This is a genomic window from Arthrobacter sp. E3, from assembly GCF_017353415.1.
Lineage (GTDB): Bacteria > Actinomycetota > Actinomycetes > Actinomycetales > Micrococcaceae > Specibacter.
Genome location: NZ_JAFMPX010000005.1, coordinates 1 through 115,343, shown reverse-complemented (window position 1 = coordinate 115,343; position 115,343 = coordinate 1). Strand labels below are relative to the sequence as shown.

The following is a 115,343-nucleotide window of genomic DNA, read 5'->3' as shown; positions in this document are numbered from 1 at the left end:
ACCTCCTGTCATTGCCACTCATATCGCCACTGCTGTTGTGGGGGGTCCACAACGGTTCCACCGTTGGCACTCTACCCAACCAAGTGCTAAGTCTAATACTTTTTCAGCAACGCTCCCATGACGGCTCGACCCTGCAATGCCGTCCGACACGCCGCACCACGGGCTACCATGGGTTTTCACCCTGCAGCGTTCGCTTTGAGCGTTGCCGTCAGCAGCAAAAGTCAGGTTTACACGTGCACTTCAACCAGTGGGGCCCCCAGGATCTCAGCGCGCCGCCGGAACGGATCATCCGCAAGATCGAAGCCCGGTCCGGTGTGGTCGTGGAAGACGTTGCGACAGGGTGGGTGGGCGCCGTCGTCCGTCTTGAAAAGTCCGGTGGCATGCACATTGTTGAGCTTGCCGACCGACGTGAAAAGGTCCGTGCCTTCCCGCTGGGGCCCGGGTTTCTGCTTGATGGGGAGCCTGTGGAACTCGTCGCACCCGCAACCACTGCCGTGCGCAAGGCGGTGCGGACAGCGTCCGGCTCGGTAAAGGTGGCCGACTTCAGGGCCAAGGTTGCCAAGGCCAGCCGCATTTGGGTCGAAGGAAAGCACGACGCCGAGCTTGTCGAGAAGGTGTGGGGCGACGATCTGCGGGTCGAAGGGATTGTGGTTGAACCACTGCGCGGCATTGACGACCTGACCGCCGCCGTGGCCGCCTTTTCCCCCGACCCCCACAGGCGGCTCGGCATCCTCGTGGACCACCTCGTACCTGGCTCCAAGGAAACACGCATTGTGGCGAATCTCATGAAATCCCCTGGCATGAGCAATAATGTCCTGGTGGTGGGCCACCCCTATGTCGACGTGTGGCAGGCCATCAAACCTTCCACCTTGGGCATACCTGCATGGCCTTCCATCCCGCGCTCCATGGAGTGGAAGCAGGGCATCCTGCAGGCGTTCGGATGGCCGCACACCACGGCCGAAGACATCGGACTGGGCTGGCAGAGATTGCTGTCCCGAGTCAATTCCTACGCCGACCTTGAACCTTCATTACTGGGCCGCGTCGAAGAAGTCATAGATTTCCTCACAGCACCCGTATCCTAGAGGAGGGTCGGCTAGTCCACCCCACTCCCCCTCTTGTTGCTTTTTTGAAAGGCCCCTCATTGTGAGTCATCCGGTAAACCAAATGAATGGTGCTCCGCTGCCGCCGCTCACCCCGTCAGAAGACAAACAGTGGGCATTCATTTCCCACTGCGGTGGAATTCTTGGCTGCGTACCCGCCTTTTTGGTCTACAAGTTCCTGGGCCCCCGCGGCCGCTTCACCGCGCAGGAGTCACTGGAAGCACTCAACTTCACGCTGCCCCCCACCATTGTTGCCGTGGCATTGAACCTCGTCGCGTTCGTGTTTGTCTTCATCAACCCGGACATAGGAACTGTGTTTTCCATGCTGGCCTTGCTCGTGTGGACGTTTCTCACGATTTTCTCCGTCATTGCCGCCATCAAGGTCGACAAGGGCCAGCCTTACCGCTACGCGCTGAACCTGCGCGTGATCAAATAGCCCCTACTGAGGTGGAAGAGCCTAGCAAAACCGGCCCCCACCATCCATATGACAGCTGATGCGGGTAAATTAGCCCGACACCCGCATCACCTGCCATACACATCACTTACAAGAGCCCTCGCCTAGGGCAGGAGCGCCCTTGTCACGGCGTCGCCGAGCAGGCGGCCTTTCAGGGTTAGCACAAGCGTGCCGGCGAAGGCCTTCAAGGGCTCGATCAGCCCTTCGGCGATCAACCCGGCCACTGCGTGCCGTCCGGCAGGGCCAAGGGTGTCAATGGACAGTCCCTCCGACAGCCGTGACACCAGCATGATGCGTTCAAGTTCGCGGGTGTCCGCGTCGAGCGTTTCACGGCCCGCGGCAGGGGATTCGCCTTTGTCCAGTCTGTTCGCGTACGCCGTGGGGTGCTTGACGTTCCACCAACGCACCCCACCCATGTGGGAGTGCGCACCGGGGCCGATCCCCCACCAGTCGTCACCGTGCCAATAGGCAAGATTGTGCTGGCAGGCATCCGCCGGGGTGCGGGACCAATTGCTGACCTCATACCAGGACAGGCCGCCTGCCTGGAACAGGGCGTCGGCAAGCTCATACTTGACTGCGTGGTCGTCGTCGTCGATGTTGGGAACCTGGCCGCGACGAATTTGGGCAGCCAGCTTGGTTCCTTCTTCCACGATGAGCGAGTAGGCGGAAATGTGATCGGGTTCATAGCTCAGCGCCGTGCGCACCGACGTTTCCCAATCGGCCAGTGACTCCCCAGGTGTGCCGTAGATCAAGTCCACGCTCACGTTCAGGCCCACCTCGCGTGCCCAGGCCACAGCCTGCGGCACGCGCTCAGGCTTGTGGGTGCGGTCCAGCACCTTCAAAACGTGCGACACGGCCGACTGCATGCCAAAGGACACCCTGGTGAACCCGCCGTCGTGGAGTTCCTGCAGCGATTCGAGGGTCACGGAGTCGGGGTTGGCCTCGGTGGTGACCTCGGCCCCTTCTTCGATGCCCCATTGCTCGACGGCGGCACCCAGGATACGGGTGAGGTCGCCAGCAGGCAGGAGCGTGGGCGTTCCGCCACCAAAGAACACGGTGCTGAGCTTGCGCTGCGGCAGCCCGGAAGCCGTCATGGCGCGGGCGGCAAATTCCACTTCACGCACCGCAGTTGACGCATAGGCATCCTGGGAGGCGCCACCACCAAGCTCAGTGGCCGTGTACGTGTTGAAGTCGCAGTAGCCGCACCGCACTGCACAAAACGGGATGTGGGCGTACAAGCTGAATTTTCGACTCGCCGCACCGACGGCAGCCTGCGCGGGCAGGATGCCGTCGGCCGGGGCCGGATCGCCCAGGGGCAGAACGCTCGGTGTCACTTTTTCGACTTGTCCTTGGAGGATTCGTCAGTGGTCAAGGCTGCGATGAATGCTTCCTGGGGGACCTCCACGCGGCCCACCATCTTCATGCGCTTCTTGCCTTCCTTTTGCTTTTCCAGCAGCTTGCGCTTCCGCGAAATATCACCGCCATAGCACTTGGCAAGCACATCCTTGCGGATGGCCCTGATGCTCTCGCGGGCAATGATCCTCGCACCGATGGCTGCCTGAATCGGCACCTCGAACTGCTGGCGCGGGATGAGATTTCGCAACTTGCCGGTCATCATGACGCCATAGGCGTAGGCCTTGTCACGGTGGGTGATGGCGCTGAAGGCATCGACCTGCTCGCCCTGAAGCAGGATGTCCACCTTGACAAGGTCGGCAACCTGGTCGCCGTCGGCCTTCCAGTCCAGCGAACCGTAGCCGCGGGTCTTGGACTTGAGGATGTCGAAGAAGTCAAAGACGATCTCGGCCAGGGGCAAGCGGTAGCGGATCTCCACCCGGTCCTCGGAGAGGTAGTCCATGCCGCCAAGGATGCCGCGGCGGGACTGGCACAGTTCCATGATGGCGCCGACGAATTCCGACGGTGCCAAGATGGTGGCCGAGACCATCGGTTCGCGGACCTCGGCAATTTTCCCTGACGGGTATTCACTGGGGTTCGTGACGTGAATGATCTTCTTGTCCTCGAGCGTGACCTCGTACTCCACGTTCGGAGCAGTGGAGATCAAATCGAGATTGTGCTCGCGTTCGAGGCGTTCACGGGTGATTTCCAGGTGCAGCAGGCCGAGGAAGCCGACGCGGAAGCCGAAGCCCAGTGCGGCGGACGACTCGGGCTCGTACACCAGCGCGGCGTCGTTGAGCATGAGCTTTTCCAGGGCGTCGCGCAACACCGGGTAGTCGGCGCCGTCGAGCGGGTACAGTCCGGAGAACACCATGGGCTTGGCGTCCTGGTAGCCGCCCAGTGACTCGGTGGCAGGCTTGTGGAACGTGGTGACGGTGTCACCGACCTTGGACTGGCGGACATCCTTCACACCGGTGATCAGGTAGCCGACCTCGCCAACACCCAACCCCTTGGAGGGTGTGGGCTCAGGGGAGCTGACACCGATTTCCAGGAGTTCGTGGGTGGCGCGGGTGGACATCATTTGGATCTTCTCGCGCGGACTCAAGCTGCCGTCAATGACGCGGACGTACGTGACAACACCTCGGTAGGTGTCGTAGACGGAGTCGAAGATCATGGCGCGTGCAGGAGCATTGGGATCGCCCACGGGCGGCGGCAATTCCCGCACAATCTGGTCCAGCAGTGCTTCCACGCCGACGCCGGTCTTGCCTGAGACCATCAGGACGTCCTCGGGCTTGCCACCGATGAGGTTGGCCAACTCGGCTGCGTACTTTTCCGGCTGTGCGGACGGCAGGTCGATCTTGTTCAGCACCGGGATGATGGTCAGGTTGTTTTCCATGGCCAAGTACAGGTTCGCCAGCGTCTGGGCCTCAATGCCCTGGGCTGCGTCGACGAGCAGGATGGCGCCCTCACATGCTGCCAGGGAGCGCGAAACCTCGTAGGTGAAGTCCACGTGGCCCGGGGTGTCGATCATGTTCAGGCAGTAGGCGGTGCCATCAACTTCCCAGGGAATGCGCACAGCCTGGGACTTGATGGTGATGCCGCGTTCACGCTCAATATCCATGCGGTCAAGATACTGCGCCTTCATGTCACGCTGCTGAACCACTCCGGTGAGCTGGAGCATCCGATCGGCCAGGGTCGATTTACCGTGGTCAATGTGCGCGATGATGCAGAAGTTCCTGATGATCGCCGGATCAGTCGCGGCGGGCACCGGGGCAGTGCGGGCCATGGGTGACACTAGGGTTCCTTACTGTTGCATGGACGCAGGGATAGCAGTGGATTCACCGAACCGTGCAGGGGTTGTGCCCGCACGCATGACGCCGGACACTCATTGCCAACAAGTGTCCCACGTTTAGGCCCCGCGCACAGAACCGACGAGCCGTATCTCACCTCCTGCAACGCCGGTTCCAGTCATGGACGGTAGGGGCACACCGGAGCACACATCATGGACCCGGCGTGCTTTCGCTAGTGTAGGTTCCATGCCATCCACATCAGAGAGCATCTTTAAGCTTCTACGTTCACTCGCCGGCTCGCTGTTCCGGCCCGCCAAGAGCGCGCCGCCGCGGACCAGACCGGGTGCCAAGCCCAGCGCAAGGCGAGCACCGCACCTGACCAAGGCTCCGACGTCGAACGGGGCCTTTACCGGCCTCAGCACCCCATACCCAGGGGATTTCCACGGAAGCTCCACCGTCAACTACTCCCCAGAGCCCAATGGCGCTGCCGACCCCGGGGAAATCGTCTGGACTTGGGTGCCGTATGAAGAGGACTACAGCCAAGGCAAGGACAGGCCGGTGCTGGTGGTGGGCCGCTCGGGCAAGCGCCTGCTGGCCCTCATGCTGACAAGCAAGGACCACAGCAACGACCACCGCGGTGACAACGACTACATCGACATTGGTACCGGTTCCTGGGACAGGCAGGGACGTCCCAGTGAAGTGAAACTGGACAGGATTGTGCAGGTCTCCCCCGGCGACATGCGTCGCGAGGGTGCCATCCTGGACGCCAAGCGATTCGCCATGGTGGCCACGGGGCTGAAACAGCGGCACGGCTGGAAGTAGGGCGGCCATTGGAGTCCAAGCAAATCTGCTAAACTCTTCACAGTGTGTGTCCGTGCAGGTCGGCGGTCACAACAGCTTGACCTGACGTTCACCATAATTCGAGCATCCCCACGCCGCTGTCAACGGTCAAGCTACGCCCTCTACGACCGAATTTACGTATCAAAAGAGAGTTATACAACGTGGCTAATATCAAGTCCCAGAAGAAGCGCATCCTGACCAACGAGAAGGCGCGCCAGCGCAACCTCGCAGTACGGTCGGGAGTCAAGACCGCTATCCGTGCAGTAAACACGGCAGTGGCCAAGGCTGACAAGGATGCAGCAACGGTTGCATTGGTGAATGCAGGCCGCAAGCTGGACAAGGCTGTCAGCAAGGGCGTTTTGCACGCCAACAACGCTGCCAACCGCAAGTCCGCCATCTCCAAGAAGGTTAACGCCCTCTAAGGGAAGCTGACCCGCTTCGCAACTTCAACGTTGGACCTCCACCGCTTGGTGGGGGTCCAACGTGTTTAACACAGGGTTGTGGCTAACGTCTGGCTTCAGTGGCGATCACCATGACAGCGTGTTCCACCGCATAAACGGGGTCCTTGGCTTCACCCTTGACCTGGGCGTCCGCTTCGGCGAGGACCTTGATGGCGGTGGCAAGACCCGGCGGGCTCCAATGTGCGGCATCGCGCCTGGCTGAATCCACCTGCCACGGGCTCATGCCCAGGTCCCGGGCCAGTTGTGCTGAACTGCCACGCACCCCATGAACTTTGGCAACCTGGCGCACCTTCATTGCCAACGCACCGACCAGTGGAACCGGATCCACTCCCGTAGCCAACGCATGCCTGAGTGTGGAAAGGGCCACGGGAGCATTGCCGGCCAGGGCGGCGTCAGCCACACGGAAGGCTGTGGCCTCCACCCGACCGCCATAATATTTATCCACCATGTCGGTGCTGACCATGCCAGAGGTGTCCGCAATGAGCTGCGAGCAGGCGGCGGCCAGCTCCGACAGGCTTGCCCCCACCGCCGCCACGAGGGCGCGCACTGCTTCGGCATCAATCCGACGCCTTGCCAGGGAAAATTCGGTGCTGACAAATTGCATTTTTTCGTTGTCTTTTTTGAAAGGCAGGCACTCTATGCGTGGAGCACCGAGGGCCTTGAGGGCGTCAAGGAGCTTCTTGCCTCGCGTGCCGCCTGCATGGACAAGCAACAGAGTGACATCTGGGGCCGGGTCTTTGATATAGGCCAGCGCATCCTGCAGGAAGTCATCGCTCATGGATGCCAGAGCTGACACTTCTATCAACTTCGGTTCGCTGAACAAGGACGGACTCGCCACCATGCCCAGCCTGCCAGCCGTGTAGTGGGCGGCGTCGAGGGACGTCGTTTCCAACTCAGGGTTGTGGGCACGCAATTTTCTGCGGACGTCATCGGTGGCACGACTGGCTATGAAGTCCTCCGGACCGAAGAGCAGGACAACGGGCGCCAACGGCACATCGCGCCAATCAGCACCTCCCGGGCCCCGTGGGGCGGTTCTGGCTGCCGGTGTCACTTCACCATTCCTGTCCACTCATTGTTCACAGCCTCTACTTTGCCACCCCCACCACCCTTTACCACAAACCGTGTTCCTGTCACCCGCTCAGGAATGCCGTGGTCCACCACCCGGCAACAGCGGCCCCAAGAACTGCCACCGCAGCAAACCCGAACCTGACACGCCACCACGCCGGGATCCGCTCCAGCACGGCTGCTGCCGCCTTGGCCGTCCGATCCCGCTCGACGACGGCGTAGAGGCCGCCCAGCAACGCCACGTTCAGGCACGCCATGAGCACCACACTCTGGACGCCGCCGGGCCACGGCAGGCTTGCGGCCGGCAGGGCAGACATCCACCGCGCCACCACGGCCACCCACCACGCCCCAGCCCCGCTGACGGCTGCGCACAATGCAGCCAGCGGTGGCAACACGGAAGCTGCCACCAAACCCAACGTGCCAACAGTCGTCACGAGAGCCACTACAGGGGCGGCCGCCATATTGGCCGCAACGGCATACGGAGTGAGCCTTGCCTGCAGCAGCACAATCACGGGTGCGCAAAATAATTGGGCGGCCAACGGAATGGCCACCGCTTGGGCCAGCCACAGCGGTAGCAGCACGGACAACCACTGCGCGCAGCGCCGGCCCACCAGGTGCAGGCCCACTGTGGCCAAAACTGAAAGAATGAACGCGTAGTCCACGGAAAGCCATGGATCGGCGACCAGCAGCACAATGACGGACACTGACAAAAGCGCTCCAGTGCGTTTGGGCCGGCCACCCAACATCGCCATGGCGCCGATAGCCCCCATGACCGCGGCCCGCAGCACGCTGGGGTCTGGCCCCACCAGCACCACGAAACCCACCAGTCCGGATCCTGAAACAGCAAATGCCACCATCCGTGGAGCATGCAGTGAACGCAGCACCAGCATCAAAGAGGCCAGAACGAGTGTGCAGTTTGCTCCGGACACTGCTGTCAGGTGCGTCAAACCCACTGTTTTCATGGCGTCGTTGAGCCCGCTGCCCATGCCACTTCGTTCTCCCATGACCATTCCGGGGAGCAGGCCTGCCGTGTCCGGGGAGCTGCTGGCCCAGACAGCCTCGACGCTGCCCTGCCACGCCTTACGCATGGACCTCACCACGGCTTGTGTGCCATTTTCCCCTCCCTTGTCTGTTCCCACTCTGGATGGCTCTGCGTTGGATGTCTCTGCGTTGTAGTGTAAAGCCGAGCCCGCTACCGGGTCTGTGCCCGGGTGGAGAATGCCCACTACCCTGTCACTGGCCTCAGCCACGGTGATCTTTCCAGCTGTCCATGCCTTTTCCCCTGGTTGCAGCCCTGCCCACGCCGCGCCTGCCATCACCCTGATTGGCAGCCGCCCACTCAGCATCCGGCCCCGGACTGTGGCATGAACGACGAACGCGTCGAACAGTACCCGCGGCGGACCGTTTCCTCCCTCCAGCTGCCGGGGTGGTGTTGCCACCTCCAGAGTCAGGGCCATTTCCTCCCCTTGGGTCACGGCCAGTTCCAACTGTGACGACCCCATGCTGGCATTGTGCAAGCCGACAGCCAACAACACGCCCAGCAAACTAATGCAGGCCAGCAGCGCCGTGGCACCCGCGCCGGCTGGCAGCTGTCGTCGACTCCCCTGAACTCGACGCCCCTGTAGTAGATACCCCTGTTCTTGACGCCGTTGTGAGTGTCGCCGCAAATATCGTCGTGAACGCAGCCACGTAAAGGCGGTGCCGGTTGCGCCCAGCAGTGTTGCCCCCAGGACCATCGATACGGTTTGGACCGTGGATACAGGCCAGGCTATGGCGGCAGCGGCCATGGCCCATACGGCAACAACCGATGGCAGCAGCCTGACGTCAGGCCGCTGCTGCTCTGCACGTTCCGGCCGTCCTTGCGAAGTGGCGGCAAGGTGACGACGAAAAACTCCCACCTGTTGGCGCAGCCGTCCCATACTTTTCGGAACGGGGGCTTCGGCTGCGCCACTGCCAGCGTTGCCCACTGGATCCACCCCCGTGGGAGACTCTTCATGAAAATCAGCCCCACTAACAGCCGCGCGGGTAAAACGCGACCACCGTGGTTCACGAATCCTCACCCCGCCACCACAAGATCCCGTAGACCCGCGAGCAGCTTCGTACCAATGCCGTTTACAGCATCCAAAGCGTCTACAGAAGGGTAGGGGCCGTGCTCAAGACGCCACGCCACAATCCGTTCCGCCAGAACAGGGCCAACTCCGGGAAGAGTTTCCAGTTCGGTCTGGGAAGCCGTATTCACGTTGAGCGGGCCCACCGAGCCTGCCTTTCCACTCCCCTGCCCACCGTCCGTGGCTGCTTTTGCTGCGGCCCCCGACCCCGGCAAGGCGTTGCCCGGATACATGTTCATGGCCGCAGCCTGTTCCACGGTTGGCACCAGGATCTGCAGCCCGTCACTCAGTGGTGCGGCCAGATTCAGAGCCGCCAACTCCGCCGTGTGCAAGGCCCCGCCGGCTGCCTCGATCGCCTGAAACACCCTGCTGTCAGGGTTCAGGATGAACACACCTGGGGTTTTTACCGCCCCGGCAACATGAACCACCAGACCTCCCTCGGGGAGTGCCCCCGCACGAGAAGACACACCTGCAGCTGGCAAGACCGTGGCGGATGGCGGCGGCCCCGTGGAAGGCGATGGAGACTCGGCTCTCGCCTTAGCCGTGCCCTCCGAGCCACCCTCCGCGCCACCGGCCGCGCCTCCGGGTTTCAGCGCTCCTGTGCCATCCAACGGCGGGACGACCACTTTACCGGCGTCGTCCGCAACCAACTGCGCGGAGGCGTCCTGGATACCGGCGGACTCCAACCACAGAACGCCCAGAGCGGCGGCCATCATGGCCAGGACCACTACGAGCGCCCGCATGGAGACAAGCCACCGAGGTCCTCGCGCCCTCCCTTCCGCATGGCCCCGGGCCGAGAGCGTGGACCGCTGAGGCGTCCACTCAACATTCTCGCCTGCATCGTCCATGAACCAAGGCTAGGCACGCGACACTCACCGCTCCATGCCTGCTGGGCGGGATGTGGACGGCTAGTGCTGTGTGCCCCGTTGTGGAGGAATATCAGGCTGCGGCGAAGCCTCCGGTTCTGCAGTAACCTCCAGCTCTTGAGCAAGCTTCTGCGGAGCCAGCACGTCCGCCACCACAACCACCAGCACACCCAGGCCGGCGTGCGCGGCCAGGACGGCGGGGAGCCGTGTCAAGGTTGAGGCAGCCAGGCCCGGACTGTCCGCCGTAATGGACTCCCCGAGTGTGCGGGCCTGGGCCTCGTTGCCGAAGTGGTGGACGCTGATTTGTGTGTCCTTGGCTCCGCGTCCTGCAATCTCAGCCGCCACGAGGGCTTCAAGCCGTGCGATGGCCTTCGTCGCTGAACGCACCTTTTCCAGCGGAACCACCGCCCCGTCCTTGATCCCCAGGATGGGTTTGATGTCCAAGACCGTGCCCAGCCACGAGGAAGCCAGGCTGATGCGCCCGCCACGTCGCAGCTGCTCTAGGCTCGGGACGTAAAAGTAGATGGCGGTGGCCTCCAGAGCAGTAGTTGCTGCTTCCATGACGTCCGCAGTGCCACCGCCGAGCATGGACGCGGCGATGGCAGCCTGCACACCCCTGCCCTGGCCCATGCCCACTGTGCCTGAATCCATGATGTGCACGGCAATCTCAGCTCGTTCTGCGGACAACCGCGCCGCTTCGCAGGTTCCTGAGAGCTTCGTGGAAATATGCAGCGAGACAACGGCGTCAAACCCCGCCTCGGCCGCATTTTTGTAAGCGCGATCGAATTGCCCCGGGGATGGCCGGGACGTTTTAACGGACGTGCCTGACGCCAGGGCGAGGGAAATGTGGGTCTCGAGTTCGGCGTCGTCGTCTGAATAGACGTTCTCGCCAATGATGACCGGGATGGGCACCACTGTGAGCAGTCCGTCCTTGGTGAACTCGCTGACCCACTCTGCCGGCAGCGCTGCAGCGGAATCGGTGACGATGGCGATGCGCGGCTTCGGTGGGGGTTCCTCGCTGGAAATTTGCATGCCAGTCTTGGGGCGCAGGCGCTGGACCTGCTGGATCAGCCATGCCCGCGCAGATGCTGCCGTATCCGTCACAGCTACCCCTCTCCCAGGGCAGCCCTGCCAGTCCGCTGCCACGTGTCCTGCAAACCAAAAGTGCCTTCCCTGCCGTGGGGCGGGGAAGGCACTTGAATTCGGTGACCTTGCGCGTCCTAGGCAGGAACGATATTGACCAGCTTAGGCGCACGGACGATCACGGTGCGGATGCCACGGCCGTCGAGCGCCTTTTGGACCACGTCGGAGGCCAGCGCCAAATCACGCAATTCGTCCTCGGTGATGTCCGGGGACACTTCCAGCCGGTCCTTGAGCTTGCCCTTGATCTGCACAATCGCGGTGACGCTCTGCTGCACGAGCAGGGCCTCGTCGACGGCGGGGAAGCCTGCGTTTGCCACAGATGCCGGGTGGCCAAGGGCGTTCCACATGTCCTCGGCCGTGTAGGGGGCAAACAGACTCAACACGACTGCCACGGCTTCGGCCGCTTCACGCACGGCCGGATCCTGCGCGCCGGCACCGGAGTCGATCACCTTGCGTGTGGCGTTGACGAGTTCCATGAGCTTCGCGACGACCACGTTGAACTTGTGGCCTTCCAGCAGCGCCTTCACCTCGTGGACGGTGCGGTGAGTCAGTGAGCGCAAGGCTGCATCGCCACCTGCCGTGTCGGTGCCGGGCGCACTGTCCACGTCGTTGCCCAGACGCCATGCGCGGGCGAGGAACTTGGCCGAGCCCGACGGCGAAACATCCGCCCAGTCGACGTCGTCCTCGGGAGGACCGGCGAAGACCATGGTGAGTCTGATGGCGTCCACCCCGTACTTGTCCAACTGCTCGCCAAGATCGACGCCGTTGCCCAAGGACTTGCTCATGGCCTTGCCGCCGTTGAGCACCTGGCCCTGGTTCAGCAGTGCGCTGAACGGCTCCGTGGCATCAAGCATGCCCATGTCGTGGATGACCTTGGTGAAGAAGCGGGCGTACAGCAGGTGCAAGATGGCGTGCTCCACACCGCCCACGTACTGGCCCACCGGCATCCAGTCGTTGACCTTGGCCGGGTCAAAGGGCCCCTCGGTGAACTGTGGGGAGACGAAGCGCAGGAAGTACCAGGACGAGTCCACGAACGTGTCCATGGTGTCGGTGTCGCGCTTGGCAGCACCGCCGCACTTCGGGCAGGGAACGTTGACCCATTCTTCAACCGCAGCCAGCGGGGAGGTGCCCTTGGGTGAGAGGTCCTCTCCGCGCAGGTTCTCCGGCAGGCGGACGGGCAGTTGCTCGTCCGGAACGGGAACTTCGCCGCAGTCGGAGCAGTGGATGATGGGGATCGGGGTGCCCCAGAAACGCTGGCGGGACAGCAGCCAGTCACGCAGACGGAAGTTCACGAACTTCTCGCCGGTACCCAGCTTTTCCAGGATCTCAATGGCGGCGGGGATACCCTCGGACTTGGAAAGCCCGTCCAACTCACCGGAGTTCATCAAAGTGCCTTCACCGGTGCTGGCGACACCGCTGTCGGCAGGGTCCTCCATGCCGGTGTCCAGAACGGCGCGAACCGGCAGGTTGAAGGCCCTGGCGAAGTCAAGGTCGCGCTGGTCGTGGGCGGGCACGGCCATGATGGCACCCGTGCCATAGTCGGCCAGGACATAGTCGGCGGCCCAGACGGGCAGCTTCTCCCCCGTCAGCGGGTTGATGGCGTAGCGGCCCGTAAACACGCCGGACTTGGGGCGTTCGGTGGACTGGCGCTCAATGTCGCTGAGAGCCTTGACCTGCTCGCGGTACTCGCTCAGGGCCTCTGCGTTCTCGGCCGTGACCAGGTCAAGCGCCAGTGGGGCGTCGGCAGCCACCACGAAGAACGTTGCACCGTAGAGCGTGTCGGGGCGGGTGGTGAAGACGGTCAGTTCCTGCTCCGGCTTTTGCGCACCGGCAGCCTCGATCACGAACGTGACGTGGGCACCTTCAGAACGGCCGATCCAGTTCTTCTGCATGGCCAGCACGCGGTCAGGCCAGTGGCCCTTCAGTGCTTCCATGTCATCCAGGAGACGGTCTGCATAGTCGGTGATCTTGAAATACCACTGGTTCAAGGACTTCTTCGTGACGATGGTGCCACAGCGCTCACAGGCACCATTGACCACTTGTTCGTTGGCCAGCACGGTCTGATCCTTGGGGCACCAGTTGACCGGAGAATTCTTGCGGTAGGCAAGCCCGCGCTCATAGAAGCGCTTGAACAGCCACTGCGTCCACTGGTAGTACTCAGGGTCGGAGGTCTGCAGGCGGCGGGACCAGTCCACGGAGACGGCGTAGCGTTTGAACGACTCCGCCTGCGTGTCAATGTTGGCATACGTCCACTCGCTGGGGTGGGCGTTGCGCTTGATGGCCGCGTTCTCAGCCGGCAGGCCGAAGGAGTCCCAGCCGATCGGGTGCAGCACATCGAAGCCAAGCTGGCGCCAATAGCGTGAGACGACGTCTCCCATGGCAAACGCTTCCGCGTGGCCCATGTGCAGGTCGCCGGAGGGGTACGGGAACATGTCAAGGACGTAGCGGCGTTCCTTGGACCCGTCGTCAAGTGGGGCGAAAACGTTCAGCTCATCCCAGACGGCAGGCCATTTGGCTTCCATCTGGGCGAAACTGTAGACGACTTCTTCACTGTTCTCTTCAGTCTGGGACTGCACGCTCACGTACCCTGCCTTTTCGTTCATCAATGGCTTCTTGCACCTTCTGGCCCGTTACACACAAAAGCCCCTCGACCAGGCAAGGGGCGCACCGCAATCATGATTGCGGTTAGCTAAGGGGAAGAAAGTTGTGCATCCCTCCACTTTAGCGCACTGGGAATGGAGCCGTGGCGCAGCCGACGTCGAGAAGGGGCCCAGGTGCGGCTTGGGGCGTCCGCGCAGCGGGCGGGGCCCCTTCTCGACGTAGGCTGCGGCGGATACCGCCGCAGTGGGTGTTACTTCACGTCGTCGTCAACCCAGTCCATGGACTTGGTGACGGCCTTCTTCCACAGACGCATTTGGCGGTCACGCTCGGCCGGGTCCATGTTGGGCTCCCAGCGCTTGTCTTCGGACCAGTTCGCGGACAGCTCGCCCAAGTCCTTCCAGAAGCCCACGGCCAGCCCAGCTGCGTAAGCGGCCCCCAGTGCAGTGGTTTCGGTGACCTTGGGCCGGATGACCGGCACGCCCAGGATGTCAGCTTGGAACTGCATGAGGGCATCGTTGGCGACCATGCCGCCGTCGACCTTCAATTCAGTCAAGTCAACACCGGAGTCTGCGTTGACGGCGTCCAGCACCTCGCGGGTCTGGAATGCCGTCGCCTCAAGGGCTGCACGGGCAATGTGGCTCTTGTTCACAAAGCGGGTCAGTCCCACGATGGCACCGCGGGCGTCGGGACGCCAGTACGGGGCGAACAAGCCGGAGAAGGCGGGCACAATGTACACGCCGCCGTTATCTTCCACCGAGGCTGCGAGCTCCTCAACTTCCGGCGCCGACTTGATCATGCCAATGTTGTCCCGCAGCCACTGGATGAGTGAACCAGTGACGGCGATGGAACCTTCAAGGGCATAGTGCGGTGCTGCGTCGCCCAGCTTGTAGCCGAGGGTGGTCAACAGGCCGTTCTTCGAGTGGACAATTTCCTCGCCCGTGTTGAAGATCAGGAAGCAGCCGGTGCCGTAGGTGTTCTTGGCTTCACCCGTTTGGAATGCGGCCTGGCCGAACGTTGCCGCCTGCTGGTCACCCAGAATGCCCGCCACCGGAACTTCGCGCAGCAGCTGGCTGCCGTGCACGTGCCCGTAAACCTCGGAGGAGGACTTGATGGCCGGCATCATGGACTTCGGAACCCCGAAGACGGCCAGGATGTCGTCATCCCACTGCAGGGTTTCCAAGTCCATGAACATGGTGCGGGAGGCGTTGGTGACGTCGGTGATGTGCACGCCGCCGTCAGTGCCGCCGGTCAGGTTCCAGGTAACCCAGCTGTCAGTGTTGCCGAACAGCAGATCTCCGGCCTCGGCCTCGGCCTTGGCGCGGGCGCCTTCGACGTTGTCCAGGATCCACTTGATCTTCGTGCCGGAGAAGTACGTGGCCAGCGGCAGGCCCACCTTGGCCTTGAAACGTTCGACGCCGCCATCAGCGGCCAGTTCATCAACGATGGACTGGGTGCGGGTGTCCTGCCAGACGATGGCGTTGTACACGGGGACACCGGTATTTTTGTCCCAGACGACGGCGGTTTCGCGCTGGTTGGTGATGCCCACGCCCACAATGTCGTGGCGGGTCAGGTTGGCTTGCGCCAAGGCGGTGCCAATCACCTCACGGGTATTGTTCCAAATTTCGGCAGCGTTGTGTTCCACCCAGCCTGCCTTGGGAAAAATTTGCTCATGCTCCAGCTGGCCGGTGGAGACGATGTTTCCATCATGGTCAAACACAATGGCACGACTACTGGTGGTGCCCTGGTCAATGGCGATTACATATTGAGACATCATTGTTTCCTTTGCTAGCAATTCACATTAAAAAACATGGGAAAGACTTGTCCTACAGGGTGCTGGATCAGCCAACTACCAGAGGCAGCCAAGCTGCACCAAAACCGCCCAGTGCGCCACCAACCAGGGGGCCCACCACGGGCACCCAGGAGTAGCTCCAGTCACTGGAGCCCTTGCCCTTGATGGGCAGCAGTGCGTGGGCAATGCGCGGGCCGAGGTCACGTGCCGGGTTAATGGCGTCTGGGGTATTCAGCTGACCGGACCTGAGCCCGGACCCAGCGCCAATACCCCCACATACTGTGCTCGTAGGTACTGATCTTCACATCATCTTGTGGCTAGTCCGGTCAAATGAATACCCCAGAATGGCGTAACCGGTGGGACCACCGAGGGAAGCACCGATGGCGACGACCAGCAGCGCAACAGGCAGCGGGCCGAGGCCCACAACCCCGCCACCAAAGTGCAGAATCACGAATACCAGAACAAAGGTGCCGATGATTTCCGTGGCAACGTTCCATCCGTAGCTGCGGATGGCAGGACCGGTTGAGAACACGCCCAGCTTGGTGGCCGCATCAGGCTCACCGTCAAAGTGCTGCTTGTAGGCGACCCAGCAGAGCACGGCACCGATGAATGCGCCGAGCATCTCCGCACCGAAGTACGTCATGGTTGAAGCGAATGACACCGCAACTCCCGGGGCGTATTCGGCTTTGCCGTTGGCCAACAGGCCAACCGTCACTGCGGGGTTGAGATGCGCCCCCGACTTCGCTGCGACAAACACACCCGACATGACGGCCAAGCCCCAGCCCCAGTTAACGAGGAGGAAACCGCCGGAATTACCCTTGGTTCCCTTCAGCGCAACGTTGGCCACCACGCCGCAACCCAAAAGGGTCAGCAGCGCGGTTCCTGCCACTTCGGACAGGAACACAATTCCAAGAGACATCTTTGACTCCGACTTTTTTGGTTATTGGTTGAAAGGCACACACGTTTGTGCGGCCCTCTTGAGACCGCTTTGCCCCGAGGGGCCTACGCCATCAAGCTTTGTACCTGGACACCGTGGAAACGGTCCAGAATTTCGATGCTGTGGCTGATTTCCTCAGCCACACGTGCCTCGTCCCAGCCCAACGGCTCCGCCAGCACGGCAGCCGTTTCAGCCAACAGCTCCCTCGTGACCAGGCCGCGGAAGGCCAGTGACGTGCGTCGGATCATGACGTCGATGAGGTGCCCCACCTGCTCGTTCTCAACCATGAATTCAACTTCGCGATCACTGAGTTCTCCCGTTGAGTCAAACACGGTGTCCTTGCCTTCCTTGAGGAACGCCAGCACGTCCTTGGCGCGTGTGCCATACCGGGTGAGCAGGACTCCGGCACGTGTGGCGTCCACAGTCTGGCTGGTGTGGGAGGAAATCCAGGTCTCCACCCCTTCGCTGGTTGCCGGGAAGTTCACGCCGCCGCCAATGGCCAGCTTTTCCGTGGACGTCTTCCGCTGCTTGCCCAGGATGGCCAGGACGTCGTTGGTCATGTGCGCCGAAAGTGCGCGGAAAGTGGTCCACTTCCCACCGACGAGACTGAGCACCGGCACTGACTTGCCGGCGATGGTGCGGTCTGCCCGTTCAATGCGGTAGTCGCGGGAGACGAAGCCGGGAGCTGTTTCGTCATGCCGGGGTAATGGCCGGACACCGGCGAAGCTGTACACAATGTCCTCGCGCGTCACCAGTACGTTGGGGAACACGTGCCCGATCAGGTCGAAGAAGTAGTCAATCTCGGCATCGGTGCAGACGGCGTCCTGAGCCATGTCCGCATTGACGTCGGTGGTGCCGACAAGGACCCTGTCCCCCATCGGATAGATCAGCACAATGCGACCGTCTGTGTGTTCGAAGAAAATCTCGCGGCCGTTGCATGCTGCCAGCAGTCCCGGGTGGTCCAGGACGATGTGGGATCCCTTGGTGCCGCCCATGAAGCGTGTTTCGGCACCCATGTCTGCATTGGTCATGTCCACCCAGGCGCCAGTGGTGTTGATGATGACGTCTGCGGTGAACATGAAGGATTCGCCCGTGAGCTGGTCGGTGAGTTCGACGCCGTCGTCCTTGACCGCGGTCACGGCAACATAGTTGGTGGGACGCGCCTGACCGGTGCCCTCCGAGGCACCACCTGCCTTCTCGCCATCCTGCAGCACGTCGAGCGTCAGACGCTCAGGGTTGTGCACGGAAGCGTCATAGTACGTGGCCGCGTACTTGATACCGGGGTGCAGCTGGGGCAGCTCCGACAGCGCCTTCTTGCGGGACTTGAAGTCGTGACGGGGTACAGTGCCGCCGTCGCGGGAGAAGAAGTCATACAGGGTCAAACCAACCTTGATCAAGAACGCGCCGCGCTCCTGGGGCTTGCCCTGCTTGTGCGTGAGGAAACGCATGGGGGCGCTGAGAATCCCGGAAAATGTGGAGAAGATGGGGATGGTGGTCTGTAGCGGCTTGACGTAGTGGGGCGCGATCTTCAGTAGCCCGTTGCGCTCCTCGACGGACTCCTTGACGAGGCGAAACTCACCATTTTCCAGGTACCGGATACCGCCGTGGATCATGTGGGACGATGCGCCGGAAGCACCCTGGCAGTAGTCCCCGCGTTCCACCAGTGCCACGTCGATGCCCTGCAATGCCAAGTCTCGGAACGTCCCGACACCGTTGATGCCGCCGCCAATGATCAATACCTGTGCGTGCGGGCGTGCTTTGAGCGCCTCAAGCTGTTCACGCACACCATGGCGCGGGGTCGTTGAATCATGATTTTTGTCAGCGTTGCCTATGTTCTTCACATCGACCTCATTCGAGTCCCGTTGGTTGCGCGCAGTGCGCCTATATCCATTATTGTTTGACCAGATGGAAAATATAGTCAACAGTGGTGCACGAATGTGCAGAATGGGGAGGGATGGCATGTCTTCACGCCGAACAAAACAGCAAGACACCCTCCGGGCTGCACAAATGTACTACTTGCAGGACCAGACCATGGACGCCATTGCCCGAGAACTCAGCACGTCCAGATCCACCGTTTCCAGGCTGCTGGCCGCCGCCCGGGAAACGGGATTGGTGCAAATTCAAATCAAGACCCCCTCCGACAGGGCACCGGAACTTGAACGGGTCATCCGCACGCGTCACCAGGTGGATGTGCACGTGGTGCCTGTCTCGGACATGCTCAATGAGGTTGAGGTCCTTGAACGGGTCAGTATGCAGGCCGCACGTACCATCGGCCCACTCGTGGACTCCAATGCGGTGATAGGCGTGGCCTGGGGCTCCACTGTGAGTACCGTAAGTCGACACCTGACCAGCAAGACCACCCACGGCAGCACCATTGTCCAACTCAACGGCGCCGGCAACACCCAAACCTCCGGCATCACTTACGCCTCCGAGATCATCCAGCGCTTTGGCACCGCCTACGGGGCCAAAGTGGAACAGTTCCCTGTGCCTGCTTTCTTTGACCACGCCGAAACGAAGAACATGATGTGGCGAGAACGCAGTGTTCGGCGCATCCTTGACCTGCAGGAACGCATGACCATTGCCATCTTTGGCGTGGGCTCCATGGATGCTGAGATCCCCAGCCACGTGTATTCCGGCGGGTACCTCGACACCACGGACCTCGACTCGCTGGAAGCCAGCGGGGTGGCAGGAGACGTGGCCACCGTGTTCTTCCGCTCCGACGGCACCGATGACGGCATTGTCCTCAACGACCGTTCCAGCGGACCCAGCCTGGAGAACCTGCGCAAGGTCCGGCGTCGGATCTGCGTGGTCTCCGGGCGCCGAAAGATCAGGGGCTTGCGCGGTGCGTTGGCGGCCGGGCTGGCCACGGACCTGATTCTGGACGAAGCCACAGCCCGGGAGTTGGTAGAGCAGGACAGCCACTCCTCTGACCCGATCTTTGGACTGCTGCACGGCTTGGACGGGCTGTAGGCATTTGGAGCAGGACAGCGACGCGCCGCACTTGGTGAGCCGCCGCGCCAAGGGGCAAAGCCATCAATGAAACAAGCCAATGGGTAAAAATGGGTAAAGTCGTATCCATGCATCGCTCCCCCAAATACACGCTCAACAACGGCGTCAGCATTGATGCCCTCGGCTACGGCGTCTACAAGGTCCCGGCGGAAGACTGCGCCGACCTTGTCGCCACGGCGCTGGACACCGGATACCGCACCATCGACACGGCCGCCCTGTACGGCAACGAAGCCGGTGTGGGCCAGGCCGTGAACCGCGCCGTGGCCGGTGGGCTGCCGCGCGAGGAGGTATTCGTCACCTCGAAGGTGTGGAACACCGAGCAAGGCTACGACTCCACCCTGGCTGCTTTTGACGCCAGCATGGACCAGCTGGGCCTGGACTACCTGGACATGTTCCTCATCCACTGGCCGTGCCCCGAGCGCGGACTGTTCATCCCCACATACAAGGCTCTGGAAACCCTGTACCAGCAGGGACGGGTGCGGGCCATCGGAGTAAGCAACTTTGAACCCGTCCACCTGAAGGCACTCCTTGATGCGTGCGAGGTGATTCCGGCTGTCAACCAGGTGGAGCTCCACCCGTGGCTGGCACAACGCGAACTGCTGGCACTGCACGCCGAGCTCGGCATTGCCACCCAGGCATGGAGCCCGCTGGCACGCGGCGCCATTTTGGCGGACCCTGCCCTGTTGGCGCTCGCAGCTGAACACGGGCGTTCCACGGCCCAAATAGTGCTGCGCTGGCATGTCCAGTCCGGCCACCTGGTGATTCCCAAGGCCAGTTCTGCGCAGCGGATCAGGGAAAACCTGAGTGTTTTCGACTTTTCCCTGACCGACGCCGACATGGCCCGGGTGGACGCCCTTGATCAGGGCCGGCGCTCAGGTTCCAACCCTAATCAGGTGAACTGAGTTGCCCACCAAGAGAAGTACGACGCCGGCACCCTCACCTCTCGCTGTTGACCTGGCCGCTCGCGTGGGCGTCCATGTGCTGGCGGTCTCGGGCACAGCCGTGCACTACTGGGACTACGCATCGGTGGACGGCCGGACGCCCACGCGCACTGTGGTGATGGTGCACGGATTCAGGGGCGACCATCACGGCCTGGAACGGGTGGTTGAGCTCCTGCCGGATTACCGGATCATCATGGCCGACCTGCCCGGCTTTGGCGCCAGCCCGGCATTCGCCCACGGAAAGCACGACATTCCCGGCTACGCCGCCTTCATGGATGACTTCCTGAAAGCTCTTGCATTGGGGCCCGACACGGTGCTGCTGGGCCATTCCTTCGGCTCGATCATCGTCAGTCACTTTGTCGCCAACAACCCCGGGCGCGTGCATCCGCTGATTTTGGTCAACCCCATCGCCTCCCCCGCCTTGGAGGGGCCCAAGGGGATCATGACCAAGCTCGCTGTTTTCTACTACTGGGCTGCGGCAAAGCTGCCAGGCACGCTCGGCAATGCGCTGCTGCGCAACAAACTGATAGTCCACCTCATGTCCGTCACCATGGCCAAAACACGTGACAAGGACTTGCTGGCCTTCATCCACGGCCAGCACCACGCCTACTTCAGCGACTTCGCCAACCGGGACATGCTCCTTGAAGCGTTCCAGGCCTCCGTCAGCGGCACCGTGCGTGAAGTGGCGCAGCGCCTGGCGCTGCCCACCCTGTTGATAGCCGGCGAACGGGATGAAATTGCCACGCTCCCCACCCAGCGGACCCTGGCAAAGCTGTTGCCCGATGCCGAACTGGTGGTTATCGACAACGTTGGGCACCTGATCCACTACGAGACACCCGAACCGGCCGCCGCCGCCATTATCGACTTCCTGGAAAGGCATCCCGCCCCGTGAGCAAGCCAAAGATCGTCATGGATGCCCGCTTCACCAGGATGGACCACCACGACGGCATCAGCCGCTACGGCGCGTCCCTCATGGCCGCCGTCGCTCCCTACGCGCAGGTGACCATGCTCATCCACGACGAACGCCAGTTGGCCCTGCTGCCTGCGCTGCCGTGGGTGAAGCTCAATTCCCCGCTTTCGCCGCTGGAGTTGTTGGTGGCCCGGCACGTGAACAAGCTCCATGCGGACCTGGTGTTCTGCCCCATGCAGACCATGGGCAGCTGGGGACGAAAATACCCGCTGGTGTTGACGCTGCACGACCTCATCTACTACGAGCACCCCGCCCCTCCCGGCTTCCTGCCAGCCCCGGTCAGGGTGCTGTGGCGCCTGTACCACAAGGCGTATTGGCCGCAGCGGATGTTGCTGAACAGGGCCAATGTGGTGGCTACCATTAGCCAGACCACCCTGGGGCTGATGCGCAAGCACAAGCTCACGAAGCGCCCCGTCAGGATCATTGGAAATGCGCCCCAGGGTGAGCGCACCCCGCGCGATCCTGGCGTCGCGCCGGAGAAGTCGCTGGCCTACATGGGATCCTTCATGCCGTATAAGAACGTTGAGACGCTCATTCGCAGCATGGGCGAGCTGCCGGACTTCACGCTGAACCTGCTCAGCCGCATCACCGCCGAACGCCGTGCCGAACTGGAGGAACTGATCCCCGCCGGGGCGAAAGTGGTGTTCCACAACGGTGTCACGGATGCCGAGTACGACGATTTGCTGCTGCGCACCACCGCCCTTGTCACGCTGAGCAAGGCAGAAGGCTATGGCCTGCCACTCGTTGAAGCCATGGCATTGGGCACGCCGGTGGTCGTGGCGGACACGGACATCTTCCGGGAAGTGGGCGGAGCGGCGGCACACTATGTCCCGGCCGATTCACCGCAGGAATTCGCCGCAGCCGTGCGCGCCTTGGATTCCCACGAAACGTGGGCTGCCAGTTCGACGGCGTCCGTGGCGCAGGCCGCAACCTTCAGCTGGGATGCCTCCGCACAGGAGCTGCTGGCGATCGCCGAGGACCTGCGAGGCTAGGGAATCCGCAGGGCCCGAGACTAGGGCTTTGCCAAGATGTCAGGTGACGGTGAGCTGGGTGTACATACCAGCACCGTAGTGGCCAGGGAGATTGCAGAGCAACTCATACCGGCCCGGTTTCAAGGTGATACTCACCCAGCTTGAGCCTCCGGGCAAAATTCCCTGGCCCGGACCTTCGGCGCAGTTGTTGGATGCCTCACCGAGGCTGCCCATTTCGTCGATCTTCCCGTCGCCGCCGATCGGGCGTGCGCCCACAATTTGGGCTTCAGGCAGGGGAAGAACGACCATTTCGTGGGTGATGCTTCCCCTGTTAGTTGCGAGGAACCACACAGTCCCGTGTGGAACAGTGGCGGGGTCAGCTTGCAGCCGCATTGTGCCGCCCATCATTATTGGTCCGCCACCGGTCATTGGTCCGCCACCGCCGCCCATCATTGGCCCGCCCATGTTCGTCAGGTTGACGTTCACTACCGTTCCAGAAAGTGTCGGCACCGCGCATGCCCCCACTGATAATCCTGGCCCACCGGCGGTGAATCCGCCTCTCAGCACACCTACCGTCACTAAAGACAAGCCGGCGAGTAGAAGAGTTGCCAGAATCCCGACGATCACCCACCCTCGGGCCGGCCACGCTCCAACGGATGTCATTCCGGTCGCCTCAGGGCGGCACGGCGGGCGAGGTATTCGGTTTCCTCGATCTCTCCGCGGGCGAAACGCTCCCGCAGAATACGCTCAGCCTCATCGTGCGAAGGGCCCCTACCGGGCGTTCCCTGACCGGGGTGTGGGCGTCGTAGAAGGACCACGATGACGGTAACCACCCCGCCCCAGAACAAAACCATCAGAACCGCCATCGCGATCCAGCCGATCATCCCCCCGCTGCCACCACTCCACCCGTACATGGTCAAACCTCCGTTTACTTGCAAAGGTAGCGCTCCTCACGCTCGGAAAATAGAGCCATAGGACCTTGCCCGACCACCTGGACTGACCTTTCAAAACATTCCTCACCACCAATGCCCCGGCCGGTGGACACTTTACCTAGAACGTGAAGCAGGATGTGCATGTTCATCTTGGAAGCAGTCGGCCATGCACTAGCCATAGCCGGTTCGATGGCATGGCAGATCCTGTGGCCACCCGTGCTCGGATTCACCCTGTCGGCTGTGATTCAAGCGATTGTCCGCAAGGAACGAATCGTTGCTATCGTGCACGATGACTCCCCCCGCTCCCTGACCATCGCAGCTGGACTTGGTCCCCAGCACCGACACCTCTCGATCAACGACGCCGGTATCAGCTGGAACTACACCACGTGGCTCAACATCGCTTTCATCGTCATCGGGCTGACCTTGCTGGCGGTGTTCTTCCGCAGCGGCTCCGGCAACATGCTCGAAATGATGGGTGGCTCATCCGACTCTGGACACGATCACACAGTCGGGGACCACACCGCGGACTAGAGCACGTCGAGGCCGTCGCAGCGCACCTGCACTGGCTTGCCTACCCTGCGGGCCGCGTTGGCGGCTTTCAACGAGCGCATGGCAGCGGTGATCCTGGCGGCTTCCGAGTAGGGGAAGAAGACGAGCGTGCGGTAGTCCGGCGCTTCGTCCGGATCATCCGACGGCGCACCTGAGAACGCACGTGGCAGGGGTGCCGGACCAATGACCCTGACACCGTGGGGCAGTTCAAGCTCGGTCACAAAAGCCTCTACATCGGCTTCCCGCCCGGTAAGGGCCGCGACTCTGACTGCCGGGGGCAGCTGCAACTCGTGGTGGAGTAAAAATTCCCGCTCGGCGTAGCCGGCCGGGTCCCAGCGCACCAGTGCGGCCACCTCCAATGAATCCTCAGCCGTGACCACCACAATGCCGCCGTCCTTGGCCGGACGCACCAGGGCGGCTGCGTTCATCCAGCGCCGCAGCGCCTCCTCCCCTGCCCGCAGCGTTTCACGGCGCAGCATGGAGTCCCCGTCAAGGAGCAGCGCCGCCGCATAGCCGTGTGCGGCCACGGGTTCAGCCCCGATGGTGGCCACCACGATGGCCGGTTTGTCCGGCACGGTGGTCTTGATGTGCTCGCCTGAGGAGGAGATGACGGGAACCGACGGGAATGCCCGCCCCAGCTCTTCAGCCGTACGCAAGGCTCCGACGGCGATGGCACGAAGTTCATGGAAACCGCAGGTGGGGCAGCTAAAGGCCGTCTCGGCCACCCCGCACCACTTGCACGTGACCATGATGGATGTGGAGCCGGCTGAGCGTGCCTGCATCAGCGGGCCGGTGCAGTGCCGGCAGCGGGCCACTTCGCGGCAGCGCTGGCAAGCCAGTGCCGGCGCATAGCCGGTGCGGGCCACCTGGACCAGGACGGGGCCGAACTTCACCGCTGCCTTGGCTGTTTCCCATGCCCTGTGCGGCAGGCGTGCCATGGCAGCGGCCGGGTCGCGTTCCATCTCGAAAGAGTCCGAGGTGCTGATGACCCGTGGTGTGGACTTGCGCACTGCTGGCCGGGCAGACACCAGTTCCTTGGCCCAGCCAGTGGCAACAAGGCGTTGGGATTGGCTGCTGCGGCTGTGGCCTGCCATGAGCACTGCCGTGTCCTCGATTTCCGAGCGCAGCAACAATACGTCGCGGCTGTGCTGGTAGGGGGCGCGGCGCTCCACGTGCAGTTCGTCGCCGTCGTCCCAGCAGCACACCAGACCCAGGTCGGCCACAGGGGCATAGGCCGCGGACCGGGTGCCGATGACGATCTTCACCTCCCCGGACAGGACTAGGAGGAAGTTCGCGTAGCGCAGGCTGGGTCCGTCGTCGGCCGTCAGCTTCAGATACGTCCCTGCCTCCAAAACAGACGCGAAAGCCTGCTCCAGCAGTTCAAGGTCACGCAGGTCCGGAACCACAACTATGGCGCCGCGGCCCGAGATCTGGCAGGATGCCACGGCCTGGGCCAGCTGGTGGTGCCAGGACTGCACGCCGAATCCTGCAAGGGATCCCAGCACGGCCTTCGGTGTCTCCCCCATGGCCAGGCGGGTCAGGAAATCCTCGGCATGGGCGTAGTCGGCGAAAGGCGACGCCTCAAGCCGCGGTATTGGCTCGTGCGGTGTGGCAGCCGTTGCGCGATCCCGACCCAGGAATACCTTTTCCAGGCTGGCTACCCGCGGCGGGACGGCGACGCGCAGCACATCCGCCACAGTGCCGCTGTAGCGCGCGGCAACTTTCCGGGCCAGCTCCAACACAGCCGGAGCCAGCACGGGAACCGCTGAATACACGCGGCCCAGCGGAACCAGCCGCTCGCTCTGGGACTCGGCAATCCGCGCCACGAGGTAGCCGTTGAGGTCCTGACCGGAAAACTTCACCCGCACCCGCACGCCGGGCTGGGCAACGGCGTCGAGCTCTTGGGGCACCGAGTAGTCAAAGATCCGATCAAGGTGCGGCAGCGGTGAATCAATGATGATCTGTGCCACGGGTAAATTTGCGGCGAGCACCACCCCGCTGTGCGGATCGGCAACCCGTTCCTTGGCCACGAAACCGCTCAACAGACTCAGTTGCACACCGTGGCTGGAATCCTCATCCATGGGCGCTCCTGTTCTCGTTGTGCGGCAAGCGTCGTGTCCGTTGTTCGGGCCTGAAACAAGCTAAGCACAGCCCACTGACAAAGGTGTCAGCGGGCTGTGCTTAGCTGTGGATAAAGCGGTTGCGGACAGAGTGTTGCTGAGCGCGGGGGCTCAGGCGTTGAAGAACGCCTTCAACGCGTCCACGCGGTCAAGGTTTTCCCACGTGAAGTCGGGATCGTCGCGGCCAAAGTGGCCGTGGGCTGCCGTCTTGGCGTAGATGGGCCGTAAAAGGTCCAGGCTGTCGATGATGGCCATGGGACGAAGATCGAACACGGCGGCAATGGCAGCCTCGATCTGGCGCGGGTCCACCGTCTCCGTGCCGAACGTCTCCACATATACGCCCACAGGACGGGCCACACCAATGGCGTAGCCAACCTGGACTTCGGCTCGGGCGGCCAGGCCTGCGGCAACTACATTCTTGGCCACCCAACGCATGGCGTAGGCTGCCGAGCGGTCCACCTTTGACGGGTCCTTGCCGGAGAATGCGCCGCCGCCGTGGCGGGCCATGCCGCCATACGTATCCACAATGATCTTGCGGCCGGTGAGGCCGGCGTCACCCACGGGACCGCCCACCACGAACGGTCCGGCCGGGTTGAGGTACGTTTTGATGTTGGAAACATCCAGTCCGGAGGCGTCCATGACGGGCGTGATGACGAATTCCTGCAAGTCGGCGCGCAACTTGTCCAGTTCCGTGCCTTCGGCGTGCTGGCTGGAGATCACCACGGTGTCCACGGAGACCGGCTTCTCGCCGTCGTAACCAATGGTCACCTGGGTCTTGCCGTCCGGGCGCAGGTACTCCAGCAGTCCGGACTTGCGCACCTTCGTGAGCCGTTCCGAGAGCCTGTGGGCGAGGAAGATGGGGGTGGGCATGAAGGAGGCCGTCTCATTGCTGGCGTAGCCGAACATGAGGCCCTGGTCTCCCGCACCCTGGGTATCGTATTTGTCCACGGCGGTGCCTTCACGGACCTCCAAGGCGTTGAACACACCGTCGGAAATGTCTTGGGACTGCTGCCCGATCGAGACCGAAACACCGCATCGTGCGCCGTCAAAGCCGTTGGCTGAGGAGTCGTAGCCGATGTCCAGGATGGTGTTGCGGACAATCTGCGGGATCTCCACATACGCGTTCGTCGTCACCTCGCCTGCCACATGCACCAACCCGGTCGTGGCCATGGTTTCCACCGCAACCCGGGAATTGGGATCTTCAGCCAGCAGCGCATCCAAAATGGCGTCGCTGATCTGATCACAAATTTTGTCGGGATGCCCGGCTGTCACGGATTCGGAGGTAAAAAGGCGCAAGGGGTTTAGTGAAGTCACGTATCTACTTTACTGGTCATTGTGCTGCTCACCTTTCGGCGGCAGACATGGATAGTCACACTGGGCGGGCTTTGCTGGCTGCCAATCGTTGGGCAATGAGATGCACGACGGCGTCTGCCACCTCGCGTTTACTACCACCGGCCTGCACGGGGGCGGCACCGTCGAGTGCCAGGATTTCGACCTGATTCTTGTCCTGGCCAAAGACGCGCTCGGACCCATTTTCCCCGGGCCCCACCTCATTGACCACGAGCAGATCGCAACCCTTGCGAACGAGCTTTGCCTGGGCGTAACTGTGTGCATCACCTTGCTCGTCGCCGGTCTCTGCGGCAAATCCGACAATGAGCTGGCGCTGGTTCTGGGCGGCGCGGTGTGCCACCAATTCCACGAGGATGTCCGGGTTGCGCACCAGTTCGATGACGGGGTCGGGCACATTGTCACGTTTCTTAATCTTGCCGGTGGACATGCTCGCCGGCCGGAAGTCAGCGACAGCTGCTGCCATGATGACGACGTCGGCACTGGCCGCCGCTGCCAACGCGGCAGAGCGCAGCTCACGGGCCGTCTCAATGCGCTGCCGCTTGACCCCAACAGGGGCGGGCACCTCCAACGGTGCATGAATCAGCGTCACAATGGCACCTGCAGCCAGGGCGGCCTCAGCCAACGCCACACCTTGCTTCCCGGATGACTTGTTGCCGAGATAGCGCACAGGATCCAGGGGTTCGCGCGTACCGCCTGCCGTAATGAGCACCCTTTTGCCGAACAGGATGCCTGGTTCTGCGGACTTGAGTGCCGACACCGGATCGGCGGTGTGAGCAGGCTCGTCCGTCAAGGCAGCATCAGGGACTTCCGCAGCAGAAGGTGCTCGTTCGGAGGAAGACTCTGCGTCGGCTGTGGGCGCCCGGCTGGCGGATAGTTCCCTTGTGTCAGCGGCTGCTGGGGAGCCAGCGTCCTGAACCTCAGCGTCCTGTTGCACAGCTGCCGGTGCGTCTTGGCCTTCGGCAAGTACGTCTGTGGCAAGTACGTCTGTGGCAAGTGCGCCCTCGACAAGAGCCAAGGCGGCGGCGAAGATCTCCTCCGGCTCAGGCAGCCGGCCAGGGCCGGTGTCCGGACCTGTCAAACGGCCCACGGCGGGCTCCAGCACGTGGATGCCGCGACCACGAAGGGTGGCAACATTAGCTGCCGTCGACGCGTGCCGCCACATTTCCGTATGCATGGCAGGGGCAAAGAGGACGGGTCCTCGCGCCATGAGCAGCGTGGTGGTCAAGAGGTCATTGGCGTGGCCGCCCGCGGCCTTCGCCATGAGATCCGCAGTGGCCGGAGCCACCACGATCAGATCTGCTTCATGGCCAATCCGGACATGGTTGACCTGGTCAACGGCGTCAAAGACGTCGTTGGTGACGGGATGCCCGCTGAGGGCCTCCCATGTGGCTACGCCCACAAAGCGTGTGGACGCTTCGGTGGGGATGACCGTGACCTTGTGGCCAGCCTCCGTAAAGAGGCGCAGCAGCAAGGCAGATTTGTAGGCGGCGATGCCGCCGCCAACCCCCAAAACAATGTTCAGCACGTTCATCCCCCGCGAAAAACGCTGGTTACGCGGCTTCGATGGGTGTGGAGACCAGCAGGCCTTCGTTGATTTCACGGAAGGCGATGGAAAGCGACTTCTCGTTCAACTTCGTGTCCACCAAGGGGCCCACATATTCGAACAGGCCCTCATGGAGCTGTGCGTAGTAGGCGTTGATCTGGCGTGCACGCTTTGCACCAAAGATGACCAATCCGTACTTCGAATCGGCTGCTTCAAGCAGTGAATCGATGGGGGGATTGATGATGCCTTCGGGTTGTGTTGTCAATTGCTTCTCCAAAATTCGTAAAGGGTGTTGCGGTTTTAATCAAGGTGATGGGGGGTGAGCCCCATCAAGTCAACCAGCGCCGCTGCTGCACGGCTGACTTGGTCATTGACAATGACGTAGTCAAACTCTGTGGCAGCAGCAAGTTCCAGTTTAGCTGTTTCCAGGCGGCGATGCTGTTCCTCGGCGCTTTCTGTGCCGCGTCCCACCAAACGGCGGACTAATTCCTCCCACGTGGGCGGGGCCAGGAACACGAAGTCAGCTTCCGGCATGGCGGCTTTGACCTGCCGGGCGCCCTGCAGGTCAATTTCCAGCAGCACCGACTTGCCAGCTGCGACAGCGGCTTCGACGGTGCTGCGCAACGTCCCATAGCGGTTGACACCGTGGACCACGGCCCACTCGAGCAGGTCCCCGCTGGCCTCCAAAGAGTCAAACTCGTGGGCAGACTTGAAGAAGTAGTGAACCCCTTCGTCCTCCCCGGGCCGGGCTTTGCGGGTCGTTGCCGACACCGAAAGCCACACCTCCGGGTAGTTGTCGCGAATAAACGTGGAGACTGTTCCCTTGCCCACGGCGGTGGGCCCGGCCAGCACTGTCACCCCGCTGCGCGGCTTGGTGCGGGCCGTGTTTTCGCTCGGCACTTCAACTCCGCTCACTGCTTGTGCCCCAGGTAGTCCACGAGGGCCCGGCGCTGGTGCACGCCCAGGCCACGCACTCGGCGCGTTGGGGCTATCCCCAGCTCGCTCATGATCACAGTTGCACGTACCTTTCCAATGCCCGGGAGGGCTTCGAGTAATTCACACACTTTGAGTCTGTCCAGGGCAGCTTCACCGGCGGCCGCCAAAAGTACGGCCGCGACACTGGTTTTCCCTGTTTTAAGGTCTTGTTTTGCCTGGGATCGCAAGGTCCTGGCAGCAATGGCCTTCGTACGTGCGTCTGCGCGTTCTTCTTGGGACAGATGCGGCAAATTCACGGAAGCTCCCCTGCTGATGGCTGTCCCCGGTGCGGGTTCACGGCTCAGTAATCCTTCGAACCTATCCGCACCGGGGACGCAAATCAATCTGTCGCGGCAGCAACCAAAGGCTACAAGCCCTGCAGAGTCTCCTGCGTGGCCACCCGCAGCTGTGCCACGCCAGGACCGGCGGCCAGGATACCGCGGCTGGAGGTGGCCAGCACTGCCGGATAGGCAGCACCGAAGGTGGCACGCATGTCCGCACCGGTGGCGCCTTGGGCACCCAGACCCGGGGCGAGCAACGGACCGTGGACGGCAGCCAAATCAATGCCCAGCTCAGTCAGCGCGTTGCCCACGGTGGCACCGACCACCAGTCCCACCGAGCCGAGAGCTACCTCGGCCCAGCGCTGGTTTTCGACGGCGGCCGCCTCCACAATGCGTTTGGCGACCGATTCGGCACCACCCACATGTTGGACGGAGGCACCTTCCGGGTTGGACGTCAGGGCAAGGACAAAAACGCCCCTGCCATTGGCAGCCGCAAGGTCAAGGGCCGGACGCAGTGATTCAAAACCCAGGTAAGGGCTCAGTGTCACTGAATCGGCGGCCAGTGCCGAACCGTCACGCAGCCACGCGTCGGCATAGCCGGCCATGGTGGAACCAATGTCCCCGCGCTTGGCGTCGGCGATGGTGAGCACCTTGGCTGCCGAGGCGGCGGCCAGCAGTTCCTCCAGCACAGCCAGGCCGGCAGAGCCGTGGCGCTCATAGAGCGCCACTTGTGGCTTGATGGCTGCCGCCAAGGGTTCCACGGCCTCCAGTACTGTCTGCGAGAACGTGCGCAAACCCTGAACCGAGTCCGTAAGTCCCCACGCTGCCAGCAGGGCCGGGTGCGGGTCGATCCCCACACACAGCGGTCCACGGGCAAGCATGGCGGCGGCAAGACGGGCGCCGAATCCCCTGATCGCTCCCCCGTCTTGCAAGCTCACGGCGGGACCTCCGCGATCGGGGACACCGGCGCTGCCGTTGTTGTCCACCTTCTCAGGCATTCTGTGCTGCCAGACCCGCTGCCAGCACCACGGCGTGTTCTTGCAGGCTGGTGACATCCCATTCGTAGGAGCGCAGCGCCTCCATCGCCTGGACGGCTACATTGAACTCGGCCACCGTGGTGATGCAGGGCCGTCCATTGGACACGGCAGCGGCACGGATCTCGTAGCCGTCGCCACGGGCCTGACCACCGGACGGGGTGTTGAAGATCATGTCGATCTCACCGTCATTGATCAGGTCGACAATGCTCCGGTCACCCGAAGCTGTGCCTTCCTGGCTGATTTTGCGCACCGTGGTGGAGGCAATGCCGTTGCGTCGCAGCACGTCGGCCGTGCCTCCGGTGGCCACGATCTTGTAGTCAAGGTCCACCAGGCGCTTGACCGCCATGATGATGGAGCGCTTGTCACGGTTGGCAACAGAGACGAACACCGTGCCGGAGACGGGAAGGGCGCCATTGGCGGCCGCCTGGCTCTTGGCGAAGGCCGTATCAAAGTGCTTGTCGATGCCCATGACCTCGCCGGTGGAGCGCATTTCCGGCCCGAGCAGGGAGTCAACCACGTGGCCTTCCGGGGTGCGGAAGCGGTTGAAGGGAAGCACGGCTTCCTTCACGGCAACAGGAGCGTTGTCAGGCAGGTTTCCGCCGTCACCAACCTCAGGGAGGATGTGGTGGACGCTGCGCAGGTGCGCGATGGACACGCCAACGCCGATCAGAGCCGCCGCCTTGGCCATTTGCACGCCGGTTGCCTTGGAGACAAACGGCACCGTGCGGGAGGCACGCGGGTTGGCTTCAAGCACGTACAGGATGTCCGCAGCCAGGGCGAACTGGATGTTGATCAGCCCGCGCACTCCAACGCCTTCGGCAATGGCGCGCGTTGCCGCGCGGACACGCTCCTGCACGTCCTTGCCCAGGGTGATGGGGGGAAGCACGCAGGCGGAGTCGCCCGAGTGAATACCGGCCTCTTCAATGTGCTCCATGATGCCGCCAAGGTACATGTCCTTGCCGTCGAAGAGGGCGTCAACGTCGATCTCGATGGCGTCTTCCAGGAACCGGTCGATCAGCACCGGGTGGGCCTCGGTGATCTCGGTCGCGTTCTTGATGTAGCGCGAGAGGTTCGGTTCGTCGTACACGATCTCCATGCCGCGGCCACCCAATACGTAGGACGGGCGCACCAGCACGGGGTAGCCGATCTCGTCGGCGATCTTCTTGGCGTCGTTGAACGAGACGGCCGTGCCGTTCTTGGGTGCAATCAGACCGGCCTCATCGAGCACACGGGAGAACATGCCGCGGTGCTCAGCCAAATCGATCGCCTCAGGGGATGTACCCAGGATGGGCACGCCGGCGTCGGCCAGTTCCTGCGCCAGCTTCAACGGTGTCTGGCCACCGAGCTGGACAAACACGCCCATGACGCCGCCGGTGCGATCTTCGGCCGCGATGATCTCAAGGACGTCCTCAAGGGTCAGCGGTTCAAAGTACAGGCGGGTGGAGACGTCGTAGTCGGTGGAAACGGTTTCCGGGTTGCAGTTGACCATGACGGTCTCGTAGCCGGCCTTGCGCAGTGCCATGGAGGCGTGGACGCAGGAGTAGTCGAACTCGATGCCCTGGCCAATGCGGTTCGGTCCGGAGCCAAGGATGATGACCGAAGGCTTTTCGTGCAGTGCCAGCTCATCTTCCTCGTCGTAGGAGGAGTAGTGGTAGGGGGTGTAGGCAGCAAACTCGGCCGCACAGGTGTCCACCGTCTTGTAGACGGGGCGGATGTTCAGCGCCTGACGGACGCCGCGCACTACAGCCTCGGAGTTGTGCGTCAACGCACCGATCTGCACGTCGGAGAAGCCGTGGCGCTTGGCCAACTTCAACATTTCCGGGCTCAGCGAGGTGGATTGGCGGATGGTTGCAGAGACCTCGTTCAGCAGGACCAGCTGGTCAAGGAACCAGGGGTCGATCCCCGTCGCGGCGTAGAGCTGCTCCACGGTGGCACCACCCAAGAGGGCACGCTGCACCTGGGACAGGCGTTCGGTGGTGGGGCGCTTGGATGCTTCGATGAGCTCCGGTACGTCAAGTTCGTTGACGCTGCTGAAGTCAAGGCTGGCACCCTTTTGCTCCAATGAGCGCAAGGCCTTCTGCAGGGCTTCGGTGAAGTTACGGCCCATCGACATGGCCTCGCCGACACTCTTCATGGTGGTGGTCAGGGTGGGATCCGCCGCCGGGAACTTCTCAAAGGCGAACCGCGGAACCTTCACCACGACGTAGTCCAGGGCCGGCTCAAAGGAGGCCGGGGTCTTCTGGGTGATGTCGTTGGGGATTTCATCCAGCGTGTAGCCCAGGGACAACTTCGTGGCGATCTTGGCGATGGCGAAGCCGGTGGCCTTGGAAGCCAGTGCCGACGAGCGTGAAACGCGCGGGTTCATCTCAATGACGACGACGCGCCCCGTGTCAGGCTCAATGGCGAACTGGATGTTGCAACCACCGGTGTCAACGCCTACCTCGCGGATGATGGCGATGGAAATGTCGCGCAGGTTCTGGTATTCGCGGTCAGTCAACGTCATGGCCGGGGCCACGGTGATGGAGTCACCCGTATGGACACCCACCGGGTCAAAGTTCTCGATGGAGCAGACAACGACGACGTTATCGTTCTTGTCGCGCATCATCTCCAGCTCGTATTCCTTCCAGCCGAGGATGCTTTCTTCCAGCAAAACCTCGGTGGTGGGGCTGTACTGCAGTCCCTGACCCACAATGCGTTTCAGGTCCGACGGCGTGTAGGCCAGGCCGGAGCCGAGCCCGCCCATGGTGAAGGAGGGGCGCACCACCATCGGGTAGCCGAGGTCTTCGGCGGCGGCGAAAGCCTCTTCCAGGGTGTGGATGATGAAGCTGCGTGCCGATTCGGCACCGCAACGCTCTACAACGCCCTTGAACTTTTCGCGGTCTTCGCCGAGTTCGATCGCGGCGATGTTCGCACCGATCAGTTCCACGTTGTACTTTTCCAACACGCCGTTCTTATCCAGCGCGATGGCCGTGTTCAACGCTGTCTGACCACCGAGGGTGGGCAGGATGGCGTCGGGGCGCTCCTTGGCGATGATCTTCTCCACCACTTCGGGGGTGATGGGCTCAACGTAGGTTGCGTCAGCGAACTCGGGGTCCGTCATGATGGTGGCGGGGTTGGAGTTGACGAGGATGACCCGCAGGCCCTCCTCCTTCAAAACACGCAGCGCCTGGGTCCCTGAATAGTCAAACTCGGCAGCCTGTCCGATGACGATCGGGCCGGAGCCAATGACCAGAACTGATTTAAGATCTTCCCTCTTCGGCATTACTTATCTTCCTGGCTCTGTGTGGTCTGACTCTGTGTGTTCTTGCGCTGTGCACTCTTGTAGTCGGTCATGAGTTTGATGAACCTGTCAAACAGGTAGGCGGCGTCGTGCGGTCCAGCCGCAGCTTCGGGGTGGTACTGCACTGAGAATGCGGGCACATCCATGCAGGAGAGGCCTTCGACAACCTGATCGTTGAGGCTGATGTGACTGACCTGCACCTTGCCGAAACGTTCCTCCGGCGCCTGGGTGGGCCCGTCAAGGGGTGCGTCGACAGCGAAGCCGTGGTTCTGGCTGGTGATCTCCACTTTGCCTGTGCTGCGGTCCAGCACCGGCTGGTTCATGCCGCGGTGGCCGTAGCGCAGCTTGTACGTGCCGAAGCCCAGGGCGCGGCCCAGGATCTGGTTGCCGAAGCAAATGCCAAAGTACGGCACGCCGGCTTCAAGGAAGCTGCGCACAAAGGAAACCTGGCTGTCGGCCGTGGCGGGGTCGCCCGGGCCGTTGGAGATGAACACACCATCGGGGTTCAGCGCCTGTGCCTCTTCAAACGTGGCAGTGGCTGGCAGGACGTGCAGGCGCACGCCGCGCTCGGCAAAGCGCGCCGGGGTCATGGCCTTCATGCCCAAGTCCAGAGCCACGATGTTGAACAGGGTCTCCCCCGTCCAGCCGTGCTCGGCAGGTTCGACGACGTAGGCCTCCTTGCAGCTGACTTCCTCGGCCAGGCGCAGGCCGGCCATGGCGGGCTGTGCCAGCACGTCGGCGAGCAGGTCCGCTTCGGGGCGGGAGGCGTCGGCTCCGGAGAAGATACCGGCCTTCATGGAACCGCGCTCGCGCAGGTGCCGGGTGATCGCGCGGGTGTCAACACCCTGGATGCCAACGACGCCTTGGGAGGAAAGCTCGTCGTCGAGCGTTCCCTCGCTGCGCCAGTTGGAGGGGCGGCGAGCGGCGTCGCGCACAATGTAGCCGGCAGCCCAGATGCGGTCCGACTCGTTGTCAGCCTTGTTCACGCCGGTGTTGCCGATGTGCGGGGCCGTCTGAACGATGAGCTGGCGGGCGTAGGAAGGGTCCGTCAGGGTTTCCTGGTAGCCGGTCATGCCGGTGGTGAAGACCGCTTCACCCAGGGCGGTGCCCTGTGCCCCGTAGCTGCTGCCACGGAAAGTGCGGCCGTCTTCCAAGATTAAAAGTGCCTGTGCAGGCATGGTTGTTTCACTCATTCTCAATTGTTCTTTCCGTTGCACTCTGCTGTGGGCGTGTCTGTGTGGTCCACAGGCTGGTTCTCTACATCTTGTATTTCATGGTCCTTGCGGCCGTTGGCTTCCTGCGGCAACAACGCCTGCAATGCTTCCATCAGCGGGCGTTTGGCGCCTGCTTGCGTGGTGCGGAATCCGGTGTCCACGGCGGTGTCCGCCAAATCCCAGCCGATCACCACCAGCCCGTCCTTTTCGACGAACTTTCCGGCCATCCCCGACTGCGCACCGACCTCGCGCAGGCGCTCCTGGGCGATGAAGATGTCCTGCGCACCTTTGCGTTCAATCACGACGCCGGCCGCGTAGACATGCACGATCGCCGGGGTGCGGATGCCCAGCCCGTGGACAGCCATGCGGTCAAGCCAGTCCCCTGCGGAGGTGGTGACAACATAGAGGCCCGGAACACTGATGGCTGCCTCGCCCATACCGGCCGGAACTTCAGGCAGTGGGGCGACGGCGTCCTGGCGTTTGAGCTTGTTGCGCCAGCCCCACCACATCATGGCGAAGATGACGACGACGAGCAGCAATGTGAGCATGCCCGGCAGGATCCGCTCGTCCACTAGTGCCCCTCGTGGCGGTAGGGGGTGTTGAGCAGGCCGTTCAGCACCGTGGGATGTCCGTGGAAGAACGTGGCCACCACCTTGCCGGGCAGCACCAGTCCGGCAAACGGGGAGTTGCGGCCCTTGGTGGCCATGGCGGCAGGGTCAACGTTCCAACGCGCGGCCGGGTCCACCAGCACGATGTTGGCAGGCTCGCCCACTTCCAAGGGCCTGCCCTGGTCCTCAACGCGGCCAATCTGGGCCGGGGCGATGGAGGTGACGCGGGCGAAGTCTTCCCACGTCATGAGCCCGGATTCAATCATGGTCTCCTGCACCACGGACAGCGCCGTTTCCAGCCCGGTCATACCCATGGCCGCTGCAGCCCACTCGCATTCCTTCGCTTCGCTGGGGTGCGGAGCATGGTCGGTGCCGACAATGTCGATGGTGCCATCCGCCAAGGCTGCACGCAGAGCGTGGACGTCCGAGTCAGCGCGCAACGGCGGATTGACCTTGTACACGGGGTTGTAGCTGCGCACCAGTTCTTCAGTCAGCAGGAGGTGGTGCGGGGTGACTTCGGCCGTAACCGAGATCCCGCGCTCCTTGGCCCAGCGGATGATTTCCACCGATCCGGCCGTGGACACGTGGCACACATGCAGGCGTGAGCCCACGTGCTGGGCCAGCAGCACGTCGCGGGCAATGATGGACTCCTCTGCGACGGCGGGCCAGCCAGCCAGGCCGAGGTCAGCCGAGACGATGCCCTCATTCATTTGCGCGCCTTCGGTGAGGCGGGGCTCCTGGGCGTGCTGGGCGATGACGCCGTCAAACGCCTTCACATATTCCAATGCACGGCGCATCATGACAGGGTCGCTGACGCAGATGCCGTCATCGGAAAAGACGCGGACGCGTGCACGGGAGTCGGCCATGGCGCCCAGCTCGGCAAGCTGCTTGCCGGCCAGGCCCACGGTGACTGCGCCGACGGGGTGGACATCAACCCAGCCTGATTCGCGGCCCAGCGTGTGAACCTGCTCCACGACGCCGGCCGTGTCGGCAACCGGTGAGCTGTTGGCCATGGCGTGCACGGCGGTGAAGCCGCCCAGGGCCGCGGCTCGGGTGCCGGTTTCCACCGTTTCCGCGTCTTCGCGGCCGGGTTCGCGCAGGTGGGTGTGGAGGTCCACCATGCCAGGCAGCGCGACAAGGCCTGCCGCGTCGATGACTGTTGCGCCGTCCACGGTGGCGGCGTCCAGGTCCTTGCCAACGGCGGCGATGACGCCGTCGCGGATCAGCAGGTCCGCCGTCGTGCTTCCCAAAAGGGACGCTGAACGAATCAAGTAACTTGTGGAAGTCATGAGGGATCCTTTACAGAAGGCAGGGAGGGTGAAGGCTGGGCAGCCACTGCAGGGGTCTTCTCGGAGCGCATCTCCCCCGACAACAGCAGGTACAGGGCGGCCATGCGCACCGAGACACCGTTGCGGACCTGGGCCAGCACGGTGGAGCGGTGGGAATCGGCGGCGGCGGAGGAAATTTCCAGGCCGCGGTTCATCGGGCCCGGGTGCATGATGATGGTGTCCTTGAGGTTCAGCGCGTCAAGGCGGGCCAGGCGGGCGTCGTCGAAGCCCCAGAGGCGGGCATACTCGCGCGTGGACGGGAAGAACGACGCGTTCATGCGCTCGGCCTGAACGCGCAGCATCATGACGGCGTCAACTCCGGAATCCAGCGTGGCGTCCAGGTCATAGCTCACCTCGCAAGGCCAATGCTCGACGCCGACCGGCAGCAGCGTGGGCGGGGCCACAAGCGTGACGTGGGCGCCCAGGGTGCGCAGCAGCCATACGTTGGAACGGGCCACGCGGGAGTGCAGCACGTCGCCCACGATCATGACCCGCATGCCGGTCAGGTCTGCTCCCACGGACGGGGTGCCACTGAGCTTGGCCCAGTGCGCACGCATCGTGAACGCGTCAAGGAGAGCCTGGGTGGGGTGGGCGTGCGTGCCGTCGCCGGCATTGATGACGGCTGCATCGATCCAGCCGGAGTTGGCCAGCCGGGCCGGTGCCCCTGATGCCCAGTGCCGGATGACGACGGCGTCTGCGCTCATGGCTTCAAGGGTCTGGGCCGTGTCCTTCAGCGACTCGCCCTTGGACACCGAGGAGCCCTTGGCGCTGAAGTTGATGACGTCGGCAGACAGGCGTTTGGCGGCAGCCTCGAAGGAGATACGCGTGCGGGTGGAGTCCTCGAAGAACAGGTTCACCACTGTGCGACCGCGCAGGGCGGGCAGCTTCTTGATTTCCCGCTCACCGACGGCAGACATTTCCTGTGCGGTGTCAAGGATCTGAATGGCATGCTCGCGGCTCAGTTGTTCAGTGGACAGCAGGTGCCTCATGCGCCTGCCTCGATGACCACTTCGTCGTTGGCAGCAGCGCCACCGTCAATCTCAGACAGGCGCACACGAACTTTTTCGCTGGAGGAGGTGGGCAGGTTCTTGCCCACATGGTCTGCGCGGATGGGCAGTTCGCGGTGGCCGCGGTCAACGAGCACTGCCAGCCGGACGGCGCGGGGACGGCCCAGATCGACCAGTGCGTCAAGGGCTGCACGGATGGTGCGACCGGAATACAGGACGTCGTCCACGAGGACAATGGTTTTTCCGTCAATGCCCGAGGCGGGCAGTTCGGTGGGCTGGGGCGCCCGCGTGGGGTGCTGCGCCAGGTCGTCGCGGAACATGGTGACATCAAGCTGGCCAACAATGGCGCCCGGATCCACACTGGGATCGCTGGCAGCCAACTTCGCGGCCAGACGTTGCGCCAGCGGGTAGCCGCGTCGCGGAATGCCCAACAGCAGGAGATCCTGCGAGCCTTTGTTGGCTTCCAGGATCTCATAGGCGATGCGGGTCAGTGCCCGGTCAATGTCCGCTGCGGATAAAACCACTCGGGACACTACGGCAGGAGCTGAGGTTGATTGAACATCCCCAGTCGCTTCAGAGGAAGTATTCATTTTCTCGCGTCCCCTTTCCCCGCCTCACAGGACGGAATTAAAAGGCTGATTGCGTACATCTCAAAATACCACAGGCGCGGCCAGGCGTGCCGGTGCCTTGGTGGCTGTGCCTGCTGGCTCTAGTCTTTAAGCCATGACCGAACCAGGCCCGTGGCAGCAGCCCCCTGCGGGCACACCCCAGCAGCAGCCTCAGTACACGCAGCAATATCTCCAGCTGCAGCATGCCCAGCCGTATGCCCAGCCGCCGGCACCCGGAACTGCGTTGAGCCACACGCACAACTATTGGGCGCACCCCGCCCCTGCCCCGGCACGAAAGAAGGTACGCGGCAGGGGCGCTAAAGTGACGAACATCATTTTGTTGTGTGTGCTGGCCCTCGTGACACTCGTAACATTGGTGTTCTTTGCCCTGTCCATCGGTGTGAACGTGTTCCTGGTCTGCGGCGCCTTGGCGTTGATACCGTTGACCATCTGCGTGGCAACGCTGATGTGGATTGACAGGTGGGAACCAGAGCCGCTCACCGCCTTGGCTCTGGGTTTCTGTTGGGGAGCGGGCATGGCTGTCATCACCACTCTTGTGGTGGGCAGCTGGGTGCAGCCTTTGTTGATGAACGGCTCGACGGCGGAAGGCGACACCGTGGGCGCCGTCATCCAAGCACCGCTCGTGGAGGAATTTTGCAAGGGTGCCGGCGTACTGCTCCTGTTCTTCCTGCGTAGACGCACCTTCGACGGACCCATAGACGGCGTGGTCTATGCCGGCATGGTGGCCGCCGGCTTTGCCTTCACCGAGAACATTCTCTATTTTGGCCAGGCTCTTCAAGAAGCCCAAGGGGCACCTGCCGGGATTCTGGGCATCTTTGTTCTGCGCGGTCTCATGTCCCCGTTTGCCCACGTCATGTTCACTGCCACACTGGGAGTCTGTGTTGGCTGGGCGGCCCGCTACGGCGGCACTTGGACGGTGGTGGGGGCATGGGCCGTGGGACTGGTTCCAGCCATGCTCCTGCACGGCTTGTGGAACGGTTCGGCATTCCTGGGAGGTAGCTTCTTCATCGCCTATGTGGTGCTGCAAGTGCCATTGTTCGTCCTGTTCATAGTCGGTGTCATCCTGCTGCGCCGTTCCGAAGCGAAACTGACCCGGACGCGTTTGTCCGAATACGTTCCGTCCGGCTGGTTCACACCGCAGGAGGTGCCGATGCTCGCAACCGGTGGGGGCCGCCGTCGTGCTTTGACATGGTCTAAAACCTTTGCCGCAGCGGCAACCATGAAGGAATTCATCCGGCTCGCCACCCGGCTGGCCTTTACCCGGCAACGTCTGCTGGTAGATTCACGCGGCCACGCACAAGGACGCATTGCCGCCGGCCAAGAGCTGGAAATGTCACTGCTGAACAAAATCACCGCCGTCCGCAGCAACCTGTTGGGCCAACACGCGGCAGCCACCTGGCACGCCCAACAAGCCCAGCAAGTCCTGCTGGCCCAGCAGCAGTACCGCCAGCCGCCGTACTGACCGGCGATCCCCGCACTGCCCGCGCACAAGCGGTCTGAAGAACACAAAAAGGCCCGCTGCGGGCACCGAAAACATGATAGAGATCGTGTTTTCGGTGCCCGCTGCGGGCCCCTAGAGCTGAATTATGCCAGCAAAGTCGGCTTGATCTGCTGCAAACGGCCCAGCAGACCGTTGACGAACTGGGGGGATTCATCGGTGGAGAGGATCTTCGCCAACTCCACAGCTTCGCTCACGGCAACTGCGTCGGGGACGTCGTCGTTGTAGAGCAGTTCCCACGTGCCGACGCGCAAGATGATGCGGTCAACGGCGGGCATGCGCTCAAGCGTCCACCCTTGGGAATACGTCTGCAAGAACTCGTCGATGCTCTCGGCCATGGTGGTGACGCCTTCAACCAGATCAACCGTGTACGGGTTGATGATCTGGTCGGTCTTTTCGCGCCGAGCGGTCAAGGCCGACAAGGCGCTGACCTCACGCTGTTCTGCCTCGAACAAAATTTCCAAGGCGCGTCGGCGTGCCTTGCTGCGTGCCGAATTTGGTTTGCCCGTGGGGCTGGTTTGACTGCTTGCCACTACTCGCTTACACGTCCCAAGTAGCTGCCGTCGCGGGTGTCAACCTTGACGAGGGTGTTGTTCTCAACGAACAACGGGACCTGGATCTCAAAGCCGGTCTCCACCGTGGCCGGCTTCGTGCCGGCGGAGGAGCGGTCGCCCTGCAGGCCCGGCTCCGTGTACGTGATGCGCAGCTGAACCGACGGCGGCAATTCGATGTACAAGGGTGAGCCCTCGTACAGTGCGATGGTCACGTTGAGGTTTTCCAACATGAAGTCGGTGGCGTCGCCAACGGTCTTCCCGGAAACGGTCAGCTGGTCGTAGTTGTCCAAGTCCATGAACACGAAGTCTTCCCCGTCCTGGTACAGGTACTGGAAGTCCGAACGGTCCACTGTTGCAGTCTCGATCTTCAAGCCCGCGTTGAACGTCTTGTCAACGACCTTGCCGGAGAGGATGTTGCGCATTTTGGTGCGGACAAAGGCACCGCCCTTGCCTGGCTTGACGTGCTGGAACTCAATGATGTTCCAAAGCTGGCCCTCAAGTTTGAGAACGGTGCCGTTCTTAATGTCGTTAGTCGTTGCCACAATAGCCTCTTAGCGTATAAGTGTTATCAAAAATCCATTGACCATACTACCGCACACGGCTGTGCTGCGCCGTATGACCCCCGCCACCACGGCGCGTTTGCGTTCTTCACGAGAACGAGGGCGGTCTGCCGCAGGTGGCTGGGCCCACGCCTGCGAGGTGCCCCGGGCGAGGCACGAGGCTGGGGAGCAGGTGGCTGGGCCCACGCCTGCGAGGGGCCCCGGGCGAGGCACGAGGCTGGGGAGCAGGTGGGGCCTAGCCTCGTTCGGCCTGGTCCAGCGCACGCTTCAAGGACACCGTGGCCGAATAGATCGCAGTGGCGTCATGCCCGGCCGCAACCCGCAGTTCCAGCGCGGCCGCGAAGCTCTTGGCCGCCGCATCAAACTGGCCGCTACTGAAGAGCACCTTGCCGATTTGTTGAAGCACCCACGGTTCTGTGGGCAGCCCTGCGACAGTGGGCAGGATGCCGCGCAGAATGTTCTCCGCCCGCTCGAAGTTCCGGTTGGACCGGAGCACTTCCGCGTCCAGAACCTGCAACCGGACGGATTCGGGGTCCGTAAGGCGTGCGTCGGCGGCGGCCTCGGCAGCCTCAGCAGTGCGACCGCGCGCCAGCAGCACGAAGATCTTGTCCGCCGGATCTGCTGTTTGTGCAAGGGCCTCGTCACAGGCCTCCGCATCAACGACCTCAGCCAGCAACGTGTCCGGGTTTACAGCTGTGCCGGGAAAACCAGCTGAGGGCCAATCCTTCAGTCCCATGCTAGGACGCTATCTCCTGATAGGCGGCAAAAAGTAAGGAGGTGTCAGGCACGTCCAAAATACCGGGACGCCCAATGCCGTCGAGGACCACAAACCGCAACAGGTCCCCGCGTGATTTCTTGTCGCGGCGCATTCCATCCAGCAGCGCCTGCCAGCGGTCGCGGCGGTAGCTGAGGGGCAGCCCGAGGAGGTCGAGAATGCTGCGGTGACGGTCTGCGTCTTCGTCGCTGAGCCGCCCCACGCTGCGGGCAAGCTCGGCGGCAAACATCATGCCCACCGACACGGCAGCCCCGTGGCGCCACGAGTAGCGCTCAGTCAATTCGATGGCGTGGCCCAGGGTGTGTCCGTAGTTCAGGATCTCGCGCAGGCCCGATTCCTTCAGATCTTCGGAAACCACCCGTGCCTTCACGGCGATGGCACGCTCGATCAATTCCCGCAGCACCGGTGACTTCGGGTCCTTCACAGCCTCAGGGTTGGCCTCAATCAGGTCCAGGATGACGGGATCGGCGATAAAGCCGCACTTGACCACTTCGGCCATGCCGGAGATCAATTCGTTGGGCGGCAGCGTGTCCAGCGCGTCGAGGTCCACCAGCACCCCTGCCGGCGGGTGGAACGCACCCACCAGGTTCTTGCCTTCGGCAGTGTTGATGCCCGTCTTGCCGCCCACGGCCGCATCCACCATGCCCAGCAGTGACGTGGGCAGGTGCACCACTTTGACGCCACGCAACCAGGTTGCTGCAACGAAACCGGCCACGTCGGTCACGGCACCTCCGCCGACGGCCACGATGGCGTCCGAGCGGGTGAAGTCGTTCTGGCCCAGAACCTGCCAGCAGAAGGATGCCACCTCAATGTGCTTGCCCTCTTCGGCGTCGGGAATCTCCGCCGTCAGAGCAGTGAACCCGGCTGCGGCCAGGTCTTCACGGACCGTGTCACCTGTCAGGCGCAGCGCGCGGGGGTGGATGACGAGGACTTTTTTGACCCGCTCACCCAGCAGCGCTGGGAGTTGCGCCAACAAGCCGCGGCCCACAACGACGTCGTAATTTTCCTGCGGCAACGTGCCGGTGACCTTGATGACCGTGGTGGTGGCTGCTGCTGTATTTTCGATGTTCACGGTTGCAAATTCTCTTTCCTTGAAGCGTCTGCAAGCTGCTCGATCAGCCGCACAACAAGCTGCGGCACATTGGAGCGGCTCACATCGAGAGTGATGTCGGCCAGTCGGTCATACACGGGGCCCCGGGCGGCGGCCAGGCGCTGCCAAGTGCCCACGGGGTCCGCTGCCAGCAGCGGACGCCCGGTGTTGCGGGTGATGCGTTCGCGCACCGTGTCAATATCGGCCCGAAGAAAAACCACGGTGGCCCGGGCGAGTAGCTGCTGCGTGCCTGAATCCAGCACAGCTCCCCCGCCCAGGGACAAAACCACCGGCTTGGGTTTGGGCGAATCCAGCACCGCAGCAATGGTCTTTGCTTCGAGCTGGCGAAAGTGATGTTCACCCCTGGCTGCAAAGATCCGCGGCACCGGGCCGTGCTTGGCCACGATCTTCTGGTCCGAGTCAATGAATTCCACGCCCAGTACACGGGCCAATTCGGCGCCGATCACGGATTTTCCAACAGCCATGGGGCCGATCATGACGATGGGCCGGTGGGGCGTGAACTCCGGCACCCCGACCGGATCCCTGCCCGTCTTCATCAGTGACCCAGCGTATCCAGGTTGGCAGGGATGGCTGCCAGGTAGCTGTCCATATTCCGCCGCGTCTCCGCAATGGAATCCCCGCCGAACTTTTCCACGAGGGCTTCGGCCAGCACCAGGGCGGTCATGGCTTCAGCAACCACTCCGGCTGCCGGAACGGCGCACACGTCGGAGCGCTGGTGGTGTGCCTTGGCCGGTTCTCCGGTGGTCACGTCAATGGTCTTCAGGGCTCGCGGAACGGTGGCGATGGGCTTCATCGCCGCACGCACGCGCAGCACGTCGCCAATGCTCATACCGCCCTCAATGCCACCTGCGCGGTTGGAGGTGCGGGTGATGCGCCCCTGCCCATCGCGCACGATTTCGTCGTGGGCGGCCGAGCCGCGGCGGGCCGCAGTGGCAAAGCCATCCCCGACTTCCACGCCCTTGATGGCTTGGATGCCCATGAGGGCTCCGGCCAGCCGCGAGTCCAGGCGCCTGTCCCAGTGCACGTAGCTGCCCAGTCCGGGAGGCAGGTTGTAGGCCAGCACCTCAACAACGCCGCCGAGTGTTTCGCCTTGCTTCTGGGCAGTGTCAACCTCTACGACCATGGCGGCCGAAGTTGCCGCGTCAAAGCAGCGCAGCGGATCTGCGTCAAGGGCGGCGACGTCGCTGAAGACCGGCAATGCTGAATGTTCGGGTGAGGCAACACCGGCGATCTGCACGGTGTGGCTGACCAGCTCAACGCCGACGGCGGCCAGCATCTGCGCAGCCACGGCGCCGAGCGCCACACGGGTGGCGGTTTCGCGGGCACTGGCGCGTTCCAGCACGGGCCGGGCCTCGGTAAACGCGTATTTTTGCATACCGGTAAAGTCGGCGTGGCCGGGGCGCGGACGCGTCAGCGGCGCATTGCGGGCCTGGTTGGCCAGCTCGGATTCATCCACGGGGTCAGCAGACATGATCTGCTCCCACTTGGGCCACTCGGAGTTGGCGATCTGAATGGCAACGGGCCCACCCTGGGTCAGTCCGTGGCGCACACCGCCGAGGATCGTCACCACGTCCTGTTCAAACTTCATCCGGGCGCCGCGGCCGTAGCCCAGCCGACGGCGTGCCAGGGCGTCCCGGATGTGGGCGCTCGTAAGCTCCACACCGGCGGGCACGCCTTCAATAATTCCAACGAGTGCCGGGCCATGTGATTCTCCGGCGGTCAACCAACGCAACATACCCTCTATCCTGCCATGTTCTGTTCGTGGGGATTCCGCCTGTCGACGCCAATTGCGTCGCACATCACATTGATGACGTCCCCTTGCTTCTCTGTTGCCAGTGTGCCGTATCCTCCGGCCTGGACAAACAGCTTGACTTGTGCAAAACCCTGATACAAAAGCATCTCAATGCCGGCCACCACCGTCCCTGCGCACCCCTGCCACGCTGACGCCAGCGCACTGGGCCAGGGGTCGTAGGCAACGTCGAGCAGCACTGCCCCGTGCAACCGTTTGCCCTGCGCTGCGATGGCCTCGGCAAGAACGTCTGCACCATGTGGCGGGAGCGTGGAAATGACGACGTCGAACCCGGCCAGCGCTTCAGCGGCACCTTCAAAGGGTGCCAGTGTGGAACGCAGGTTGACTTTCGCAGCCACGTCCATGACGTCGGCGGCTTTGGCTGGGTTGCGCACAAACACCACCACCTCCGAGGCTCCCAGCTGCGCCAGTGCGGCCACGGCGGAAACAGCCGTTCCGCCGCCGCCCAGTATGGCCGCACGCGGGCGCTCCCGAACACCGGCGTGGAGAAGCGCATTCACGATCCCCTGCACGTCGGTGTTGTCCCCGCGCAGGTGGGTGCCGCCGTCGGGCTTTCGCGTGCACACAATGGTGTTCACCGAACCCAACGCCGCCGCCACGGGACTGAGTTCATCCAGCAGATCCACGGCCGCGTTCTTCAACGGCATGGTCACTGACAGACCATACCAGTTGCCTTCGCTGCGGACTCGACCCAGGAAATCGGCCAATTCCGAAACCTGGATGTCAATGGCCGTGTAGCTAAATGGCGCACCCAGGACCTGGTAGGCGGCGTTGTGCAGGGACGGTGATTTGGAGTGCCCAATAGGGTGCCCCAACACCGCTCCCTGAAGCAGGTTCTTCAATTATTTGCACTCTCCCGGGTTCGCGCCACACCAGGCAACATACTTGGCCACGTTGACCTGGTGCTGGGCGAAGGTGGCGGCATACAGTGTTTCACCGGTCTTCAGGTTGACCGTCACCCAGAAGTAGTAGGGGTTGGCGACGGGGTGCGCAGCGGCCTCAATGGCCTTGCTGCCAGGGGAACCGATCGGCCCAACAGGAAGGCCTCGGTTGGCGAACGTGTTGTACAGATTCGACTTATCCGCCTTTTCCTCCGCCGTGATGTTGTACGTTTTCACGCCAAGACCGTAGGCCACGGTGGCATCGGATTCCAACCGGCCACCCGTTTCACCGTTCGGATTGTTGATCCGGTTTTCAATCGCCCCGGAAATCTTGGCGTAGTTCGCCTCATTGCCTTCAAACTCAATAATGCTGGCGATGGTCAGGACCCTGTACTGCTCGGCCGGGGTGGTGACGCCGGCATCCACGAGGGACTTTTTCGTGGCTGCAACCATTTCAGCAAGAACGCCCTTAGCATCAAGCTCAATCGGGAATTTGTACTCCCCCGGTGCCAGGTAACCTTCAAGGTTTTTCGCCTGCTTGGGCAGTTCAAAGAGTCCAGGCTGTTTGGACAGCGCCGTAAATTCCGCCAACGGGATGCCCGTGCTCTTCGCCAAAACGGCCAAAGTGTCCTTGATGCGCAGGTTCTGTGCCACGGCAGCGTAGTGAACCTTGTCGTTGCTGACCTCCATCAAGATCGTGACGGCGTCGGCGGCCTTCATCTGTGTCTTCATGTTGAACGTGCCGGGCTGCAGTGAACCAGTTCCGTTCGCAGCCTCCAAGGCGTCAAGGAAAGCCTGCTCGCTGGCAACAACGTCCTGAGTCTTCAGTTCCGTAGCCACAGTGCGTCCGGTGGCGCCCTCGGGAACAACCACTTTCACGGCAGTGATGCCGGGCCCCGGGTAGTCCGGAACAGTAAAGCCGCCGAGCATGGGTTTGATTGTCTGCACGGCGAAGTACACCACAACGGCGAAAAATATCAACACAATCAAAAATGCCACGCTGCGGCGGCGCTTGCGCACCCGTTTGGACACGCGGGTGCCCCCGTGTGAAGCCACTGGCACCGCACCGTCGCCCTCTTCGTCGTGCACAAAGTCGGCAGGTTCGCCAGCCTCGGCAAACTCAGCAGAGTCCTCGTGCTCGTGGGCGGCCTCTTGCCAACCCTCGGGCTCATGCTCAAACTCAGGCTCGGCAGCGGCGTGGCCAGGGAAATGTTCAGTCATGGTGCCGTCGTCGTTTCTTCAGGCACGCTGGCAGGCGTGGAAATGGTGGAAACCTCTTTATTTTTCGATGATCCGGCAGTCCCCACGACACCAGTTCTGGGTGCACGCACACGTAAGCCGACGTCGGCCTTGCGCGCCTTTTGCATGTCAATGGCGTGCTGCAAAATTTCCACAGCAGCCACTTGGTCTACTACTTTACGGTGTTCACGGGTGTCCATGCCAACGCTGCGCAGCGCTTGGTGGGCGCTGACTGTGGTCAAACGCTCGTCGATCAGGTGCACGGGCACGTCCATGTCGGATGCTTGCAGCAAGGCGACAAGGATGTCAGCGTAGTGCCGCGCCATCAGCGCCGACGCTTTTTCCTCCCCCTTGAGCGTGCGGGGCAGTCCGACGAAGATCTGGCAGACGCCGCGTGCTGCGGCCTCTTTGACGACGATTTTCACGTCGCTGTTCCTCTTTTCATCCCTGCTCAGCGTCTTGACCGGCGTTGCGAGGATTCCATCCGGATCGCAGGAGGCCAGACCCACGCGAACCATTCCCACGTCCACGCCCAGTTTGGCCCCCTGCGGGTAACTATTTTCGGACACGAGGCGCCTAAGGCCGGGTTTCCACGGCATCGACAATAGCGGACAACGCGGCGTCAATGGCCTTGACGTCGCTTCCACCGCCCTGCGCCATGTCCGGCTTGCCACCGCCGCCGCCGCCGAGAATACCGGAGGCCAGTTTCACCAGGTTTCCGGCCTTGATCCCTGCTTCGCGGGAGGCTTCGTTGGTGACCACGAGGATGACGGGACGTCCGTTGGAGGCACCGGCCACTGCCACCACCGAGGCGGCTGAGCCGAGCCGGTTGCGCAGGTCAAGGGCCAGGGCCCGCAGATCGTCCGCCCCGCTGACTTCACCGGCGTTGTGCGCGATCATGCGCACGCCGTTGGCGTCAACGGCCGTGCCTGCAAGACTTGCGGCCACAGCGCCCAGGGATTCTTTGCGCAGGCGTTCGAGTTCCTTCTCAGCGGCCTTCAACTTGGCCAAGGTTGCGGCCACTCGTTCCTGCAGGAGGTTGGCCGGAACCTTGAACATGTCGCTCAGCTCGCTCACCAGTGCACGCTCAGCGGCCAGATGGCGGAACGCATCCATGCCCACAAAGGCTTCAACGCGGCGGTTGCCCGAGCCCACCGACTGCTCGCCAAGCAGGGTCAGCGAACCAATGTTGGAGGTGCTCTCCACGTGTGTGCCGCCGCAGAGCTCACGCGACCAGGCGCCATCGATCTCCACCACACGCACTTCGGAACCGTAGTTTTCACCAAACAGGGCCATGGCGCCCAGCGCCTTGGCAGCGTCCAGGTCCATGATCTTGGTGTCGACGCGGTAGTTGTTGCGGATGGCGATGTTGGAGACTTCCTCAATCTCCGACCGGGTCGCCGCGCTCAGCCCTTCACCCCAGGCAAAGTCAAAGCGCAGGTAGCCGGCCTTGTTGAAGGAGCCGCGTTGCAGCGCCTCCGGGCCCAGGATCTGATGCAGGGCAGCGTGCACAATGTGCGTTCCCGTGTGCGCCTGTTCTGCCGCGTGGCGGCGCTCACGGTCGACGGCGGCACGCACCAACGCGTCGGCTGGCAGTTCGCCTTCGCGCACGATCGCCTTGTGCACACTCAGCCCCTTGACCGGGCGCTGGACGTCCAGGACCTCGACGACGAAGCCGTCGCCAGTGATCAGACCCGTGTCGGCTGCCTGGCCGCCTGCCTCGGCATAGAAGGGGGTTTCATCCAGGACGAGGGAAATTTCATCCCCCGTTGAAGCGTGTGCCACCGCATGCCCGTTGGAAAGGATTGAACGCACACGTCCCTGCCCCTCCAACTCGGTGTAGCCAGTGAAGATGGTCTCGCCCTGGGCCAGCAGTTCATGGAACACGGAGAGGTCGGCGTGGCCGCTCTTTTTAGCCTTGGAGTCTCTTTGGGCACGCTGGCGCTGCTCAAGCATCAACGCGCGGAAACCGGCCTCATCCACGGCCAGTCCGGCCTCTCCCGCCATTTCAAGGGTGAGGTCAATCGGGAAACCGTAGGTGTCGTGCAAGGCAAATGCCTCGGCCCCGGAAAGGTTCGTCTTGGCAGCCTTGGACTCGTTCACGGCCTCTTCCAACCGCGCGGTGCCGCTGGCGATGGTGCGCAGGAAGGAACGTTCCTCGGCGTAGGCGATGCGTGAAATCCTGGCGAAGTCGGTCTCCACCTCCGGGTAGGCGCCCTTCATGGCGTCGCGGGAGACGGGCAGCAGTTCCGGCAGCACAGCCGTTTCAACGCCGAGCAGGCGCATCGCCCGTACGGCACGGCGGATGAGGCGGCGCAGCACATAGCCGCGGCCTTCGTTGGAGGGGGTCACGCCGTCGGAGATCAGCATCAGCGAGGAGCGGATGTGGTCGGCAACAACGCGCATGCGCACGTCGTCCACGTGGTGCGGGTCGGCAGGGTCCTCAGTCGAGGTGTAGGTCTTGCCGGAGACCTTCGCAGCCATATCAAGCACGGGACGGACCTGGTCCGTCTCATACATGTTCTCCACACCCTGCAGGATCATGGCAAGGCGCTCCAGGCCAAGGCCCGTGTCAATGTTCTTGTTGGGCAGCTCGCCAACCACGTCAAAGTCGACCTTCGAGGTCACGTTGTCGATCTGATACTGCATGAAGACCAGGTTCCAGATCTCGATGTAGCGGGTTTCATCGGCCACCGGTCCGCCTTCGATCCCATACTGCGGGCCGCGGTCGTAGAAGATCTCGGAGCAGGGACCGGCCGGGCCGGGCTGGCCGGTGGACCAGTAGTTGTCTTCCTTGCCAATGCGCTGGATGCGGTCCTCAGGAACGCCCACCTTGTCCCGCCATATGGACAGCGCCTCGTCATCCTCGTTGTAAACCGTTACCCACAGACGGTCCACGGGCAGGCCGAAGCCTCCGTCCGCCACAGGGGTGGTCAACAGTTCCCACGCGTAGGGAATGGCGGTTTCCTTGAAGTAGTCGCCAAAGGAGAAGTTGCCGCACATTTGGAAGAACGTGCCGTGGCGGACGGTCTTGCCGACTTCGTCGATGTCGCCGGTGCGGATGCACTTTTGCACGCTGGTGGCCCTCTTGTAGGGCGGCACTTCCCGGGCTGTCAGGTAAGGGATGAAGGGCACCATGCCGGCGACTGTGAACAACAGGGACGGATCCGAGGACACCAGGGACGCCGACGGCACGGGGGTGTGTCCCTTGCTGACAAAAAATTCAACCCAGCGGCGTGCTATTTCATGGGACTTCATTAGCCTGGTGGCTCCTTCAATTGTTCTAGCGGGCAAAAAGTGCTGCAGGTGCTTTAGTCGCGTGCCGCATCGGATGCCTGGTCAATACCCAGAGCCACCCGCAAATCGTTTTCGCGCTCATTCATGTTCTCACGCAGGGCATCGGCAAAGTCATGGACTGCATCGCTGACGCGGCCCACGGCGCGGTTGAGGCCCTCGGGCCCAATGGCACCCTTGGCGGCGGCAATTTTGCGTGCTGCGATGACGCCGATGGTGATGCCGACGCCGAGCCAAAAGATCTTCTTCATGGGTACTTAGTCCTTAAGGGGTCCTGGGGTGGCGTTTCTTTAGCGGCTGCGCCGGCCACGGGCCGGTTTGCTGCGGCTGGCCACCGCTTGGCGCACGCCATAGCTAAACGCTGCAACCTTGATCAGCGGTGAGCCGATGGTGGCGGCCACCAGGGCTGAAAGTGCTGAAATGTTGGCTGTTGCATCGGAGACGTTGTTGGAGATGCCGTCCACTTTGCCCAGCTGGGTATTGGTGGTGGCCACCGTGGCGGTAACCTCGTCGATCAGCGGAGTGGTGCCGTCGCCGATCTGCTTGATGGTGACACGGATTTCATCGAAAACCTTGCCTAGTTTGAAAATGGGCACGGCCAACAAGGCCACTAAGACGGCAAAGACTCCTGCCGCGATCAATCCTGCAATATCGCCACCGCTCATGTGAGTGCCGCCTCTATTCCTTACTCGTTGGCTTGTCATACGTTCTTGGCAGTGCTTCTTCAGCCGTGTCCTGCCAGCCACGCACTACGTCCCAAAATACCTTAGTCCAAAAAAACGCCGATGTTGGGCGGCCTTGGAGGGCATTGGCTGACTTTGGCCGGATTTGACGCGATTTGACTCGATTTATCCAGATTTCTCTGGCGTTAACGGCAAAACAGCCCGCAGCGGAGGCCACGGGCTGTTTTGTGTTGTCAGGCTGCGAGTTACTCGAGCCCCACATCACGCTAAAGAGTTTTAGCGTGAGTAGAATTCGACAACCAGCTGCTCTTCACAGGTTACGGGAACCTCAACGCGCTTGGGGCGGCGAACCAGGCGGGCCTGCAGGCTCTCCAGCTTCACATCCAAGTACGCCGGAACGGCGGGGAGCACGTCGCGGTGGGCGCCGGCCGCAGCAAGCTGCAACGGAACCATGGTCTGGCTGCGCGGGTGCACGTGGATCAGCTGACCCTCGGCAACGCGGAACGACGGGCGGTCCACGCGGGCGCCGTCGACCATGATGTGGCGGTGCACAACCAGCTGGCGTGCCTGTGCGGTGGTGCGGGCAAAGCCTGCACGCAGAACAAGGGCGTCCAAACGGGTTTCAAGGATCTCAACCAGGTTTTCACCGGTCATGCCCTTGGTGTGCTTGGCTTCTTCGAAGGCACGGGTCATCTGTGCTTCGCGGATGCCGTACTGGGCGCGCAGACGCTGCTTTTCGCGCAAGCGTACTGCGTAGTCGCTGTCCTGCTTCTTGCGGGCGCGGCCATGCTCACCGGGGCCGTACGGGCGGCGCTCCAGGTACTTGGCAGCCTTCGGAGTCAGAGCAATGCCGAGGGACCGCGAAAGGCGGGCCTGCCGGCGGGCACGTGTGTTGTTAGCCACTTGTGTCCTTCCAATATGTGCAATATGTATGTGTCCTGGCCTCCATTGTGGAGAGTTGGGGCTATTGCCACCCATCGCTACAGCACCTGGGCATGAACAAAAAGGTGGCCAGAAGGCGCGGAAATACGCGCCGTTTGAGCTTTATATTGCGCATGGAGCCAAGGCTTGCCAGTGCGGCATCAACTCTACCACCACATTCCGGCCGGAAACTATTTGGCCCAAGGGTGCAGAACGGCAGTTTGGCGCCGCCGGCGGCGCTTTGCCCCGGGAGAGTTATTTCCCCGGGGGCTTGGACTTAGGCCCGTCGCCGGTGCCGCGAATAAGCCCCCGCAACCTTTCCACACGCACACCGAGGTCGCGTTCGAAGCCGTTGGCCGTGGGGGCGTAGTAGTTGCGGCCCACCAGGTCATCCGGCGGGTACTGCTGGGTGGCGATCGAGTGCGGTGAATCATGTGAATAGATGTAGCCCTTGCCGTGTCCCAAACCGGCCGAACCGGCATAGTGGGCATCGCGCAGCGGTGGTGGGACAGTGGAGCCGAGCCCGGCCCGTACGTCGGCAACGGCTGCGTTGATGCCGTTGTAGGAGGCGTTGGATTTGGGCGCGGTGGCCACGTGGACCACGGCTTGGGCCAGGATGATCCGGGCCTCGGGCATACCGATCAACGCCACGGCTTGCGCCGCTGCCACGGCTGTTTGCAAAGCCGTCGGATCGGCCATGCCTACGTCCTCGGAGGCGGAAATCATGATGCGCCGGCTGATGAAGCGCGGGTCCTCCCCCGCCTCGAGCATGCGTGCAAGGTAGTGCAGTGCCGCGTCGACGTCGGAGCCGCGCACCGACTTGATGAAGGCACTGATGATGTCGTAATGCTGGTCCCCCGCCTTGTCGTAACGCACCGCGGCAGCGTCAATGGCGCGCTCGGCAATGGCGAGGTCCACCACGGCAGGTTCGCGTCCGGCGTCGTCCGTGTGTCCGGTCTCCGAAAGCGCAACACCGGCTGCGGCTTCGAGGGTGGTCAGCGCGCGGCGTGCATCACCGGCGGCGAGCCGGACCAGGTGATCCATGGCATCGTCGGTGACGGTGACCAGCCCGTCAAGGCCGCGCTGGTCAGTGATGGCGAGCTCCAGCAGCCCCTGGATGTCCTGGTTGGTCAGCGGTTTCAGTGTCAGCAGAATCGAGCGGGACAGCAGCGGCGCCACCACGGAAAATGATGGGTTCTCCGTCGTTGCGGCTATCAATACCACCCAACGGTTTTCCACCCCCGGCAGCAGCGCGTCCTGCTGGGCCTTGTTGAAGCGGTGAATCTCATCCAGGAACAAAATGGTGGTCCGGCCGTGCAGGTCCCTGTCGCTGAGGGCCTGGTCCATGACCCGGCGCACGTCCTTGACCCCGGCGGTGATGGCGGAGAGCTCCACGAACTTCCGTCCAGGCCCACGTGCGATCACATGGGCGAGGGTGGTTTTTCCGGTCCCTGGGGGCCCCCACAGCATCACGGAAGCTGGGCCGGCTGCTCCCCCGGCGCTGCCACCGGCTGCCAGCATTTGAAGGGGTGATCCGGCACCTAGCAAATGCTGTTGGCCCACCACCTCGTCCACTGTTCGTGGGCGCATGCGCACGGCGAGGGGGCTGCGCGGGCGTGAGGGCTGCCCGGCCTGTGCGCCACCAAAGGTGAGGCTACCGCCGTCGTCCGCGTCGTCGTCGTCAAAGACGCTGCTAAAAAGGTCGCTCACCCCTCTAGGCTATCCCCACCGACTGACACTGGTGCACCGGGAGCCGTTGTCTTAGGCGGCTAGTCTTGCAGCGTGAAGCAAACTACGCGCACCACTTTCCTCACCCCGGACCGGCTGCCCAGCTGGGTGGAACGTTTTGCCGCCGCCCATGGCGGCCTGGCCTCCACCGAGGACACCGACGACGGCGTGCTGCTGGCCATGCAGGACGGCTCCACCGCTTTGCTGAGCCCGCCGTGGCCCGACGACGGGCGGCCGGGGCGCGGCGCCGGGCTGGTGAAGCGCCTGGTGTCCCTTGCATCCCAGGAACGCCGGTTCGCCCTTGTGCTGGTGCGACGCGGCGGCTATGCGGTGGGCGTTGCCTCGGCCGGGACGCTGCTGTTCCATAAGGTGGGCAGTGTTTCGGCGCGTTCGCGAGGAGGGAACCAGGCGTCCGCCGTCGTGGAGCGTGTTGGCGCCGAAGCCGGGCGAATATTTGCCGGCCATGGCTTTGAGTATCTGGCCACAGGAGGGGACAAACAGCTCGTTGAGCAGACGCTGGGCTCACCCGGACTGCGCAAATACTCGTCCCTGCCGCGGCTGGAACCGCTGGCTATCACCGATCCCAACATGGCCGTCCTGACACGGGCAGCAGCAGATTTTTGTGCCGTACGTGTCAGGATTCTCGACACCAGCCGTTAAGCCGGCCCTCAAACAGTCACGCCCGGGCCCTCCTCCCGGGCTTCCTCCTCTGCCTCGTCGATGTAGTGCTGCACCATGGCCAGGGGCAGGTGCGCCCGCAATGCGATGAAGAAGATCACCACGGCGATGATGGCGTTGGTGATGAATGCCCACCAGAACAGGTCCGGGTGGCTGGTTGGATCCATCAGCCAGCTTTGCAGCCCCACCAGGATCAGCCAGGGGAAGAGCCACAAGGCACCGGCCTTGAAGTCCAGCTTTGGCTTGATGCTGCGGTCGCCGGTGAATTGGAAGACGACCAGCAGAATATAGCCCAGCAGGATGGTGATGAAGATCTTGAAGTTCACGGCCCAACCGCCCCAGAACACGATCAAATTGGCGCAGTAGAAGGCGATTAGCGGGATGGTGTATCCGCCTGGCAGCTTGAACGGGCGGACGTGGTCGCCCATCTGGCGGCGCAGCGCAGCCACCACCAGCGGACCTGAACCGAAGGACAGGACAGTGGCGGAGGTGATGAATCCGACCAACTGCTGCCAGCTGGGGAACGGAAGGAACATGATCAAACCCACAATGAACGTCAGGAACAGGCTCCAGTGGGGCACGCCGTGGCGGTTGGTGGTTGCCAGCCAGCGGGGGGCATTGCCGTTGCGGCCCTGTGCGTAAGAAACCCTGGCGGCAATGGTGGTGTAGATCAGGCCCGTGTCGGTGGGAGAAATGATGGCGTCGGCGTAGAGCAGGTATGCCAGCCAGGTCAGCCCGCCGAGAGTTGCCAGTGCAGCCAGCGGACCGGCGTCGTTGGTGAATGTCAAGTGCGACCATGCACCCGAACTTTGCAGCACGTGTTCAGGAATGCCCAGCGTAAAGGCGACCTGCAGCAGTGCGTAGATGATGGCGGTGATGGTCAGTGACCCAATGATGGCGAAGGGGATGTTCCGCTTCGGGTTGGTCGTTTCACCGGCCAATTCAATGCCTTGCCGGAAGCCTAGGTAGGAAAACGTGATTCCCGCCGTGGCGATGCAGGTAAAAATGGCCGACCCGCCTGAGGGGGCGAACCCCAATGTGGTGAAGTTGTCCATGTTTCCCATTTGGGTGGTGCCAAAGGCCATCACTAGGAAAGTGGCGATGACCAACAGGATGATGAACAGCTTCCACCACACCAGGACGTTGTTGATCTGGGCGAACAGGAGCACGCCAAAGTAGTTGATGATCACAAAGACGGCCATCAGGGCCACTGCTATCAGCAAACCCAAGGGTGTCAGGGTGTGGACGGTGATGCCGGAAACCCGTTGCGCCTCGGTGAACGGCGCAAATTTCGTGGCGTACGTCAGCGCACCTTCAACTTCAATGGCTGGGACGGCTGCGGAACTCACCCACGTGATGAACCCGAGCGAGTAGCTGGCGAATGATCCCCACACCAGGTGCGGATAGCGGACGACGCCGCCGGAGATCGGGAACATGGGCCCCAGCTCGGCATAACAAAGGCCGATCATCAGGACCATGATTCCTGCGATCAGCCAAGAGAAGATTGCTGCCGGACCGGCAATCTGGGATGCGTTGTACGCTCCGAACAACCAGCCGGATCCGATGATCGAGCCGATTGCGGTGAACAAAAGGGCGATGGGGCCCAAATGTCGCTTTAGTTTTACTTGTTGTTTCGGAACGGACCCTCCGGGCTTTCCATTGATTGATGCACTCATCTGAAATCCATCTCCTCCGGCGGTTTGCGCGCCGCCTCACGCCGAATTTTACTCCGGTTACTGGCAGGCGGCAGTGAGTTGGCTGGGGTTTATTCCAAAGGATCTGCAGGGAAGTCTGGGCAATGGTTGAGAACATGCGTCATGTTCTTCACGTCGATTGCTGGGCAGGCCCATGGACTGGTACATGGCTTCGGGACGATTGGGGACGGTCGATGTATGGTTTCCAACTTTTAGCGGCGCACCTTTTGTTGGGGGAAATGTTGCATGCAGCCGCCGCGGCTCCCGGTTTTCACCGTTGCGTGCTGCAATCCGTGTTGGACGAGGTTGCGGACTAGGCCGGAAACCCAGAAGCGTCGGAGAAACCTGAACAAGTTCCGCACCAAGTCAATCTCGACATTGGTTCCTTTACTGGGACGAGCCGTAAATGTGGGTGTGGTGGCTTGATGCTGGTCCACCGCTGTGGGAGGTATCTAGTCGTGCGGGTTGTCTAATGCGGTTGGGCATTGCGGATGACGACGCAGCAGCAGTTTGGCTAGAACTTCAGTTCAGCGCGGGCGACCTGTTGGTTGCCGCCGTCGAGCATGCCTTGGATGAGGTTCAGGTTCGGGTCGCAGACAACGTCTTTGTGGTCGTCGACGAGGGTGTGGAAGGGACAGTTGCACAGCTCGATGCAGCCGTCGTCCGTGGTCCGTGGCTGGTAGCCGCTGCTGTTCAAGACAGCAATCAAGGTTCTGCTTTGGCCCGCGCCGGCTTGTTGGCCGGCGTCGTAAGCGGCCTGGTTGACGGCTTGCTGCACGGCACCTGTGGGGTCGCGGTCCAACGAGGAAATAGGAAGACGTGCCAGGAGTTCGTAGTCACGCGGCGGAACGCTGAGGGCCACATCCTCCTCGACCAGCCGATACAACTTCGCGGGCCGGCCAGCGCCGGGACCGCTGCGTCCAACAGGATGGGCGTATCTGGCGCGCAACAGTCCGGCCTCAACCAGCTTATCCAGATGGTACGCAGCCAAGGTGCGGCTGATCCCTGTCGCCTCAGCGGCCAGGTCACGCCCCCCCGGCTGGTCGCTATCACGCACGTACACATGAGGCCGTCGGCGCACGGGATCATCCAAGCTGCCCAATCGCGACAGGACTTCCAGGGCAAAGGGAGAGTCGTTGTTTGCCATGCTCAAATTCTATAACTAATAAGTATTGACAGCGACGGTTGGGAGGATCATTCTAAAACCAACAGTTTTTTATGTTAGCCGCGTCCCGCCACCATGGTCGGTCTCCGCTGCTGACCTGATGGAGGGAACATCATGTCCAACTCCTTGGCTGCAAGCACACCCACACGGGGCGAACCGCCGGATGCCTCCCGGCGCCGAGCGCCTTGGAGGCGCCTGGGCGTTTTGCTCGCTCTGGCCTCCGCACTCGCTTTCGCCCTCGCGATGATGGCCGCACCGCCACCGGCACAGGCGATGACTAACATCGACGGGCAATGGACCGTCTCTCATGGCGGGACCGGGCAGGTCATCCTCTATGGTGATGGCACCTACACCTCCACGTGCCAGGCTTACACCAACTATCCAGACGCTTGGTGCCCGGCACCGTCTGGCACCTTCCTAAAGGGCGCCGATTGGGTGGAATTCCATGCCGCCGACGGCACCTACCACTCGTACCGGATCTCCGGACTCGTCTCCAGCCCGGACACCATCACCTCCATGTTCGGAAGCCGCACGTCATCGCCCTTGGTGATGACAAAAGGCGGCGCGTTCCTCTGCACGGACTGGACTCTGAGCACACGGTACGGCAGCAGCAGCCCGCTGGTCTACCACGACGCGAACGGCAATCTCCACGCCACCGGCTCGGGCCAACTCCTTAGCGGATCAGATTTGGCCGAGACCGCACCGAACTATTTCCAAAATGGTTCTTGTGCTGACTTCCCCTCACCCCCTCCTGCCCCCGCCGTCCACATTGCTAGCGTCCGCGACGCCAGCATCCCCGCCGACACCGCCGGACAGTGGCTGGCTCAAGCGATCGTCACGATCAAGGACGCTGCCGGGGCGCCCGTGGCCGGTGCGATCGCCAGTGGAAGCTTCGGCTTCGCCCCCGGGCGGAGTTGCATCACAGTAGCCGACGGCACCTGCACGGTCAGCGCGCAATCCACGTACTCGAATTCCAGGGGGGACGATTCCTTCCAAGCGAACTTCCTCATCAAAGACGGCATGCAGTGGGACGGGCTCGCCATCTACATCGACGTCCACCGCCCCGCTGGATTGACACCGACCTACCACATCGGTGATCTGGATAATGCCACCAGCCCCACCTCAGGGAGCACGTGGCAGCCGAAGGTGACTGCAGCGGTCTTTGATTCAGCCGGTGTCCCGGTCGAAGGAGCAACCGTGTACGGGTCCTTCACCAACCAGAACGGTGGCTCAGTCTGCACCACCGGCGCTGACGGCACCTGCACGATAGGGGACTTCTCCCTCAGCTCCACCAGCACCTCAACGGTGTTCACGATGATCAGTGTCATCAAGTCCGCCTCGGCGTACGCGCCGAGCGCCAATACTGACCCTGATGGCGACAGCAACGGCACCACCATCACGATCACCAAACCAGGCAGCACAACACCCACCCCCACACCGACACCAACACCGACGCCGGCTAGCGTTCACATCGGGGACCTGGCCAACGCGACCACGGCCGTATCGGCAACCAAGTGGCAACCGAAAGTGACTGCCACAGTCATGGATTCATCCGGAAACCCCGTGACCGGCGCGAAAGTGAGTGGAACATTCACCCACCACAAGGGAACATTAACCTGCACCACCGCGGCCAACGGTACCTGCACGCTGGGGAACTTCTCCCTCAACCGCTCCACCACCAAGACAGTGTTCACAGTCACCAACGTCGTGAAGGCATCCTCAACGTACACCTCGACAGCCAACAACGACCCTGACGGTGACAGCAACGGCACCACCATCACCCTCAACCGCCCATAAGAAACATCCACCGATCGGAGCCACAATGACCTCGCGTAATGGCTGGCCTGGTGCACACACCAAGCCGGCCACTACTGTTTTGCCCGCAGTGGGGATTCGGCGACGCGGTCCGGGACGGCTACCCCTTTTGACCCTTGGTCACAACGAACTTGGGCGTGTGGTCGGCAGCACTGTTCTGGAGAAGCTGTGCAGTGCCGCTGATAGGTGCAAGGACTCCGGCCGGTGGAGGCGCTTTGGGACTGCTGCGAAACGATCAGCAAGGACTGCAACCAACACGGCAGCAGCGCGCAAACGACCCGCTCCAGTGAGCGTGTGACTTGCTGGCCGGTTGCCTGGCCGTGCCGGGATGTGTGGGTGCTGGACGAGAGTGAGTACAACATAGGGTGTCCTTCATCAAAGTGAAAACAACGAGTACCGCGTGCCTTCACGCTGCGGACAAACAACCCCATCTGGCCACCGCACCTTCGCCAAGTGAGCCAGAGGGGCCTCGTTGGTGGAGAACTAGCTCTGGAACTGCCTGAATGTGGCCTGATAGTCCACGCCGGAACCCGGCGGGCTCGGCAATGAAATGCCCCTATACAACGTTTACTTCAGCCCAACAGATACCTAATAGACACGCTCTAGTTCAATGACCGGCGGTGAAGCTTCTGCAAATTTCTTGGGGTGGCTGTGGTGGGCTGGGTTCTGCCGGTCGTCAATGAAAGAATTCCAGCAGAATCGGGGCGATGGCGGCGGACGCCACAGCATGGTCCTGGCCGTCAATGGCGTTTGTGAGCCCGTGCTGCACGGCAGAAGCCACCGCTATCGCTGAGGCGGCTGCCCAGTCTGCACTGGCGCCTCCATACAGGGCAAGAACAGGTGCGGCGATGTCCGCGAGTCGATCCGCCGGAACACCCCCGTCGCCGGTGAGTATCAGGTCATACGGCAGTGTGGGTGCCAGAGACACCAGTTCGGGCCACCAAGGTGACTGCATCATTGCTGGGTCAAAATCAGCCCCGGTGTGCCGGATAAATTCCTCAACAGCGCTACCTCCGTGGCCGGTGCCCGCCAGGGAGGCTATTTTTTCAACGAAATCCTGCCAGTCCTCGCCTCCGGTGGTTAGGTAGGGCGGCTCGTATACAGCCATCTTCTTCAGCGGAAGCCCTGCCGCGGCCGCCTCCAGGGACAGAATCGCTCCCGAGGAGTGCCCGTACACATGCACGGGACCTTCTGTTGCGGCAGCGACGGCGTGGAGGTCTTCGACTTCGCGTTCGACGGCGTAAGGGGGCGTGTCGGTGCTGTCCCCTCTCCCTCGGCGGTCGTAGCTGAGGACCGTAAACGATTTCTCTAAAAGTGGAACCAGGCTCGCGGTGGAATGCCGGTTATTCAACGCCCCACCCACAAGGATGAGTACTGGACCAGTCCCCGCCTGCTCGTAGGCAATGGTGGTCCCGTCAGAGGACCGCACTGTTCTAATCATCGCGGTTCACCCCCGATGTTTGAGTGCTTGACACGACGGCTCTGTTACGCTTCATAGTCTTTTCTACCCCCGAGAGGCCAACAATTCAAGGAACTGCTGACAAGCGGTGGACGACGCCACGGGGGGAAGATCGTGCCAGCGCAGTGCCTTGGCTCGCGGGTGGGCTTGCGACAAGACTAGGTGGTGGTGGCGGTGCTGCTGCTAGCCTTGGATGGGTAGATTTGTCTAAAATTACGGGAGAACCCCAAGCCATGCGTTTTTCCGTCCGCGTCCGAACCATGACGCTCGCCATCGTCGCCGTATGCCTTGCCTCCTGTAGCGTGGCCACCGATCCAGTGGTTCCCGAAGTCATCCCCGACTCCGTGGTGGGAGCGGCCGTACCGGCCTTGGATCCTGAAGGGATCCCCGGCGCAATACCGGTGGTGATGAACACGGACGGAACCGCAGCAGTCCGGGCACACTGGGTCTATCTCAACGGGGCAGAACCCTACAACGACCACGTGGACGCACGGCTGCTGGGAATTTTGGACCAGCACGCCGGTGGACGCTACAACCCGTCAGTGCCCGATACGGGGAAGCCGTCCATGGCCAATGGCCTCAAGCTGAACGATGAAGTCATCCTGGCTGGCGGTCCGATGCTCGGGACACGGCTGACCCGTTCAACAACGGTCAACGGGTCCACCACCACCATCTCGGTCACGACGGAGTACACAGACCTCTCCACCGGCACGGTCTTCGGCGGCTCGGCTTTGGTCTCTGCCGAGGGTGTTGAAACTATCCGCAAGTTGCTCGTTGAGGCTGAACAGCCAAACGGGCAGCATCCGGAGGCGCCCGCCGGGCCTGTCAGTACCACCGCTGGCAGCAGCGACGCGGCCCCAAGCCAGCCTGCCACGGAGGAACCCCTGCCGGCTGATCTGTTGCTGGGCGGGGCAGCGTTCAACCCAAGCGGCGAGCTGGTGATCCCCTTCACAGCAGACCCCGTCAGCGGTGTCGCCTTCACCACGCCCCACGTTGTGCATGTGAGCGCCAGAGCGGCCGCGCCCCTCCTCTCAGACGCGGGCCGGCAAATGCAACAGCTAGCCGGAACCGGGCAGCCACTGACTGCACGGACTCCGGCGGCTGCCGGTCAGGAACATATCAACTGCGATCTTCTCCCCTGCGCAGCCCTGACCTACGACGACGGACCCAACACCCAAACCACCCGGCTGCTGGGCATTCTGGCCAAGCACTCCATCCACGCCACCTTCTTTCAACAAGGAGTGTCCGTAGCAAGCTTTCCGGCCATTGCCGCGGCCGTGGCTGCCGCCGGCCATTCGATCGGCAACCACACCATGAACCACCCGTACCTGACAAAGCTTTCCGCGGCCGCAATCACAGCGGAGGTCCAAGGCGCCTCCGCCACCATTCTCCAAGCCTCCGGCCAGGCACCAACCTTCCTTCGCCCCCCGTACGGTGCCAGCAACGCGCTGGTCAAGAACACAGTGGGCATGCCCATGATCAACTGGTCGGTGGATTCCCTCGACTGGCTCTCCCGCGACAAGAATGCGTTCATACCCACGGTCCTCAATCTGGTGCGTCCAGGGGCTGTCATTCTCCAGCACGACATCCATGCAACGACCGTGGACGGCCAAGACCAGTTGATCACAGCACTACAGGAAAAGGGCTACCATTTAGTCACCGTGCCACAGCTCTTCCACGGCATTGAACTGCAAAAAGGCCACGGCTACTTCTGCCGCGGAACCGAATATCCGTGCACACCAGGTCGCTGACCCGGCCCACCCCCACGTCACCGGCAATCCCCACTATTGTGTCCTCGCTCATATTCTAAAAAAAAATGCTGCCCAGCTGAGTGAGCAGGGTTCCTCTATTACCTGCAAGGGATTGAGACAGTCCCTGGACGCAACGAAATCGTGTCCAGTAGCACTGTCACTAAAAAGTATTCCCAGGTCTGGACTGCTCTGGATCGAGATTGCTCTCTTAGTGATCGAGACCATCAGGGAAGCCATGCGCCAAGCGCACAACACGGTGTACCACTTGGAGCATGTCGTCAAGACCCATTGAACCTCCCTCAATCAGGCTCCTCTTTTGGTGTGGTTGGACACAACTGGTTGAGGGGCTAAAAGTTGACTGAATGCAAAAGGTGCTACTGGTGGGCTAAGTGAGAAGTTAGGCCCCCGACGAGCGTGAGGCCTACCAGCTCGAAGCACCTGGTCCTGTGGGCAGGCTGATCTTCGAGAAGTTCGGGGGCAAAAACACAGACGGTATACGGCGGCTAGGCCCGAATTTCCTCCAGAGATCAGGTCCAGTCGTTTTCTGCTGTGTGTGCAGGCACTGCCTGACGGGAGCTAAGGCCTCGTGTTCGAGGGCCGGCGTCAGCAAGCTCCACCGGCCCGAACACGTCTTATCCACCTGCCAAGGCCAGAATTCCTTCGAGCCGCGCGTAGCTTGTTTCCATGCCATCGGTCATGCCCGTGGCAAGAACGGCGTCGCGCTGCTCTAGATTCGCGTAGGTGATGACAAGGGAAAGGAGTGTGCCGCCTTCAACCGGCGTCAGGGTGAGTTCGTTCAACGTCGCCGGAAAGCCCATTCCGATCATCGCTTCCGTAGTGACGGCGCGGCACGGTGCCTCCGCCTCCAGCAGCTCGCCGGTGAATCCGAAGCGATCGCCTCCCCCTTCGTTCTCCCACTCGTACCGGTAGCTGTCACCTACCTTCGCCGCTATCTCGCAGATAGGCATCGTCCACCCGTCGGGCCCCAGCAACCATTGCTTCATGAGATCGGCATCGTTGTGCGCCCGCCACACCTGTTCCACGGGTCCGCGAATAACGCGTGCCACACGCACTTGGGTATCGCTGAGGATCTGCGCCTCCATCACACGGTGGGCGGCGAAAATGCTGAGGTCGGCTAGCACGGTGTCGATCTGGGACATCGCCTCGCGGGCGCCCTCGAACATCCCCATCTCAAGCAACTGCTCGAGCTGTTCAAGGGAGTCGAAACGCGAGGTAGTGACGAGTCTGGATCCACTGCCCATTGCCTCGAAGGCGAAGGACATGCGCGTGGTAGGCAGATCCGTGTTCGACACACCCATGGCATCCGCGAAGGAATCGGCTACCTCAAATGCGTTAGGTGCCTGGACGGACATCCATTCCCAGCATCCGTAAAGCTCATCGCCCTCAGATCCTGTCATCTTGTACACGCTGCGCCCGCCGGTGAAGGCGTCGTGGCGGAGGAACGTTGCAGGGTACGTAGGTGGGCCCCAGAAACGCTCGATCTGCCGCGGATCGGTGTACGCGTCCCACAAACGGCGCAGAGGCGCCGCAAACTCGGCGACGATCGTGATGGTGAGCAGGTCGAGGTCTTTTTCGACAGATATGACGGGCATGATCAGCCTTTCTGAGTGGATGGGGTTTCGCCGTCGGCGAGGAGGGCTTCGAGGCGATCGATTCTCGAACGCCAGATCTCCTCGAACTGGTCTAGAAGACGCTGGGCCTGACGGATGCGCTCGGGATTTCCTCGCACCATCCGCTCGCGACCGCGGGGTTCTTTGGTCACGAGCCTCACGTCCTCTAAGACCGCGACGTGCTTCTGCACTGCCGCGAATGACATGTCGTACGCCTCTGCGAGTTGCGAGACCGAGACCTCGGCGAGCAGCGTTCGACGGAGGAGTCACGTCGAGTCGCATCCGCCAAGGCGCGGAAAATACGATTCACCGTTTCGTCAGTCAGTTCATATACAACCATTTGGTTGTAGCTTACCTTGGGATGAGACGCCGTACAAGACCTTTTTTGATGCTACATATTCCTGTCGGATTATCGTGCACCCAACACAGGAATTTAGAGAATCCGCATTACCCCGTTGTTCGTTGACACGCCTTGAACTGAAGTTCACACTTGTTGCTAGTAGGCAATGGAGAGCGGACCCACCGTGGGCGGGCCCCGGCGCAGGGCATGGGCATGATGACGATGACGGAAGGAACCAAGGCCAATTTCCTTGGGAGCTTTGCATGCCTCATTGCCGCCACGACTGAATGTGACGACCGTCGTTGCGCAGCCCTCCACCCTTGCCTGTTTGAAACTTCGCGGCACCAGAGTCAGCGAGGAATCAGATAGGAGCCAGAGCCATGAACGGCAAGGATCAGGACCAAGTTCTCACTCCCGGAGGGATGCGTCCCCCGGAGAACGTGCACCATGTCAGGTCGGGGCAGGCCGTCACGGGTTCCGGGGCCATCACCGACGCGGATCCGGCTGCGGCTACCTCCAATGAGCCGCCGAGGGCCATGTTTCCGACCGAACCCGCTGGCACCGAGCCGGTCGACGCCAATGCGGCGGTGGCGGACAACCCACCCAAAGGCATGCACCCGCTCACTACTTCCGCCACAGGGCCAGGACTGGGTACGCCTGCGGGAATCGGAGCGTCCAGCGAATTGGTCTTGACCCCGGGCGGGTACCGGAGCCGGTCACTGGTCCACCACATTCAGTCGGGGCATGTCTTGGACGCCGGCGCCGGAACACTGAAGCAAATGCGCCTATCAGGTCAGGAAGTGGCCGACTTCGGCACTGTTGAGCAGCGCCAGGGAGGGCAGCCGCTGATGCCGCACAACGTCAACCGCCACCCCGGGATCCTCCCCGCCCTGGGTTCAGGATGGATTGCGTATGCCAGCTGGAACAACGGCACGGGCAGCCCCGTCTCCCGGTTTGCCACCACTTGGGTGGTCCCTCCGGCACCTGCCAGCAACCACAGCCAAACCATTTTCCTCTTCAATGGAATCCAAAACTCAACGATGATCTACCAGCCGGTGCTCCAGTGGGGCGGTTCGGCCGCTGGCGGCGGAAACTACTGGTCAGTGGCCAGCTGGTACGCCGACGGGCAGGGCGGGCAGGCGTTCCACACCAACCTAGTGACCGTCAGTTCCGGTCAGGTCCTAGTGGGCGTCATGACGCTGACCGGACAGTCCGGAAACCAGTTCAGCTACAACTGTGAGTTCCAAGGCATCGCCAATACGTCCCTGCCCATCACCAACGTTGAACAGTTGACCTGGAACATTGAAACGCTTGAGGCGTACGGGGTCCAACAGTGCTCCGATTACCCTGCTGCGAATTTCACGGCGTTCACCACTATCGACCTGCAAACCAGCACGGGCCACCCCACCCTGTCCTGGTCCCCCACCGCACCCGTGACTGACTGCGGTCAGAGCGCAGTAGTGGCCAGCAACGCCAATCCCGGCGGCGAGGTAGACATTTATTACCACACCAAAGTGGCGGCGACAGCAGCAACAGCCGCCATCAACAGTGACGGCCGATTGGAAACATTCTTTCGCGGCACGGACGGTTCTGTGTGGGACATTTGGCAGACCGCACCCCACTCGGGCCCGTGGAGCCAAAGCGCAGCCTTGGGTGGTGTCGTCAAGACACCCGTGAGTTCCGCATTGAACACCGACGGCCGGCTCGAGATTTTCGGCATCGGCACCGATGGTGCCGCCTACCATAACTGGCAGGCTGCTCCCCATGCGGGCCCTTGGAGCGGTTGGGACCGGTTGGGTGGTGTGGCATCCAAGCTCACGGTTGCCAGCAATGCCGACGGTCGGCTTGAACTGTTTGGGATCGGCACCGACAACGCCCTGTACGACATGTGGCAGACGGCGCCGCACGCCGGTCCTTGGAGCGGCTGGAATAGACTGGGCGGTTGGATCTCGCAGCTGTCCGTGGCCCGCAACGCCGACGGTCGACTTGAGGCCTTTGGAATCGGTGGGGACCATGCTCTTTATGACACGTGGCAGCCCACGCCCGGCGGTGGACCCTGGAGCGGGTGGAACAGGCTGGGGGGCTGGATCTCTAAGGTCAAGGTGGTGTCCAACTCCGACGGCCGGCTCGAGGCGTTTGGCATCGGCGCCGATGGCGCACTGTATGACATGTGGCAGCCCACGCCCGGCGGCGGGCCCTGGAGCGGGTGGAACAGGCTGGGTGGCTGGATCTCCGACCTTGACGTCGTATGCAACTCCGACGGCCGGCTCGAGGTCTTCGGCATCGGTTCCGACGGTGCACTCTACGACATGTGGCAGACAGCCCCACACGCCGGTCCTTGGAGCGGGTGGAACAGGCTGGGCGGCTGGGTGTCTCAAATCTCGGTGGCGTGTAACTCCGATGGCCGGCTCGAAGTCTTTGGCATCGGTTCCGACGGCGCACTCTACGACATGTGGCAGACGGCGCCCCATGCCGGCCCTTGGAGCGGGTGGAACAAGTTGGTGTAATCCGCGGGAGCCTGAACGGGACAAGGCCAAGGGGCGACCACAAATCGGTGGTGATTTCACGCAGTTTGGGAGTTGGTAGTGCAGGAGGTGGAGAGCCAGCCAGACACTATTGCCGCCATCCCGGGCACCTGCCGGGTGGGGCTCTAGCTCGGTTTAACGTCGTGAATGACGACGCGCATGTGATGACGACGCGCAATCCAACTAAAGAACCACCTGACCAGATGCCTGTTCAAGCGGCGGGATAAGTGTCATATTGGTCCCGTAGACACTTCCGGCGGGAACCATAAACCAGTCGTCGACGCGTGTTTCACACGATGTATCGTGTCACCGACCAATAGTGGGGCACCAAGCCATGCTTTCAGATGAGCACCAACCGTGGAAGCAAAAGCGCGTCCCATTCGCTGCGATGTGCGTAGATCCCGACCCGTCTTATCAAAGGAACCTTTGTCAAAATACTTACAAGCCAGTATCCGCGACTGGCTAGCCTCGGAAGCGTGTGGACGGACCTCCACGTTCTGCACCACCCTTAGAAAATCTCAATAATGTGTCGCATCCTGCTATTCGCAAGGTCAGAATAAAACGTCCTTTGGTGGGAAATAATGGGAGGAGTTCCATGACACGCCTTGGATACGCCCGAGTGAGTACCTCGGACCAGGATACTGAGATGCAAATCAGGAAGCTGGAGGCTGCCGGCTGTGAACGCATCTATCGCGACCACGGAGTAAGTGGAACCAAAACGAGCCGTCCCGAAGGGGATGAAGTCGTTGTCTGGAAACTTGACAGACTCGGCCGTACCACCCGACACCTGCTTGAGCTCCTTGACGATTTTAAAGCGCGCAACATCAAGTTCCGTTCCCTCCGAGACGGCATCGCCACCGACCCCGGCAGCGATCTGGGCGGAGCCATGGCACAAGCCATGATCACCATCATCTCCGCTTTCGTACAGCTCGAAAGAGACCAGCTCTCAGAACGCACCAAAGCTGGCATGGCGATCGCTGCCTCCCACGGACGCAAAGCGGGACGCCGTGAGGTCACCGCCGCCCACCCCAACGTCAAACGAGCCCATGTACTCAAGAAACTAGGCCTCAAACCCGCTGACATTGGCAAGATCATCGGGGCAAGCCGGGCCACCGTCTACCGCTATCTCGCCATGGAACCTGGATAAGAGCGGTATCCACAAAGAACGTCAGTCAGTGTGTCCAGATCGAGCGTCTTGGGGATCATGGCGCCGCCATGTTGAAGGCATGATACACGCTGCAATACCGACGTTCACCTGCGTTTCCATTAGAAACACGGCCGCCTCCTTGACCCGTTAATGCGTAGTCGGGTACAGCTGAACGCGGTGGCGGCCTATAAGCTTCCGTCATGACTTTAGAGCAATGGGAACGTGCTTCCGAGTGGCCGCTAATCGTCGTCTCCACCCTCTTCTTGGCAGCCTACTCCGTTCAAGTATTGGCCTCTGAGGCAGTGGCGCAGGTAGCCGGCTGGTTCATGATGACCACTTGGGCGCTTTTTTTGATTGACTACGGAGTCTCGCTCTGGTTGGCGCCAAGAAGGTTGAACTGGTTTTTCAAGCACCTACACGAATTGGCAATTGTGGTCTTGCCAATGCTGCGGCCCCTGCGGCTCCTCCGACTTGTCACCCTCATCGGAGTACTACAAAGAGTGGCCGGCAACGCCCTTCGAGGACGCGTGGTTACCTATGTGATCGCCGCATCCGGGTTGTTGACGTACCTCGGGGCACTGGCAATGTACGACGCCGAGAAGACCGCGGCGGGTGCGTCTATCCAATCTTTCGCAGACGCAGCCTGGTGGGCCATAGTGACCATCACAACAGTGGGCTACGGCGACCTATCCCCAGTAACCGCCACTGGCCGTCTCATCGCCGTCGGACTAATGATCGGTGGCATTGCATTACTTGGCATCGTCACCGCGACACTAGCGAGCTGGCTGGTCGACAAAGTCTCAGCCGAGGACACCAGGACTCAGACACTGACAGCCGTACATATCGAGCTACTCCGCGATGAGATCAAGGCCCTCCGTCTCGAAATAGCGGACCCACGACCAACTCCAACGCCAGCAAATCCTTCTACAACCGAAGTCAACGCTGCCCTGCCCGTGACATGACCAGCCACGGTCGCGGCCACGGAGGTCAACCTTACGTTGCAGCCCAGGATCACCCCTTCCGCCGCACTAAGATCGTCTAATGACCCGAACCGCCACCACGTCCACACCACTGGACGTCATGGAAGAACTCATGAATGCCACTTGGCCGGCACTTGATGTTCTCGAACAGGATGGATGGGTATTGCGTTCGTCCGAAGCGGTGACGAAGCGTGCCAACTCAGTGTGGCCGCGAGTCACGCAAGGAGTTCGGATTCAGTCCAATGTGCGCCAAGCAGAGCATTGGTATGCCGAGCGGCAGCAGCCCGCAGTGTTTCAGCTCTCCGACCGGCCAGAAAACTCGGAACTCGATATCTTCCTGGCCGGCCAGGGTTATTCGCGCCAGGCCGAGACACTCATCATGACAGCTGGCACCACACGTGCCGCCCCTCGCGGCAGCCAAAATACCCTGAACCCAGGCGCGGGGCAGACCACTCTTGAAGTTTCCAGCACTCCCACCGCTCAATGGCTGGAGCTCTGGTGCACCATTGAAGGCACGGCCACGCCGTCGGAACGCAAAGTGGCACGGGCACTGGTCCAGAGTGTGCCCTCGCTGTACGTGTCAGCCGTGGACGGCAACGGCGCCGTGGTGGGAACTGGTCGGGTCAGCGTGAACAATGGCTGGGGTGGGATCTACTGCATGGGTGTGCATCCGGATCACCGCCGCCAAGGCATTGCATCAACGATTGTGGAGTACCTCACGGCGTGCGCTAATGAGCACGGAGCAACCCACGGTTGGCTCCTGGTGGCCGCAGCTAACCTGGCGGCGCAAAAACTTTATGCATCGAACGGATTTACCGAAGTGGGCCGTTACCACTACCGTCGGCAGCCCGAAGCCTGAACTCCCAGCAGGAACCCTGGCCGGTACGGCCTGCAAAAGACAATGCCGGCCTCCCCGCAACGGGAAGACCGGCATTTCGTCCTGATGAGGCCAAGAACCAAGGCCACCCAGCAACTGCTCAATTCAGGAAGCTGCTACTTTGTACCGTCAGCCTCGGGCTTCTTGGCTTCAGGCTTGAAGTCAACGCCGGCTTCCTTGCGCTGCTGGGCCGTAATCGGAGCAGGCGCGGCCGTCAGCGGGTCGTAGCCGCCGCCGGACTTCGGGAACGCAATCACGTCGCGGATGGAATCCACACCGGCCAGCAGGGACACGGCGCGGTCCCAGCCAATGGCGATTCCGCCATGCGGCGGGGCGCCGAACTTGAAGCCTTCGAGCAGGAAGCCGAACTTCTCCTGCGCGTCTTCGTGGCTGAGGCCCATGACCTCAAACACGCGCTCCTGCACTTCACGGCGGTGGATACGAATGGAACCGCCACCAATTTCGTTGCCGTTGCACACGATGTCATAGGCAAAGGCCAGTGCTGATTCCGGATCGGTGTCGAACGTGTCCATGAACTCGGGCTTGGGCGAAGTGAACGCGTGGTGCACGGCCGTCCACTTTCCGGCTCCGACAGCCACATCGCCGGAGGCAACAGCATCGGAAGCAGGCTCGAACATGGGTGCGTCAACAACCCACACGAAGGCCCAGTCGCTCGGGTTGATCAGGCCGGTGCGGTGGCCGATCTCCACACGCGCTGCACCCAGAAGGGCACGGGATGGAGAGACCTCGCCGGCTGCAAAGAAGATGCAGTCACCGGGCTTGGCGCCAACGGCGTCGGCCAGGCCGGCACGCTCGGTGTCGGTCAGGTTCTTCGCCACCGGGCCGGTCAGCTCGCCCTCCTCCTTGAACAGGACATAGGCCAGACCCTTGGCGCCGCGTTGCTTGGCCCATTCCTGCCAGGCATCGAGCTGGCGGCGAGGCTGTGACGCACCTCCGGGCATGACCACTGCGCCCACGTAGGGAGCCTTGAACACGCCGAATTCGGTGTCCTTGAAGAACTCGGTCAGATCCGTCAGCTCCAGGCCGAAGCGCAGGTCCGGCTTGTCGGAACCGTAGCGGGCCATGGCGTCCCGGTAGGTCATGCGCTGGATCGGCAACGGAATTTCCACGTCGATCAGCTTCCACAGGGCGGAAATAATCTTCTCGCCGAGGGCAATAATGTCATCCTGGTCAACGAACGACGCCTCAATGTCCAGCTGCGTGAACTCGGGCTGGCGGTCGGCGCGGAAATCCTCATCGCGGTAGCAGCGGGCAATCTGGTAGTACTTCTCAAAGCCGCCCACCTGAAGCAGCTGCTTGAAAAGCTGCGGGGACTGCGGCAGCGCGTACCAGGAGCCGGGGGCCAGACGTGCCGGCACCACGAAGTCGCGGGCACCTTCAGGGGTGGAACGCGTCAGGGTCGGCGTCTCAATCTCGGTGTAGCCCTGCTCGTGCAGCAGCTCGCGTGCCACACGGTTCGCTTCCGAACGCAGGCGCAGATTCCGCTGCATGCCGGGGCGGCGCAGGTCGAGGTAGCGGTGCTTCAGGCGGGCTTCCTCACCAACCTCCACATGGTCATCAACCTGGAACGGCAACGGTGCGGCTTCATTAAGCACGACGACGTCATCGGCCATCACTTCGATCTCACCCGTGGCGAGGCCCGGGTTTTCGTTGCCTTCGGGGCGTCGTGAGACGGTGCCGGTGATCTGCAGCACGAACTCGTTGCGCAGGGCGTGGAAAACATCCTCTTCACGCACCACGATCTGTGCCACGCCGGAAGCATCACGCAGGTCAAGGAACGCAACACCGCCATGGTCGCGTCGGCGGGCTACCCACCCCGCAAGGGTGACGGTTTGGCCAATATGTTCAGCTCGCAAGGAGCCCAGGTCATGTGTGCGCAGCACAGCATTCCTTTCAATGGTGGTGGACGGCCCACGTTCAGGGGCCAAAAAGGTCAGTTGTCAACAAGTTTAGCGGTGAATCAAAGGGTCGCTGAATCCGGCGAATCCCTGACGACTGAGCCGAGGAGCCGGGCTACGCGACGATGATGGCTGGCTTCAGGTCTGCGGCTGGCGGCATCCAAGCGGCCGGATCCGCTTCGTCCTGCTCGCCGGAGCGGATGTCCTTGACCTGGTGGGCGCCGTCGTCGTCGGTGAACCAGACGTAGGGGATGCCGCGTTTGTCGGCGTACTTGATCTGCTTGCCAAACTTGTCGGCCTTGGCGGCCACCTCGGTGGAGATGCCGCGGGCACGCAACGCTCCGGCAACGTCCTGTGCGGCGCTCCAGCTGTCCTCGTCGGCGAGCGTGACCAGCACGGCGGTGGGGACGCTGCGGGAGGCCGTGGCGAATTCCTGGCTCAGAATGCGTGAGACAAGGCGGGTGACACCGATGGAAAGTCCCACGCCGGGGAACTTGCGGTTACCCTTGGAGGCCAGTGCGTCGTAGCGGCCGCCGGAGCAGATGGAACCCAGCTGCTCGTGGCCCACCAGCACCGTTTCGTAGACGGTCCCTGTGTAGTAGTCCAGCCCACGGGCAATGGACAGGTCCGCCACCACGGAGCCGGGGGCACTTTTCACTGCGGCGGCGACGACCTGCTCAAGTTCGTTCAGGCCCTCCTCCATGAGCTCGTCGGTAATGCCCAGGGCGCGCACCTGCTCCACGAAGGAGGTGTCCTCGGTGCGGATGGAGGCCAGGGCCAGCGCCTTTTCAGCCTGTTCGTCGGTGGCGCCAAGCTCGGACTTCAGCAGCCCGGCCACGGCGGCCGCGCCGATCTTTTCCAGCTTGTCGATGCTGCGCAGCACCCCTGCCGTGTCACTCAAGCCGATACCGCGGTAGAAGCCCTCGGCCAGCTTGCGGTTGTTGATCCGCAGCTTAAAGGCGGGGATGGGCAGGGCAGAGAGCGCCTCGGCGATGACCAGCGCAAGTTCCACGTCATAGCGGAACGGCAGTTCGCCGTCGGCCACGACATCAATGTCTGCCTGGGTGAACTCGCGGGCACGGCCCTCCTGGGGACGCTCGCCACGCCACACCTTCTGGATTTGGTAGCGGCGGAAAGGGAAGGAAAGGTAGCCGGCGTTTTCGACCACGTAACGGGCAAAGGGAACCGTCAAGTCGAAGTGCAGGGCCAGCTGGTTGGGGTCATCCTTGGCTGCGGAGGCGGCGTTTCCGTCGTCGTCCTGGAGGCGGGAAAGCGCATACACCTCTTTGTCGATCTCACCCTTGCGCAGGAGCTGGCCCACGGTTTCCACCGCCCGGGTCTCAATGGAGGAGAACCCGTGGAGTTCAAAGGTGCGTCGCAGCGTGTCCAGCACATGTTGTTCCACCAGCCGCTCTTGGGGAAGCCACTCGGGGAAACCGGACAAGGAGGCGTTGCGTGCCATGGGTGTTGCTCTCCTAACATGCGCCGGAACCCTCATGAAGGACGGGGCGCGGCGGGGCGGGTAAACGTCACGGTGCCGGGTCCCCCTGGTCATGCTCGCCGATGTGCGGGCGTTCCATGGGTAAACTGGCACCGGCTGCCATTTTATAGCTTTGGCGGCCCACCCCCAACCCACCACGCTCGGATACGACTGCGATGGGTGAACATACCGCTCAATTTGAAGGAGAGGCACCCTTGGGCAACAGCAACAAGTCCGGCCGCGAAGCAAAGGCACGCATCGCCCGCATGCAGGCCAACCAGGCACTGCACGAAAAGCAGCTGCAGCGGCGAAAGCGCGACAACCTGATTGCGTTCATTGCGATCGGTGCCGCGTTGGCCGTGGCCATTGTGCTGGCTTTGACGGTGTTCCAACCCAAGGGTGACGACCCGGTCGCCTCCGCTCCGGATGCCTCGGCAGCGGCTTCCGCAGCTCCGGAGGCTTCCTCTGACGCTTCTGCTGCTCCGGCCGAAAGCAACAGCCCTGGCGTCCCCAATGCCGACACGGCCAAGGGCAAGACGTTCACCGGGACGCTGACACTCAACGGCAAGCCGCTGGGCGTCACCCTTGACGGCACCAAGGCCCCGCAGGCCGCTGCCGTGTTCAAGTCGCTCGCGGACAGCAACTTCATGGACGGCAAAACATGTCACCGACTGGCCGACGCGCCCGACTTCGGCGTGTTGCAATGCGGCTCGCTCAAGGGCGACGGCCAGGGCGATCCCAACTACCAGTGGGGCCCTGTCGAGAACACGCCGGCCGACGGCAAGTACCCGGCCGGGACCATTGCCGTGGCCCGAGCAAACACCACCTATAGCAACGGAACCCAGTTCTTCATCACGTTCAAGGACACGGTCCTTCCGCAGGACACCGGCGGCTACACCATCGTGGGAAAGGTCACCAGCGGCCTTGACGAGGTGAGCGCCATTGCCAAGGATGGGATCGAGGGAGGCGCCACCGACGGTGCACCTAACACCAAGGTGACGATAGACTCGTTCAAGCTCAACTAGAGTTCAACAGGCCGTTCCGCAACTGGTCACAACCGTGTCCAGCAAGGAATAGCACCACAGCGGTACTGGCCAGATCTCCTTTGCAACACCTGCCAGCATCCATCTACGCGAAAGATTTTTAGCGGTGACACACAGTCAAGAATCCGACGAAACACTTGCCTCTTCCACAGAGCCGGCCATTGCCGCCCCTGAGGGCACGACGGCGGAAAGCGCCGTCCCGGTGCAGCCTCCCGTCCCAGCGCCCTCACCGGCTTCACCCTCCCCTGCCGCTTTTGCGGCTCGGCCCAAGGCTCCTGCGGCACCTGCCTCCCCAGCGCCTGCCTCCCCTGCGGCTCCCGTGCCGGCTGCTCCTGCGCCGGCTGCGACCACTGCAGTTAACATGGCCGAAGCTGCCAAGTTTGGCCGCGCCGAGGAAGACGGACACGTGTTCTTGCTCCTTGATGGCGAAGAGTTCCCCGTGGGCCAGTACCCGGGCGCGAGCAAGGATGAGGCGCTGGCCTACTTTGCCCGCAAATTCGATGACATCCTTGCCCAGCTGACTCTGCTTGAACAGCGCGTTGAGGCGAAGGCCCCCACCACGGACATGAACAAGAGCGTGGCGCACCTTCGCGAGCAGCTGGGCGAAAAGACCTCCGTGGGCGACGTCAACGCTGCCCTGGCCCGTCTCGCCACCCTTGAAGAGAGCATCCAGGCACTGGCCGCTACCGAGCGCGCAGCGCACGACGCAGCCCGCGCCGTCGAGCTTGCCGCCCGTGAAGCCATTGTGGCCGAAGCTGAAAGCCTCGCCGCCGCGGATCCCGCGACCGTTCAGTGGAAGGTCAGCAGCGCACGCATGAATGACCTGTTCGAGTCATGGAAGCAGGCGCAGAAGTCAGGCATGCGTTTGGGCCGTGCCACGGAGGAAGGGCTGTGGAAGCGCTTCCGCAGCGCACGCACGGTCTTTGACCGCCACCGCCGCGCATACTTCTCCCAGCTCGACAACAACAACACCGTTGCCAAGAGCGCCAAGGAGGCCTTGATCGAGGCTGCCGAGGAACTTGCAACCTCCACCGAGTGGGGTTGGGCCGCCGGCGAATACCGCAACCTGATGGACCAGTGGAAGTCTTCCCCCCGTGCCAGCCGCAAGGATGACGACGCCCTGTGGGCCCGCTTCCGTGGGGCTCAGGACAAGTTCTTCACGGCCAGGCAGGCTGCCAACAATGCCTTGGACGCCGAATTTGGTGCCAACTTGCTCGTCAAGGAAGCACTCATTGTCGAAGCCCAGGCGCTGCTGCCCATCAAGGATCTCAATGCCGCGAAGAAGGCATTGCAGACCATCCGCGACCGTTGGGAAGAAGCCGGCAAGGTTCCCCGCGCCGACATGCAGCGTGTTGAGGGCAGCCTGCGCAAGGTTGAAGATGCTGTGCGTGCAGCTGATGAGGACAACTGGCGCCGTAGCGATCCGGAAGCCAAGGCCCGCACCAGCAGTGCGCTGAGCCAGCTGGAAACCACCATCGCAGGGCTCAAGGAAGACCTCGAGAAGGCCAAGAAGGCCGGGGATGCCCGCAAGGTCACCAAGGCCACCGAGGCCCTTGAAGCACGCGAGCTGTGGCTGGAGCAGATCCAGAAGGCTGCCGCGGACTTCTCCTAGCACCAGGCGAACGTTTAGCTGCTTTTATTGAGGCCTGCGGGCCGGGTTGTCCACAATCCGCCCCGCAGGCCTTTTTCTTGCCCCCGGTCAGGTGCAGTGTGGAACCATGATTGAACTTTCCAGGGCCGCCGCCCAACTGATCGCACCCGGCGCAGCGTTTTCCCTGGCCGAGTTGTGCGCCATGGCTCTTGACGGTGTGGTGTGCCCCGTCATTGGCAACACTTTCCGCCCGGTAACCCTAGCCGACACACCGGAGCTGAGAGCGGGCGCTGTGTCCCACCACGTTCCGGCCAGTCTTGCGCACAGGGCAGTTGTGGCACAATTGTCAGCGGCCTGGGTGTACGGCTGCGCTCCCCCTCCCGAGATATTTTCATTGGTGGTGGACAACGACGGCAACAGTGTCTGCGCACCGCCGTTTTGCGGCTGCAGCATCCGTCAGGTGTACCTGAACGCCCTGGATGTGGTGTCACTGGGATCCGTGCCCATTACCAGCCCGCTGCGCACAGCACAGGATGTGGCCAGGACTGCTGCACTACCAGTGGCTCGGGCCGTTTTGACGTCCATGAGTCGCGACGCCGCTTTGCAATGTCCGCTCGAACACATCAGCCAAGCGTTGGCGGCTGCGGCACATGTGCCCGGGAAACGCAGGGCCCAGGCGCTGCTGCAGGACATGATGGAAGGGCCCTGCGGCCGTTAGGTGCTTGTGGCCTTTAGGCGCGGCGGCGCGAACCCGTGGAGCGGTAGACGTCGAACACGCCGTCAATGCGCCGCACGGAGTTCAGCACATGGTCAAGATACTTGGGGTCGCCCATCTCAAACGCGAACTTGGACACGGCCACGCGGTCACGCGAGGTGTTGACACTTGCCGCCAAAATATTGACGTGGCTTTCGGACAAAACCCGGGTCACGTCGGAGAGCAAGCTCTTGCGATCAAGCGCCTCAACCAGGATCTCGACCAAGAACACCCCTGACTGCGTGGGCGCCCATTCAACTTCAATCAGCTTGTCCGGCTCGTTCTTCAAGTGCAGCAGGTTCACACAGTCCTGGCGGTGCACTGAAATGCCCGACCCCTTAGTGACGAACCCGGCAATCGGATCCGGTGGCACCGGCGTGCAGCACCTGGCCAGCTTCACCAGCACGTCATCAACACCATGAACAATGACGCCTGAGTCGGAGATGCGTGAACGATTGGCGGGGTGGTGCGAGGTGGGCGGTGGCGCCGGCACCGCTTCAATTCCTTCATTGACACCGAGCAAGTCCCGGAGGCGCTCCACAACGGATTGGGCGGAGGTGTGCCCATCCCCCACGGCCGCGTAAAGTCCGGCAATGTCGGTGTAGTGGAAATGCTCGGTGACGGCCAGCAGGGCGTCATGAGTCATCATCTTTTGCAGGGGAAGGTTCTGCTTACGCAAAGCCTTCGTCAGCAGGTCCTTGCCCTTTTCAATGGACTCGTCGCGGCGTTCCTTGGAGAACCACTGCCGGATCTTATTCCTGGCCCGGGCGCTTTTGACAAAGTTCTGCCAGTCTTGGCTGGGGCCGGCCCCTTCCGCCTTATTGGTGAAAACCTCCACGGTGTCGCCATGGGACAACTCGCTGTTCAACGGCACCAACTTGCCGTTCACGCGCGCCCCAATGGTCCGGTTTCCGACCTCAGTGTGCACGGAGTAGGCAAAATCCACCGGAGTGGAGCCTTCCGGCAAGGCAATGACCTTGCCCTTGGGCGTGTATACGTACACTTCCTTGGAGTTCATCTCGTAGCGCAGGGACTCCAAGAACTCATTGGGGTCGCTTGTCTCCTGCTGCCAGTCCACCAAGGTGCGCAACCAGTCCATGTCCTCTTGGACCGTGACGGGGGCTTTGTTCCCGGACTTGTACTTCCAGTGTGCAGCCACGCCGTATTCGGCTCTCTGGTGCATCTCCAGTGTCCGGATTTGAATCTCCACCAGCTTGCCGCCGGGGCCAATTACGGTGGTGTGCAGCGACTGGTACATGTTGAATTTCGGCAGCGCAATGTAGTCCTTGAAGCGACCCACGAGGGGACTCCACAGGGCATGGATCTGCCCCAGTGCTGCGTAACAGTCCCCGACGGTGTCGACAATGACTCGGACCCCAATGAGGTCGTTGATGTCATCAAAGTCTTTGTTGCGCACCACCATTTTCTGGTAAATGGAGTAGTAGTGCTTTGGCCGCCCTGTCACATCCGCTTTGAGCTTGTTGACCCGCATCACTTCCACGATCTCGCGGCGAATGATGCTCAGCTGCTTCTCGCGTTCGGGGGAACGGTCTTGGACCATTCGCACAATTTCTTCATACACCTTGGGGTACAGCGCAGCGAAGGAAAGCTCTTCCAGCTCCCACTTCATGGCGTTCATGCCGAGACGGTGCGCCAGTGGTGCGAAGATGTCGAGGGTTTCTCTGGCCTTTTTGCCCGAGGATGCGGCCGAAACGAATCGCCAAGTGCGTGCGTTGTGGAGCCTGTCTGCCAGCTTAATGACGAGGACGCGGATGTCCTTGGCCATGGCAATGACCATTTTTCGCACGGTTTCAGCCTGGGCGGCCGCACCAAACTCCACCTTGTCCAGCTTCGTGACACCGTCCACGAGCAGCATGATTTCGGTGCCGAACTCGCGTTCAAGCTCATCCAGGGTGTAGGTGGTGTCTTCCACGGTGTCATGCAACAGCGCGGCGGCGAGGGTGCTGCCAGTCATGCCCATTTCAGCCAAGATGGTGGCCACTGCCACGGGGTGCGTAATGTACGGGTCCCCGCTCTTGCGCTTCTGACCCTCGTGATATTTTTCCGCCACGGAGAAGGCCCGTTGGATCAGGTCAAAGTCTTCCTTGGGGTTTCTGGCACGCACAATGCGCAGCATCGGCTCCAGTATGGGTGAGTAGCTTTCCGTGGACCAGCCGGTAAGCCGGGTCAGGCGTGAGCGGGTCCGTTCCCGGCGGCCGGGGAAGGTGGGACGTGGCGATTCTGACTGGAGCTTGCCCTCACCGTCTCCAGAATCGCCGCCGTCATCCATCAATGTCTCGTGCAAGGGCGATTTCTCGTTCACCGCACAACCTCCCTTGGGCACTCACCAGACACCTGCCACCACAGCAGGGCGTGAAACCAGTCTAAGCCGCATGCTACCGAATTTTAACCAAAAAGGCCGGGTTGGCATACCTAGTATGCCAACCCGGCCCTACATCAACCCTTGAGTACGGGCGGAGTTGCTAGCTGACTTCCACAGTTGCAGCACTGCCAGCAGCGCGCCGTTGCTGCACTTTCTTGGCCTGCTTGACGAGTTCAGGCTCGTGCTCTCGCAGCTTCGAGTACATGGGCGCCGCAACGAAGATCGTGGAGAATGTACTGACAATAATGCCGATGAACAAGGCCAGTGACAGGTCGCGCAGCGTACCGGCACCGAGCAGCAAGGCACCGATGAACAAAATTGACCCCACTGGCAGCACGGCTACCATCATGGTGTTGATGGAGCGCACCAGCGTCTGGTTGACGGCCAGGTTCACCTCTTCGGCGAATGTCCGCCGCGTGGATTTGACGATGTCCGAAGTGTTCTCCCTGATCTTGTCAAAGACCACCACCGTGTCATAAAGGGAGTAGCTCAGAATCGTCAGGAAGCCGATAATGGCCGACGGCGTGACCTCGAAGTTGGAGGCTGCGTACACTCCCGCAGTCACCACCATCACAACCAGCAGGCCCACGATTGCCGCGATCGACATGCGCCAGGTGCGGAAGTACAACGCCATCAAGACGGTGGCCAGCAGCACGAACACGATGAAGCCGATAATGGCCTGCCGGGAGACGTCCTGCCCCCAGGTAGGTCCAACGAACGTGGAGGTGATGTGGTCTTCCGTCACCCCGTAAGCTGTCTTCAGTGCGTTCTTAACCGCCAGGGTTTGGTCATCCGTCAGCTTGTCGGTCTGCACCTGCATGGTGTCCCCGGCAATGTTGGTGACTACGGCAACCGTCCCCGGCACCGCTTCAGACACAGCAGTCTGCCCGATGGAAACATCCGTGTGGGCCACCTGGGACACGGTGAACTGTGAACCGCCGCGGAATTCAATACCGAAGTTGAAACCGCCGCCGAGCAGCGGGATCAGGATGGACAGAAGGACCGCGATGCCAGCGATCGAGAACCAGATCTTGCGTTTGCCGACGAACTCGTAGGAGCGTTCGCCCGTGTAAAGTTCATTTCCAAAAGTGGCGAAACTCTTCATTACTTGCTCTCCTTCGAGTCGTCACTTGCGGCGGGTTTTGCAGCATCCGCATTCCGGTTGCCGCTGCCCACCATTTGATGTTCCTTGGCGGCAAGACGGCGTTCGGCGATGGTCTGGCGGCGTTCAGCTTCACCTGCGGCCCTCGCATTCTTGCCCTTGGCCACCTCCAGCGTTTCTTCCGGTGTGCGGAACCGGCCGGCACCTCGGTACAACGGAACTGCGCCCAGCTGGACCGGGTCAAGGCCGGAGAAGGCGTGGCCTTCACCAAAGAACTTGGTCCGTGCCAGCAGTTGCAGGGTCGGGTGCGTGAACATGAAGACCACGATGAGGTCAGCGACGGCGGTCAGGCCCAAGGTGAAGGCAAAGCCCTTTACGCTGCCCACCGAGACGAAGTAGAGCACCAGGGAAGCCAAAATGTTGACCGCCTTGGAGGCCAGGATGGTGCGTTTGGCACGACCCCAACCATTCTCAACTGCTGCAATCAGTCCTCGACCATCACGTAACTCGTCTCTAACGCGTTCAAAGTAAACAATGAACGAGTCAGCAGTCTGGCCAATGGACACAATGATGCCCGCCACACCTGCGAGGGACAGCCTGTAGTTTTCTGCCCAACCCAGCAAGATGATGGCCAGGTACGTCAAGAGACCGGCAATGATGAGGGAGAGGATGGTGACAAAGCCCAGCGCCCGGTACTGGAACAGCGAGTAGATGACCACCAGGCCAAGACCAATCAAACCGGCCATGACACCCATTTCCAGCTGCTGCAGCCCAAGAGTTGCAGAGATCTGGATTTCGCTTTGAATCTCGAAGCTGAGCGGCAGGGAACCAAACTTCAGCTGATCTGCCAACGCCTTTGCACTGGCTTCAGTGAAGTTGCCGGTGATGGAGGACTGGCCGTCGGTGATGGCAGCCAGTGAAGCCGGTGCGGAAATAACACTGTCATCGAGCACAATGGCGAAGCGTGCCTGTGGGTCATTCTCGTTCGCCAGGTACTTGGTGTGCAGACGCTGGGTAACTTCCTTGAACGCGTCGGCGCCCTCGGGCTTTGTCAGTGTCAGCTGAACCGACCACACATTGGTTGTCGCACCCTGCGCACCGGACATCAACCCGTAGCTGGCGGTCTTGATCCACTTGCCGGGAATCTCCACCGGCCCAAGGATGTACTTCACACCGGAATCAGGTTCACAACTGATCAGCGGCTTGGTGGGATCCGAAGTGGTGGGGCGCTCGGTCAGCGGTGGTATGCAACTGGTGGCCTCAAAGCTCTTCATGACGGCAGCGTCAACCCAGTTGGGGTCACTGGCGTTCAGTGGGGCCGCAGTAGGCACCGGCAGCTTGTCGGCAGGAGTCCGGTCCGCCTCTGCAACAGCACCTGAGGGGCCCTGGGTGGCAGCGATGACGGGGCGGAAGTTCATGTTGGCCGAGGCCTTGATGAGATTGCGCTCTTCATCAGTGGGCTTGCCAGGCATGCTGACGACGACGTTGCGCCCGCCCTCAGTGGAGATCTGCGCTTCGGAAACACCGGATCCATCAACGCGCTGGCGAATGATGGACACAGCCTGGTCCAGTTGTTCGGCGGTGATGCTGCCTGCGCCTTCAACCTTGGGCGCCAGAATCATCTGGGTGCCGCCTTCAAGGTCAAGGCCCAGCTTTGGCGCCCAAGTAGCGGCACCGGCGAGTACGCCGCCGGCAACTGCCAAGGTGCATGCAATAATGATCGCCGCAAGCCACAGAAGAGTTCTGCGTGCTGTGGACGTCGGGCCGGTTCGTGCCATCAAGGGATCCTTCTATTGGTCACGGGCGTTGTGAACATGGCTACGCTGCTGCGCCCGGAAAGTTCGTTCGCAGCAGCGGCCAACCCGAATAAGGCTAGTTGTCTTTGTTATGTTCGTTGTTCAGGCGGCGGAGCGTTTCCTCAGTGGTTTCCGCTGACGGCTCGGGCTTGTCCAGACCGAGCGTGAGGGAGGAAGCATCCTCGGGAACGACGGCGTCGAGCTCAGTCGGTTCGATGACCTTGGCCACCGTCTGCTTGTGGACCGTGGCAGTGGTACCTGGGGAAATTTCCATGAGGATCTTGTTTTCATCCTCATCAATGGCCAAAACCTTGCCGAAGAGGCCAAAGTTGGTCATGATCTCCACGCCCGGAGCAAGCTTTGAACGCCGCTCCTCCTGGACTGCCTTGCTCTTCTTTTGCTTGCGGATCATCATGAAGATGAGCACGGCAAACATGGCGAACAAAAGAAGGTTCATGGGGCTCAAAAAGCCTGCCTGCGGGGTGGCGTCGGCGGCCAGAATACTGCTGAAAGACACAGCTGGAGTTCCATTCGTTTAAGTAGTATTGGATGCCTTGGCATGCGGTGAACGTGCCGGGCGTCATACCAGTCTAGAGGGTAAAGCTGAACGCCGGATGATAAAACGCCCAGAATCGCGCACAAATACACACTCTGGCTCCAACTACCGCGGGATGGCGGGCTCAGTTATCGGAATCGTCATCCTCATCGAAGGGCAACATGGCGGCTGCGACGGCGTTGCGCGGCATTTTGAGCCCCAAGTGCTCCCAGGCTGCGGGCATCGCAATGCGGCCGCGAGGGGTTCTTCCCAGCAGTCCCTCACGCACAAGGAAGGGCTCAGCGACAGTTTCCACTGTTTCGCTTTCCTCCCCCACGGCGATGGCGAGGGTGGACAAGCCCACCGGCCCACCGTTGAACTTGTGTACCAGCGCTTCCAGTACGGAACGGTCAAGGCGGTCAAGGCCTTTGGCGTCCACTTCATACATGTCCAGTGCGGCAGAAGCGGTGCGTGCATCGATTGATTCAATCCCATGAACCAGGGCCCAGTCCCGCACCCGCCGCAGTAGGCGGTTGGCTATGCGTGGCGTGCCGCGGGAGCGGCCGGCAATTTCGGAAAACCCGGCGCTGGTCAGTTTTAGATCGAGCATGCCGGCGGAGCGCCGCAACACCAGTTCCAGTTCTCCCACTGAATAAAACTCCAGGTGCCCGGTGAAACCGAATCTGTCCCTCAACGGTCCAGGGAGCAGACCCGCCCGGGTGGTGGCGCCAACAAGGGTGAAGGGTGGCAATTCAAGTGGAATGGCCGTGGCACCGGCACCCTTGCCAACAATGATGTCCACACGGAAATCCTCCATGGCCATGTACAGCATTTCCTCAGCAGGACGCGACATGCGGTGAATTTCATCTAGGAACAGCACCTCACCTTCGGAAAGTGAGGACAGGATGGCTGCCAAGTCTCCTGCATGCTGAATGGCAGGGCCTGAGCTGATGCGCAGCGGGGCGTTCATTTCGGCCGCAATGATCATGGCCAGGGTGGTCTTGCCGAGGCCGGGCGGGCCGGACATGAGCACGTGGTCGGCACAGCGGCCACGAATTCTGGACGCGGCCAGCACCAGCGAAAGCTGTTTGCGTACCCGTTCCTGACCCACGAAGTCGTCAAGATTCTTGGGCCGCAGGGCAGCTTCCAGCTCCCGCTCTTCAGGCTCCACCGCGGGGGCAACCACATCTGCGGCTCCGGGGCGTGCCGGGCCCGTCCCACCACCCAAACTGATTTGCCCGGGCAGAAGGGGCACGGCGTCGTCCATGGCAGCCATGACTTAGTGGACCCTGCTGCCTTGACGCGAGTTATCCTGCCCCAGCCAGCGCAACGTGGCGCGCAGGATCGCAGGAACGTTGGCGGTTTCGGCCAGCTCAGGCTCTGCAGCCACAGCCGCGTCGATGCTCTTCAGTGCATCCCTTTCGTTCCAGCCCAGGCTTGTCATGGCGGCAACGACCTGTTCCTTCCACTCCATGGGAACGGGCTGCGGCGCTGCGGAGACGGCCGCACCGGTGGGGACCAGCTTGCCCTTGAGTTCCAGCACGATGCGTCCTGCCACCTTGGGGCCCACGCCTGGGACCTTGGTGAACGTTTTGCCGTCGCCATCCGCCACCGCGCGGCGGATCGTTTCCGGTTCCAGCAGCGCCAGGATGGCAAGTGCCAGGCGAGCGCCAATGCCGCTGACACTAAGCAGGATTTCAAAAACCTCACGCTCGTCAACATCGGCAAAACCATAAAGCGTCATGGAGTCTTCACGCACGATCATGGTGGTGGTGACAACAGCCTCCTCCCCCATGCGCAGCCCGCCCAGCGTCTTGGGCGTGGCATGGACAAGCATGCCCACCCCGTTGACGTCGATGACGGCCTGGGCCAGCGAAAGCTGGGCCACGGGTCCACGGACAAAACTGATCATTGAAAACTGCTCCTGACAAACACCCTGGATAGCGGAAAACTGCCACCAGTATATCGAACATACGTACTAGCAACTAGTGCCACGCGTTTCCGGGCTTTTCCTTGTTCTTCGTCACCTTCGACTTGGTTTCGGCTGCACGCCACAACTGTTGGGCCGGCGTCGAACTTTCAGAGCCTGCCGAAAAGGCGGCCCCGCTGCGCCACGCATGGGCTATGGCCAAGGCCAAGGCGTCGGCGGCGTCGGCCGGGCGCGGGGGCTCATCCAGCCGCAAAAGCCGGGTGACCATGGCCGTCACAAGTGCCTTGTCGGCGCGGCCGTTGCCCGTGACGGCCGCTTTGACCTCCGAGGGCGTGTGCATGGCGACGGGAATGCCGCGCCGGGCCGCTGCCACCATGACAACCCCGGATACCTGTGCCACACCCATGACAGTACTGAGGTTCGTTTGGGCGAAAACGCGTTCAATGGCCAAAACGTCCGGCTTAAACGCATCCAGCCACTGGTCTACCGCTTCCGCGATGACCAGCAGCCGGGCGTCAAGGGTGAGTTCATGTGAGCTGCCCACTACCCCGACCCCTGCGAGGGTGGCAGTGCGGTTGGGGGCAACGTCCACCACGCCGATGCCGCACCGGGTCAGGCCCGGGTCAACGCCTATGACACGCAGTGACTAGTCCTTGTCACGTCTAGTCCTCTTCGAGGGCTGCGAGGACGTCGGCACCAATGTCGGCATTGGAGTAGATGTTCTGGACGTCGTCAAGGTCTTCCAGCGCATCGTAAAGCTTCATGAACTTGCGCGCGTTGTCCACATCGAGCTCCACTTGCATGGAGGGCACGAAGCCGGCTTCGTCGCTCTCGTACTCGATGCCGGCCTCGGCCAGGGCTGCGCGGATGGCCGGCAGGTCCTGCGGCTCGGAGATGATTTCGAAGCTCTCGCCCTCATCCTTGACCTCTTCGGCGCCGGCGTCCAGGACAGCCATGAGGAGATCGTCCTCGGTGAGCCCGTTCTTGGGCAGGCCGACGATTCCCTTGCGGGTGAACATGTAGGCCACCGAGCCGGGATCCCCCATGTTGCCACCATTGCGGCCTACAGCAAGACGCACTTCAGAGGCCGCACGGTTCTTGTTATCGGTGAGGCACTCGATCAAGATGGCAGAGCCCTGCGGGCCGTAGCCCTCGTACATGATGGTCTGGTAGTCCACGGCTTCGCCGAGCAGGCCGGCACCGCGCTTGATGGCGCGGTCAATGTTGTCCGCCGGAACTGACGTCTTCTTGGCCTTCGTGACGGCCAGCTCAAGGGCCGGGTTGCCGGCCAGGTCGGCACCGCCCCCGCGAGCAGCAACTTCAATGTTCTTGATCAGCTTCGCAAACGACTTCGCGCGGCGGCTGTCAAGAATGGCCTTCTTGTGCTTGGTGGTTGCCCATTTGGAGTGGCCTGACATAGTTACGCTTCTCCTCTAATCATTCGAATAAACAGTTCGTGGATGCGGCGCTCACCCGTCACTTCCGGATGGAAGGAGGTGGCCAGCAAATGCTGCGATCGAACGGCTACCGCACGGACCTCTGCATCGATCCTATCGTTTTGCACAGCTCCGGGCAGTTTCACCGACGCAAGTACCTCCACTTCGGGGCCAACACGTTCAACCCACGGGGCACGGATGAACACTGCATGCAGCGGCGATTCCAGTTCCCCCGCCGGAGCGAGGCCGTGAAAGTCGAGTTCCGTTTCAAAGGAGTCGACTTGGCGGCCAAAGGCATTGCGCCGGACGGTAATATCCAGCCCGCCCAACGTTTGTTGCGGGTACCCGGCCTGGTCCGTGGCGGGGTCGGCGATCTCCTTTGCCAGCATGATCATGCCGGCGCAACTGCCATAGACGGGCATTCCGGCGGCGATGCGTTCCATCAGCGGCTCGCGCATGCCGAAAATGCGGCTGAGCTTATCCATGGTGGTGGACTCTCCACCCGGGATGACAAGGCCATCCACGCTGGCAAGTTCACTGGGACGCCGCACGGCAATGACACGGGCGCCGCATTCCTCCAGCGCCCTGGCGTGTTCGCGGACGTCGCCTTGAAGCGCCAGCACACCAATGAGAGGTCCGGATGAGGTAGGGGAAGTGGAGTCAAAAGTCACTGCTCAATCATAGTTGGGCGCAATCTCACACTGATAACTTCGTTTACGCGCCGTGTGGGGTGAGGCACGAGAGCCCCGCAAGCAAGTAGCATTGTCGGCAGGACTGCCCACTACAGAGTTGGCTGGCCTGATGTTCTACAGAGACGAGGAACTTACAGTATGTGCGGAATCGCCGGTTACTACGGTTATGGGGAAGACGAATCCCTATTGCAGCAGATGAATGCGTGCATGGTGCACCGCGGCCCCGATGGTGAGGGCCTCTACTCGCATGGCAACGTAGGCCTGGCACACCGCCGCCTCTCCATCATTGACGTGGCCCATGGCCAGGAGCCCATGTTCAGCGCAGACGGCGAGACCGTTCTGGTCTACAACGGCGAGGTGTACAACTACCTTGACCTGCGCGCCGAACTTGAGGCATTGGGCCGTTCCTTCACCACGGCCTCGGACACTGAGGTGGTGCTGCAGTCCTACGAGGAGTGGGGCGACGCTGCTTTCGATAAGTTCAACGGCATGTTTGGCTTGGCCATCCACGACCGCAAGAACAACCGACTTGTGCTGGCGCGCGACCACTTCGGCATCAAGCCGCTGTACTACGCCACGGCAGGCACCACCGAGGCTCCGACACTGCTCTTTGGTTCGGAAATCAAGCCGCTGTTGGCCGCCAACAAGATTGAAAAGGGCGTCAACGAGCGCATTCTGTTCCGCTACCTGCAGTTCAGAATCCACGACGACGAGCCCAGCACATTCTTTGCCGGCGTGCACAAGCTCATGCCGGGGGAAAAGCTTGTCCTGAATACTGTTGATTCCGAAGCCGGTCCGGCCGGGACAGCGGCCATCAGCAGCTACACCCGGTTCAAGGAAGAACTGGCCGAGCTGGCCAAGATCGAAACCCCATACTCCCAGGCCGTCATTGACGAATACCGGGAGCGTTTCACCGAAGGTGTCCGCCTGCGTCTGCAGTCTGAAGTACCGGTGGGGACGGCGCTGTCAGGCGGACTGGACTCGTCCGCCGTCGTGGTTACCATCAACAAGCTCATGGCCGAGAATGCCGCCGCGACGGACTCGCTGGGCGCCAAGCAGCAGACGTTCTCGGCGATCTTCCCGAACTCGATCAACGATGAGGAAAAGTACGCCGACGCCGTGCTGGCCCGTTGCGAAGGCAAGGTCATCAGCCACAAGATCCTGCCGCAGCCGGGTGAATTTGTGGAAGATCTGGAAGATTTTGTGCGCACCATGGAGGAGCCCATCATCTCCTCCGGTCCGTACGCCCAGTATCAGGTCATGCGCGAGGCTTCCAAGCACGTTACGGTGCTGCTGGACGGCCAGGGCGCCGATGAGATGATGGCCGGCTACATCCCCTACTACTTTGCGTACCTTCGCCAGTTGAAGAAGAACGGCCAAAACGCCAAGCTGGCCAAGGAACTGCTCTCCAGCTCCGACATCCTGTACCGTCTGGCACGTTTCCGGATCCAGGGCAAGCTCACGCTGAAGAAGGAAATCGGCATATCGCAGCTGTTGAACAAGAAGTTCACGGCGAAGTACAAGTCCGAGAAGTTCGCCAACATCCCGGACAACTTGAAGCTGCGCCTCATTGACGACCTGTTCCACAAGTCGCTGCCGGCGGTGCTGCGCTACGAGGACAAGAACACCATGCGCTTCTCGCTGGAAGGACGCGTGCCCTTCCTCGACAAGGAAGTGGTGAAGTTCCTGTTCAGTTTGGACGACGAATCCATCATCAAGGGTGGCTGGAACAAGCGCATCCTGCGGGATGCGACGCGCGAGCTGCTGCCGGACATGATCAGCAACCGCCGCAACAAGATCGGCTTCACCACCCCCGAGGCCGAGTGGTTCGGTCACATGAAGGAAAAGATCTACGAGATCTTCCTCTCCAGCTCCTTTGGCGCCCGCCCGTACTGGAACCAGGACGCCGTCATCTACGCCTTTGAGGAACTGCTCAGCGGCAAGAGCTCCGGCTCCACCATGGTGTTCTGGCGCCTGATCAACACCGAGCTGTGGCTGCGCGAATTCTTTGACGAGCCCGAAGTCAAGGCTGGCATCGAGGGCAAGAGCGACTACATCCCCAACGCGGACAAGGCGCTGGACATCACCGTGCCGTCAGCGGCTGGCACGTTCCGCCGCTACCCGCTGCGCACGGAGGTTTTCTACAAGGAAACCGACTTTGACCCTGCCGTCATGACGTACGTCCAGCGATACTTTGACGGACTCCCGACGGCGGGCGGGGACCACGGCGCAGCGACGGCGGACACCCCCTGGTACTTGTTTGTGTCGGAAAAGATCGTGGCCATGACCCAGGGCCGTTCAATCCCGGTGTGGGACATCAAGGTCTCGAATTCCGCGCGCATCTTCAGCAAGTTCGTCACCCGTAACCCCGGCGGCATTGGCCTGGCCAGTCCCTGGTCAATGCAGCTGGCCCTTGACGAAGTGGGCCTGCCCAGGATCATGTACGCCTCGGCGCGTTCGGTCGTCGGCAAGCTCCAGGGCAAGTCGGGCGTGTTTTACGAGGTGGTGGGCCATAACATCAACGCGATCGACGGCGCGGCTGGCTACCAGGTGGGCACCTCCACCCACTCGGTGAAGTACGCACCCATTGACCCCGACGGCGTGGCGGCCCGGCTCAGTGCCATGGTCCGCGCCAACGTGCCGACCGAGTTCGCTGCGACGTTTGCCGGAACCGCCATCATGGACGCCAACGACCTCGGTGTCGTGGCACTGGGCCATGACACCGACTTGTCCAAATCGGTTCTGGAGGATATTTTCCGTGACAACCCGCAGGGGCAGACCACGGAAACCACCCCCATGTCACTGGTCTTCAAGCAAAAATAGCTACCTGCGCAGGCGCGATCTCGGCCCCCGCCCGTTCACGGGGCCGTATCGCGCCTGACGGCTTTAACCAGCCGCAGCCAACTTTCCACGTGTATTCAGCACTAGTTATCCAGCCAACCCATTTACAAACGGAAGAATCATCATGGTCACCCTTGCCGACTGCCAACGCACACAGCACGCCTGGTTCAGGGCACTGGCGGAGGCGACAGGCGGACGATCGTTTTCCACCCACAAGATGGACTGGGTCTGGCTGCCGGAGACACGCGAAATGCTGTGCATGTTTCCCACCGACATCAATGCAACGGGCCTGGAGCCCGTCCTAGCGGAGGCCGAACGCCGTGGTGCTACCGCCGTGGGCATCTGGATGAGTGCAGCCATCCGGAAGAGCATCCTGCCGCAGTATGGCTTTGAACTTGGCTGGCAGCCATGGTGGATGACACGTTCCCTCGACCTGGATTCAGTGCCCGGTGGCAGCCAAGCCCACGACGACCGCGTCAGCGTCACAGCCGTGGTCCCCGATCAGGTCTGGCTGGCCACCGCACGCAGCCCCGACCAAGAGGGCACGGCTCCGGAAGGCACCGCTCAGGAGGGACAAGGACAGCAGGGAGATCCCTCGGCGAGCGAGCAGGAGTGGGCCGGGCGCGGCTATGCGTATATGCCGCCGGAACAGGGCACCAAGCACCTGGCCGGGATCTTTGACATGGTGGTGGCTCCTGAACATCGCCGCAAGGGCATGGGCACTGCCATGCTCAACCAGCTCTCCGAGGCCGCGTTCAACGCCGGGGCCGAACACCTGCTGCTCAATGCCACCCCCGACGGTCAGCAGCTGTACAAGAAGCGCGGCTTCGAACTCATCGGCAAGGGCCAAACCTGGTGGTTCCACCCAACGCAGTAAAGCCCCGCCCACCCCACCGACGCTCCTGCACTTTCCGGGCATCTTACCGTGACACTCCAGCACGTTTCGGCCCACATTGAGCAGGGCTCCTGCACGCGGATTAGTTCGCGGTACGTACTTCACTCAGGTCAGGTGCGGCTTCCATGTCATTCTTCGTGGCGTGAGCGAAAGGACCCCGCGGCCCCGCGGTCTCCGTACCCAGAATCGTAGCCACGCGTGCAGAGCACCGATAGATGACGGTACGGCGCCCAGTGCGCCGGCTATTCTCCTCAAGCGTTCCAAACTGGGACCTTGAGGATTGCCGGACTGGGCATCTCGCCAAACCCGCACATAGTCAACAGGCAACAATGCAGCTAACCCTGTCTGCCATGCGTCAGATTCCGGCAGCGTCGAGAGAAGTTGCACGTCTGCGCTGAGTCCAATCGAAAATGCGTCGCCCACGGAATCCCGATATATTTGAATCCTCCCGACAACATCGTCGCGACGCATGCATTCCTTCACGGCTACCAGAGGGGCAGTCTCCGCCAACACACCCAAAGTCTCGGCAGTCACGTCATATTGCGTCTGCAGCGGTTTGTTGTAGAAACAGAGCGGGAGGTTGGTAATATCGGCTACCTGAACAAAAAGTGCCCGAACTTCCTTGTCGGACAACGGCAGGTAGGAAAACGGAGACAGCAAGAGTCCGGCGGCTCCTGCCTGCTCAGCATCCTTGGCCAGATGTACCACTTCGCGGGTGGAAGCGGCGCTGATGGCTGAATACACCGGAATCTTGGCGACACTGGGCAAGCCCAATTGCGCCAGAGTTTCAACAGCAGCCTCCGTCACAGCACGACGCTCCCACCGATCAAACACCACACCGGCGCCAGAGGTAACAAGAACAGTCACCCCGGACACCCCTGCCCCAGCCGCTTCACGCACCAGGCGCGCCAAGGCACCAAAGTCATGTTCGTCGTCGTGCGTTAGTGGCGTGACGGGATAGGCGAGAAGGTCGGTGAAAGCCTGTGGCATGGTCAGGATCATAGAGTGAGGAAGCGTTCGGTGGAAAACCCCGGAAGGTGCGCGAGGGTCAGGGCGGGGAGGCCGGAAGGTGCAGGAGCGTCGGTAGGACGACGGCGGCACCCGGCGCACGCGTTCAAACGCGCCCCGGGTGCCGCTACCAATTGCTGCCGGTTTACTGCCGGCGTTGTTAATGTTCCTGCTTGCTACCAGCCGCGCTCGGCCAGGCGGTGCGGTTCCGGGATGTCAGCGACGTTGATGCCCACCATGGCCTCACCCAAACCGCGAGAGACGTCCGCAATGACCTTGGGGTCGTCGAAGAACGTGGTGGCCTTGACCACGGCTGCCGCGCGCTGGGCGGGGTTGCCGGACTTGAAGATCCCGGAGCCGACGAAAACGCCGTCGGCCCCAAGCTGCATCATCATGGCGGCGTCGGCCGGGGTGGCGATGCCGCCTGCCGTGAACAGCACCACGGGGAGCTTGCCGGAGGCGGCAACCTCCTTGACCAACTCGTACGGGGCGGCCAGTTCCTTGGCGGCAACGTAGAGCTCGTCCTTGGGCAGGGCCGCCAACTGCGCGATCTGTGTGCGGATCTTGCGCATGTGCCCTGTGGCGTTGGAGACGTCGCCAGTGCCTGCTTCACCCTTGGAGCGGATCATGGCGGCACCTTCGTTGATGCGGCGCAGGGCCTCCCCCAAGTTGGTGGCGCCACAGACGAAGGGAACCTTGAAATTCCACTTGTCGATGTGGTGCTCGTAGTCGGCCGGAGTCAGGACCTCGGACTCGTCCACGTAGTCGACACCCAAGGACTCAAGGACCTGGGCTTCGACGAAGTGCCCAATGCGGGCCTTGGCCATGACGGGGATGGACACGGCGGCGATGATGGCGTCGATCATGTCCGGGTCGCTGGCGCGGGATACGCCACCCTGGGCGCGGATGTCGGCTGGAACGCGTTCCAAGGCCATGACGGCCACGGCGCCGGCGTCTTCGGCAATCTTCGCCTGTTCAACGTTGACGACGTCCATGATGACGCCGCCCTTGAGCATGTCCGCCATGCCTCGCTTGACGCGGCTGCTGCCGGTTACCGGTGTTACATCGGGTGTAGACACAAAAACCCCTCTGGAAGGAACGATATTTTCTAAGCCCGTAAACGTGATGTCTCACACGGGTATCGCCATTCTAATCCGGGGTGGCAGTGGCCAAAAAACAGGTGTTACTGCCCGTCTTCTACTGCCCCTGCGTGAGGTTGGCGTCGTGGGCTTGGCGGCGCACAGTACCAATGCGCTGGAACACGGTCACCAGGCTGGCCAGTGCGAGCAGCACAAGTACGACGGCGAGCACGGCTTCCGGGATGCCCAGACCTACCAGCCCGGTCGCCACCAGCACCACCACAAGCCTGTCGGAGCGCTCAGCAATGCCCACGTTAGCCGTCATTCCCAGACCTTCGGCACGTGCCTTGGCATAGGAGACAATGGAGCCCAACACCAAGCAGGTCAGTGCCATGGCCGCAATGAAGTGGTTGTTGCCGCCGGTGTAGAACCATACAACAATACCGGCGAACACGGCGCCGTCACCCACCCGGTCAAGGGTGGAGTCCAGGAAGGCCCCCCACCTGCCGGAGCGCCCCAGCATCCGGGCCATGAGCCCGTCGATGATGTCGGAGAAGACGAAGACGGTGATGACCACCGTGCCCCAAAACAACTGACCGAGGGGGTATCCGATCAAGGCACCTGCCGCCACACCGAGCGTGCCGATGATCGTGACGGCGTCCGGTGAAACCTTCAGCCGCACCAGCAGTGCGGCTACGGGGGTGAAGATGGCGGCAAAGAGCGCGCGGGCGTACTTGTTAAGCATCGGGCTCCCCCTGTATAGGGGCCTGCGCTGTAGGGGCCTGCGCTGCCGTCGTGCCTGCAGGCATGTCCGCCGCCGTCGTGCCTGAACTCGCGTTTGCCCAGGCTGCGGACACCTGTTCGCGGACGTCGCCCAGTGTCTGCGTGATGGCTTTGGTGCCGGCGATGATGGGCATGAAGTTTCCGTCCCCACCCCACCGGGGCACAATGTGCTGGTGCAGGTGCGCGGCAATGCCAGCCCCACCCGTGACACCCTGATTCATGCCCAGGTTGAAGCCGGAAGGGTTCGCTACCTGGCGCAACACACGCATGGCCTGCTGGGACAGCGCGGCAAACTCGGCCGTTTCAGCCACCGTCAAGTCGCTGTAGTCGGGCACGTGCCGGTAGGGACACACCAGTAAATGGCCTGGGTTGTACGGGTACAGGTTCAGGACAACGTAGGCCAATTCGCCGCGGCGGACAATCAGGGACTCTTCGTCACTGCGCCCGGGCGCTTCGCAAAACGGACAGTTATGCTTGCCTGAGAATTGGTCCTGGCCACCCTTGACATAGGCGAGCCGGTGGGGCGTCCAGAGTCGTTGGAAGGCATCTGGAACCCCCGGGAGTTCAAAGTCATCGACTGAAACAGGCTTGGGCGCCCCACCAAATTCACTCACGCCGTGCGGTTCCTAACTGCCTCAACAATGCGGGCCACCGCGTCATCGACGGCCACGCCGTTGTCCTGGCTGCCGTCGCGGAAGCGGAAGGACACTGCGTTCGCGTCGGCGTCGTCCCCGCCGGCGATCAGCACAAACGGGACCTTGTCCTTGCTGGCCGTGCGGATCTTCTTCGGGAAGCGGTCGCTTGAAATATCCACCTCGGCACGGATGCCAGCCTGCTTCAGCTTGGCGACGACGTCGAACATGTAGTCATTGAACGCCTCCGCCACCGGGATGGCCACCACCTGCACGGGTGAGAGCCATGCCGGGAACGCGCCCGCGTAGTGCTCGGTCAGTACACCCATGAAGCGCTCCACCGAGCCAAACAGGGCGCGGTGGATCATGACGGGGCGCTGGCGGGTGCCGTCCGCTGCCTGGTATTCAAGCTCGAAGCGTTCGGGCAGGTTGAAGTCCAGCTGGATGGTGGACATCTGCCAGGTGCGTCCCAGCGCATCCTTGGCCTGCACGGAGATCTTCGGGCCGTAGAACGCGGCTCCGCCCGGGTCTGAAACGAGTTCCAGTCCCGACGCCTCGGCCACCTCGGCCAGGGTTTGGGTGGCTTCCTCCCAGACGGCGTCATCGCCGACAAACTTTTCCGGATCCTTGGTGGAGAGCTCCAGGTAGAAGTCATCCAGGCCGTAGTCCTTGAGCAGGGACAGCACAAAGTTTAGCGTTTCGGTGAGCTCATCCTTCATCTGCTCCTTGGTGCAGTAGATGTGCGCGTCGTCCTGTGTCATGCCGCGAACGCGGGTGAGGCCGTGGACCACACCCGACTTTTCGTAGCGGTAGACGGACCCGAATTCAAAGAGACGCAGCGGCAGTTCACGGTAGGAGCGTCCGCGCGAACGGAAGATCAGGTTGTGCATGGGGCAGTTCATCGGTTTGAGGTAGTAGTCCTGGCCGGGCTTGCGCACCGTGCCGTCTTCATTGAGCTCCGCGTCCACGTGCATGGGCGGGAACATGCCGTCCTTGTACCAGTCAAGGTGGCCGGAAACCTCATACAGGTTGGCCTTGGTGATGTGCGGGGTATAGACGAACTCGTAGCCGGCCTCGACGTGCCGCTTGCGGGAGTAGTCTTCCATCTCTTTGCGGATGATGCCGCCCTTGGGGTGGAAAACCGGCAGGCCGGAGCCCAGCTCGTCGGGGAAGGAGAACAGATCAAGCTCGACGCCGAGCTTGCGGTGGTCGCGGCGCTCAGCTTCTGCGATGCGCTCCTGGTAGGCCTTCAGGGCATCCTTGGTGGGCCACGCCGTGCCGTAGATGCGCTGCAGCTGCTGGTTGTTCTGGTTGCCCAGCCAGTACGCGGCGGAGGTGCGGGTCAGGGCGAAGGCGTTGGAGATCAGCTTCGTGTTTTGCAGGTGCGGGCCGCGGCACAGATCGCACCAGAGAAGGTCCCCGGATTTGCGGTCCACGTTGTCATAGATGGTGATCTCCCCTGCACCGACCTCAACATTCACGCCTTCGCCGGCGGAGTCTGCCTCGGATGCCTTGCCCAGCAGTTCCAGCTTGTAGGGTTCGTTGGCCATGGCTTCGCGAGCCTGGTCCTCGGTAACGACGCGGCGGGCGAACTTTTGGTTCTGGTTGACGATCTTGAGCATCATCTTCTCAAGGACCTTCAGATCCTCAGGCGTGAAGGGCTCAGCCACATCGAAGTCAAAGTAGAAGCCGTCGGTGATGTACGGGCCGATCCCGAGCTTCGCGTCGGGGCGCAGTTGCTGCACGGCCTGGGCCATGACGTGAGCGGTGGAGTGGCGCAGCACGTCCAGTCCATCGGGGGAATCGATGGTGACAGGCTCGACGGCGGCACCGGCCTCAAGCACGGCCGAAAGGTCCTTCAAGACCCCGTCCACGCGCATGACAACAACGTCGCGGCGTTCAAAGAAAAGTTCCGCACCAGTGGTGCCTGTGGCCACCGCGGTCTCGTTACCCTCGACCTTGATGGTGACTTGTGAATCCACTGGCACGTCTTACTCCTTGATTTGTCCTGTGCGGCCCCATGTCCAAGCAACATACGGGGGTTGCTGTGGGCCTCTTTGATGGTATCTGCTCTGCACGGGCCCCTCCAACACGGGCCCCTTCAGCACAGTCAGCACGGTCAGCTTGGTTAAGGGCGGGTCAGGCCCGTGTGGCCACCGCAATGCCCAGAGCCGTCATGACCACCGCAGTCAGCGCATCCATGACCTGCCAGGCCCGCGGGCGGGCGAAGATGGGGCGCAGCAAAGCGGCCCCGTACCCCAGGGAGATGAACCACAGCGCGCTCGCTCCGATGGTCCCCACCCCGAGGCCCCAGCGCAGTTCGCCATGGACGCTGGCCAGGGATCCAAGCAAAAGCACGTCAAAGTACACGTTTGGGTTGAGCCAGGTAGCAGCCAGGATCCCGGCCAGTGCCATTCGTCGTGTTGAGTTTGCTCCTGTGCTGAATGGCAGCGCTGTTCCCATACGCAACGTTCTCTTTGCTGTCAGGGCCGCATAGGCCAGCAGGTATCCGGCCCCGCCGACCTTTGCCACTGTGGCTGCCGCCGGCATTGCTTGTACCATTTCGCCGACCCCTGCAACACCGGTCCAGATAAGAACTACGTCGCTGAACAAACACACCAAAATGACCATGCCAACGTATTCGCCGCGAATTCCTTCACGCAACACAAGGGCGTTCTGCACGCCAATGGCAACGATCAACACCAGTCCGGTGCCCAATCCGGCAAAGGCTGCGGCAAGGAATTCCGACGTGGGTGTCATGGCAGCTTCCGTGGGATCGTGGCGGATCTGCCCGTTGCAGGGCCGTTGGATCCCTCGCCATCCAGTATGTGCGGGCTGGTGGCTGACTACATCCGTGCTGGCACTGGATTTTCCCGCGGTTTCACTTTTCCCGTTCTCTCTACGCCTTCTCTACTCCTTCTACTTGCTCCTTCTACTTGCTCAACAGCTCCGGCAGCAGCTCCGAGTTCTGCAGATCCCAGGCCTCCAACGCCTGCACTGTGATGCCTCGCGGGCCGGTGCGCCGTGTCACACCGCGAATCAGTAGCATGCGGGTACCAAAAAGTAGCGGCCCGGACTTTTCCTGCGCCTCGCTGAAGAAGGTGGTGTCAACACATCCGGTGCCGTCGTCAATGCTAATAAACACCACCCTTTTGCCTCCGCGCATGGGCGGTGTTTGGGTGGCCACCCGCACCCCTGCCACCATAACTTCGGTGTTGTTGCGCAGACCCAACAACTGTTCAGCTTGGCTGACACCAAGCTTGGCCAGCAGTGGTGCGTAACTTTCCATCAAGTGCCCGCTCACGTCAACGGAGAGCAAATCCAGTTCGGTGCGCACAGTCTCGGCCAGCCCCGCTGCAGGGTGTTTGGCTGCGAGCGCACCCAGTTCCACATCTTCCATGGGCAGGGCAAGCTGCCCGGCAATGGGTTCATTGCGTTTGTTGGCCTTGTGGACCGGCAGGCTGTTCACGTGGGCAATGAGGTCGGCACGGTTGGCGGTGTTCCCTGTGCTCTGTTTTGCCCGGCGGTGCAAAGAGTCAAGTGCTCCTAATTGAGCCAGCCGCTTCAGGGTGGGGCGGCTCAGCCTTCCCCTGTCGCGCAGCTCAGCCAGGGAGTTGTAGGGCTGGCCGGCAAGGATGCGCCTGAGCTCGGTGCCGGAGAGCCCGTACACCCCGGCCAGGCTCAGCCGGACGCCTGTCACGTTGTCCTCGGTGCGTTCGGCACGGTACTCACCGCTGCTGGCGTTGATGTCAAGGGGCAGAATGGGGATTCCCATGCGTCGTGCTTCTGCCACGAGCAGACGGCGCGGGTACATGCCGGGGTCGTGTTCCCACAGCCCGGCCATGAACTCGGCCGGGTGATGCGCTTTCAACCAGGCAGATTGGTAGGTGGGCACGGCGAAGGCTGCCCCGTGGGCTTTGCAGAAACCAAAACTGCCAAACGCCGCCAGAGTCCCCCACACTTCCTCAATAACAGCTTGGCTGTAGCCGCGGCTGGCGGCCTGATCCCTGAAGTACTTTTCCACTGTGGGTTCAACCGCAGGCTTCCCCAGCCCCCGCCTGAACTCGTCGGCTCTGGACAGGGTGCACCCTGTCATGGTGCTGAGAGTGCGCAGCACCTGTTCATGGAAGACCGTGACACCATGGGTTTCTTCCAACACAGGTATGAGATCGGCGTGGGCATAGTGTGCCAGCGAGAAGCCCGCCCGACTTTCCAAGAATGGTTTGACCATGTTTGATTTCATGGGTCCGGGCCGAAACAAGGAGATGTCGATAATGAGGTCACTGAATTCAGTGGGGGCCATCTTTCCCACAAGCTCACGCTGGCCCGGAGATTCGATTTGAAAACAGCCCAGCGTATGGGTGCTGCGGATCAACTCAAAGGTGGGTTCGTCGTCGAACGGGACGGCGTCAAGGTCAATACCTCCATGCTCGCTGATGAAGGGGGCGCCAAGGGCGTGCCCACCCTCCGCAGCGACGGCTTCCCGCGACGGGTGCAGGCGGATGATCTCCCGCACCGCATACGCCATGGCGCTTTGCATGCGTACGCCCAGGACATCAAGTTTGAGCATGCCCATGGCGTCCATGTCGTGTTTATCGAACTGGCTCATGGGCAGCCCCATGCCGCTGGGCTGCACAGGGGTGCGGTTAAGCAGCCCCGAGTCTCCCAAAATAACCCCGCAAGGGTGCATGGAAATATGCCGGGGCAGGCTGTCAAGACGTTCGGTGAGGTCCACCAGCAGATCAAGCTGGCCGCCTGTCCCTGACTGGCGGGAGTCGCGGACCTGGGTGGCCAGATCCCGCAGCTCGGGCTTTTCCTCCAGTGCTTCCCTGAAGGAGCCTGCCGAAAAACGCCACAGCTGTTTGGCTATCTGGTCGATCTCTCCCCTGTCCATGCCCAATGCCATACCGGCATCCCTGACGGCGCCGCGGGCACGGTAGCTGTTTTGCATGCTCATCAAAGTCACCCGCTGGGGACCAAAGCGCGCAAAGATGCCCCGGTACACATTGTGGCGTTCGGCACTTTCCACATCCAGGTCAATGTCTGGCAGGGTGGACCTGTCAGCGGAGAGAAACCTTTCAAAGAGCAGATCATTGGCGATGGGGTCCACGGCGCTGATACCCAGCAGGTAGTTGACTAGCGAGGAAGCTCCTGAACCCCTGGCCGCCCGGCGCACCCCCATGGTGTGGATCATGTCAGAAACTTCTGCCACGGTAAGAAAATAGGAGTCAAAACCCAAGCCGCCAATCGTGGCCAGCTCCGTCTCAAGCCTGTTGCGCACAGTTTGCAGCTTTGTTCCGTTGAGATTGCCAAAGCGCCGTGTAAGCCCTGCTTCGCTGCGTTGGCGCAGTTCCACGCTGGCAGGGCGCGTCAAGCCCAGCACATCCAATTCAGGGGTTGTTGGTTGTTTCCAGCCCAAGTCGGCGCTCGGATCAAGCCTGCATTTGTCCGCCAGCTGGGAGGTGTTGGCCCATAGTTGACTCAACTCGGCCTTGCCGTAGCCTCCCTGGTACACAATTTCCTTGGCTACGGCACGCATCTGGGCAGCACTTTTGAGCCAGGCTTGTCCCGTGGGCTGCAGCTCGTGGAGTTCTCCCAGCGGCATCACCAGCCGTGCCGCATCCAGGACATCCGCCGTGGGGGCGTCTTCTGCATGGGCATAGCGGGCGGCATTGCTCAGCACTGCCGGGACGTTGAACTCCTGCGCCAGCTTGAGCATCCGCACAGCATGGGTCGTACTTAACGGGGCACCGGGTGCGCTGAGGTGGCTGAGAATTTCCACGACCATGGAGCCGGCAGGCATGGCGTTGTGCCATTGCAGGAATTTTGTGCGCGGCAGGAGGTACTTGCGCCCGTGGAGCGACCTACCCACAGGAGACGCCGGGCCAAGCATCACTGTTAACGCCGGTTTCCCGGATTCCGGGTCCAGCACTCTGGCGGCCAGCTTGTCCAACGTAAGTCCCACGGGAGTGCAACTGTGCGCGGCTGAGATCAGCCGGCACAGTGCGGCATAACCGGTTCCCGGCGGCAGGAATGCCCCGCCGTGGGCGAGTACCACCACACGTCCCGTCTCCATCAGCCCATGGGGTCCCTCTTCCACCACAGCCAGGTCAACGCCAATGATGGGGTCAATGCCGGCAGCCATGCACGCCTTCACATGTTTGACTGCCCCATAGAGGCCGTCCCTGTCCGTGACGGCCAGTGCGTCGCCGTCTGCTGCAGCAACCCGCGCCAATTCCTCCGGCCAGGACACGCCAAAGTGGGCGCTGAAGGCGGATGAGCTATGCAAATGGACAAAGTTACGCACCGTCTGCCAACTCCTCCCGTTCGAACACTTCCTCCACCGCGTCATAAATCTTTATAACCCGCCAAGGTCCGGCTGGGAGATGATGGACTACATCAAGAGTCAGCTCGTCATCCATTCCTGCGCGCCGAACCTGCAACCGCCACATCTGCAAGTCCACGAGCCCCGCCCCTTCACCAGGAGGGACGCGGGATTCACTCTCCCACCAGGAACGACGCTCATACCAGCACAGGGGGTGTGGCTCAATGGAGTAGCACGCACCAGGCCAGGACAGCTGCACAAGTTCCCCATCAGGGGAACTCACCACCTCAATGCCCTCACTGAAGATGCCCATGTGCGCGTTCCATCCCCACCCAACTGCCTGAACCGCATGGCATGTTCCGGATGATCCATTCGTATTAGTACATATATTCGATTAGATTTAAGTGTACGCTCAACTCCACGCGGAAACTACCCGCCGCTTGGGCCATCCGCAGCAGCCGGCACTTGTTCTGCATGGCATGTGTGCAGGAAACGTTATGAAGTAGATAGCTGACAACGCACACAGGCGTCTAGCATTGGCTTAACGCCTTTGGTCCGGACTCGCTGCTGGCGCCACAACAACTTTAAGGAGCGTTCCATGACTGACATGGTCACCCTCATCGCCAAAACCAACCCCTTGGAACGTGAGCTCAAAACAGCATCACGGACCGTGCAGGACACCGATCTGCAACGTCTTGGCGAGCTGTACTACAGTGCCTACGATGCAGGCGCTGCCGGTGCGGGTGAAAACCTGTCCGCGGCCATGACCAACATGCGTTCCGCCATGGAGGGAAAGTACGGCCAGGTGCTCCACGAAGCCTCCCATGTGGCGCTGAATGACGACGGCGAAATCGTGGCCGCAGTGCTGGTGGTGGATCACTTCACCGGCGAAGGCGCACCCGATGCCCCGTTCATCATTGAGCTGATCACCGACCGCAATCACCGCCGCCGCGGTCTGGCTGAGGAACTTGTCCTTGCCACCATGGATACTTTGTTCAATGAAGGGCGGCACAATGTTGCCCTCAAGGTCGACTCCACCAACTCCGCAGCCCTTGCCCTGTACCTGTCCCTTAACTTCTACCGCTGGTCCCCGGACTACTCGGACGACTAAGCCAGCCAAGTACTCCCAAAACCAGCCAGTTGACGGCCGTTGCGCGTCAGCTGGCGTGTGGATGCTGAGAGGCTGCCGCGGTGGCGCCCAAGTCAGTGAGCGCCAGCAGGTGTGCCGGCACTGCTGGCAGCGGAAAGCTTGACGTGACCTGCAGCCCCTCGTCCACATGGAGCAGCTCCCCTGGCGCAAGCAGGCGCCAGCTTGGATCTGCGTCCATCGGCTCGCTGGCCACCACCACCGAGTCCTGCTCTGCCAGATCGCGGCAACGCGCTTGGATTCTTTGACTGCCGACCTGCAGCTCCCCTCCATTGCACCCGCCTGCGCAGCGTTCCAGCACATGCAACTCGTGTGTTTCCGGATAACGCAGCGCCCACAACTCCGTGTCCGTGGCAAGAATAAAATTCAGGCTGTACACCGACAGGTTGACTACGATCCACCTCAGAGCCGTGACCACTCCGGCACCAACGTCACCGCCATTGCGACGTATCTCCGCAGTGACCAGCGCAAACATTCGTTCGCTGTCGGTCTGTCCGTGAACCAGACCCGCTCCCCCACATTCAGCAATGCGTGCATCCAGCTCAGCCAAACCGTGCACCACGCCGTTGTGGGCAAAAAGCCTCCCGTCCTGCTCAAAAGGATGGGTGTTCTCCAAGGTGTGCCCACCTGTGGACGCATACCGGACGTGGGCCAGGAAGTTGGTTCCTTCCAGCGTCCTGGCTGAGCAGGCAAAATCTGCGTCCTGCCACGCGGCCATTGGCTGCTTGCTCACCGTGGGTGCTCCCTGACCGTTGAACACGCCGATCCCGGCGCCATCCGGAGCGCGGTGGCTCTGCACTGCAAGGCTGTCAGGGGCTTTCAGCAGCCAGAAGGTGGCTTTCACGGGCTCTGTTCCGGCGTGCAGTCCAAAGAGTCGGCACATGATCAGCCATCCTTTCCTGACAACCTGCGAACCGGGCCCGCCAAGTCCGCCCGCACCGACCGCCCGCACCGTCCGCCCGGCACGTGTGGTCCGTCCGGCACGGGCGGCTTCATAGGGCAAGCGTAGGTTCCTTCCACCCAATCACCAAGGCTTTTGCCTTTCTGGCAGCCGTCGCCAGCGGCTGGGAATCGGCTGGGACTTCACCGTAAATTGGGCTGTTTGGACGATTCGGGACAGTCCTCGGTGACAGGATGAGGTGGAGGCCCGGCACGGTGGCGGGTCCGTTGACAGCGGCTCGGGGTTGGGTGACGCGCATACCAAGGAGCATCACCATGAATCAGGGCATCATGAACTTGGACGAGCAGCTGAATCGTCGCAATTCCCAACGCAGACGCCGTCGGCGCATCACGCTCTCCGTACTGGCAGTGGTGGTGGCGGCTGCGCTCATCGCCGTCGGCTTCGTCGTCGTCAGTCTGGTCAATGCCAACAACAATGTGCTGCGCTCAGGCGCACTTGCGGCCGTCCACCAGGTGCCCAAGCTGGGCAAGGACACCAACATCCTTGTCATGGGGCTGGACTCGCGCGTCGATGAGATGGGCCAGCCGCTGTCCCCGGAGCTATATGACGCGCTCGACGCCGGTGACCAGTCCGTGGGCGGTTACAACGCCAACGTGCTCATGCTCATCCACATTCCGGCCGACGGGACCAAGGCCACCGCCATCTCCATCCCGCGCGACGACTACGTGGAACTCTCCGGCATCCCGGGTGGGAGCGGCACCTACGGCAAGATCAAGGAAGCGTACGGCGACGCCCTCTCCGCCGAACAGACGGCGCTGCTTGCAGCCGGCATGCCCAATGACAACACCACGTACCAGCAGGCACGCGACGCCGGCCGGGCGTCCGAGATCGAGACCGTCTCGACTTTCCTGGGCAACGTCCACGTCGATAATTTCGTGGAGGTGACCATGGCAGCCTTCTACGAGGTGGCCCAGGCGGTTGCCCCCATCACCGTCTGTACGCTCAACGCCACCAAGGACACGTATTCCGGAGCGAACTTCATGGCCGGCCTGCAGCAGATCGACGCCAAGCAGGCCATGGCGTACGTGCGCCAGCGCCGCGACACCTCGGATCCCAGCTATGCTTTTTCCGACCTGGACCGCGAGCGCCGGCAGCAGGCATTCGTCGTCGACGTCATCCACCAGCTCAAGCAGGCCGGCACGTTCACGAACATCCCGAAGATGGAAGCGGTGCTCAACGCCGTCAGCAGCAACATCGTGGTGAACAATGGTCTGAATCTCATCACGCTGATCCAGCAGGCGACCTCCATCACGGGCGGGAACATCACGTTCACCACCTTGCCCATCACCGGTTTTGGCACCGCACCCAACGGCGAGTCCATCAACCTTGTGGATGTGGCCCAGGTGCAGGCGACGGTCCAGCAGCTCCTGGCCCCGGCACCGGTAGCGTCCCCCACAGCCGCAGCTGGAGCCAAGGCTGCAGCCCCAGGCACACCTACAGTTCAAGGCACGACGGCGTCACCCGGCACCGCGTCCGCCGCGCCAGCTCCATCGGCCTCGCCATCTGTGCCAGCCAAGGCAACTGCGCCGGCCAAGGCTCCTGCCGAGGCCACCACCACCTACTCGGACTGGACAGGTTCGCTCGCTGGCGGCAGCATCCCCTGCGTCAAGTGAGGCGCTGGGCTTCCGTCAGCAGACCGGGACTGTGAGCTCCGGTGAATTGTTGCGCACGTTGCCGACGTCGGGCCCCACCGGGTCAAGCTGCCATGCGGCGGCCAGTTGGTGGGCTTCGGCCAAGACCATGTCCAAGAGCCCGGCAGCCTCCCCAGGGGCAGGGTTGAGCCATTCGGCCATGGCCTCGCGGTCCAGTGGGACCGGGAGCCTGTCATGGAGGGTGGAAAGTTCCCCCTCGGGTGGCGATTCCATGGTCAAGATGGTGCAGGAGAGCAGCCAGGCTTCCGGGTCGGCGTCGTCCTTTCCGGGGTCCTTCCACCATTCGTACAGTCCGGCGAAGGTGATGAGCGAGCCATCCTTCGTGTGCACAAAGTACGGTTGCTTCTTGCCGTCGGGAAGTTTCTTCCACTCGTAGTAGCCCTCCACCGGGACTGCGCATCGCCGCGCCTTGGCAGCGGCACGGAACGTGGGCTTTTCCAGCACCGTCTCGCTGCGGGCGTTGAAGGCGCGCACGGCGACGCCGGGATCCTTCGCCCAACGTGGCACCAGCCCCCACTTGGCCACGTGCACCTGCCGGTGCAGAACGCCGTCGACCAGCCGTTCAAGGACTATGGGCACATCCGTGGTCGGGGCCACGTTCCAGGAGGCCCGCAGTTCCAGGTTGGCGTCGGCTTCCGCTTCGAGCTCGGCCACCAGGTCACCGACGGCCCTTGCCATGACGTATCGTCCACACATGCAATCCATGGTGGCACAAATCAGGGAATATGCACCCGACCAGGTAGCGTTGTCATGGATAGCAACCTCAACAACCCCCTTCAAGGAGTACTCCCCGTGGATTTCACCCCCGACGTCGGCACCATCACCATGTTTTCAACTGTTTGGTGCGGCTACTGCAAACGCCTGAAGAAGCAGCTTGACGCCTCGGGCATCGGCTACACGGAGATCAACATCGAAGACGTCCCCGGCACTGCCGAACTCGTTGAAAGCCTCAATGGTGGAAATCAGACGGTCCCCACGATCCTTTACCCCGACGGCTCGGCAGCCACCAACCCGTCACTGAACGACGTCAAGGTCAAGCTGGGCGTCTAGCCAACCAAACGCTCTGACGGGAATGCGGGGCGGCGCAACATCGGGCTTTTATGCACCCCCTGTGATAGACAATCAATAGGCAATAGCCATCCGGTAGCGGTGTACCGCAGCCGGCAAGAACGTTCAAGGAGTTGTCAGTGGTTCACAAGGTCAAGGGCGCAGTTGTGCTCAGCAAGAATGCCCCCGTCACACTCGAAACCATTCTGGTTCCCGATCCGGGCCCGGGCGAGGCCCTTGTGGACATCCTCACCAGCGGAGTATGCCACACGGACCTGCACTACAAGCTTGGCGGCATCAGCGATGACTTCCCGTTCCTGCTGGGCCATGAGGCCACCGGCGTGGTTAGCGCCGTCGGCGATGGCGTCACGAACGTGGTCCCCGGCGACAGGGTCATCCTTAACTGGCGTGCCGTCTGCGGCACGTGCCGCGCCTGTGCAAAGGGGCAGCCGCAGTACTGCTTCGACACGGCCAACGCCACGCAAAAAATGACGCTTGAGGACGGCACCGTCCTCTCCCCCGCGCTGGGCATCGGTGCCTTCATTGAAAAGACCCTCGTCGCCGCCGGGCAGTGCACCAAGGTCGACGACGACGTCGATCCCGGCGCCGTCGGCCTCCTCGGTTGCGGCGTCATGGCAGGCATTGGGGCCGCCATCAACACCGGCTGCGTGAAGCGCGGCGATTCCGTGGCCGTCATTGGCTGCGGCGGCGTTGGCACAGCCGCTATCGCCGGTGCGGCACTGGCAGGGGCCACCACCATCATCGCCGTGGACCGCGACCCCAAGAAGCTGGCAGCAGCCAAGAAGCTCGGCGCCACGCACACTGTGGATGCCACTGCCGAGGACGCCGTCACCGCCATCCAGGGCCTCACCGGAGGCTTCGGTGAAGATGTGGTGATTGACGCCGTCGGACGTCCGGAAACGTACAAGCAGGCGTTCTACGCCCGCGACTTGGCCGGTACCGTGGTACTGGTGGGTGTACCCAACCCGGAGATGATGTTGGAGCTGCCACTGGCCGATGTGTTTGGCCGCGGCGGATCGCTGAAATCCTCCTGGTACGGCGACTGCCTGCCCTCCCGCGACTTCCCCATGCTTGTTGACCTGTACAAGCAGGGCAAACTGGACCTGGATGCATTCGTCACCGAACGCATCGGCATCAATGACATCGAGGCCGCCTTCACGAAAATGGGCGAAGGCTCCGTGCTGCGATCGGTGGTGGAGCTGTAATGGCCGCACACATTGACCGTCTGGTCACCTCCGGCACATTCTCGCTCGACGGCGGAACCTGGGACGTGGACAACAACGTCTGGCTCGTGGGGGACGACTCCGAGGTGCTGGTCATTGACCCGGCACACGACCCTCAGGCCATACTGGCTGCCGTGGGCAAGCGCACCGTCAAGGCTGTGCTGCTGACCCACGGCCACGACGACCACATCCGTCATGCCCGCGAGTTTGCCGGCTTGGCCGGGGCCCCCGTGTTCATGAACCCGGAGGATCAAATGCTCTGGGAGGACATCTACCCGGGCACGACGCCGGACTCAGCCATCGCCGACGGGGATACGTTCGAGATCGCCGGCACCGAGCTGGTGGCCCTGCACACCCCCGGCCACTCGCCCGGTTCGACGTGTTTCTACGCCGAGTCGCTGGGTACCGTTTTCACCGGCGACACACTTTTCAACGGCGGTCCCGGGGCTACCGGGCGCTCGTATAGTGACTTCCCCACCATCGTGAAGTCAATCACCGAGCGGCTGCTGACGCTGCCAGCTGAAACCGTTGTCAACACCGGTCACGGCGACTCCACCAGCATTGCCGACGAGAAGCCGGGCATCCTGGCCGAAGGGCAATAACTGCTCCACGAAGAACTGGCACCACATCACAAGGGCCGCGCAGCTGATGCTGCGCGGCCCTTGTTTTGTGGTGTTCTGAAGACGCTGCTGCGCTTGGGCGTCATGTGCCGCTGAGCTGCGTGTGCTGCGTGTAGGCCGCCAGGATGGCCGCTTCCACGTCCTCCACCGTGAGTCCCGGGAGCAGGTCTTCGGCCGCGCCGGCGGTGGACGGGTCCCAGTCCAGGCCGAGTGCCGCATAGCTGTCAATAAGGACTTGGCGGATGGGTTCCGATTTTTCCACCACGATGACGGAGCTGAACAGCCATGCCCCGGAGACCACGCGTTGCGCCGTGCCGACCAGCTTGATGCTGGCGGCTGCGTTCCTGCCATACACGCTGTACTCGCCCGGGCAGTATTCACCGGGGATTTCACCGACGCCGGCGTCCAGACCCAGCGACTGCAGGGCCTGGCCAAACAAGTCCCCAAAGAACCCGAAGCGCGCCTTGGCTCCGACAATGGCATCGTCCTGGGGTTGGATGTGGTCAACGATCAGGGTGCCCCGGTGGTAGGCAGCGGCCCTACCCCCTGCACGCCGGACGGCTGGCACAAAACCGTTGTTTCGTGAGGCCTGCTCAGCAGCGGCAAAGCCGGGCAGCCTGGTGTCCCGCTGGCCGAACGCCACGGTGGGCTCGGGCCGGTACAGGCGCAGCATGGCGTTCTGACGCCTATCCTTCACCTCTGCAAGAAGGTCCAGGGCATGGTTCAGGTCGGCTTCGGCTCCCTGGTTGACCAACTGTTTGTGGACTTCAAGGCGTGGGGCAAGCAGCGAGCTCACTGGTTGTGCGGGATGGGACGCAGGGTCAGGATCTGCTCTGAGCGCCCGAAGGGGCCTTGCTCGTCATGCAGCACGGATGAGGTGAGGCCCACGCCGTCGCCGGCAAACGTCACCGTGGAGTCCAGCCCCAGCCACTCACCGACAGGTTCCCGGTAGATGTGCAAGGACAGATCCACATTGGGGAACATGAAACTACCCGGTTCGGGCAGAATACGCGCAGCCACACCGTTGGCACTGTCCGCCAGCCCCAGGAGCCGAACCAGCGCTGAGGAGTGTTCGCCGCCGTCGAGCATGGTGTGCGGGCTGCGCAGCCAGGCACGTCCGTGCCCCTTGCGGTGGCCCGGAAGTGTTCGCCCTTCAATGGACTTGATGAACCCACCGGGCCACGTGTTCAGCCCCGACCAGGCCACTGATTCATCAAGTGGCTCAAGGGGCTTGTCTTCAAAGGCTTCGACGACGGACGAGTCGCCGCGTTGCAGCCGCCAGGCAGTGCCCCGGACAGCCACCCGGCCGTCGGCGATCAATTCAGCCTGCAGCAGCTCGATAGTTTTGCCGGGGCGCAGCAGGGTCGTTTCAATGCTGAATTCGCCAGCCGGGATCAGGCCCAGAATGTCAAAGCTGAGCCGGACAAGTCGCATGTCGGTGCGGGGCTGAAACTGCTCCAAAGCGTGCACCATAATACCGGTCACCGGGGCCATATGTTGTTCGTGAGCGTTCCAAGCACCCTGTGCGTGAATGGTGGATGCGTAGCGGTTCCCACCCAAGTGGCGGTAGTAGGACGCGGTGTCAGCGACTGCGGTTGCTGCTGCAGTTGCCGTTGCAGCAGATTCGGCAGTTAAGCATGTGGTTGTTTCCGGCATGGCTATGACTCTACCGGCAGCAGCGCAGCGATTCGCACACGGCGTCTACGCCTGCAACGTTGGCTTGACGGCCAATTCCTGGCCCATGACCGGGCAATCTTCCAAGGCGCTCTGATCCAGCTTACGGATCCTTGAGACGCGAAACAGGTGCACACCCAGCGCTGCGGCGGCAGCGAGCAGAACAAGGACGATCAAGGAAAGCGGGGATCCGGCAGCAGCGGCAAGGGCGGCGTCAAATGCGGCAAGCCCGATGGTGGCGTATATGCAGGCCCACGCGATGGATCCAACCACGGTTGCCGGAATGTAGCGGCGCAACGGCATCCGGCCCAGTCCGGCAGACATGTTGACGGCAGTCTGGACCCCAATGGTCAGAAAGCTCACGCTGACAGCAGCGGTTCCCCAGCGGGCAATGACTTTTTCCGCCCGGATCACGGATGGGGCGTCCAAGTACTTTTGCAGCTTGGTTTTGCGCCCTCCGGCAGCCAATGCCCGTCCTGTCCAATATGTGGCGTTGGAACGCAGCATCACAATGACAAACAGGATCAAAAAGGCCCAGACAAAGGGGAGGGAGACAATGCTGTCCATCATGAGCGTTCGCTGCCCCCTGGGTCAGGAAGAATATAGCTAGGGAATTCTAGTCTGTTGATCTCCTCCCATGGTAGCGAAGGCAAGCCAGGTTGCCCTAATTTTCCGCACGTGAGACTGGTCGCTACAGTCCTTTCAAGGACTGTCCCGAATCAGCTGTGCACCACCAAGTGCGGTGCATATTTTCGATCTACTTTCGTGCTGGACCCCGAAATCGCGCCGGTGGACGTGCAACTAATAACCAGTGGTATTTTTTGGGCAGCAAGCCCGCGAGGGCTGACAGGCCAAAGATGACGCAAAGTACTCCCACAAAACCGGTGAAACCGTCGCTCAGTGGCTCGATAACGAGGTAAAGGCCAAGGCCGAGACTGGTTGCACCAAAACCGACGCCCCACCTGCGGCCGCTCTTCTTGTACGACTCGTCATGTGAAACCCCATACTTCGACGGCGTCCCTCTCACGTTTCCTGTCGGGTCCGGTTCAGTCTGGGTGGGTCCGGGAACGACGGCGCCAAATTCTCCCACCCACTGGCCAGTCCCTACTTCCGGGCAGTGATCGTGCACGCTCTCCTTTATCGCAGCGAAGTCCGCGGGTGATCCCCGGTACATCATTTTGGAAAGGCTCACGTCGAAGTCCACGTAACCACCTGCCCAGTAGGCGTCATAGCGGACCAGGCGCACAGGGCGGTGCCGCCACCTTGAGGGTCGGGTGAAGGCCATCGCACGGACGGCGAGGGGATGATCCACAGTTTCAGGCATGGATCGATAGTTGCACATTGAGTGGTTTCTTGTTCGTGGAGGCGATTTTGGCTGCCAAGGCGGTGGAGTGACCTAGCCGAAAAATATCGTGAACGACGACGGGGCCCTCCATTGCAAAGATGGGAGGCAGGCAGGTTGACCCCTCCTGCACTGTGCTGCGCGGAGCGCAGTGTGGCGCGGTTGGGACCGGGAAAGTCTGGCAGCGGTAGCCTTGGCCCATGGACAGTGAAAATTTGTGGGAAGCGAAGAATCGAGCGGAACCCGGCCATTCGGCTAGGTATGTGGCCCAGTTTGCCGCGTTGCGTGCCGACGGTGTCGATGTTCACGGTGAGGCCAGGATGGCTGATGCATTGCTCGCCCGCTCCGGCCGGATCTTGGATGCCGGGTGCGGCATGGGCAGGATTGGTGGGGAATTGGCACGTAGGGGGCACCGCGTGGTGGGCGTGGACCTTGATCCCGAACTGGTCGCAGCCGCGCGAAACGACCATCCGGACGTCGATTGGAGACTGGGCGACCTAAGTGCGTTGTCCCTACCCGGTGAGACGTTTGATTTGATCTTGTGCGCCGGAAACGTGCTGACGTTTCTTGCCCCAGGAACAGCGCCGGCTGTGCTTGCTCATTTCAGGGAACACCTGGCGCACGATGGCCGGGTGGTGGTGGGCTTTGGTGCGGGACGCGGCTACGACTTTGTAGATTTTTTCAGCGATGTCCAAGGCGCAGGATTGCGCGTTTCCGGGAGCTTCTCCACATGGCAGCTGCACCCATTCGCAGAGGATTCAGACTATTTGGTGGCTCTCCTGGATCATCCCTTCGTGGAAGCCTGAACGGCTGGAAACTCTTTCTTGGTAAGGATGACGTGAACGCTGCCAAAGTCGCCCAGCGGAGCTGTTTCGCGCACATTCTCCAAGCCCGGAGCAGGCATGATCGCCGTTGTTTGGTATAGCAGTTCAACGGTTGCAACCCGCAGCTCCCTGGTGGACAGACCACGGCCCGGGCAGACGTGTTTGTCAATGGCGTAGACAAGGTTGCTGGCTGCATTCTGGGTGGGACGGTAGGCGTCGGGGTCGCCAAACACTGCGGGATCCCGATTTGCTTCCACCCAGTCCAAGTACACCCTTCGGCCTGCCTCGATGCTGTGCCCGTCCAGTTCCAGCGTCTGGATGGTTTTGCGCCGGTTGGACAGGAACGGGTTCTCGATGCGCAGCATTTCATCAGTGGCAGCATCCAAGAAAGCAGTGTCTGTGCCAGCTGGAATCAATAACTGGCTGCGAAGTTCCGTCTGCAGCTCAGGATTCTGCGCCAGATGGTTGACAATGCTGCCCACGCAGCGGGATATGCTGCCCAGGTCCCCCGCCGTCCAGTTGCGCAGAATACTGACGATCTCCGTCAGCAACAGAGGTGCGTTGCCCACAAAGTCGTCAGCCAGCTCGCCACTCCCTGTTGCCGCATGGTTGTCTCCGATCCACTGCAACAACGGGTCCTCCAGCACAGCCGGCCACCCGAGCCATTGGCTTTGCGCCCGCACGGCGTAGCGCCGCCCCAACCCACCGACTACGTCCACGGGCATGTCTGACGGGATGCCCGCAACGAGATCCTCGGCCGCTGCCTGACAGATGGGCGCAATCGTCGCAGTACGTTCGGGGGCCATGTACTTGTCCACCACGGCACGGTAGAGGGTGTGTTCGGCCCCGTCCATGCCGTTGGGCACGTTCAGGTGGCTGGACACTGCGGAGGAGAAGGTCTCCGGATCCAGCGCTGCGGCCATAACCTCAGCGTGGCGGTGAAGCCACAGTGGTTTGAGCGGTGTTTTTTCACTGGGCGCAGGCATCTTTTTACCGTAATGAACTTTCGGAGCCGCTAATGACACGGTTGCACAGCCAGCAGTTTCGCGCTTCTATGCACGCTTCTGAACCACCAACCCTGCACCGGCTCCCACCCTACGTGTTAGCGTTTCGAGTAGACGGAGGCTTCCCGACGAGGTGGAACTGCACTCGTGCAGGTTCCTCCCCGGGGCTACCCCGGGGCACGTAGTACCGCTCGAGAAGGCGCCGCGGGTGGGGGCTCTGCGCTCCGCGCAGCACACCACCCGCACCGACAGACAGGTCGTCTGGAAGCCTCCGTCGCTTCATGACCTGGCTGAAATCACTACCGGGACACGGAAGGAAGCTACGGGGATGACCAACGACTACAAGGCCGCACAGGTCCTCGCCCACACGCCGCATCCCACCCCCGCGATCGTGGCAACAGCTTTGTCTCACGCCTTTCTTGCTGCACCGGATTGGACGGTGGAAGCGCTGGTATCCGCCGGTGCCGAAGTGCTGGGAGCACGACGACGTTGGCTGGGTCCGCTGGTTCGGGCCGTGGTGTGTGCCTACCACCGCAAACCCGCTGACGCACTACGCGAACTGGCCGCCCACATAGGAGCCAGCGAACCCTTCGCCGCTGCCGTGGACAAGGCACATGATCAACGCAAACCCCTCCGTTTGGCAGCCTACGCAGTGGCAGAACCAGAGCTGCGGGAAGGAACCCACCCTGTTCCCGAGGTCGCAGGGTTGGAGCAGTTGGCTGCAGTTCTTGGCGTGAAGCTGGGCGAGCTGGAGTGGTTTGCCGACACCCGCCATTTGAACAGGCTGGCCAGCCGGAGCTGTTTGCAGCACTACCGATACATGTGGCGAGAACGACCCGGCAGGACCCCAAGGTTGTTGGAGATTCCCGGGCTCAGGCTGCGGAGCATCCAACGAAAAGTGCTGCATGGGCTCCTTGCTCCCATTCCGCTGCACAATGCAGCGCACGGTTTCGTCCCGGGACGAAGTGCATCCAGCGGAGCGGCACTGCATACGGGTGCCGACGTGCTCATTTCGATGGACCTGCTGAGCTTTTTTGCCAATGTCACCGCTGGAAAAGTGTTTGGGGCGCTGCGACAGTCAGGATATCCGGAAGCGGTGGCTCACCGTCTGACCGGACTGTGCACCCATATAGTTCCACCCCGGGTCATCAGCTCCATGCCCCCGGGCGGGAGCGCTGCCGAACGCTTTGCCCTCACGCAAGCATTGCGGCTCCCCCACTTGCCACAGGGTGCACCGACCTCCCCTGCATTGGCAAATTTGGCACTGCGGCGGCTGGACTCCAGGCTGCAGGGGTGGGCGGAGGCCGCCGGGGCCAAATACACCCGCTATGCCGACGACCTTGGATTCAGTGGCGGTCCCGCCTTGGCCAGGCGTACCGAGCGTTTCCTTCGGGGCGCAAAGCACATTGCGGCCGATGAGGGGCATAAACTCAACGAACGCAAGACCAGAGTCCGGCCACGCAGCACCCGCCAGCAGGTCACCGGTATAGTAGTGAACCAGCATCTCAACGCTCCGCGCCGTGAATTCGATGCGCTGAAGGCGATTCTGCACAACTGCATGCTCTTCGGGCCGGAGTCACAGAACCGGGCCGATCACACCGATTTCCGCGCCCATCTGCTGGGCCGCATTACGTGGATGGAGTCGTTGAACTCAGCGCGGAGCGTCCGGCTGCGACGCGACTTCGACCGGATCAGCTGGTAGCACCAGTCGCTGTTGAGGAACTAACTCCACCGCATTCTCTACCCATGCCAGGTGATCGCATCATTGATCGACCCCGCCAACCGGCGCACCGAAGCTATGCCGGACGGATCGGAAGATGTGAAGGCTGCTTCCTGCGTTCGCACCACCTCGTCCACCTTCTCCCAGGGTATCCAGCAAAAGACATCGTCAATCTGACTCTGGAGCCGTTCCACATCCAGCTGGCTGTTGCGAGTCTCTTCCACAACAGATAGAAGTTCACCAAGTACTGCTTCCTCGATGGTCATTCGGCCACGCCCTGAGACCAACACGTTGGGCTTGACACCCAACAGCAAAACGATGGGCAACCGGTTTTCAGCGTGTGCCATAGCAGCGACATATTCCCGTGCCAGCTGGGCTGGCTGGAATGAGTTGGAACGGATGCGCTTGGCCTCCACGAGTAAGGGGCAGGTCACCGGGAAGGAAACTCACGCTCGCGATCTCAATGTCTGAGATCAGCACCGCCCTGGCCTGTTCTGCACCGTGGGCAGCACCAATGACAGCTCCCAAAAAATGCATCCGAGGCAGAAAGTCGAAGGCCATGAGCATCTCGGCCGTGAGCACATTCTCCCTGCCCCTACCGCCAGTTCGGTAATGTGTGGCGCGTTCCCAAAAGATCTCCTGAAGCAGCCTCCCCACCACGGAGCGCTGCCCGGGCTGCGGCTCAGCCACGCCTTTCCAGACGCTCCCGCAATACTGGCCATGCCGCAGCGAACCCAGGATGCAACTGCAGGGATTCAACTTCTGCAGGCGGCACCCACTCAAGGGCAATGCTCTCGGGATCATTGACGATGGCTTCGAAGCTCTCCACCACACGGACCGCGACTGTGGTGTACGTCCAGTAGCCCACGTCATACAAGGAGGTGAAGAGAACCTCAACCTTGTCGGCGGGCACCCCAGCTTCCTCCCATGCCTCTCTCAAGGCTCCGTCAACAGCACTTTCTCCTTGATGGCGGGCGCCCCCAGGCAGACCCCATGTACCGCCGTGGTCCGACCAGATAGCCCGGTGCTGCAACAGTATTCCCCGTTCGGAGTCCACTACCAGCAAGCCAGCAGAACCGAACCTGCCCCAGAATTTCCCAGCGTCGCCCTCTACCCAGGCATCGCCGGGATCTCGTGGGCCAGCAAGCCTGCTAGGACGCACAGCAGCCGCAGCATCCTGAATAAATCGAGCTGACGTGCTTGCTGCATCCAGACGTTTCTGGGAAGAATCTTCATCCATATTCCTCACGCTATCAAGTCCGCGAACCTCGGCAGGTACCGATGTCTGTGGTTCTACTCTAGGCCTCGTTTGCACTCGGCCGGGTGTGTTGTCAGTTTTGGGTGTTGGGGTTGTTTTTGCTCAGGCCGTGGTGGTAGGTGTTGCGCCGTGGTGTTTGGGTGGGATCGATTAGGTACGGGGCGGTGAAGCAGGGCGTTCCTTGCACCAGTGCCAGGGTCCATTCACTATGGTGAATCAG

General features: G+C 62.0%; 102 protein-coding genes and 1 pseudogene. 29 read left to right on the top strand and 74 right to left on the bottom strand.

All coding sequences use genetic code 11. The annotated features are described in order from the left end of the window. The first annotated feature begins 233 nt into the window (after positions 1–233). A complete protein-coding gene (locus JMA46_RS04060; protein ID WP_207344010.1) occupies positions 234–1,082 on the top strand; it encodes a DUF3097 family protein in 849 nt (282 codons plus the stop codon). Positions 1,083–1,164: 82 nt separating this feature from the next. Further along, positions 1,165–1,536, top strand: coding sequence for a DUF4870 domain-containing protein (locus JMA46_RS04055; RefSeq protein WP_207344009.1), 372 nt, complete (start codon positions 1,165–1,167; stop codon positions 1,534–1,536). A gap of 122 nt (positions 1,537–1,658) precedes the next feature. Here JMA46_RS04055 and hemW read toward each other — a convergent pair whose 3' ends face one another. Both hemW and lepA read right to left on the bottom strand, forming a co-directional pair. Further along, on the bottom strand, positions 1,659–2,888 hold the full coding sequence (gene hemW, locus JMA46_RS04050) for a radical SAM family heme chaperone HemW (protein WP_207344008.1): 1,230 nt from the start codon (positions 2,886–2,888) through the stop codon (positions 1,659–1,661). Beyond that, positions 2,885–4,741 carry a translation elongation factor 4 gene (gene lepA, locus JMA46_RS04045; protein ID WP_207344007.1) on the bottom strand — a complete coding sequence of 619 codons (1,857 nt, stop codon included), beginning with the start codon at positions 4,739–4,741 and terminating at the stop codon, positions 2,885–2,887. The genes hemW and lepA overlap by 4 nt, the downstream gene beginning before the upstream one ends. A 241-nt stretch (positions 4,742–4,982) precedes the next feature. Here lepA and JMA46_RS04040 point away from each other — a divergent pair, with 241 nt between their 5' ends. Then, complete coding sequence (locus JMA46_RS04040; RefSeq protein WP_207344006.1) at positions 4,983–5,558, top strand: type II toxin-antitoxin system PemK/MazF family toxin; 576 nt, start codon at positions 4,983–4,985, stop codon at positions 5,556–5,558. A gap of 179 nt (positions 5,559–5,737) precedes the next feature. Then, positions 5,738–5,998: a 30S ribosomal protein S20 gene (gene rpsT, locus JMA46_RS04035; RefSeq protein ID WP_207344005.1), complete on the top strand. Its 261-nt coding sequence runs from the start codon at positions 5,738–5,740 to the stop codon at positions 5,996–5,998. Positions 5,999–6,080: 82 nt separating this feature from the next. Here the strand turns inward: rpsT and holA are convergent, their stop codons facing one another. The 8 genes and pseudogenes from holA to JMA46_RS03990 form a co-directional block, all read right to left on the bottom strand. Further along, positions 6,081–7,088, bottom strand: a complete 1,008-nt coding sequence (holA, locus tag JMA46_RS04030) for a DNA polymerase III subunit delta (protein WP_348770051.1) — start codon at positions 7,086–7,088, stop codon at positions 6,081–6,083. A gap of 79 nt (positions 7,089–7,167) precedes the next feature. Then, positions 7,168–8,604, bottom strand: a complete 1,437-nt coding sequence (locus JMA46_RS04025) for a ComEC/Rec2 family competence protein (protein ID WP_207344004.1) — start codon at positions 8,602–8,604, stop codon at positions 7,168–7,170. A 554-nt stretch (positions 8,605–9,158) separates the two neighbouring features. After that, positions 9,159–10,058 carry a ComEA family DNA-binding protein gene (locus tag JMA46_RS04020; RefSeq protein WP_247647025.1) on the bottom strand — a complete coding sequence of 300 codons (900 nt, stop codon included), beginning with the start codon at positions 10,056–10,058 and terminating at the stop codon, positions 9,159–9,161. A 60-nt stretch (positions 10,059–10,118) separates the two neighbouring features. Then, positions 10,119–11,180, bottom strand: a complete 1,062-nt coding sequence (locus tag JMA46_RS04015; RefSeq protein ID WP_207344003.1) for a DegV family protein — start codon at positions 11,178–11,180, stop codon at positions 10,119–10,121. A gap of 116 nt (positions 11,181–11,296) precedes the next feature. Further along, on the bottom strand, positions 11,297–13,822 hold the full coding sequence (gene leuS / locus JMA46_RS04010) for a leucine--tRNA ligase (RefSeq protein WP_207344002.1): 2,526 nt from the start codon (positions 13,820–13,822) through the stop codon (positions 11,297–11,299). 248 nt (positions 13,823–14,070) lie between these two features. After that, complete coding sequence (glpK, locus tag JMA46_RS04005) at positions 14,071–15,591, bottom strand: glycerol kinase GlpK (protein ID WP_207344001.1); 1,521 nt, start codon at positions 15,589–15,591, stop codon at positions 14,071–14,073. 67 nt (positions 15,592–15,658) lie between these two features. Then, a pseudogene (locus JMA46_RS03995) lies at positions 15,659–16,528 on the bottom strand (MIP/aquaporin family protein). A gap of 83 nt (positions 16,529–16,611) precedes the next feature. Beyond that, the gene (locus JMA46_RS03990) at positions 16,612–18,330 is read right to left on the bottom strand and encodes a glycerol-3-phosphate dehydrogenase/oxidase (RefSeq protein WP_348770054.1); all 1,719 of its coding nucleotides are present in this window, start codon (positions 18,328–18,330) and stop codon (positions 16,612–16,614) included. A 175-nt stretch (positions 18,331–18,505) separates the two neighbouring features. Here JMA46_RS03990 and JMA46_RS03985 point away from each other — a divergent pair, with 175 nt between their 5' ends. From JMA46_RS03985 to JMA46_RS03970, 4 genes are all read left to right on the top strand, one after another. Beyond that, positions 18,506–19,516 carry a sugar-binding domain-containing protein gene (locus JMA46_RS03985; protein ID WP_207343998.1) on the top strand — a complete coding sequence of 337 codons (1,011 nt, stop codon included), beginning with the start codon at positions 18,506–18,508 and terminating at the stop codon, positions 19,514–19,516. 107 nt (positions 19,517–19,623) lie between these two features. Next, positions 19,624–20,457 carry an aldo/keto reductase gene (locus JMA46_RS03980; protein ID WP_207343997.1) on the top strand — a complete coding sequence of 278 codons (834 nt, stop codon included), beginning with the start codon at positions 19,624–19,626 and terminating at the stop codon, positions 20,455–20,457. A gap of 1 nt (position 20,458) precedes the next feature. Next, positions 20,459–21,388, top strand: a complete 930-nt coding sequence (locus JMA46_RS03975) for an alpha/beta hydrolase (protein ID WP_207343996.1) — start codon at positions 20,459–20,461, stop codon at positions 21,386–21,388. 17 nt (positions 21,389–21,405) lie between these two features. Continuing rightward, positions 21,406–22,458 (top strand): glycosyltransferase family 1 protein, encoded by a 1,053-nt coding sequence (locus JMA46_RS03970; RefSeq protein ID WP_207344046.1) that lies wholly within the window; start codon positions 21,406–21,408, stop codon positions 22,456–22,458. Between the two features lie 39 nt (positions 22,459–22,497). Here JMA46_RS03970 and JMA46_RS03965 read toward each other — a convergent pair whose 3' ends face one another. Both JMA46_RS03965 and JMA46_RS03960 read right to left on the bottom strand, forming a co-directional pair. Next, positions 22,498–23,100, bottom strand: a complete 603-nt coding sequence (locus JMA46_RS03965; RefSeq protein WP_207343995.1) for a sulfocyanin-like copper-binding protein — start codon at positions 23,098–23,100, stop codon at positions 22,498–22,500. Then, on the bottom strand, positions 23,097–23,351 hold the full coding sequence (locus JMA46_RS03960) for an SHOCT domain-containing protein (RefSeq protein WP_207343994.1): 255 nt from the start codon (positions 23,349–23,351) through the stop codon (positions 23,097–23,099). Before JMA46_RS03960 ends, JMA46_RS03965 begins: the two co-directional genes overlap by 4 nt. Positions 23,352–23,510: 159 nt before the next feature. Between JMA46_RS03960 and JMA46_RS03955 the strand changes: the two genes are divergently transcribed. Then, positions 23,511–23,900 (top strand): hypothetical protein, encoded by a 390-nt coding sequence (locus tag JMA46_RS03955; protein WP_207343993.1) that lies wholly within the window; start codon positions 23,511–23,513, stop codon positions 23,898–23,900. Here JMA46_RS03955 and JMA46_RS03950 read toward each other — a convergent pair. The 13 genes from JMA46_RS03950 to pyrR all read right to left on the bottom strand — a co-directional run bounded on the left by JMA46_RS03950 (position 23,897) and on the right by pyrR (position 39,251). Next, the gene (locus JMA46_RS03950) at positions 23,897–25,999 is read right to left on the bottom strand and encodes a primosomal protein N' (protein WP_207343992.1); all 2,103 of its coding nucleotides are present in this window, start codon (positions 25,997–25,999) and stop codon (positions 23,897–23,899) included. The genes JMA46_RS03955 and JMA46_RS03950 overlap by 4 nt on opposite strands. 150 nt (positions 26,000–26,149) lie before the next feature. After that, positions 26,150–27,352, bottom strand: a complete 1,203-nt coding sequence (metK, locus tag JMA46_RS03945; RefSeq protein WP_207343991.1) for a methionine adenosyltransferase — start codon at positions 27,350–27,352, stop codon at positions 26,150–26,152. A 55-nt stretch (positions 27,353–27,407) separates the two neighbouring features. Next, positions 27,408–28,910, bottom strand: coding sequence for a bifunctional phosphopantothenoylcysteine decarboxylase/phosphopantothenate synthase (locus JMA46_RS03940; protein ID WP_247647034.1), 1,503 nt, complete (start codon positions 28,908–28,910; stop codon positions 27,408–27,410). A gap of 28 nt (positions 28,911–28,938) precedes the next feature. Further along, positions 28,939–29,196, bottom strand: a complete 258-nt coding sequence (gene rpoZ, locus JMA46_RS03935; RefSeq protein ID WP_207343989.1) for a DNA-directed RNA polymerase subunit omega — start codon at positions 29,194–29,196, stop codon at positions 28,939–28,941. 35 nt (positions 29,197–29,231) lie between these two features. Continuing rightward, positions 29,232–29,846, bottom strand: a complete 615-nt coding sequence (gene gmk, locus JMA46_RS03930) for a guanylate kinase (protein ID WP_348770050.1) — start codon at positions 29,844–29,846, stop codon at positions 29,232–29,234. Continuing rightward, positions 29,843–30,163, bottom strand: coding sequence for an integration host factor, actinobacterial type (mihF, locus tag JMA46_RS03925; RefSeq protein ID WP_207343988.1), 321 nt, complete (start codon positions 30,161–30,163; stop codon positions 29,843–29,845). Before mihF ends, gmk begins: the two co-directional genes overlap by 4 nt. A 110-nt stretch (positions 30,164–30,273) precedes the next feature. Then, on the bottom strand, positions 30,274–31,185 hold the full coding sequence (pyrF, locus tag JMA46_RS03920) for an orotidine-5'-phosphate decarboxylase (protein WP_207343987.1): 912 nt from the start codon (positions 31,183–31,185) through the stop codon (positions 30,274–30,276). Continuing rightward, a complete protein-coding gene (carB, locus tag JMA46_RS03915) occupies positions 31,178–34,486 on the bottom strand; it encodes a carbamoyl-phosphate synthase large subunit (protein WP_207343986.1) in 3,309 nt (1,102 codons plus the stop codon). Before carB ends, pyrF begins: the two co-directional genes overlap by 8 nt. Beyond that, positions 34,486–35,697, bottom strand: a complete 1,212-nt coding sequence (gene carA / locus JMA46_RS03910; RefSeq protein ID WP_207343985.1) for a glutamine-hydrolyzing carbamoyl-phosphate synthase small subunit — start codon at positions 35,695–35,697, stop codon at positions 34,486–34,488. Before carA ends, carB begins: the two co-directional genes overlap by 1 nt. 2 nt (positions 35,698–35,699) lie before the next feature. Continuing rightward, on the bottom strand, positions 35,700–36,290 hold the full coding sequence (locus tag JMA46_RS03905; RefSeq protein WP_348770049.1) for a hypothetical protein: 591 nt from the start codon (positions 36,288–36,290) through the stop codon (positions 35,700–35,702). Further along, the gene (locus JMA46_RS03900; RefSeq protein ID WP_207343984.1) at positions 36,290–37,615 is read right to left on the bottom strand and encodes a dihydroorotase; all 1,326 of its coding nucleotides are present in this window, start codon (positions 37,613–37,615) and stop codon (positions 36,290–36,292) included. The genes JMA46_RS03905 and JMA46_RS03900 overlap by 1 nt, the downstream gene beginning before the upstream one ends. Beyond that, entirely contained in the window at positions 37,612–38,643 is a 1,032-nt protein-coding gene (locus tag JMA46_RS03895) for an aspartate carbamoyltransferase catalytic subunit (protein ID WP_207343983.1), read from the bottom strand. The genes JMA46_RS03900 and JMA46_RS03895 overlap by 4 nt, the downstream gene beginning before the upstream one ends. After that, positions 38,640–39,251, bottom strand: coding sequence for a bifunctional pyr operon transcriptional regulator/uracil phosphoribosyltransferase PyrR (gene pyrR / locus JMA46_RS03890; protein WP_207343982.1), 612 nt, complete (start codon positions 39,249–39,251; stop codon positions 38,640–38,642). Before pyrR ends, JMA46_RS03895 begins: the two co-directional genes overlap by 4 nt. Positions 39,252–39,384: 133 nt before the next feature. Between pyrR and JMA46_RS03885 the strand changes: the two genes are divergently transcribed. Further along, positions 39,385–40,752, top strand: coding sequence for a PrsW family intramembrane metalloprotease (locus tag JMA46_RS03885; protein WP_207343981.1), 1,368 nt, complete (start codon positions 39,385–39,387; stop codon positions 40,750–40,752). Positions 40,753–40,874: 122 nt separating this feature from the next. Here the strand turns inward: JMA46_RS03885 and nusB are convergent, their stop codons facing one another. From nusB to JMA46_RS03815, 14 genes are all read right to left on the bottom strand, one after another. Beyond that, on the bottom strand, positions 40,875–41,321 hold the full coding sequence (gene nusB / locus JMA46_RS03880) for a transcription antitermination factor NusB (RefSeq protein WP_207343980.1): 447 nt from the start codon (positions 41,319–41,321) through the stop codon (positions 40,875–40,877). Further along, positions 41,321–41,884, bottom strand: coding sequence for an elongation factor P (gene efp / locus JMA46_RS03875; protein ID WP_207343979.1), 564 nt, complete (start codon positions 41,882–41,884; stop codon positions 41,321–41,323). The genes nusB and efp overlap by 1 nt, the downstream gene beginning before the upstream one ends. A gap of 253 nt (positions 41,885–42,137) precedes the next feature. Continuing rightward, positions 42,138–42,638 carry a tetratricopeptide repeat protein gene (locus JMA46_RS03870; protein ID WP_207343978.1) on the bottom strand — a complete coding sequence of 167 codons (501 nt, stop codon included), beginning with the start codon at positions 42,636–42,638 and terminating at the stop codon, positions 42,138–42,140. 1 nt (position 42,639) lies between these two features. Next, entirely contained in the window at positions 42,640–43,743 is a 1,104-nt protein-coding gene (aroB, locus tag JMA46_RS03865) for a 3-dehydroquinate synthase (RefSeq protein ID WP_207344044.1), read from the bottom strand. A 2-nt stretch (positions 43,744–43,745) separates the two neighbouring features. Then, a complete protein-coding gene (locus JMA46_RS03860; RefSeq protein WP_207343977.1) occupies positions 43,746–44,324 on the bottom strand; it encodes a shikimate kinase in 579 nt (192 codons plus the stop codon). Continuing rightward, positions 44,324–45,523, bottom strand: coding sequence for a chorismate synthase (aroC, locus tag JMA46_RS03855; RefSeq protein ID WP_207343976.1), 1,200 nt, complete (start codon positions 45,521–45,523; stop codon positions 44,324–44,326). Before aroC ends, JMA46_RS03860 begins: the two co-directional genes overlap by 1 nt. A gap of 5 nt (positions 45,524–45,528) precedes the next feature. Continuing rightward, positions 45,529–46,440 (bottom strand): shikimate dehydrogenase, encoded by a 912-nt coding sequence (locus JMA46_RS03850; protein ID WP_207343975.1) that lies wholly within the window; start codon positions 46,438–46,440, stop codon positions 45,529–45,531. Further along, on the bottom strand, positions 46,441–47,700 hold the full coding sequence (gene mltG, locus JMA46_RS03845) for an endolytic transglycosylase MltG (RefSeq protein ID WP_207343974.1): 1,260 nt from the start codon (positions 47,698–47,700) through the stop codon (positions 46,441–46,443). Further along, positions 47,697–48,287, bottom strand: coding sequence for a Holliday junction resolvase RuvX (gene ruvX, locus JMA46_RS03840; protein WP_348770048.1), 591 nt, complete (start codon positions 48,285–48,287; stop codon positions 47,697–47,699). Before ruvX ends, mltG begins: the two co-directional genes overlap by 4 nt. 7 nt (positions 48,288–48,294) lie before the next feature. Beyond that, complete coding sequence (alaS, locus tag JMA46_RS03835) at positions 48,295–50,976, bottom strand: alanine--tRNA ligase (RefSeq protein ID WP_207343972.1); 2,682 nt, start codon at positions 50,974–50,976, stop codon at positions 48,295–48,297. Positions 50,977–51,029: 53 nt separating this feature from the next. Beyond that, on the bottom strand, positions 51,030–51,263 hold the full coding sequence (locus tag JMA46_RS03830; RefSeq protein WP_207343971.1) for a hypothetical protein: 234 nt from the start codon (positions 51,261–51,263) through the stop codon (positions 51,030–51,032). A gap of 39 nt (positions 51,264–51,302) precedes the next feature. After that, positions 51,303–51,677, bottom strand: coding sequence for a DUF948 domain-containing protein (locus JMA46_RS03825; protein ID WP_207343970.1), 375 nt, complete (start codon positions 51,675–51,677; stop codon positions 51,303–51,305). Between the two features lie 294 nt (positions 51,678–51,971). Beyond that, positions 51,972–52,598 carry a 30S ribosomal protein S4 gene (rpsD, locus tag JMA46_RS03820; protein WP_207343969.1) on the bottom strand — a complete coding sequence of 209 codons (627 nt, stop codon included), beginning with the start codon at positions 52,596–52,598 and terminating at the stop codon, positions 51,972–51,974. 273 nt (positions 52,599–52,871) lie between these two features. After that, positions 52,872–54,326, bottom strand: coding sequence for a replication-associated recombination protein A (locus tag JMA46_RS03815; RefSeq protein ID WP_348770047.1), 1,455 nt, complete (start codon positions 54,324–54,326; stop codon positions 52,872–52,874). A 72-nt stretch (positions 54,327–54,398) separates the two neighbouring features. Between JMA46_RS03815 and JMA46_RS03810 the strand changes: the two genes are divergently transcribed. After that, positions 54,399–55,004, top strand: a complete 606-nt coding sequence (locus tag JMA46_RS03810; protein ID WP_207343968.1) for an acVLRF1 family peptidyl-tRNA hydrolase — start codon at positions 54,399–54,401, stop codon at positions 55,002–55,004. Between the two features lie 8 nt (positions 55,005–55,012). Here JMA46_RS03810 and JMA46_RS03805 read toward each other — a convergent pair whose 3' ends face one another. Together JMA46_RS03805 and JMA46_RS03800 are read right to left on the bottom strand one after the other, a co-directional pair. Beyond that, the gene (locus tag JMA46_RS03805) at positions 55,013–56,698 is read right to left on the bottom strand and encodes an APC family permease (RefSeq protein WP_207343967.1); all 1,686 of its coding nucleotides are present in this window, start codon (positions 56,696–56,698) and stop codon (positions 55,013–55,015) included. A 532-nt stretch (positions 56,699–57,230) separates the two neighbouring features. Continuing rightward, complete coding sequence (locus JMA46_RS03800) at positions 57,231–57,863, bottom strand: transcriptional regulator (RefSeq protein WP_207343966.1); 633 nt, start codon at positions 57,861–57,863, stop codon at positions 57,231–57,233. A gap of 132 nt (positions 57,864–57,995) precedes the next feature. Here JMA46_RS03800 and JMA46_RS03795 point away from each other — a divergent pair, with 132 nt between their 5' ends. Beyond that, complete coding sequence (locus JMA46_RS03795; RefSeq protein ID WP_207343965.1) at positions 57,996–59,678, top strand: hypothetical protein; 1,683 nt, start codon at positions 57,996–57,998, stop codon at positions 59,676–59,678. Positions 59,679–60,372: 694 nt separating this feature from the next. Here JMA46_RS03795 and JMA46_RS03790 read toward each other — a convergent pair. Beyond that, positions 60,373–61,125 (bottom strand): alpha/beta fold hydrolase, encoded by a 753-nt coding sequence (locus tag JMA46_RS03790; RefSeq protein WP_348770046.1) that lies wholly within the window; start codon positions 61,123–61,125, stop codon positions 60,373–60,375. Positions 61,126–61,388: 263 nt separating this feature from the next. Here JMA46_RS03790 and JMA46_RS03785 point away from each other — a divergent pair, with 263 nt between their 5' ends. Then, complete coding sequence (locus tag JMA46_RS03785) at positions 61,389–62,906, top strand: polysaccharide deacetylase family protein (protein WP_247647024.1); 1,518 nt, start codon at positions 61,389–61,391, stop codon at positions 62,904–62,906. A 632-nt stretch (positions 62,907–63,538) separates the two neighbouring features. Here JMA46_RS03785 and JMA46_RS03780 read toward each other — a convergent pair. Together JMA46_RS03780 and JMA46_RS17580 are read right to left on the bottom strand one after the other, a co-directional pair. Further along, positions 63,539–64,519 carry an SRPBCC family protein gene (locus tag JMA46_RS03780; protein ID WP_207343963.1) on the bottom strand — a complete coding sequence of 327 codons (981 nt, stop codon included), beginning with the start codon at positions 64,517–64,519 and terminating at the stop codon, positions 63,539–63,541. A gap of 2 nt (positions 64,520–64,521) precedes the next feature. Further along, positions 64,522–64,743 carry a helix-turn-helix domain-containing protein gene (locus JMA46_RS17580; RefSeq protein WP_348770045.1) on the bottom strand — a complete coding sequence of 74 codons (222 nt, stop codon included), beginning with the start codon at positions 64,741–64,743 and terminating at the stop codon, positions 64,522–64,524. Between the two features lie 514 nt (positions 64,744–65,257). Here JMA46_RS17580 and JMA46_RS03770 point away from each other — a divergent pair. The 4 genes from JMA46_RS03770 (at position 65,258) to JMA46_RS03755 (ending at position 70,388) form a co-directional block, all read left to right on the top strand. Next, positions 65,258–67,384, top strand: coding sequence for a tectonin domain-containing protein (locus JMA46_RS03770; RefSeq protein ID WP_207343962.1), 2,127 nt, complete (start codon positions 65,258–65,260; stop codon positions 67,382–67,384). A 613-nt stretch (positions 67,385–67,997) separates the two neighbouring features. Beyond that, positions 67,998–68,549 carry a recombinase family protein gene (locus tag JMA46_RS03765; RefSeq protein ID WP_207343961.1) on the top strand — a complete coding sequence of 184 codons (552 nt, stop codon included), beginning with the start codon at positions 67,998–68,000 and terminating at the stop codon, positions 68,547–68,549. A 200-nt stretch (positions 68,550–68,749) separates the two neighbouring features. Beyond that, positions 68,750–69,511, top strand: a complete 762-nt coding sequence (locus JMA46_RS03760) for a potassium channel family protein (protein ID WP_207343960.1) — start codon at positions 68,750–68,752, stop codon at positions 69,509–69,511. A 79-nt stretch (positions 69,512–69,590) separates the two neighbouring features. Beyond that, positions 69,591–70,388: a GNAT family N-acetyltransferase gene (locus JMA46_RS03755; RefSeq protein ID WP_207343959.1), complete on the top strand. Its 798-nt coding sequence runs from the start codon at positions 69,591–69,593 to the stop codon at positions 70,386–70,388. Positions 70,389–70,522: 134 nt separating this feature from the next. On the opposite strand, the gene aspS is transcribed toward JMA46_RS03755, so the two are convergent. Together aspS and hisS are read right to left on the bottom strand one after the other, a co-directional pair. Then, positions 70,523–72,310: an aspartate--tRNA ligase gene (gene aspS, locus JMA46_RS03750; RefSeq protein ID WP_207343958.1), complete on the bottom strand. Its 1,788-nt coding sequence runs from the start codon at positions 72,308–72,310 to the stop codon at positions 70,523–70,525. Between the two features lie 130 nt (positions 72,311–72,440). Further along, on the bottom strand, positions 72,441–73,787 hold the full coding sequence (gene hisS / locus JMA46_RS03745; protein ID WP_207343957.1) for a histidine--tRNA ligase: 1,347 nt from the start codon (positions 73,785–73,787) through the stop codon (positions 72,441–72,443). Positions 73,788–74,020: 233 nt separating this feature from the next. Here hisS and JMA46_RS03740 point away from each other — a divergent pair, with 233 nt between their 5' ends. The 3 genes from JMA46_RS03740 to JMA46_RS03730 all read left to right on the top strand — a co-directional run bounded on the left by JMA46_RS03740 (position 74,021) and on the right by JMA46_RS03730 (position 77,157). Continuing rightward, positions 74,021–74,830: a peptidylprolyl isomerase gene (locus tag JMA46_RS03740; protein WP_207343956.1), complete on the top strand. Its 810-nt coding sequence runs from the start codon at positions 74,021–74,023 to the stop codon at positions 74,828–74,830. Between the two features lie 124 nt (positions 74,831–74,954). Continuing rightward, positions 74,955–76,460, top strand: a complete 1,506-nt coding sequence (locus JMA46_RS03735; RefSeq protein WP_207343955.1) for a DUF349 domain-containing protein — start codon at positions 74,955–74,957, stop codon at positions 76,458–76,460. 106 nt (positions 76,461–76,566) lie between these two features. Then, positions 76,567–77,157, top strand: coding sequence for a hypothetical protein (locus JMA46_RS03730; RefSeq protein ID WP_207343954.1), 591 nt, complete (start codon positions 76,567–76,569; stop codon positions 77,155–77,157). 13 nt (positions 77,158–77,170) lie between these two features. On the opposite strand, the gene JMA46_RS03725 is transcribed toward JMA46_RS03730, so the two are convergent. The 9 genes from JMA46_RS03725 to pdxT all read right to left on the bottom strand — a co-directional run bounded on the left by JMA46_RS03725 (position 77,171) and on the right by pdxT (position 87,046). Next, a complete protein-coding gene (locus JMA46_RS03725; protein WP_207344041.1) occupies positions 77,171–79,483 on the bottom strand; it encodes a bifunctional (p)ppGpp synthetase/guanosine-3',5'-bis(diphosphate) 3'-pyrophosphohydrolase in 2,313 nt (770 codons plus the stop codon). A gap of 193 nt (positions 79,484–79,676) precedes the next feature. After that, the gene (gene secF / locus JMA46_RS03720; protein ID WP_207343953.1) at positions 79,677–80,681 is read right to left on the bottom strand and encodes a protein translocase subunit SecF; all 1,005 of its coding nucleotides are present in this window, start codon (positions 80,679–80,681) and stop codon (positions 79,677–79,679) included. Beyond that, entirely contained in the window at positions 80,681–82,456 is a 1,776-nt protein-coding gene (gene secD, locus JMA46_RS03715; RefSeq protein ID WP_207343952.1) for a protein translocase subunit SecD, read from the bottom strand. Before secD ends, secF begins: the two co-directional genes overlap by 1 nt. Before the next feature lie 94 nt (positions 82,457–82,550). Further along, complete coding sequence (gene yajC, locus JMA46_RS03710) at positions 82,551–82,991, bottom strand: preprotein translocase subunit YajC (protein WP_348770044.1); 441 nt, start codon at positions 82,989–82,991, stop codon at positions 82,551–82,553. Positions 82,992–83,154: 163 nt separating this feature from the next. Further along, positions 83,155–84,285, bottom strand: a complete 1,131-nt coding sequence (gene ruvB / locus JMA46_RS03705; RefSeq protein ID WP_247647023.1) for a Holliday junction branch migration DNA helicase RuvB — start codon at positions 84,283–84,285, stop codon at positions 83,155–83,157. A gap of 3 nt (positions 84,286–84,288) precedes the next feature. Next, positions 84,289–84,921, bottom strand: coding sequence for a Holliday junction branch migration protein RuvA (gene ruvA, locus JMA46_RS03700; protein WP_207343951.1), 633 nt, complete (start codon positions 84,919–84,921; stop codon positions 84,289–84,291). A 73-nt stretch (positions 84,922–84,994) separates the two neighbouring features. After that, positions 84,995–85,582, bottom strand: a complete 588-nt coding sequence (ruvC, locus tag JMA46_RS03695; protein ID WP_207344038.1) for a crossover junction endodeoxyribonuclease RuvC — start codon at positions 85,580–85,582, stop codon at positions 84,995–84,997. 19 nt (positions 85,583–85,601) lie between these two features. Beyond that, positions 85,602–86,357, bottom strand: coding sequence for a YebC/PmpR family DNA-binding transcriptional regulator (locus JMA46_RS03690; RefSeq protein WP_207343950.1), 756 nt, complete (start codon positions 86,355–86,357; stop codon positions 85,602–85,604). A gap of 2 nt (positions 86,358–86,359) precedes the next feature. Further along, complete coding sequence (gene pdxT, locus JMA46_RS03685) at positions 86,360–87,046, bottom strand: pyridoxal 5'-phosphate synthase glutaminase subunit PdxT (RefSeq protein WP_207343949.1); 687 nt, start codon at positions 87,044–87,046, stop codon at positions 86,360–86,362. Between the two features lie 159 nt (positions 87,047–87,205). On the opposite strand from pdxT, the gene asnB reads away from it, so the two are divergent. Further along, the gene (asnB, locus tag JMA46_RS03680) at positions 87,206–89,890 is read left to right on the top strand and encodes an asparagine synthase (glutamine-hydrolyzing) (RefSeq protein ID WP_207343948.1); all 2,685 of its coding nucleotides are present in this window, start codon (positions 87,206–87,208) and stop codon (positions 89,888–89,890) included. Between the two features lie 142 nt (positions 89,891–90,032). Next, positions 90,033–90,785 (top strand): GNAT family N-acetyltransferase, encoded by a 753-nt coding sequence (locus JMA46_RS03675; RefSeq protein ID WP_207343947.1) that lies wholly within the window; start codon positions 90,033–90,035, stop codon positions 90,783–90,785. A 123-nt stretch (positions 90,786–90,908) separates the two neighbouring features. Here the strand turns inward: JMA46_RS03675 and JMA46_RS03670 are convergent, their stop codons facing one another. The 8 genes from JMA46_RS03670 to JMA46_RS03635 all read right to left on the bottom strand — a co-directional run bounded on the left by JMA46_RS03670 (position 90,909) and on the right by JMA46_RS03635 (position 100,943). Then, a complete protein-coding gene (locus tag JMA46_RS03670) occupies positions 90,909–91,793 on the bottom strand; it encodes a dihydrodipicolinate synthase family protein (RefSeq protein WP_207343946.1) in 885 nt (294 codons plus the stop codon). A gap of 194 nt (positions 91,794–91,987) precedes the next feature. Further along, positions 91,988–92,890 carry a pyridoxal 5'-phosphate synthase lyase subunit PdxS gene (pdxS, locus tag JMA46_RS03665; protein WP_207343945.1) on the bottom strand — a complete coding sequence of 301 codons (903 nt, stop codon included), beginning with the start codon at positions 92,888–92,890 and terminating at the stop codon, positions 91,988–91,990. Positions 92,891–93,008: 118 nt separating this feature from the next. Then, on the bottom strand, positions 93,009–93,635 hold the full coding sequence (pgsA, locus tag JMA46_RS03660; RefSeq protein ID WP_207343944.1) for a phosphatidylinositol phosphate synthase: 627 nt from the start codon (positions 93,633–93,635) through the stop codon (positions 93,009–93,011). Next, the gene (locus JMA46_RS03655) at positions 93,628–94,287 is read right to left on the bottom strand and encodes an HIT domain-containing protein (protein ID WP_207343943.1); all 660 of its coding nucleotides are present in this window, start codon (positions 94,285–94,287) and stop codon (positions 93,628–93,630) included. The genes pgsA and JMA46_RS03655 overlap by 8 nt, the downstream gene beginning before the upstream one ends. Then, complete coding sequence (thrS, locus tag JMA46_RS03650) at positions 94,284–96,293, bottom strand: threonine--tRNA ligase (protein ID WP_207343942.1); 2,010 nt, start codon at positions 96,291–96,293, stop codon at positions 94,284–94,286. The genes JMA46_RS03655 and thrS overlap by 4 nt, the downstream gene beginning before the upstream one ends. Before the next feature lie 151 nt (positions 96,294–96,444). Beyond that, positions 96,445–97,065, bottom strand: coding sequence for a LysE family transporter (locus JMA46_RS03645; protein ID WP_207343941.1), 621 nt, complete (start codon positions 97,063–97,065; stop codon positions 96,445–96,447). A gap of 172 nt (positions 97,066–97,237) precedes the next feature. Then, complete coding sequence (gene dnaE / locus JMA46_RS03640; RefSeq protein ID WP_207343940.1) at positions 97,238–100,657, bottom strand: DNA polymerase III subunit alpha; 3,420 nt, start codon at positions 100,655–100,657, stop codon at positions 97,238–97,240. Beyond that, positions 100,605–100,943 carry a hypothetical protein gene (locus JMA46_RS03635; RefSeq protein WP_207343939.1) on the bottom strand — a complete coding sequence of 113 codons (339 nt, stop codon included), beginning with the start codon at positions 100,941–100,943 and terminating at the stop codon, positions 100,605–100,607. Before JMA46_RS03635 ends, dnaE begins: the two co-directional genes overlap by 53 nt. 285 nt (positions 100,944–101,228) lie before the next feature. On the opposite strand from JMA46_RS03635, the gene JMA46_RS03630 reads away from it, so the two are divergent. Next, the gene (locus JMA46_RS03630; RefSeq protein ID WP_207343938.1) at positions 101,229–101,741 is read left to right on the top strand and encodes a GNAT family N-acetyltransferase; all 513 of its coding nucleotides are present in this window, start codon (positions 101,229–101,231) and stop codon (positions 101,739–101,741) included. Between the two features lie 46 nt (positions 101,742–101,787). On the opposite strand, the gene JMA46_RS03625 is transcribed toward JMA46_RS03630, so the two are convergent. Further along, the gene (locus JMA46_RS03625; protein WP_247647022.1) at positions 101,788–102,780 is read right to left on the bottom strand and encodes a class II glutamine amidotransferase; all 993 of its coding nucleotides are present in this window, start codon (positions 102,778–102,780) and stop codon (positions 101,788–101,790) included. A gap of 212 nt (positions 102,781–102,992) precedes the next feature. Between JMA46_RS03625 and JMA46_RS03620 the strand changes: the two genes are divergently transcribed. After that, positions 102,993–104,351, top strand: coding sequence for an LCP family protein (locus JMA46_RS03620; protein ID WP_207343937.1), 1,359 nt, complete (start codon positions 102,993–102,995; stop codon positions 104,349–104,351). 15 nt (positions 104,352–104,366) lie between these two features. On the opposite strand, the gene JMA46_RS03615 is transcribed toward JMA46_RS03620, so the two are convergent. Beyond that, entirely contained in the window at positions 104,367–105,086 is a 720-nt protein-coding gene (locus tag JMA46_RS03615) for an SOS response-associated peptidase (RefSeq protein ID WP_207343936.1), read from the bottom strand. Positions 105,087–105,182: 96 nt separating this feature from the next. Here JMA46_RS03615 and JMA46_RS03610 point away from each other — a divergent pair, with 96 nt between their 5' ends. The 3 genes from JMA46_RS03610 to JMA46_RS03600 all read left to right on the top strand — a co-directional run bounded on the left by JMA46_RS03610 (position 105,183) and on the right by JMA46_RS03600 (position 107,283). Further along, positions 105,183–105,440: a mycoredoxin gene (locus tag JMA46_RS03610; protein WP_303389076.1), complete on the top strand. Its 258-nt coding sequence runs from the start codon at positions 105,183–105,185 to the stop codon at positions 105,438–105,440. Positions 105,441–105,577: 137 nt separating this feature from the next. After that, positions 105,578–106,663, top strand: coding sequence for an S-(hydroxymethyl)mycothiol dehydrogenase (locus JMA46_RS03605; RefSeq protein ID WP_207343934.1), 1,086 nt, complete (start codon positions 105,578–105,580; stop codon positions 106,661–106,663). Beyond that, positions 106,663–107,283: an MBL fold metallo-hydrolase gene (locus JMA46_RS03600; protein ID WP_207343933.1), complete on the top strand. Its 621-nt coding sequence runs from the start codon at positions 106,663–106,665 to the stop codon at positions 107,281–107,283. The genes JMA46_RS03605 and JMA46_RS03600 overlap by 1 nt, the downstream gene beginning before the upstream one ends. Before the next feature lie 100 nt (positions 107,284–107,383). On the opposite strand, the gene JMA46_RS03595 is transcribed toward JMA46_RS03600, so the two are convergent. The 4 genes from JMA46_RS03595 to JMA46_RS03580 all read right to left on the bottom strand — a co-directional run bounded on the left by JMA46_RS03595 (position 107,384) and on the right by JMA46_RS03580 (position 110,299). Next, positions 107,384–108,097, bottom strand: coding sequence for a lipoate--protein ligase family protein (locus JMA46_RS03595; RefSeq protein ID WP_207343932.1), 714 nt, complete (start codon positions 108,095–108,097; stop codon positions 107,384–107,386). Further along, positions 108,094–108,957 carry a thioesterase family protein gene (locus tag JMA46_RS03590; protein ID WP_207343931.1) on the bottom strand — a complete coding sequence of 288 codons (864 nt, stop codon included), beginning with the start codon at positions 108,955–108,957 and terminating at the stop codon, positions 108,094–108,096. The genes JMA46_RS03595 and JMA46_RS03590 overlap by 4 nt, the downstream gene beginning before the upstream one ends. Positions 108,958–109,002: 45 nt before the next feature. Then, positions 109,003–109,545 (bottom strand): VTT domain-containing protein, encoded by a 543-nt coding sequence (locus JMA46_RS03585; protein ID WP_247647020.1) that lies wholly within the window; start codon positions 109,543–109,545, stop codon positions 109,003–109,005. A gap of 187 nt (positions 109,546–109,732) precedes the next feature. Continuing rightward, on the bottom strand, positions 109,733–110,299 hold the full coding sequence (locus tag JMA46_RS03580) for a hypothetical protein (RefSeq protein WP_207343930.1): 567 nt from the start codon (positions 110,297–110,299) through the stop codon (positions 109,733–109,735). A 218-nt stretch (positions 110,300–110,517) separates the two neighbouring features. On the opposite strand from JMA46_RS03580, the gene JMA46_RS03575 reads away from it, so the two are divergent. Continuing rightward, the gene (locus tag JMA46_RS03575) at positions 110,518–111,123 is read left to right on the top strand and encodes a class I SAM-dependent methyltransferase (protein WP_207343929.1); all 606 of its coding nucleotides are present in this window, start codon (positions 110,518–110,520) and stop codon (positions 111,121–111,123) included. On the opposite strand, the gene JMA46_RS03570 is transcribed toward JMA46_RS03575, so the two are convergent. Beyond that, a complete protein-coding gene (locus JMA46_RS03570) occupies positions 111,102–112,127 on the bottom strand; it encodes a cytochrome P450 (RefSeq protein ID WP_207343928.1) in 1,026 nt (341 codons plus the stop codon). The genes JMA46_RS03575 and JMA46_RS03570 overlap by 22 nt on opposite strands. A 346-nt stretch (positions 112,128–112,473) precedes the next feature. Here JMA46_RS03570 and JMA46_RS03565 point away from each other — a divergent pair, with 346 nt between their 5' ends. Beyond that, complete coding sequence (locus JMA46_RS03565; protein ID WP_207343927.1) at positions 112,474–113,847, top strand: reverse transcriptase family protein; 1,374 nt, start codon at positions 112,474–112,476, stop codon at positions 113,845–113,847. Positions 113,848–113,885: 38 nt separating this feature from the next. Here the strand turns inward: JMA46_RS03565 and JMA46_RS03560 are convergent, their stop codons facing one another. The 4 genes from JMA46_RS03560 to JMA46_RS17575 all read right to left on the bottom strand — a co-directional run bounded on the left by JMA46_RS03560 (position 113,886) and on the right by JMA46_RS17575 (position 115,101). Next, complete coding sequence (locus tag JMA46_RS03560) at positions 113,886–114,131, bottom strand: hypothetical protein (protein WP_207343926.1); 246 nt, start codon at positions 114,129–114,131, stop codon at positions 113,886–113,888. A gap of 67 nt (positions 114,132–114,198) precedes the next feature. After that, positions 114,199–114,555 (bottom strand): hypothetical protein, encoded by a 357-nt coding sequence (locus JMA46_RS03555; protein ID WP_207343925.1) that lies wholly within the window; start codon positions 114,553–114,555, stop codon positions 114,199–114,201. Next, positions 114,548–115,027, bottom strand: a complete 480-nt coding sequence (locus JMA46_RS03550) for an NUDIX hydrolase (RefSeq protein ID WP_348770053.1) — start codon at positions 115,025–115,027, stop codon at positions 114,548–114,550. The genes JMA46_RS03555 and JMA46_RS03550 overlap by 8 nt, the downstream gene beginning before the upstream one ends. Next, entirely contained in the window at positions 114,976–115,101 is a 126-nt protein-coding gene (locus tag JMA46_RS17575; protein ID WP_348770055.1) for a hypothetical protein, read from the bottom strand. Before JMA46_RS17575 ends, JMA46_RS03550 begins: the two co-directional genes overlap by 52 nt. Positions 115,102–115,343: the final 242 nt, after the last annotated feature.

Coding starts and splice junctions, on each gene's coding strand:
- secD (WP_207343952.1), bottom strand. CDS start 82,456: ATGGCACGAACCGGCCCGACGTCCACAGCACGCAGAACTCTTCTGTGG.
- JMA46_RS03985 (WP_207343998.1), top strand. CDS start 18,506: ATGTCTTCACGCCGAACAAAACAGCAAGACACCCTCCGGGCTGCACAA.
- JMA46_RS03620 (WP_207343937.1), top strand. CDS start 102,993: ATGAATCAGGGCATCATGAACTTGGACGAGCAGCTGAATCGTCGCAAT.
- JMA46_RS03580 (WP_207343930.1), bottom strand. CDS start 110,299: ATGCCTGAAACTGTGGATCATCCCCTCGCCGTCCGTGCGATGGCCTTC.
- JMA46_RS03570 (WP_207343928.1), bottom strand. CDS start 112,127: ATGCCTGCGCCCAGTGAAAAAACACCGCTCAAACCACTGTGGCTTCAC.
- ruvA (WP_207343951.1), bottom strand. CDS start 84,921: ATGATCAGTTTTGTCCGTGGACCCGTGGCCCAGCTTTCGCTGGCCCAG.
- JMA46_RS03805 (WP_207343967.1), bottom strand. CDS start 56,698: ATGAGTGCATCAATCAATGGAAAGCCCGGAGGGTCCGTTCCGAAACAA.
- JMA46_RS04020 (WP_247647025.1), bottom strand. CDS start 10,058: ATGGACGATGCAGGCGAGAATGTTGAGTGGACGCCTCAGCGGTCCACG.
- JMA46_RS03630 (WP_207343938.1), top strand. CDS start 101,229: ATGACTGACATGGTCACCCTCATCGCCAAAACCAACCCCTTGGAACGT.
- JMA46_RS03965 (WP_207343995.1), bottom strand. CDS start 23,100: ATGACATCCGTTGGAGCGTGGCCGGCCCGAGGGTGGGTGATCGTCGGG.
- JMA46_RS03800 (WP_207343966.1), bottom strand. CDS start 57,863: ATGGCAAACAACGACTCTCCCTTTGCCCTGGAAGTCCTGTCGCGATTG.
- glpK (WP_207344001.1), bottom strand. CDS start 15,591: ATGTCTCAATATGTAATCGCCATTGACCAGGGCACCACCAGTAGTCGT.
- pyrF (WP_207343987.1), bottom strand. CDS start 31,185: ATGCCTGAGAAGGTGGACAACAACGGCAGCGCCGGTGTCCCCGATCGC.
- JMA46_RS03765 (WP_207343961.1), top strand. CDS start 67,998: ATGACACGCCTTGGATACGCCCGAGTGAGTACCTCGGACCAGGATACT.
- JMA46_RS03755 (WP_207343959.1), top strand. CDS start 69,591: ATGACCCGAACCGCCACCACGTCCACACCACTGGACGTCATGGAAGAA.
- mltG (WP_207343974.1), bottom strand. CDS start 47,700: ATGACTGAACATTTCCCTGGCCACGCCGCTGCCGAGCCTGAGTTTGAG.
- JMA46_RS03830 (WP_207343971.1), bottom strand. CDS start 51,263: ATGAAGAAGATCTTTTGGCTCGGCGTCGGCATCACCATCGGCGTCATC.
- JMA46_RS03615 (WP_207343936.1), bottom strand. CDS start 105,086: ATGTGTGGACGATACGTCATGGCAAGGGCCGTCGGTGACCTGGTGGCC.
- JMA46_RS03870 (WP_207343978.1), bottom strand. CDS start 42,638: ATGGGACTGAAGGATTGGCCCTCAGCTGGTTTTCCCGGCACAGCTGTA.
- JMA46_RS03590 (WP_207343931.1), bottom strand. CDS start 108,957: ATGCCGGAAACAACCACATGCTTAACTGCCGAATCTGCTGCAACGGCA.
- JMA46_RS04040 (WP_207344006.1), top strand. CDS start 4,983: ATGCCATCCACATCAGAGAGCATCTTTAAGCTTCTACGTTCACTCGCC.
- JMA46_RS17575 (WP_348770055.1), bottom strand. CDS start 115,101: ATGAAGATTCTTCCCAGAAACGTCTGGATGCAGCAAGCACGTCAGCTC.
- hisS (WP_207343957.1), bottom strand. CDS start 73,787: ATGGCACGCAACGCCTCCTTGTCCGGTTTCCCCGAGTGGCTTCCCCAA.
- JMA46_RS03960 (WP_207343994.1), bottom strand. CDS start 23,351: ATGTACGGGTGGAGTGGTGGCAGCGGGGGGATGATCGGCTGGATCGCG.
- carA (WP_207343985.1), bottom strand. CDS start 35,697: ATGAGTGAAACAACCATGCCTGCACAGGCACTTTTAATCTTGGAAGAC.
- JMA46_RS03600 (WP_207343933.1), top strand. CDS start 106,663: ATGGCCGCACACATTGACCGTCTGGTCACCTCCGGCACATTCTCGCTC.
- alaS (WP_207343972.1), bottom strand. CDS start 50,976: ATGAAGTCCCATGAAATAGCACGCCGCTGGGTTGAATTTTTTGTCAGC.
- JMA46_RS04055 (WP_207344009.1), top strand. CDS start 1,165: ATGAATGGTGCTCCGCTGCCGCCGCTCACCCCGTCAGAAGACAAACAG.
- carB (WP_207343986.1), bottom strand. CDS start 34,486: ATGCCGAAGAGGGAAGATCTTAAATCAGTTCTGGTCATTGGCTCCGGC.
- JMA46_RS03560 (WP_207343926.1), bottom strand. CDS start 114,131: ATGACCATCGAGGAAGCAGTACTTGGTGAACTTCTATCTGTTGTGGAA.
- JMA46_RS03635 (WP_207343939.1), bottom strand. CDS start 100,943: ATGGGCATCTTCAGTGAGGGCATTGAGGTGGTGAGTTCCCCTGATGGG.
- JMA46_RS03565 (WP_207343927.1), top strand. CDS start 112,474: ATGACCAACGACTACAAGGCCGCACAGGTCCTCGCCCACACGCCGCAT.
- JMA46_RS03895 (WP_207343983.1), bottom strand. CDS start 38,643: ATGAGGCACCTGCTGTCCACTGAACAACTGAGCCGCGAGCATGCCATT.
- leuS (WP_207344002.1), bottom strand. CDS start 13,822: ATGAACGAAAAGGCAGGGTACGTGAGCGTGCAGTCCCAGACTGAAGAG.
- JMA46_RS03885 (WP_207343981.1), top strand. CDS start 39,385: ATGACCGAACCAGGCCCGTGGCAGCAGCCCCCTGCGGGCACACCCCAG.
- pgsA (WP_207343944.1), bottom strand. CDS start 93,635: ATGCTTAACAAGTACGCCCGCGCGCTCTTTGCCGCCATCTTCACCCCC.
- JMA46_RS03900 (WP_207343984.1), bottom strand. CDS start 37,615: ATGACTTCCACAAGTTACTTGATTCGTTCAGCGTCCCTTTTGGGAAGC.
- JMA46_RS03575 (WP_207343929.1), top strand. CDS start 110,518: ATGGACAGTGAAAATTTGTGGGAAGCGAAGAATCGAGCGGAACCCGGC.
- JMA46_RS03825 (WP_207343970.1), bottom strand. CDS start 51,677: ATGAGCGGTGGCGATATTGCAGGATTGATCGCGGCAGGAGTCTTTGCC.
- JMA46_RS03730 (WP_207343954.1), top strand. CDS start 76,567: ATGATTGAACTTTCCAGGGCCGCCGCCCAACTGATCGCACCCGGCGCA.
- JMA46_RS03980 (WP_207343997.1), top strand. CDS start 19,624: ATGCATCGCTCCCCCAAATACACGCTCAACAACGGCGTCAGCATTGAT.
- JMA46_RS03670 (WP_207343946.1), bottom strand. CDS start 91,793: ATGCCACAGGCTTTCACCGACCTTCTCGCCTATCCCGTCACGCCACTA.
- pyrR (WP_207343982.1), bottom strand. CDS start 39,251: ATGAATACTTCCTCTGAAGCGACTGGGGATGTTCAATCAACCTCAGCT.
- aroC (WP_207343976.1), bottom strand. CDS start 45,523: ATGTTGCGTTGGTTGACCGCCGGAGAATCACATGGCCCGGCACTCGTT.
- secF (WP_207343953.1), bottom strand. CDS start 80,681: ATGAAGAGTTTCGCCACTTTTGGAAATGAACTTTACACGGGCGAACGC.
- JMA46_RS03585 (WP_247647020.1), bottom strand. CDS start 109,545: ATGATGGACAGCATTGTCTCCCTCCCCTTTGTCTGGGCCTTTTTGATC.
- JMA46_RS03785 (WP_247647024.1), top strand. CDS start 61,389: ATGCGTTTTTCCGTCCGCGTCCGAACCATGACGCTCGCCATCGTCGCC.
- JMA46_RS03770 (WP_207343962.1), top strand. CDS start 65,258: ATGAACGGCAAGGATCAGGACCAAGTTCTCACTCCCGGAGGGATGCGT.
- JMA46_RS03760 (WP_207343960.1), top strand. CDS start 68,750: ATGACTTTAGAGCAATGGGAACGTGCTTCCGAGTGGCCGCTAATCGTC.
- dnaE (WP_207343940.1), bottom strand. CDS start 100,657: ATGACGCGGTGGAGGAAGTGTTCGAACGGGAGGAGTTGGCAGACGGTG.
- JMA46_RS03725 (WP_207344041.1), bottom strand. CDS start 79,483: ATGGATGACGGCGGCGATTCTGGAGACGGTGAGGGCAAGCTCCAGTCA.
- JMA46_RS03955 (WP_207343993.1), top strand. CDS start 23,511: ATGTTCATCTTGGAAGCAGTCGGCCATGCACTAGCCATAGCCGGTTCG.
- asnB (WP_207343948.1), top strand. CDS start 87,206: ATGTGCGGAATCGCCGGTTACTACGGTTATGGGGAAGACGAATCCCTA.
- JMA46_RS03950 (WP_207343992.1), bottom strand. CDS start 25,999: ATGGATGAGGATTCCAGCCACGGTGTGCAACTGAGTCTGTTGAGCGGT.
- JMA46_RS17580 (WP_348770045.1), bottom strand. CDS start 64,743: ATGTCATTCGCGGCAGTGCAGAAGCACGTCGCGGTCTTAGAGGACGTG.
- JMA46_RS03690 (WP_207343950.1), bottom strand. CDS start 86,357: ATGTCAGGCCACTCCAAATGGGCAACCACCAAGCACAAGAAGGCCATT.
- JMA46_RS03675 (WP_207343947.1), top strand. CDS start 90,033: ATGGTCACCCTTGCCGACTGCCAACGCACACAGCACGCCTGGTTCAGG.
- JMA46_RS03860 (WP_207343977.1), bottom strand. CDS start 44,324: ATGAAGACGGGCAGGGATCCGGTCGGGGTGCCGGAGTTCACGCCCCAC.
- JMA46_RS03780 (WP_207343963.1), bottom strand. CDS start 64,519: ATGCCCGTCATATCTGTCGAAAAAGACCTCGACCTGCTCACCATCACG.
- JMA46_RS03645 (WP_207343941.1), bottom strand. CDS start 97,065: ATGACACCCACGTCGGAATTCCTTGCCGCAGCCTTTGCCGGATTGGGC.
- JMA46_RS03795 (WP_207343965.1), top strand. CDS start 57,996: ATGTCCAACTCCTTGGCTGCAAGCACACCCACACGGGGCGAACCGCCG.
- JMA46_RS03970 (WP_207344046.1), top strand. CDS start 21,406: ATGGATGCCCGCTTCACCAGGATGGACCACCACGACGGCATCAGCCGC.
- JMA46_RS04025 (WP_207344004.1), bottom strand. CDS start 8,604: ATGGGGTCGTCACAGTTGGAACTGGCCGTGACCCAAGGGGAGGAAATG.
- ruvB (WP_247647023.1), bottom strand. CDS start 84,285: ATGGCTGCCATGGACGACGCCGTGCCCCTTCTGCCCGGGCAAATCAGT.